The organism is Pseudomonas sp. JR33AA, assembly GCF_021378985.1.
Taxonomy (GTDB): domain Bacteria; phylum Pseudomonadota; class Gammaproteobacteria; order Pseudomonadales; family Pseudomonadaceae; genus Aquipseudomonas; species Aquipseudomonas alloputida.
The window spans coordinates 570961-683859 of the sequence record NZ_JAJSAW010000001.1; the positions used below are offsets into that span (position 1 = coordinate 570961).

Sequence of the window (112899 nt, forward strand, 5' to 3'; positions counted from 1 at the left end):
TTGCGCTTGAGCGTGGTGGCGCAGAAGTAGCAGACCACACCCGAAACCAGGCCGATAATCAGCGCGCCAATCGGCCCGACGGTGCCCGCAGCCGGGGTGATGGCGACCAGGCCAGCAACCACGCCCGAAGCGATGCCCAGAGCACTTGGCTTACCGTGACCGACCCACTCGGCGAACATCCAGCCCAGGGCGGCGGCGGCGGTAGCGATCTGAGTGACCAGCATGGCCATGCCGGCAGTACCGTTGGCGGCAGCCGCAGAGCCTGCGTTGAAACCGAACCAGCCGATCCACAGCATCGCTGCGCCCATCAGGGTATAGCCGAGGTTGTGCGGGGCCATCGGCGTGGTCGGGTAGCCCTTGCGCTTGCCCAGCACCAGGCAGCAGACCAGGCCTGCGATACCGGCGTTGATGTGCACCACGGTGCCGCCAGCGAAGTCCAGTACGCCCCAGTCCCACATCAGGGCACCGTCACCGCTCCACACCATGTGTGCGATCGGCGCATACACCAGGGTGAACCAGATACCCATGAATACCAGCATCGCCGAGAATTTCATGCGCTCGGCAAAGGCGCCGACGATCAATGCCGGGGTGATGATGGCGAACGTCATCTGGAAGGTGATGAACACCGCTTCAGGGAACAGCGCGGTGGCCGAGGTCAGGCTGTCAGGCGTGACGCCGCTGAGGAAGGCCTTGGAGAAGCCGCCAACGAACGAGTTGAAGTTGAGCACGCCCTTTTCCATACCGGCGGTATCGAAGGCCATGCTGTAGCCGTAGACGACCCACAGAATGCTCATCAGGCCGGTAATTGCAAAGCACTGCATCATCACCGACAGCACGTTCTTGGAACGCACCATGCCGCCATAGAACAGGGCCAGGCCCGGAATGGTCATGAACAGCACCAGCGCCGTTGCGGTCAGCATCCAGGCGGTGTCGCCGGAGTTCAGCGCTGGGGCAGCTTCCTCTGCCAGGGCAAGCCCGGGCATTACGAGGGACAATAGGGCTCCTAGCCCTGCGATCTTACGCAGAGTCATGTTGTTTTCTCCTGGGGCGTTGGGTTTGGTGAGGCTTTGTTGCTGCTTAGATCGCGTCGGTATCGGTTTCGCCGGTACGGATGCGGATTGCCTGCTCCAGATTCACCACGAAAATCTTGCCGTCACCGATCTTGCCGGTGTTGGCTGCCTTGGTGATGGCTTCGATTACCCGATCAAGGTCTTTGTCATCGATGGCGACATCGATCTTCACCTTGGGCAGGAAATCGACCACATATTCAGCGCCGCGATACAGCTCGGTGTGGCCCTTCTGGCGACCGAAACCTTTGACTTCGGTGACGGTGATGCCCTGCACGCCGATTTCCGACAGCGACTCGCGCACGTCGTCCAACTTGAACGGCTTGATGATGGCTGTGACTAGCTTCATGAAACTCTCTCCCGATTTGGTGGACTTGCCCCAGGAAAACAAACCCGTCTCAAGTCTAAGCGCAGCGGTTGGCTTTGTAACGCGTCGTCGGCATCCGGCTCCGCGTGCGCACTGCCTGGTCACAAGGAACTGCTTCAGTGCATGGCTCGTACAGGTCTTTGCAGAAACCTTGCCAGTTCCGACAAAACGCCGGAAAACAGAGCGTTATGTGATTTGGTCGGGATTGGCCAGTCGCCAGCATGGGAAACATGCACAATTTCGGTGCGCAGCGGCCGGGCAAGCTGCGCGAAAAATGTGCACCGGATTAAAAACCCCATGCGATCTTTTGTGGGAGCGGCCTTGCGTCGCGATTGGGGTGCGAAGCGCCCCACGATTTGTGCCCTGATGCTGACATCGCCGGGGCCGCTGTGCGGCCCAATCGCGACGCAAGGCCGCTCCCACAATGGCCAATGTGCACTCAGGCGCCAGGTTTGTGCGTGCTACACTGGCGGCCATTTCTCCGTTTCAGTGGACAGCCCCATGCTCGCGCCCAAAGCCCTTCTCGATGCCCTGAGCGACCAGGCCTCGCGCCTGTTCAGCAGCGATGCCGCCCAGCCCCGTGCGGAACTGGAAAGCCAGTTCAAAGTGTTGATGCAAGGTGCCTTCAGCAAGCTGGATCTGGTCAGCCGCGAGGAGTTCGACAGCCAGATGGTCGTACTGGCGCGCACCCGCGCACGCCTTGAGGCCCTGGAAAAACAGGTAGCCGAGCTGGAAGCGCGGCTGAACCCAACCTCACAGGATGAGTGAATGCAGCCCTCCAGCGCATACCCGGTACTGTTGTTTTCCTACGGCACCTTGCAGGATAAAGCCGTGCAACTGGCCAACTTTGGCCGTGAGCTGAGCGGCCAGGCAGACCGTATGCCGGGCTACCGCCTGGACTGGGTCGAGATCACCGACCCGGGCGTACTGGCGACCAGCGGCAAGTCCCATCATCCCATCGTTTGCCCCAGCAGCCAGGCCAACGACAGCGTGGCCGGCATGGTTTTCCAGATCAGCGAAGACGAACTGGCAGCGGCGGACCGCTATGAAGTCGCCGACTACAAGCGCGTCGCCGTCACCCTTGCATCGGGCCTGACAGCCTGGGTGTATGTGCGCGCCTGAGCCCGTCCGCTGCAGGTTGAGCCCGCAACGATCCGGCGTGGGTAAAGGCCTGTTGCGGTGGTAGCTCACTTGCATGCAGTGTGCCGCGGAACAACGCCGCCCCGCACTGAGTAAACAACGTTTTCACCCGGTTGTGCGAATTGAGGATCTGGGCCTGGATATCACCAATGGCCGTATCCCTTGGTTGCAAGCTGGCCGCTCGGTTGACCCATTCGATGGCGGCAAAGCGGCTTTGCTTGCGGGTGCCATGCCCCTGCATCCAGGCCAGCCCCAGTTCGGCGCTGGCACGCCCTGCAAGCCACGGGTCCGGGTGCTCGACCAGGCTCAGCAGGTAAGCAACCGCTTCGGCTCGCTCCTGCGCCTCACCAAACCGGCGTAACAAAATCCCCAGATGCAAACGCGCACGCGCGTTGATCTGCGCGTTGCCCAGCGCGTCGACAAGCAAGCGCCTGACCGCCAGCATGGCACTGCGCTCGTTCAAGTCCTCATCGCCGTCCATGCGCAAGCAGGCCAGTTTGTACTTGGCCTGCCTGCTGCCCGCCTCCACCGCACGCTGCAGCCAATACCCGGCTGCCTCGTCATCCAGGTAATGCGCCGGCGTGTTGGCCAGGCCGCCATCGTGCAGCTCGTACAAGGCCAGGGCAGCACCCGGCAGGTTAAGTTCGGCGCAGCGTTCATACAGGTAGCAGGCTACTTCATGCCGGTTGGCTGACCACAGCAACCGGGCCACGGCAAGCACTTCGAACCCCGGTGCCTGGCCCGCGCACTGGCGATTCACCGCCCGTTGCAACCATAGCCTTGCCTGCTCGGCCGAGCGTGGCAGCGCCCACAGCCCGAAACGGTGCCCGGCCGCGCGCAAAGCACAGGCAGCAGCATGTGAACGGCCGTCACACAGGCGCTCAATAGCGCCGTGTAACAGTTGCCTCTCATCTGCCATGCCATCGCGCAGTATCAGCTCGGCCAGACAGCGAAAAGGCACGCCCATGGCGCGGATGGCGCCCAGATCGGCATTGCACGCCAAGCTCGCGGCAAAATCGCGCATAGCGCCCGCATGGTCGCCCAATGCCCTGCTGCGCAGCGCCCCCCGCCATGCCAGAACGACAGCGCGTTCCCTGGGCCTCAACGGGCGTTGTGACCAATCTTCGAACACGTGCTGCCAGTCGGCGACGGCCTGCAACTTGTCAGCCTGTGGCAGCATCAGCCGGGCTTCGACGGCCATCCAGTGCAGCGCATTACGCAAGCGCTCGTCCCAGGTTGCGCACAATGGGCCATTGGCCAACAGCTCGAGCGCATCGAGACTGCCGCCCCTGCGGGGCAGCAGGTAAACAGCAAGGGCCTGGATCGCTTCGAAGCAACCGGGGCGGGCGATCAGCGCATGGCGCAGCCAGTAATAGCGAGGGTCTTCGTTTTCATGGTCGACCCGCCCGCCCAGGTAGAGCGGCAGCGCCTGTGGCAGCTCCGCCAAGGGCAGCAACCCATGCTTCACCAGCAACGGCGCTGCAGCTTCCTGTACCTCTACATCGGCATGGGCGCTGGGCCTGAAGCGTGCAGGCTCTCCCTGAAACAGTTGGCGCAGCCAACCAGGCTCATGGAACTGCGCACTGATGCGCAGCATGCCAATGGCCGCTGCCACGGGGTGCGCAGAGCGGTCCATGGCACGCAACAGGTGCGCCGTGGCGGATTCACAAATTTGCGCGACAGCCAGCGAACGTGCAGCGTTGGGTTGGCCATCAACCTGCACCTGGCAGGCCCGTTGGAAGCAGTGCATGCCCATTACCACTTGTGGGTGGTACGCCCTGGGGCACGCGTCAATCCAGGCTCTGAGCACTTGGCTCAGGGCCCTGTCGCCCTGGTTTTCCTCGTCGAGCAGCATGTGCCCTTCAATGGCCGCCAGGTAGGCTGGAAACTCGCCGGGCGGGGCTCGGCGCCACTGAGCCTCTAGCCTGTCGAAAAAACGGTTGAGTTCAACGAATGCACTGGCCTGCACCAGTTCGCGGATTGCCTGGTGCGTGCGGGTGAGCATTTGCACGGTGCAATACCTCAAGTCCATTTGAAAGAAGACGCAGTGCCATCCCATGGCAACTGCGGTTGCCCACAACACTAAGTCATACCTGACGGCTGCGCAAAGCCTATTGGATCCATTTTTGCCGAAGCGCATGAAAGCGCAGGGAAAACCCCTGCCCTGAAAAACCACGACGCACACTTGTTGCGCCGGCATTGGCAGCACTGGCTATTCTTTGCCCAGCCGCAGGAAGCGGCATTTCCAGCAACAACGGAGTGTTCATGTCCCTAGCCCTCGTCAACAGCCGCGCCCAGGTAGGCGTGCAGGCACCGGCGGTCAGCGTCGAAACCCACCTGGCCAACGGCCTGCCTCATCTCACCCTGGTCGGCCTGCCCGAAACCACGGTCAAGGAAAGCAAGGACCGGGTGCGCAGCGCCATCGTCAACTCCGGGCTGAACTACCCGCAGCGGCGCATTACCCAGAATCTCGCCCCCGCCGACCTGCCCAAGGATGGCGGCCGATATGACCTGGCCATCGCCCTGGGCATCCTCGCCGCCGACGGCCAGGTGCCGATTGCCACCTTGGCCGATATGGAATGCCTGGGCGAACTGGCGCTGTCGGGGAAATTGCGCCCGGTGCAGGGCGTGCTGCCTGCGGCTCTGGCGGCACGCGAAGCAGGCCGGGCGCTGGTGGTACCCCAGGAAAATGCCGAGGAAGCCAGCCTGGCCGGCGGGTTGGTGGTGTATGCGGTGGGCCACCTGCTGGAGTTGGTCGCCCACCTGAACGGCCAGGTGCCGCTGCCGCCCTACGCAGCCAACGGCCTGATCCTGCAGCAACGCCCCTACCCGGACCTGAGCGAAGTGCAGGGCCAACTGGCGGCCAAGCGAGCCTTGCTGCTGGCTGCGGCCGGGGCGCACAACCTGCTGTTCACCGGGCCGCCCGGCACCGGCAAGACCTTGCTCGCCAGCCGCCTTCCCGGGCTGCTGCCACCGCTGGACGAGCACGAGGCGCTGGAAGTGGCGGCAATACAGTCGGTCAGCGGGAAAGCGCCGCTGAACAGCTGGCCACAGCGCCCCTTTCGCCACCCCCATCACTCTGCGTCCGGCCCGGCGCTGGTCGGTGGCAGCAGCCGGCCGCAACCTGGTGAAATAACGCTCGCCCATCACGGTGTGTTGTTTCTCGACGAGCTTCCGGAGTTTGAGCGGCGCGTACTGGAAGTACTTCGCGAGCCACTGGAGTCAGGTGAAATCGTGATTGCCCGTGCCCGCGACAAGGTGCGTTTCCCCGCGCGCTTCCAGCTGGTGGCGGCGATGAACCCCTGCCCTTGCGGCTACCTGGGCGACCCCACTGGCCGCTGCCGCTGCAGCACCGAGCAGATCGCGCGCTATCGCAACAAACTGTCCGGTCCACTGCTGGACCGCATCGACCTGCACCTGACCGTGGCTCGCGAGAGCACTACGTTGAACAACCAGCCTTGCGGTGAAACCAGTGCCGATGTCGCCGTCAGGGTGGCTGAAGCGCGGGAGCTGCAGCACAGGCGACAAGGGTGTGCGAATGCGTTTCTCGACCTTGAGGGTTTAAGGCATCACTGTGGGTTGGTAGCGGCGGACCAGGTCTGGCTGGAAGGGGCCTGCGAGCGGCTGACCTTGTCGCTACGGGCGGCGCACCGGTTATTGAAGGTGGCGCGGACATTGGCGGACCTGGAGCGGTGCGAAACAATTGGCCGGACGCACCTGGCCGAGGCGCTGCAGTATCGCCCAGGGAGCAGTTAGATTGCCAGGGCTGTGCCCCTGTAGGAGCGGGTTTACCCGCGAAGAGGCCGGCACAGTCACTACCTCACTGACCGCCAGCCAAAGCCTCTTCAACCACCTTCAGCAGCACCTCTTCAGAAAACGGCTTGCCAAGGCAGGCCAGCGCCCCAAGGCCCATCGCTGCCCGGACCGAGCCATCATCCCAATGTGCCGACATGCAGATCACCGGCAAGCGCCTGCCCCGCTGTGCCAGCTCACGCTGTACCTCCAGCCCGCTCATCCCCGGCATCTTCAGGTCCAGCAACACACAGCCCGCCTCGCCCGCCAGTGGCGAGGCCAGGAATGCGTGCCCGGCGGAAAACGACAAGGTCTCGAACCCCGCCGAGCGCAGCAGGTTGGCCAGGCTTTTGCGCACCGAGGCATCGTCATCGACGATGCACACCCCTCTGTTCATGCGCCGCCCAGGCTCGCAGACCGCGCTCCGAGGAGGTTGTGCATGGCCGCAAGCTCCAGCAGCGAGCGGGACTGCATCTTGTTCATGATGTTCTTCTTGTGCACCTTGGTCGTCACCTCGCTGGTGCCGATCTGCCTGGCGATCTGCTTGTGCGACAAGCCGCCTACCACCAGCGAGAAGACCTGGCGCTCACGCTGAGTCAGGCGCTGGTACTTTTCCTCGACCTGCCGCGCCTGCAGCCACTTGCGGCCTTCGGCCACGGCACGGGCGCGCACTGCCTGCAACAGGGTCAGCAGCTGGTCTTCATCGAACGGCTTGGTCAGAAACTCCACCGCCCCGGCGCGCATGGCCTGGACGGTCATCGGGATGGTGCCGAAGCCGGTCATGAACACGATCGGCCAGGGCAGCGCCAGCCGGCACAGCGCATCCTGTACCTCCAGGCCGCTTGTACCGGGCAAGTGCATGTCCAGCAGCAGGCAGGCACAGGGGGTTTCCAGGCGGGCCTCGAACAGCGCCTCGGCACTGGCAAACAAGTGGTGCGGGATGTCCTGCGAGCGCAAAAGCCGGCCCAAAGCGGTGCGCACTGACGGGTCGTCATCCACCACCAGCACCGGCACATTCACGCCCTCATCAAGCGGCTCGACAGCCTCGGCCAGGTTGCGCAGCAACGACCCGCCCACTGCCTGACCAGGCACCTCGAGGCTGATCTGCGCGGCCAGGCGATAGCCCCGGCGCGGCACGGTCTGGATCAGGCCGCGGTCGCCAAAGGCTTTGCGCAGCAAGGACACCTGCACCTGCAGGTTATTGTCCTCGACCACCGTACCGGCCCATACCTGGCTGAACAACTCGTCCTTGCCGACCACGCGGCCCTTGGCCCTGATCAGCGTGGCCAGCACTTCGAAAGCACGCCCACCCAACAGGATCGGTTTGCCGTCGATAAAGACTTCGCGCCGCTCCAACGACACCTGGGCATTGCCTATTCGGATCATGGCTTCCTCGCGCGGGCACGGGCGTGTTCGCTGTCCGGGGCAGCCTAGGCCAGCGTACGCGTTCAGACAATTATCCCGAGGGATAGGTTGGCCTGAGGACTATACAAAAGCCCGCCAGCCCCCAGGGGACGATAACGGACAACAGCGTGCCCGTTTCTGCCAAGCAGGCTGTAACCCGCATCCATGCTGGGCCCGCTGCGTATACTCGCGCCTCGGGATGTCGCTAGCGGGGGTGCTTTATGCTCGATGAACGCCTTGCCCACAGGCCCATCGATTACGACCAGTCACTCGACGAGGGCTGGCTGAACCGGTGCGAGATAAGCGCGCTGGGCCAGGAAGGTGAACTCAGCTATTTCCGCCTGTGCGACCCCGCTTCACATCAAGCCTGGATCGCCGTGCGCGCGCCGCTCGAAGCCCCTTCCGCCTGTCAGCGCCTGGAACGTGACTACCGCCTGCAACTGGACCCGCAGTGGGCGGTGATCCCCTCGGCGTTCGTGCGCTCGGCCGAAGGCCCGTTGCTGGTGTACCCGGCCGGGCGCTCAGTCGCCGACCTGATCGCTGAAGGCCCTGCGGCGCTGGAGCCATTTTTCGACATCGCGGTGAACGCTGCCCAAGCGTTGGCGCAAGCGCACGAACGCAATGTACTGCACGGTACACTGCAGCCCGAGCATGTGAGCCTGCGCGCTCACCAGCGGGTGCGACTGGGCTTCTTTCGTGCCGACCCGGCAGAGCGGGTCAGCGCACAGGGCACCCCGCTCGGCAACTGGGCCTACCTGGCGCCGGAGCAGGTTTGCCCGCACGGTAGCAGCAGCGACCGACGCAGTGACATCTACGCCCTGGGGGCGATCCTCTACCAGTTATTGGTAGGCGAGCTGCCACTGGCCGGGCGCGACACGCAGCATTGGCGACAGCTGCATGCCGGCGTGCAGCCGCGGGCGGCCTGCGAAGTGGACAGCAAGGTGCCGCCGCCCCTCAGCCTGGTCCTGGCAAAGGCCTTGGCCAAAGAGCCGGACGCCCGCTACCAGAGCGCGCGCGCCCTTGCAGCGGACTTGGCTCACTGTCAGCGGCAGTGGGCCGCCCACAAAACCATGGCACCCTTCACCCCAGGCTGCGCCGACCCGGTAGCGCCCGGCCACGCACGCCTGTATGGCCGCAGCGCCGAGCAAAAGGCTATCACCCTGCTGCTCAAGGCCTTGCATCGCGACAGCAAACCACAAGCCCTGGTCATCAACGGCGCTGCTGGCATGGGCAAGTCGAGCCTGGTCAAAGCAGCTCTCCAGGCCAACGCCGAAGGTTACTGGGCCGTCGGCAAGTGCAACAGCCACACCCAAACAGTTCCCTACACGCCCTGGATCGAAATACTCGGCGCCCTGACTTCCCAGCTGCTGGCCAAGAACAGTCAGGACCTCGCCACCCTGCGCCGCGAAATCCAGCGCCGCATCAAAAGTCATGGCCGTCTGCTTGGCAAGCTGGCCCCGGACCTGCAACTGATTCTCGGCTCCCTGCCCCCATTACCCGCCAAGCCCACGCGCCTTGCGTTGCAGAAGGAACTGCACGCGATCATTGAATTCCTGCAGGTTTTCAGCCGGCCTGGCCAACCGCTGGTGCTGTTCTTCGACGACCTGCAATGGGCCGACGACGCCACCCGGCAACTGCTGGCCCAACTGCTGGCTAACGCGCCAGCCAACCTGCTGCTGCTTATCACCCGGTGCAACGAGCCCACCACCAGTGCACCGTTGGCCATACCTGCAGCGGTGCGAAGCACCACGCTGAACCTGCGGCCACTGGCCGTGGGGGCAGTGACCGAGCTGATTGGCGAGCGCTTCCATGTTGCCCCCGAAGAGGCCTTTCAGCTGGCCGAACTGGTGCACCGCAAGACGGCGGGCAACCCGTTTTTCATCAACCAGATTCTCAGGGCCATGGTCGAAGACCAGCTGTTCATCTTCGACACCCAGGCCATGCGCTGGTCATGGTGCCTGCAGGCCGTGGCCCGGCACTGCTATGCCGACAATGTCGCCGACCTGATGATCCACCGCCTGGAGCGCCTGGCGGCACCGCAACGCGAGCTGCTGCGGGTCGTCAGCGCGGCGGGCAGCCACTGCGACGAACGCCTGCTTCGGCAGGTACTTGCCCAACCCCCGGGCGAGCCATTGAAAGCCTTGATCCGCGCCGGTTTCCTGCAACCGGGCCAGAATGGCTTAGGTTTCACTCATGACCGGGTGATGGAGGCCGCTTATGCACTCACGCCCGGGCACGCGCGCGCCTCGCTGCATGCACGCATCGCCCTGGCCATGCATCAGGCTTGGCCAGGGCGAACGCACGAGGTGTTGTTCGAGCTCGCCAGCCAGCTGCAACGCGCCAGCCCCTGCGGGTTTGCAGCGGATGACTGCGAAGCGTTCCTGCAGCTTTTACGCGAAGCCGCATCCCGGGCTCGCGACGCCGGCGCCTTCGAGCAAACCGCGGGCTACCTGCACACCGCCGAGCAGTTGCTGCACCACAGCGCCACGCTGGAAAGCCGCGCCACGCATGGCTTTGCCATCGCCTGCATGGCGACGGAGTGCGACATGCAACTGTCACGAACGAACGCGGCCCAGGCCCGCCTCATTGAATGCCACCAGCGTGCTCGCTCAGTGTTGGACCAGGCGCGGGCGTGCCGGCTGCAGGCACTGCTGTACACCTTGCGCGGGGACTATCAGGCGGCCATCGACAGCGCCCTGGCCGGCCTGGACTTGCTGGGTATAAGCCCGGTGCGGGGCGTCGACTGGCAACAGGTCGAGGCCAGTCATGCCCATGTGCAGGCGTTGGTCGAACAGAAAGGCCGGCATTGCCTGGCGTCGCTGCCGCGCACCGATTCGGAGGAAGTGACGGTTGCCATAAGCCTGCTGGCCACTCTGTCGTCATCATTCTTTGTGAAGGACGACATCTGCTTCCTGCACCTGGCCAAGCTCATGGAGATGTCGCTCCTGCACGGCGTTGCCCCTGGCAGCACCTACGGCATGGCCTGGTACGGCGTGATGATTGCCGAGCGTTTTGGCGCTTACCATGATGGCCATGCCTGTTGCCTGGCCGCGCTCAAGCTGATCGAGCGCCACGGTTTCGACGCTGATTTGACCAGCGCGCTGCTGGCCCTGGACCAGGTCAGCGCCTGGACCTCGCCCATGGAATTCGCCCGACGCACCGCGCTGGACGCGGTCGACTCGGCCCGCCTGAGCGGTGACCTGGCGATGAGCTGCTATGCCTGCAACCATCTGGTTTCAGACTCGCTGTTCATGGGCCGCTACCTGCCGGACGTGGTCGAGGAAGTGGCGCAAGGCCTGGCCACCGTGCGTCACCACGGTTACCGCGATATCGAGCTGATCCTGCAGGCCCAGCAAGCGTTCGTCGCCAACCTGAGCGGCATGCCCTGCCCGGCCCCGGCCACTGCCTCAAGGTCGCCCACCACGCGGTTCTTCCAGCACCTGTTCGCCGCCATGTGCGCTTTCTACATGGGCAATATCCCGAAGGCCATGCGCGACCTGGCATTGGCCGGTGACAACAGCTGGGCGGCACCGGCGCACATCAACCTGGCCGACTATCACCTGTTCCGCGGCCTGGCGCTGGGCAGCCCCGAGGCCCAAGACAGTCTTGCCAACAAGCTGCAGGAACTGCAGGCCCTACGCGAGCGCTTCAGCCGCTGGGCCGGCTTCAACCCGGCCACCTTCCGCAGCAAGCAGTTGCTGATCGAGGGTGTCATCGCCAAGCTCGAAGGCGACGGCCTGGCCGCGATCCGCTGCTTCGACCAGGCGCAAATCGCCGCCACCGCTGCCGGTTTCATCCACGAGCAGGCACTGGCCCATGAACAGCTGGCCGAAGTGTGCATCCCCAGCGGCCTGATCTCCGGCGCCAACCTGCACCTGCGTATCGCCCGCGACTGCTTCCATATCTGGGGTGCGACCGGCAAGGTGCACCAGCTTGAGACGTTGCATCCGTTTCTGCGCACCCAGCCGATTCAGGAGACCTATCGCGCCACCCACCAGGCCAGGCTGGACCTCGAAGCCGGCATTGAAGCCGCGCGGGCGCTGTCCGAGGAAGTGCTGCTCGAAGGCCTGATCGAAACCCTGATGGGCCACTTGACCCAGCACTCCGGCGCCGACCATGGTGTGCTGCTGATTGTAAGCGGAGCCGAGTTCCAGATGGCCGCCCTGGCCTATATCGACGATGCCGGGCTGCACGTGAGCATGGACAACTGCCAGAAGTTCATGACCCAGGCACCGTTGTCGGTCATCAACACCACCATGCGCACCCGCAAACCGCTGGTGCTCAACGATGCCCTCAGTGAGTGCCCTGAAGCCTTCCGCCAACAGCTGCAAGCGCGCAACGCCCGCTCGGTGCTGTGCCTGCCGCTGGTGATCCAGGGCGTGCTGATCGGCCTGGTATATCTGGAAAACCGCCTTGTGCCGAACCTGTTCGGCGGTCAGCGCCTGGCCATGCTGGAAATCCTCGCCTCGCAGGCAGCAGTGTCGCTACAAACGGCCAAGTTCTATACGCGCCTGGCCGAGGAAAACCAGATCCGCGCACAGATGGAGGCTGAGTTGCGCCGCTCGCGTGCAGAACTGGCGCGCAGTGCGCACTTGCAGGCGATGAATGAGCTGTCAGCGTCCATCGCCCACGAGATCAGCCAACCGCTACTGGGCATCGCCTCCAACGCTGCGGCCAGCCTGCGCTGGCTGAAACGCCCCCATCCCGACCTGGAAGAAGCGATTGCAGGCCTGGAGGACATCCGCAACGACAGCGAACGGGCCGGCAACATCGTGCGGGCGCTGCGGTCGCTGGCCAAGCAGTCACCGATGCAACTCAAGGCGGTGAAGCTGGACGAACTGATCCGCGAGGTCGTGCGCCTGACCTCAGCCGACGCCGCCAAGGGCAAGGTGGATGTGCAGACGCAGTTAAAGGCCGGGGTGTGCGTGACAGCCGACCCGGTGCAGTTGCAGCAGTTGGTGTACAACCTGATTACCAATGCCCTGGAAGCATTGGCGGGGTATCGCACTGACGGGGTGCTGAAGATTGCGTCGGCGGTGGTCGAGGATGGGGTGGAGATCTGCGTGGACGACAACGGGCCGGGGATCGCGGCGGACGAGCGGGAGCGTGTATTCGATGCGTTTCATACCACCAAGGCCGGTGGCATGGGGATGGGCCTGGCGATCTGCAGTTCGGTGGCTCAGGCCCACGGCGGGCAGCTGCAGGCGCTGGTGTCGCAGCTGGGTGGATGCCGGATTCGTTTCAGTCTGCCGGTGAGTCACGCATAGCCTGTGCCGGCCTCTTCGCGGGTAAACCCGCTCCTACGGTCGGCGCGGCCGCTGTAGGAGCGGGTTTACCCGCGAAGAGGCCAGTACAGGTTTACATCAACGCGCGGCCAGCGCCGCGTAGCTGTTCATCAGGTTGCGGTAGTTGGGAATACGCTGCGACAGCAGGTTGCCCAGCCCTTCGATGTCGTTGCGCCAGTCGCGGTGCAGTTCGCAGGCCACCGAGAACCAGTTCATCATTTGCGCACCCGCCTGGGTCATGCGCACCCAAGCCGCTTGCTGCACGGTTTCGTTGAAGGTGCCCGAGGCATCGGTCACCACGAACACTTCAAAGCCTTCCGCCAGCGCCGACAGGGTCGGGAAGGCCACGCACACATCGGTCACCACACCGGCGATGATCAGTTGCTTGCGGCCCGTGGCCTTGATTGCCTTGACGAAGTCTTCGTTGTCCCAGGCGTTGATCTGGCCCGGACGGGCAATGTATGGCGCATCCGGGAACATTTCTTTCAGCTCGGGCACCAGCGGGCCATTCGGGCCTTGTTCGAAGCTGGTGGTGAGAATGGTCGGCAGGCCAAAGAACTTGGCCAGGTCGCCCAAGGCCAGCACGTTGTTCTTGAATTCATTGGGCGAGAAATCCTGCACCAGCGAGATCAGGCCGGTTTGATGGTCGACCAGCAGCACTACGGCGTCGTCTTTGTTCAGGCGCTTGTAATCGGGTTGGCTCATGGGGTGACTCCTTGGGTTGGGATAACGGGCCGGCACTGTCCGCAGGGGGTTATACCGGCGGATAGCTTCGGCTTAAGAAAGTACCTGCGCCTGCCGCCAGGCCTTGGGTGGCTGGCCGACCAGGCGGCTGAAGGCGCGGGTGAAATGGGCCTGGTCACAAAAGCCGCATTCCAGGCTCACATGGGTGATAGGCGCCTCGGTGGCAAGCAAGCGCTTGGCCTTTTCCATGCGCGCCAGCAGGCGCCAGGCCTGGGGCGAAAGGCCGGTGTTGACTTTGAATGCGCGGGAAAAGTGGCTGCGGGTGAGGTTGCATACCGCGGCGATCTCAATGATCGACAACGGGCTGTGCAACATCAGCTCCTTGGCCCGGCGCAGCCGCGCGGGCGTGAGTGCGCCGGGGGTTTGCAGCGGCGCTTCGGGCGTCCCAGGGTACATGGCGACTCTCCTGTTCAATGCAGAAAGTCTCGCCCCAGGCACATGACGAAGTCCTGAGCCAAACCTGAATTGTTGTTAATTGTGCGCTGCTGGCCCTGGGCGTTTCGCCGATATCTTAAGATGCGTTTCGTATTCAGCTTCTGGCCGCTACAGCGGCCGGCATTCAAGGCGAAAGAGGTATGCAGGAAAAACCCGCCCACCGCACCGTGGCCATGGTGCTGTTCAACGATGTGCTACTGCTGGATGTCACCGGTCCCATGGATGCATTCGCCATCGCCAACCGGTTCTTGCCTGCAGAACGGCAATATCGGCTGCTGACCTTGGCCGAGGGGCAAGCAGCGGTACGCGGCTCATGCGGCCTGAAGGTAGTGGCAGACCAGCGTCTGGAAGACTTGCCGGAGGGCGTCGACCTGCTGCTGGTGCCGGGCGGCCCAGGGGCCTATGACATCGCCCTGCCAGGGATCGAGCGCTGGCTGCCCAAGGCAGTACGCCAGGCGAAGCGCTTCGGCGCCATCTGCACCGGGGTGTTCCTGCTGGGGCGGGCCGGGTTACTGAACGGCTATCGCTGCACTACCCACTGGAACTACGTGGAGCGCCTGGCACAGGCGTTTCCCGAGGCCAAGGTGGAGACCGAGCAGATTTACGTGATGGACCGCTGCCTGATCACCTCGGGCGGTATCACTGCCGGGATCGACCTGGCACTGGCAGTGGTCGCCGAGGACCATGGCAAGGCGCTGGCCCTGGAAGTGGCCAAGGTACTGCTGGTTGCCCGCCACCGTCAGGGCGGGCAGACACCCTACGGGCCGTTGCTGGCTGCGGTACCACGCGATGACTCGCCGATTGCCCGGGTGCAGGCCTATATCGTCGACCACATCGAGCAAGCGTTCACCGTACAGAAAATGGCCGAACTGGTGGCCATGAGCGGGCGCAATTTTGCCCGGACGTTTCAGCGTGAGGTGGGCATCACGCCGCTGCAGTACCTGCAGAATGCGCGCATCGATCGCGCGCGCAAGCTGCTCGAATGCGGTGACCTGCCGATGAAGGTGGTGGCGGCGCAGTGCGGGTTTGGCAGTGACCGGCACATGCGCAAGGTATTCTGCGAGCGAATTGGCATGACGCCGGCGCAGTATCGGGCGCAGTTTGGTGGCGGTGAACAGTCGGATTAGCGCTGCCTTCTTCACGGGCGCACCCGCGCCCACAGAGACGACACAGGCCTTGAAGCCTGGGTAGGCGCCGGCATCGATTGTCAGCCTGATCAGGACAATGTTTCTTCCCGTCAGCTGATTGTCTGACGCCACCCCACCCCTCAGAATTGTCCGTCAACCTGTTCGAACGCTGCCCCGGCAGCTCATGGAGTACGAGCCAATGCCACACGAAGGCAGCCTTCTACAAACCGCGGTGATCTTCCTGCTTGCCGCCGTCCTCGCCGTCCCTCTGGCCAAGCGCCTGCAACTCGGTGCCGTGCTCGGCTACCTGCTCGCCGGTGTGGTCATCGGCCCGCAAGCACTTGGCCTGATCCGCGACACGGAAAGCGTGGCGCACATTTCCGAACTGGGCGTGGTCTTGCTGCTGTTCATCATCGGCCTGGAACTGTCGCCCAAACGCTTGTGGCTGATGCGCAAATCGGTGTTTGGTGTTGGCACTGCCCAAGTGTTGCTGACCGGCGCAGTAATCGGCGCCATCGCCCTGTTCGGCTTCAGCCAGACGCTACCAGCAGCCATCGTGCTCGGTCTGGGCCTGGCGCTGTCGTCCACCGCCCTTGGCCTGCAGAGCCTGGCCGAGAGCAAGCAGCTCAACGCCCCGCACGGCCGGTTGGCGTTCGCCATCCTGTTGTTCCAGGACATCGCCGCGATCCCGCTGATCGCCTTGGTACCGCTGCTGGCCGCCACTGGCCCGGACACCAACCACGGCGACAGCCTGCAACACGGCCTGAAAGTATTCGCCAGCATCGCCGTGGTGATCATCGGCGGTCGCTACCTGTTGCGCCCAGTGTTCCGCACCGTGGCTCGCACCGGTCTGCCGGAAGTGTCTACTGCCACCGCACTGCTGGTGGTGATCGGCACTGCCTGGCTGATGGAGGAAGCGGGTATCTCCATGGCCCTTGGCGCTTTCCTCGCTGGCCTGCTGCTGGCCGACTCGGAATACCGCCACGAGCTGGAATCGCAGATCGAACCCTTCAAGGGCCTGCTGCTGGGGCTGTTCTTCATCAGCGTGGGCATGGGTGCCAACCTGCACCTGTTGCTGGAAATGCCATTGGTGGTGCTGGGCCTGACCCTGTTGCTGGTGGCCGTGAAGCTGCTGTTGCTGATAGGCGTTGGCCGCCTGGTCGGTGGCCTGAACAGCGCCAGCGCCCTGCGCCTGGGCATGGTACTGGCGGCTGGTGGCGAGTTCGCCTTCGTGGTGTTCAAGCTGGGCAAGGACCAGGGCCTGTTCGACACCCAGACCTACGACCTGCTGCTGATGACCATCACCCTGTCGATGGCCATCACCCCGCTGCTGATGCTGGGATGCGCCCGCGCCCTCAAGCGCCCGCAGCCGGTGCGCGAGGTGCCCGAGCAGTACAAGCAGATCCAGACGGATACGCCGCGGGTGGTGATCGTCGGCATGGGCCGTATGGGCCAGATCGTCGCGCGCATCCTGCGGGCGCAGAAGATCCCGTTCATTGCCCTGGAGACCTCGGTGGACACCATCGAGATGACCCGCATGTTCGAACAGGTGCCGGTGTTCTACGGCGACCCGCTGCGCCCGGAGGTGTTGCACGCCGCCAAGGTGGGTGAAGCTGAGTATTTCATCATCACCGTTGATGACCCTGAAGCCGCCATTCATACCGCCGAACGGGTGAAGCGTCTGTACCCACACCTGAAGGTGCTGGCCCGGGCGCGCAACCGCCAGCATGTGCACAAACTGGCGGATGTGGGCGCCGAGCCGATTCGCGAGACGTTCTACTCCAGCCTGGAAATGACCCGCCGGGCACTGGTGGGGTTGGGCCTGAGCGATGAACAGGCGGCGGACCGCATTGCACGGTTTACCCAGCATGACGAAGAGGTGCTGGAGGCCCAGGGACAAGTGCGTGATGACCGGGCCAAGGTGATGCAGACGGCCAAGGAGGCGCGGGTGGAGTTGGAGCGGTTGTTTAAATCGGATGCGGGTTGAGGCCTTGGGGCGCATGCCTTGAGGGTTGTAGTGCCTGTGAGATCGAGCGCCGCGCGGGCGGCGCTCGATCTCATGGGCGCCCAAAAACTATCGCCAGGCACCTGGAAGCCATCATGCAATTTCCTGACGATCACCTCGCCGCCATTACGCACAAAAAAACCATCACAAGATCGTCTAATTCTCAGCGGGGTCCTACTTCCCCGCGAACCATTTCCTACGTTCACGCCAATCCCGAGGAATTATCCTACGCATCGTGTCGACGCCCGTCTGATTGTCCGGGGAAGTCCTGCTCTCTAGGCTAACCAGGTCGCTGTCGGTTCAGCGATCGGGTGTGGAAACCCGGCAGGTAATCGGAATGGCAGTTGTCATGGCAGCTGCGCGCGGGAGGCCGAATGGCCTGCCGGGGTTCCGATAGCCCGGCTTTCCACCCCGCGTGCAGCCGCCACCCTTCGCGTGGAAACGGATGGTGCCGGCCAACCTCTATCGGAGTTTGGCTATGAAAAAGATTGTCCCCGATCCACCCCTCCCCAACACCACCCAACGCTCTTTCAGCCGCTGCGATGCCGGCCATCCCCCATTGTTCACAGTAAACCCGGGCGTCTCCGCCCACGACGCCCTCGTGCATGTCGCCCAGTACCTGCGCGGCGCCTACGACTGTGGCTACAAAGCCTTGGAGCATCCGCAAAAAATGCCGAGAAGAAAGGCCAGAACTCCTGGCTGGACGAACAATTACCCGACCTCAGAACACTTGCACGTGAGTTACGTATCCTGGCTATCGAAGAACTAGCCCCTGCTGATTCGCATGACGCTGCAGTCGAGGTTGCTGCACAGCATCTGGGCTTGGATAGCGAAAACTCTGAGGTAGTCAGCATCAGCAGCCCACTGGGCGACATCCGGATTCAGCGCAGCTGTATCTACCACATCGTCGAGAAGAGACAGGACGCCCGGGAACGCTATGTAAAGGTAGCGCTGGATACATTAGCCGGACCTTTTGAGGTATGGCAGGTCGCTTACACCAATGACACCTTCAGGCTAGCCTTCATTGGCGTCTACGAAACGAGGCGCCAGATGCTGGTAATCGTGACCCTCGACAACGGCAAAATGCTGTGGAATTTCATGCAGTGCGATGCAAAAGCACTGAACAAACATCGCCACGGGCTGCTGCTCTACAAGCGGTACAATTTTCTGCCAAGAAAAGAAAAGGGCCACTGTCACCAGTGGCCCTGTATTTGCGCTTGATATTCATATACACACCCTCAAGCAGGGGTGTGGAGGTCTCACCCGACGCTGATGATTCAGCCATCGACGGGGTTCCTACGCCAGCTTTTACCGCTGAATGGCAGCTGGTTTCGCGCTCAGTTCAAACGCTAACAACACTCTACGATCAAGTCAACGGTAGCCCCAAGGGGAGGCTACCCATCAGGTTACTTAGTGTCACTTACCCGCAGTCAGCGCGTTATAGCTGGTCATCAGGTTGCGATAATCCGGAATGTGGTTGGAGCAAAGTGCAGCCAGCCCTTCGACATCGTTACGCCAGTCGCGGTGCAGCTCGCAGGCCACGCCGAACCAAGTCATCAGTTGGGCACCCGCCTGGCTCATGCGGTCATGGGCAGCATCACGGGTCATTTCGTTGAAGGTGCCGGAAGCATCGGTCACCACGAACACGTCGAACTCTTCTTCCAGGGCAGACAGGGCCGGGAACGCTACGCAAACTTCGGTCACCACACCGGCAATGATCAGCTGCTTCTTGCCAGTCGCCTTCACCGCCTTGACGAAGTCCTCGTTGTCCCAGGCGTTGATCTGGCCAGGGCGGGCAATGTATGGCGCGTCCGGGAACAGGGCTTTCAGTTCCGGCACCAGCGGGCCGTTGGGGCCTTGCTCGAAGCTGGTGGTGAGGATGGTCGGCAGGTTGAAGAACTTGGCCAGGTCAGCCAGCGCCAGTACGTTGTTCTTGAACTTGTCCGGCTCGATATCGCGCACCAGGGACAGCAGGCCAGCCTGGTGATCGACCAGCAGTACGGCGGCGTCGTCTTTGTTCAGGCGGTTGTAGGTGAATTTGCTCATGGTCTGTGCTCCTAAAGGTTATGAATTTTTCAGCAATCCGGGGTGTTTCGCGTTGATGGGCACAGATTAAAATCATCACCTTTGCGGCGGTAGTTAGCAGAATCGGGCTTTAGCGTTCTGATTTATGAACGATGGATGTGTGGGGGCTGTGCCGGCCTCTTCGCGGCTAAAGCCGCTCCTACACGCGAAGAGGCCGGCACAGGCAACCCAATACCCGGAGACCGATCATTGGAAGACCTCAACTCCCTCTACTACTTCACCCAGGTCGTCGAACATGGCGGCTTCGCCCCGGCCGGGCGGGCGCTGGACATGCCCAAGTCGAAGCTCAGCCGGCGAATCGCCGACCTTGAAGACCGCCTGGGTGTGCGGCTGTTGAACCGCACCAGCCGGCACTGCTCGCTGACCGAAATCGGGCAGGCCTATTACAACCGTTGCCTGGCCATGCGTGTGGAGGCAGAGGGCGCAGCGGAGATCATCGAGCGCAACCGCAGCGAACCACGCGGCCTGGTGCGCATCAGCTGCCCGACCACCTTGCTCAACTCCTGGGTCGGGCCGATGCTGACCCGCTACATGCTCAAGTACCCGCAGGTGGAGCTGTTCATCGAAAGTACCAACCGCCGTGTCGACCTGCTGCATGAGGGCTTCGACATCGCCCTGCGGGTGCGCTTTCCGCCGCTGGAGAACACTGACATGGTGATGAAGGTGCTGAGCAACAGTACCCAGTGCCTGGTCGGCCAGCCTCAATACCTGGCGCAACTGCCCAAAGGGTTTGACCCACAGCTGCTGGGCACACTACCCAGCGTGCATTGGGGCAGTGCCCAGCGCGAGTACCAGTGGGAACTGTTCCAGGGCGAGGACAACAGTCGCAGCATCGTCATCCCGCATACACCACGTATGGTGACTGATGACCTGTTTGCCTTGCGCCACTTCGTGGTAGCCGGAGTGGGGATTGCGCACTTGCCGCGGGTGGCGGTGCGTGAGGACCTGGCGGCAGGACGTCTGGTTGAGCTGATTCCGGACTGGCACCCGCGCTGCGGCATCGTGCATGCGATCTTCCCATCGCGACGAGGGTTGCTGCCTTCGGTGCGAGCGCTGATCGATCATCTGGCTGAGGAGTTCGCCATCAGCGACATGGCTTGAGTGCCTGGCTGGCTGAGCCGGCCTCTTCGCGGGCATGCCCGCTCCAACAGGTGTTGCACAAGGCTCGGAGCCGGTGGTGGCCCTATAGGAGCGGCTTTAGCCGCGAAAGGGCCGGTACAGGTAATGCAAATCCCCACCCAGCACACCCTTACAAGACCTTGGGTCTACTCTTCTTCCACACTCCCGGATCATCCCCCGGAGCTCCCCATGATCCGCGCCACACACGGACCAGGCCGCGCCCTGCTCGCCACCCTCGCCCTCTGGCCGGCGCTGAGCCACGCCGAAGCGCCCGGCTGGTCGCTGCTCAGCCGCAACTACTTCCTGCACAGTGACTTCCGCTCGCCCTCCGGCAGCGGCCAGAACTACCGCCAGGAATGGGCCCAAGGCTTCATCGGCGAGGTCCGTTCCGGCTTCACCGAAGGCATTGTCGGTGTCGGTATCGATGCCCACGGCTTTCTTGGCCTCAAGCTCGACGGCGGCCGCGGCCATAGCGGCACCGGCCTGCTACCACGCGACAGCGATGGCCGCGCCGAGTCCGAGTACGCCAGCGCCGGCGCCGCGCTCAAACTGCACCTGGGCAACACCCAACTGCGCTATGGCGAGATGATGGTGGAAACCCCGGTGTTCGACACCGGTGACAAACGCCTGCACCCGGAATACGCCACCGGCTGGTGGGTAGAAAACACCGACCAGCCCGACTGGCGCCTGCAGGCCGGGCGTTTCACTGCCTTCAACAACCAGGACAACAGCTCCACCCACGACGATTTCAGCGGCTACGGCGCCAGCACCCACAACCGCGCAATCAGCCTGGCCGGTGCCACTTTCGCACCCAACGGGTCGTTCGGCGCCGCACTGTATGCCGGGCAGCTGGAAAACACCTGGCGCCAGGCCTACCTCAACCTGAACCTGGCCGAGGGCAACTGGCGCCTGGACGGCAACCTGTACAAAACCCGCGACACCGGCAACGCCAGCGCCGGGGCAATCGACACCCTCGCCTACAGCCTGCTGGCCAGGTACAGCTTCGGCGCCCAGGCGCTGAGCCTGGCCTACCAGAAGGTCGAGGGCGACACCCCGTTCGACTTCGTCGGCGGCGACTCCATCTACCTGGCCAACGCGATCAAGTACGCCGACTTCAACGGCCCTGGCGAGCATTCGTGGCAACTGCGCTACGACCTGAACTTCGCCACCCTCGGCGCACCTGGCCTGAGCCTGATGGGCCGCTATGTCAGCGGCCGCGGCATCGACGGCAGCCATGCGCCTGCGGACGGCGCCTACGTGAACCAGTACGGCGACGGCGGCAAGCACTGGGAACGCGACATCGACCTGAAATACGTGGTGCAGTCGGGGGCAGCCAAGGACCTGAGCCTGTCGTTCTCCCACGTCAGCCACCGCGCCAACCAGGCCCAGGCGGGCGATGATATCGACCGCATCTACCTGATCATCGAATACCCACTCAAAGGCAGCTTCTGACATGAGCACATCCCCTTCAGGTGCCTGGAGCCCGTTGCGTAACATCACCTTCCGCATGCTGTGGATCGCCACCATCGCCTCCAACATCGGCACCTGGATGCACGAGGTGGGCGCCGGCTGGCTGATGACCACGCTGTCGGCCAGCCCGCTGCACGTGGCATTGATCCAGGTAGCCGGCTCGCTGCCGATGTTCTTCCTGGCCCTGCCGGCTGGCGCAGCGGCGGACATCGTCGACAAACGCCGCTACCTGTTGCTGGTGCAACTGTGGATGTCTTGCGTAGCGGTTGTGCTGGCGGCCCTGACGTTGCTCGGGATGATGAACGTCACCTTGCTGCTGGTGCTGACCCTGGCACTGGGCATTGGTACAGCGCTGATGATGCCGGCGTGGAGCGCACTGACACCGGAACTGGTGGGCAAGGAGGACCTGGCCAACGCGGTGGCGCTTTCCAGTGTCGGCATCAACGTGTCACGGGCCATCGGCCCGGCACTGGCGGGGGTGGTGGTGAGCATGGTCGGCCCGTGGCTGACCTTTGCCCTGAATGCCATCTCGTTCGCGGGTGTGATCCTGGTGTTGTTCCTGTGGAAGCGCGAGGTTAAGGAGCCACTGCTGCCGGCGGAACGCTTCGTTGGCGCCATGCGTACCGGGTTGCGCTTTGCCCGCAGTGCCAAGCCGTTGCAGGCTGTAATGCTACGCGCGTTGGCGTTCTTTTTCTGCGCCAGCGCCGGCACTTCGCTGCTGCCGCTGATCGTGCGTGGCGAGATGCGCGGCACCGCAGCGGACTTCGGCCTGCTGCTGGCGGCCATCGGTATTGGCGCAGTGGCGGGTGCCACCTTGCTGCCGCGCCTGCGTGAGCGCATCAGCCGTGACCGCCTGGTGCTACTGGCCAGCCTGCTGTATGCCCTGTTCCTGCTGGCACTGGCACTGGTGCGCAATTTCTATGCGCTGCTGCCAGCGATGCTGCTCAGCGGCGCGGCATGGATCGCGGTACTGTCAAACCTGCAAGTGGCTGCACAGACTTCGGTGCCAGCCTGGGTACGGGCGCGGGCGTTGTCGGTATACATTCTGATCTTCTTCGGCGCCATGGCCTGTGGCGGCCTGCTGTGGGGCACGCTGGCCAGCCATGCAACGATCACCTTCAGCCTGCTGCTGGCCGCAGGCGGCCTGGCGCTGGGTACCTTGCTGACCTGCAAGGTGGCGCTGCCGGAAACCGAGGCCGAGGAGCTGACGCCGTCGCTGCATTGGCCGGTGCCGGTGCTGAGCGATGACATGGACAAGGAAGTAGGACCGGTAATGGTCACCGTCGAGTACCACATCGCCCCCACCAAGGCCGAGGCGTTCCAGCAGGCCGCGCGGGAGCTGGAAGCGATGCGCAAGCGCAATGGCGCATTGTCGTGGGGGTTGATGCGCGACAGTGCTGATCCGGCGTTGTGGCTTGAGTTCTTCTTCGAGGAATCGTGGCTGGAGCATCTGCGGCATCACCACCGGGTGACCCGTGGTGAACTGAAGATCGAGGCGCGGGTGCGAATGCTGCAGACCGATGGGGTGGAAGTGCGGATTCGGCATTTGTTGGCTGGCGGGGAGCATAGGGCTCAGCATTGATGCTGGCATTTGCGGCCCTTTCGCGGGTAAACCCGCTCCTACAACGGCCTGTGTCCAACACCCGGTGTGTGTCTACCGTTGTAGGAGCGAGTTTACCCGCGAAAGGGCCGGCACTGAAGACACAAAAAAGGGGCCAGTCATTGGCCCCCGTTCTTAACATCAGCTCAGCTTAAAAAGCGAAGCACGAACAGCCCAGCGCCCCCCAGAAGCCTTGGAAGTCATTGACCGGAACACTCGATTTACGTGCCTTGTCATGGCTGTGTGCGTGCACCCCGCACGGCCCCGAACACTGGTGTACGGCTGCCGCCAGCGAAGGCGTACCCACACGCCAGTGCCCCGGCACCTTGGCAACCGGCGACCACTCGGGCAAGACCGGCACCTGGGGTGTGCCTAGGCGATCGAATTCACCCGCCGCATACACCACCTTGCCATCTACGATGGTCAACACCGACTCGATGCCCTTGATCGCCTCTTCATCGACGCTGAAGAAGTCCAGCGACAATGCTGCCAGGTCGGCCAGCTGGCCCACCTTGATCTGGCCCTTCTTGCCTTGCTCGCTGGAGAACCAGGCGCTGCCCTGGGTGAACAGTTGCAGCGCGGTGTCACGGCTCAGGCCTTCCGGGTACAGCTCCATGCCACCGACCGTCTTGCCGCTGACCAGCCAGTACAGTGAAGTCCATGGGTTGTAGCTAGACACCCGCGTGGCGTCGGTACCCGCGCCCACCGGCACGCCCATCTCGAGCATGCGTTTGATCGGCGGGGTCTGCTCGGCGGCCTTGGCGCCGTAGCGGTCTACGAAGTACTCACCCTGGAAAGCCATGCGATCCTGGATGGCAATACCACCGCCCAGCGCACGCACGCGTTCGATGTTTTGCGGGGTGATGGTTTCGGCGTGGTCGAAGAACCAGGGCAGGCCGTTGAATGGAATGTCGCGGTTGACCTTTTCGAACACGTCGAGCATGCGCGTGATCGATTCGTTGTAGGTGGCGTGCAGGCGGAATGGCCAGCGCTGCTCGACCAGGTGGCGCACCACCGGCTCCAGTTCTTCTTCCATGGTCTGCGGCAGGTCCGGGCGCGGCTCGAGGAAGTCCTCGAAGTCGGCAGCAGAGAACACCAGCATTTCGCCAGCGCCATTGTGGCGCAAGAAGTCGGTACCGCTGTGCAGCTTGACGCTGGAGGTCCACTTCTTGAAGTCGTCCAGTTCTTCCTTGGGCTTCTGGGTGAACAGGTTGTAGGCGATGCGTACGGTCAGCTGATCCTTGTCGGCCAGCTCCTGAATCACGGAGTAGTCGTCGGGGAAGTTCTGGTAGCCGCCGCCGGCGTCGATGGCGCTGGTCAGGCCCAGCCGGTTGAGCTCACGCATGAACTGGCGAGTGGAGTTGACCTGATACTCCAGCGGCAGCTTGGGCCCCTTGGCCAGCGTGGCGTAGAGGATCATCGCGTTAGGGCGGGCGATCAGCATGCCGGTCGGGTTACCGAACTTGTCGCGCTGGATCTCGCCACCCGGCGGGTTCGGCGTCTCCTTCGTGTAGCCGACGGCCTTGAGCGCGGCGCGGTTGAGCAGTGCGCGGTCGTACAGGTGCAGCAGGAACACCGGGGTGTCGGGTGCGGCCTGGTTGATTTCCTCAAGGGTGGGCATGCGCTTTTCGGCGAACTGGAATTCGTTCCAGCCACCGACCACGCGCACCCACTGCGGGGTAGGCGTGCGCGCAGCCTGGTCCTTGAGCATGCGCAGGGCATCGGCCACTGATGGCACCCCTTCCCAACGCAGCTCGAGGTTGTAGTTCAGACCGCCACGGATCAGGTGCAGGTGCGAGTCATTGAGGCCTGGGATCACCGTGCGCTGCTTGAGGTCGATGATTTGCGAGGCGGCACCCTTGTGGGCCATGGCCTCGGCGTCGCTGCCCACGGCGATGAAGCGGCCGTCCTTGATGGCGACGGCGGTCGCGGTGGGCTTCTCGCGGTCAACGGTGTGCAGTTTGCCGTTGAACAGAATCAGGTCGGCGGTCATGGAACCTCCTTGCGTGGATGCGTGAGCGGAACCGGCTTGGCCGGTGAAAGGCAATGCGGACCAGAGCGCGCCAGCAGCACCGAGCACAGTGCTGGTGGCGAGGAACTGGCGACGGGTCTTGTCGTTGCGGTCCTGGGACATGGGCTTCTCCGACTAGGGGCCGGCAGGGGGACTGCGAAGCATGCCGGTTGATGTAAGGCCCGGGCTTGAATGGATGTGCGGTGGGTTGAAGAAGGTTAGCCCTGGTCAAGCTTTTTGCTGCCTGGGCCGGCCTCTTCGCGGGTAAACCGGCTCCTACAACGTCTGCAGGAGCGGGTTCACCCGCGAAGGTCTCCCACCATTACCGCTGAAGGAACGCCAGCAGGTCCTCATTCAGCTGCTGCGCATGGGTCACCGCAAACCCGTGCGGCGCCCCGGCATACACCTTCAGCTCGGCGCCGCGAATCAGCTCCGCCGCCTGCTTGCCGGTGGTCTCGAACGGCACGATCTGGTCGTCATCGCCATGGATCACCAACGTCGGCACATCGACCTTGGTCATGTCGGGGCGGAAATCGGTCTCCGAGAAGGCCGTCACACAATCCAGGGTGCCCTTGATTGACGCCATCAGCGCAATGTTCAGGGTCTGCGTCTGCACACCCTGGGACACCTGCTGCCCATGGTTCAGGCCGTAGAACGGCGTGGCGAAATCGGCGATGAACTGCGCGCGGTCGGCACGCAGGCCGGCCTGGATGCCCTCGAACACCGACAGGTCGACACCGTCAGGGTTGTCCTCACGCTTGCCGAACACTGGGGTCACCGCGCCCAGCAACACCAGCCCGGCCACCCGCTCGCTGCCGTGGCGGCCGATATAGCGGCTGACATCACCGCCCCCCATCGAGAAGCCCACCAGGGTGACGTCGCGCAGGTCGAGGTGCTCGATCAACTGGGCAATGTCATCGGCGAAGGTGTCGTAGTCGTAACCGTTCCACGGCTGGCTCGAGCGGCCGAAACCCCGGCGGTCGAAGGCGATGGCGCGGTAACCGCGGCTGGCCAGGAACTCCATCTGCGAATCCCACATGTCGGCATCCAGCGGCCAACCGTGGCTGAACAGCACGGGCTTGCCGCTGCCCCAGTCCTTGAAATAGATCGAAGTGCCATCGCGGGTAATGAACGTGCTCATAGCGGTATCTCCTTGAACGTTTCGAGGTGAAGGCGTCGGCTCAGCCGCGCAGCCAGTTGGCGCAGCGGCGGGTTACCCAGGGCATGATGTAGAACACCACGGGCAGGATGACGAACAGGTTGACGATCAGGTTGCCGGTGATCACGCCGCCCAGCTGCGGGAAGCGTGCAAACAGCGGCGCCAGCAGTTGCGGGATGACCATGGTCATCGGGCAGATCACCAGGTAGGTCAGCAGCGCCTGTTTCCAGCGCGGCGGTTGCGCTGCCGGGGTGCCCGGCGAGCTATCAAGCACCTTGTGTTGCAGGCATACGGTCACCACTTCGCGGTTGTCATGGAGTGCGGTGTTCATCGGCGTTCCTTGGGATGAGCTTGCCCGCATCCACTGTGCAACGGCGGACGGGCGCTGGATTGGATAGGTGTGCTGCCCCGGGCGGGCACCGATTGGCGGTGCCCGCGGCGATTGCGCTTACTTGTTGGCGTTGAAGGCGTTGTAGCTGGTCATCAGGTTGCGGTAGTCCGGGATGTGGTTGGAGCACAGCGCGGCCAGGCCTTCGACATCGTTGCGCCAGTCGCGGTGTAGCTCGCAGGCCACGCCGAACCAGGTCATCAGTTGGGCACCGGCCTGGCTCATGCGGTCATGGGCAGCATCGCGGGTCATTTCGTTGAAGGTGCCGGAAGCATCGGTCACCACGAACACGTCGAACTCTTCTTCCAGGGCAGACAGGGCCGGGAACGCTACGCAAACTTCGGTCACCACACCGGCAATGATCAGCTGCTTCTTGCCAGTCGCCTTCACCGCCTTGACGAAGTCCTCGTTGTCCCAGGCGTTGATCTGGCCAGGGCGGGCAATGTATGGCGCGTCCGGGAACAGGGCTTTCAGTTCCGGCACCAGCGGGCCGTTGGGGCCTTGCTCGAAGCTGGTGGTGAGGATGGTCGGCAGGTTGAAGAACTTGGCCAGGTCAGCCAGGGCCAGCACGTTGTTCTTGAACGCGTCCGGCTCGATGTCGCGGACCAGGGACAGCAGGCCAGCCTGGTGATCGACCAGCAGTACGGCGGCGTCGTCTTTGTTCAGGCGGTTGTATTTGAAGTTGGACATGGGGTAGCTCCTAAGGGTTTTGATGTTCAGTAAGTTGGGTGTTTCGCGTTGATGGGAGAAGATTAAAACCATCACCTTTGGAGCGGTAGATAGCGGTTTTTGGCTTTAGCGTTCTGTTTTGTGAACGCTGGATTGGCGTTGGATTTGCCTGGCCTCTTCGCGGGTAAACCCGCTCCTACACCGACTGCGCGAATAGGCTCGCACAGGCCCCATTGCCTGAAACAGCAACCTGCTCTATTACTACCCCCAGCCCTCCCTACACCCGAGACCACCATGCTGGCGTTCATCCAGTCGTCCCCGTTGTTGCTCGGTTGCACCCTGATTCTGCTCGACCTCGTGCTTTGGCAACTGATCCCCATTCAGCGCCATGCCTGGCGTATCAGCGCGCGCCTGGTGATTTTCCTGCTGTTCAGCTCGGTGCTGATGGCCGCCGGCATGAGCCCGCTGCAACCCCCGCCGTGGCCCGACGATCTCTCGCGCAACCTGATGGCCACGGTATTGGCCATCGGCTGGTGGCTGTTCGGTGCGCGCACGGTGACCGTGGTGTTCGGCCTGTTGCTGGTGGCCCGTGGCAGCCATGGCGGGCGCTTGCTGCAGGATGTGCTGGGGGCGTTGATCTTTCTCGCCGCCGTGGTCGCGGCCGCAGGCTACGTGCTGCAACTGCCGGTGAAGGGCCTGCTGGCCACCTCCGGGGTAATGGCCATTGTCATCGGCCTGGCGCTCCAGAGCACACTGGCTGACGTATTCAGCGGCATCGTGCTGAACACCACACGGCCCTATCAGATTGGCGATTCGATCTCGATCGACGGTACCGAAGGCAAGGTCCTGGACATCGACTGGCGCGCCACGCGCCTGCTGACCGGTACCGGCAGCCTGGCGGTGATCCCCAACTCGGTGGCGGCCAAGGCGCGGCTGCTCAACCACAGCCGCCCTGCCGATGTGCACGGGGTATCGATCAGCGTGGTGGTCCCGGCCAAGGTGCGGCCCAAGCGCGTGTTCGATGCGCTGGAAAAAGCCTTGCAGGGCGTCAGTGCCATTCTTGCGACCCCGAAGCCGAAGGTGACGGTAAAGGCCTCGACTCTGGAGTCGGTGGAGTACGAGGCCAGCGGCTTCGTGGCCGATGCGGGCGCCAAGGGCGATGCACGTAACCAGCTGTTCGACCTGGCGCACCGGCATCTGGAGGCCAGCGGGGTGATGTGGAATGTTGACCTGGCCTTGCCGCCGCGCAGCCGCCAGCGCGAGGTGCTGGATGAGGTTCGAGTGTTCCGCTCGCTAAGTGATGAAGAGCGCGATGCGTTGAGCCAGCGCATGACTGCAGTCGAGTACCTCGCGGACCAGGTGATCCTGGGGGTGGGCGAGCATTCCGATCATCTGCTGGTGATTGGCAGCGGTGTGGTATCGGCATCGGTGCGCGATGGAGACAAGCGGCTGGAGGCCGGGCGCATGGGGCCGGGAGAGGTGCTTGGGATCGAGGGGATCATCGACGACGAAGACTCGCTGGCCGAACTCCGCACGCTGACCAGTTGTGTGCTGTACCGGATCGACAAGGAACAGGTGAAGAGCTGTTTGCAGCAGCGTGGCGAAGTGCAGACGGCTTTGAGCAAATTGCAGCGGTTCCGGCGGCAGAGCCGGGAGTCGTTGTTGTTGCAGAAGCCGGCTTCAATCAAGAAGGGCGGCTTCCTGAGTTGGTTGCACAAGTGAGCCTGTGCTGGCCTCTTCGCGGGTAAACCCGCTCCTACAGTTGTTCACCGCCTGAGAGGGCGGTGGTGACCGGGAGGAGCGGGTTTACCCGCGAAGAGGCCAGTACTTACAACACAACCCTCAGGCACTGCCCCGCGTGGTACAGCGAGAAGCCAGACTCATAGAACGCGGTCCGCAGCGAAGGTGCGCTGACACCGCTCATCGGCGAAAACGGAATCGGCAGGCTGTCCGCCTCGCCCTTGAGCAGGAATTCGGCAAACGCCCGGCCAATCACGGTGCCGGTGGTATTACCGCGCCCGTTGTACCCGGTCACCGCCACCAACCCAGGCGCCGGCTCGAACAGGCGCATCAGGTGGTCAGGGGTGAAGTCGATGCAGCCGGTCCAGTGCATTTCCCACTCGACCTTGCCCAGCTCCGGGTAGTAATGGCTCTGGATACGGTCGGCCCAGCTGCGCACGAACCACGCCGGCTTGTTGTCGACCCGGCCCAGGCTGCCGAGCAGCAGGCGGCCCTGATCGTCGCGGCGGATGCTGCTGAGCACAGTGCGGGTGTCCCACGAACCTTGGCCATGTGGCAGCACCTTGTCGGCTGCAGCGCCCTGCAGCGGCTTGGAAGCTACCTGGTAGTAATAACCGCGGAAGAACTGCTTCTGCAGGTTGCTCCAGTCGCCTTCGGTATAGGCACCGGTGGAAATCACCACCTTTTCGGCGCGCACAGTGCCACGCGCAGTCTTCACCCGCCAGCCATCACCTTCACGCTCCAGGCCTTCGACCGAAGACTGCTGGAAAATCTTGCCGCCCAGGCGCGTCACGGCAGCCGCCAGCCCCTGGGTGTAGCCCATGGGGTTGATAGTGCCGGCACGGCGATCAAGCAGCGCAGCGGAAATCTTGTCGGTACCGCAGTATTCCTGGCACTGGGCGCCGGTCAGCAGCTCGACGTCGGCACCTCGGCGGCGCCATTGTTCGTGCCGCGCTTCGAGGTCGGCGATACCGGTGGCGTTGTGCGCCATGTGCAGCGTGCCTTTGTGCTGGGCCTGGCAGTCGATGCCGAGGCGCTCGATCATGGCGAACACTTCAGCCGGGGCTTCGCCAAGCACCTTGTTCAGGCGGCTGCCCTGCTTCTGGCCAAGGGTGGCCTCGACGTCGTCGGGGCGGATCCAGGTACCGGCGTTGACCAGGCCGACGTTACGCCCGGAGCCACCGTGGCCGATCTTCCAGGCCTCCAGCAAGATCACCGACTTGCCCTGTTCGAGCAGGTGGATGGCCGCCGACAGGCCGGTAATACCGCCGCCGATCACGCAGACATCGGCCTTGTGCTCACCGGCCAGGGCCTGGGCGGCGACGGTCGGTTTGCTGACGTGTTCCCACAAGCATTGTTGACGCAGTTCGGACATGGCCGGCTCCAGCAATTTGTTCTTGTTGGGGCCGCAGGGCGGCCCATTCGCGGGTAAACCCGCTCCTACAGGGGTCGGTGTCGCTTGGACGAACCCTGTAGGAGCGGGTCTACCCGCGAACCGGGGGCCAGGCCCCCGGCGATGCAGCATCAATACATCAATCGAACACGATACCCTGCGCCAGCGGCAGCTCACGCGAGTAGTTCACGGTGTTGGTCTGACGACGCATGTAGCCTTTCCAGGCATCCGAGCCCGACTCACGCCCACCGCCGGTTTCCTTCTCGCCACCAAACGCACCGCCGATCTCGGCGCCGCTGGTGCCGATGTTGACGTTGGCGATGCCGCAGTCGCTGCCCGAGGCGCTCTGGAAGCGCTCGGCTTCACGGATGTCGGTGGTGAAAATGCACGACGACAGACCTTGTGGCACTTCGTTGTTCAGGCGCAGGGCCTCCTCGAAGTCGTCGTAGGCCAGCACGTACAGGATCGGTGCGAAGGTTTCGTGGCGCACCACGTCACTTTGCGCCGGCATTTCAGCAATAGCTGGCGAAACGTAGTAGGCGTTCGGGTACTGGTCGGCCAGCTGACGCTCGCCACCAAATACCTGGCCACCTTCGTCGCGGGCCTTGGCCAATGCGCCCTGCATGGCGTCGAACGACTGCTTGTCGATCAGCGGGCCAACCAGGTTGTCTTTACGTGGGTCGCCGATGCGCACCTTGCCGTAGGCGGCTTTGACGCGGGCAACCACTTCGTCCTTGATCGAACGGTGCACGATCAGGCGGCGCAGGGTGGTGCAACGCTGGCCGGCGGTGCCGACAGCCGAGAACAGGATGCCACGCACAGCCAGGTCCAGGTCTGCGCTGGGGGCCAGGATCATGGCGTTGTTGCCGCCCAGTTCCAGGATGCTGCGGCCGAAGCGGGCAGCAACGCGTGGGCCGACTTCGCGCCCCATGCGGGTGCTGCCGGTGGCGCTGACCAGCGGTACACGCGGGTCGTCGACCATGGCTTCGCCCGCTTCACGGCCGCCGATCACCAGTTGTGCCAGGCCAGCCGGCGCATCGCCGAAGGCTTTCAGGGCTTTTTCGAACAGCGCCTGGCAAGCCAGGGCGGTCAGCGGGGTCTTCTCGGACGGTTTCCATACCACCGAGTTGCCGGCCACCAGGGCCAGGGCGGTGTTCCAGGCCCACACGGCAACCGGGAAGTTGAAGGCGCTGATCACGCCGACCACGCCCAGCGGATGCCAGGTTTCACGCATGTGGTGGCCTGGGCGCTCGGAAGCGATGGTCAGACCGTACAGCTGGCGCGACAGGCCAACGGCGAAGTCGCAGATGTCGATCATTTCCTGCACTTCACCCAGGCCTTCCTGGGTGATCTTGCCGGCTTCGATCGAGACCAGCTCGCCGAGGTCGGCCTTGTGCTCACGCAGCACTTCGCCGAACAGGCGCACCAGTTCGCCACGGCGCGGAGCCGGCACACTGCGCCAGGCTTCGAAGGCGCTCTGGGCCTGATCGATGCGGGCGATGGTCTCGGCCTTGCCGAGCAGTTTCACCGAGGCGATCTGGCTGCCGTCGATCGGCGTGTGAACAGGGTAGTCGCCCTGGGTGTAAGCCTCGGCGGCAACGCCAAGGCGCTCGAGCAATCCAGCAACCATTTGTGCATCTCCTACATCGGTGATGGGGTGGAAAAATGATGTGGATCAGTATTAATCCGATCACATAGGTACAACAAACGACCTTTATTCCGCATATCATTCCGCCAGGTAATGATTTGAGCCGCAGAGACCGCTATGTCAAAACGCCTGGTACCCTCCATGACCGCCCTGCAGTGCTTTGAAGCTGCAGCCCGCCATCTGAGTTTTACCCGTGCTGCCGAAGAACTGCACCTGACCCAGAGCGCGGTCAGCAAGCAGGTGGCACAGCTGGAAGACATGCTGCGCCACCATCTGTTTCTGCGCATCCGCAGGCGCTTGCAGCTTACGCCAGCCGGCAGCCTGTACCTGGCAGAGGTCAACAAGATCCTCACCCAGGTGGATATGTCCAGCCGCTATGTGCTCACCTACGGCGAGCAGACCGAGATACTGAAAGTAGCCACTCAACCGAGTTTTGGCGTGCGCTGGTTGATCCCGCACCTGAAGGGTTTTGGCAAACGGCACGGCAATATCCACCTGGACATTCGCAACGAGATGGAGCCGTTCGCCCTGCTGCAGGGATCGGCTGACGTGGTGTTCTTCTATGGCCAGGGCACCTGGCCGGGGGCCACCTGCGTGGAGCTGTTCCGCGAAGAGGTGGTGCCGGTGTGTGCGCCAGAGCTGCTGGCCGGGGGCACGCTGACCGGTGCCGAGGCGCTGGCCGAGTTGGTGCTGCTGCAAAGCACCTCGCGCCCGGAGGCCTGGCATGAGTGGTTCCTGGAGCAGGGCCTGCAGAGCGTCAGCGCCTACCACGGGCCGCGCTTCGATACGTTCTATATGGCGTTGAGTGCAGCACAGGCCGGGTGCGGGGTGGCGCTGGTGCCGCGCTACCTGGCGGCGAAGGAACTGGCCGACGGTAGCCTGGTGGTTCCTTGGAACCACGCGATGCGCAGTACAGGGGCGCACTATCTGGCGTACGCCGAACATGCGGCGGAGGTGCCCAAGGTGAGGGCTTTGGTGGAATGGATTCGCGAGCAGTTGCAGGTTTGACGGCCTCTTCGCGGCTTTAGCCGCGAAAGGGCCGTCGAGGTCGATCAAAAAAGGAATGACACACTCACTTTTTTTCGCTTGTGAGCAAAGTGCATTCCCAGCTTTCATGTAAGTGTCAGAACCCAACCAGGAAGCTAGCGATGCCCGCCAACGATTTCGTCAGCCCAGACAGCATCCGCGCGCAGTTCTCTGCCGCCATGTCGCTCATGTACAAACAGGAAGTGCCGCTGTACGGCACGCTGCTGGAGCTGGTGAGCGAAATCAACCAGCAGGTAATGGCCCAGCACCCCGAAGTGGCCGAGGCCCTGCGCTGGACCGGCGAAATCGAGCGCCTGGACCAGGAACGTCACGGCGCCATTCGCGTCGGCACCGCCGAAGAACTGGCCACCATCGCCCGCCTGTTCGCCGTCATGGGCATGCAGCCGGTCGGCTACTACGACCTCAGCTCCGCTGGCGTACCGGTGCATTCCACTGCCTTTCGCGCGGTACACGAGCAATCGCTGCATGTCAGCCCGTTCCGTGTGTTCACCTCGCTGCTGCGCCTGGAGCTGATCGACAACCCGCAGTTGCGCGAGCTGGCACAAAGCATCCTGGCCAAGCGCCAGATCTTCACCTCCCGCGCCCTCGAACTGATCGCCCAGTGTGAGCGCGAGGGGGGCCTTGACGCCGCGGATGCAGAGACGTTCGTGCAGGAAGCGCTGCACACCTTCCGCTGGCACCACGACGCCACCGTCACGGCCGAGCAATACCAGCAGCTGCACGACCAACACCGCCTGATCGCCGATGTGGTGGCCTTCAAGGGCCCGCACATCAACCACTTGACCCCGCGTACCCTGGATATCGATGCAATCCAGCTCGGCATGCCTGCCAAGGGCATCCCGCCGAAGGCCGTGGTTGAAGGCCCGCCCACGCGCCGCCACCCGATCCTGCTGCGTCAGACCAGCTTCAAGGCCCTGCAGGAAACGGTCGCCTTCCGCGACCAGCAAGGCCGCGAAGGCAACCACACCGCACGCTTTGGCGAAATCGAGCAACGCGGCGCGGCGCTGACGCCGAAAGGTCGCCAGCTCTACGACAAGTTGCTCGACGCTACCCGCGCGGCACTGGGTGGCGCTCCGGCCGAAGCCAATGCCGAGCGCTACATGGCGCTGCTGCAGGCAAACTTTGCCGAATTCCCGGATGACCTGGCGCAGATGCGTGAACAGGGCTTGGCATACTTCCGCTACTTCGCCACCGAGAAAGGCCTGGCCGCACGCGACCAGGAAGGCCGCCCGACCACCCTGCAAGGCTTGATCGACGCGGGCCACGTGCACTTCGAGGCGCTGGTGTACGAGGACTTCCTGCCGGTGAGTGCGGCGGGGATCTTCCAGTCCAACCTGGGTGACGATGCGCACGCCGAATACGGCAGCAACGCCAACCGCGAAGCGTTCGAAGCGGCGCTGGGGCTGCCGGTACAGGATGAGCTGGCGCTGTATGCGCAAAGCGAGCGCCGGTCGCTGCAGGCCTGCGCACAGGCGTTGAACCTGGGCTCGATGTAAATCTGTACCGGCCTGTTCACGGGCGAGCCCTCGAACAGGCCGGTACAGGTGATCAAAGAGGCGGCAGGATTTCCACATCCGGCAAATCCATTGCCGCCACCTCGCCTTCCAGGAACGCACTCAACCGCCGCAACCGCTCGCCGCCTCGCCGGGTGCGCGGCCACACCAGGTAGTAATCCATGCCGCTGGGCACCGCCGTCGGCCATGGCAGGCTCAAGCGCTTCTGCGCCACATCTTCGGCCACCATCAGCAAATCGCCCATGGATATTCCGTAGCCACGCGCCGCGGCAATCATGCCCAGCTCCAGGGTATCGAACACTTGGCCGCCCTTGAGCGACACCTTGTCGCCAAGCCCCATACGCTCCAGCCATTCCCGCCAGTCACGCTTGTCCACCGTGGGGTGCAGCAGCTCGATAGAGGCCAGCCTACGTACATCCCAAGGTTCCTCGTCGAGCAGGTCCGGCGCACCGACCGGGATCAGTAACTCAGGGAACAGCTTGCGCACTTCCCACTCCGCCGGGAACACCCCATCACTGAGCAACACAGCGCAATCGAACGGCTCCTGGTTGAAGTCCACATGGTCGACATCCATCCAGGCACTGGTCAGTTGCACCTCATTGCCCGGCTGCAGGTGGCGAAAGCGGCTAAGGCACGCCAGCAACCAGCGCATGGTCAGGGTCGAGGGGGCCTTCATGCGCAGTATGTCGTCTTCGCCACACAAGGTTTCGCAGGCCCGCTCAAACGCCGCGAAGCCCTCGCGCACGCCCGGCAGCAGTACCCGACCCGCTTCGGTAAGCTGCAGGCTGCGGCCACTGCGCACGAACAGGCGGCAGGCAAAATGCTCCTCCAGCGTACGGATATGCCGGCTGATGGCGCTTTGGGTGATAGAAAGCTCTTCGCCTGCACGGGTGAAGGAACTTAGCCGCGCGGCAGCTTCGAATGCGCGCAGGGCATACAGCGGTGGTAGCTGGCGTGGCATGAGGCACCTGCAATATGGGCGTGTGAGGCAAGTCCGAAAAGCCTATATACATGAGTTCAACTCATGCCAACTATCGCTTTTATCCTTTTGTGCAAAGTTGACCGAAGCTTCAGAATCGCCCTTCGTTGATCACCCCAGAATGAAGGACTGCCCCCATGCACGTCGCGCCCACCACAGAACTCAAGGCTTTGCTGCGCCTGGCCGGGCCGCTGATTGCCTCGCAGTTGGCGCACATGCTGATGGTGCTGACCGACACCCTGATGATGGCCCGCATCAGCCCTCAGGCCTTGGCGGGTGGTGGCCTGGGGGCGGCCAGCTATTCGTTCGTATCGATCTTCTGCCTGGGCGTGATCGCCGCAGTCGGCACGCTGGTGGCCATTCGCAAGGGCGCCAATGACATCGAGGGCGCCACCCGTCTGGCGCAAAACGGCCTGTGGCTGGCCTGGGCCTTGGCGTTGTTCGCCGCGCTGGTGCTGTGGAACCTTCAGCCGGTACTGCTGCTGTTCGGGCAAAAGCCCGAAAACGTGGCCTCGGCCGCCGAATTCCTCACCCTGCTGCCACTGGCCCTGCCCGGCTATCTGACCTTCATGGCCTTGCGTGGCTTCACCAGCGCGCTGGGCCGTTCGACCCCGGTGATGGTCATCAGTGTGTTCGGCACGGTGCTCAACTACCTGTTCAACGTGGCACTGATCGAAGGCATGTTCGGCCTGCCCAAGCTGGGCCTGATGGGTATCGGCCTGGTCACTGCAGTGGTGTCGATGGGCATGGCCATTGCCTTGGCGTTGTATATCCGCTGGCACTCGGCCTATGCCGCCTACCCGCTACGCAAGGGCCTGTCACGCCCATCACTGGCGGCCCTGCGCGAGCTGTGGCGGCTGGGCCTGCCCATTGGCGGTACCTACATGGTGGAAGTGGGCCTGTTCGCCTTCGCCGCGCTGTGCATGGGCGTGCTGGGCAGCACCGAGTTGGCCGCGCACCAGATTGCCCTGCAGATCGTGTCCACGGCATTCATGGTGCCGACTGGCTTGTCCTATGCGGTGACCATGCGCGTGGGCTTGTACTACGGCGCTGGCAACCTGCTGGCGGCGCGCAGCGCCGGGCGGGTGGGCATCGGGTTCGGGGCCATGATCATGTTTGCCTTCGCCGCCCTGTTCCTGCTGCTGCCCGAGGCGCTGGTAGGGCTGTTTATCGACCGTAATGACCCGGCCTTTGCCGCGATCTTCCAGGTGGCCGTGCAGTTGTTGATGGTGGCGGCGTGGTTCGAACTGTTCGACGGCATGCAGACGATTGCCATGGGCTCGATCCGTGGGCTGAAAGATGCCAAGACCACCTTCCTGATCGGGCTGGTGTGCTATTGGCTGGTGGGGGCGCCGAGTGCCTGGCTGTTCACCTTTACGCTGGGCGGTGGTGCAGTAGGGATCTGGTGGGGGCTGGCGCTGGGGCTGGCCTGTGCGGCGGTGGCGCTGACCTTTGGCTTTGAGTGGCGGATGAAGCGGTTGTTGGGAAAGGCTTGGGCTGCCGGGAAGTCGACGGCTTCTGCCTGACGTGGGAGCCTCTTCGCGGGTAAACCCGCTCCTGCAGGATTGCGCAGTCCTTTGTAGGAGCGGGTTTACCCGCGAATACGGTGGTGGCGGCAACGGTGAACGTCTGGTGGAGACTGGCCAGCAGGCCCGGCCCATTCGCGGGTAAACCCGCTCCTACAGGACAGCCTCCAACTGGCGTCCGGGCGCCTGCAGCAAATACGCCATCAATTCCCCCACCGGCAGCGGCTTGCTGACCAGGAAACCTTGCACCTGGTCGCAGCCAAACCCGCGCAGCAACGCCAGTTGCTCTTCACTCTCCACACCCTCGGCGACCACCTCGAGGTTGAGGTTGTGCGCCAGGTTGATCATGGCGTGTACCAGCTTGCGGTTCTCTTCACGCATTTCCATTTCCGCAACAAAGCTGCGGTCCACCTTGAGCAAGGTGATCGGCAGGCTGTTGAGGTGCACGAACGAAGAGAACCCGGTGCCGAAATCATCGAGCGAGAAGCGCACGCCCAAGCGGCCCAGCGCGTCCATCGTCTGGCGCACCACTTCGTTGCGGCGCATCACCGCCGTCTCGGTCAGCTCGAACTCGAGCCAGCGGGCATCCACACCGTGCTCGAGGATCAGGCGACTCAACGTGGCCAGTAGCTGGCTGTCCTGGAATTGGCGGAAACTCAGGTTGACCGCCATGTGCAGGGGTTCCAGGCCGCGCTCGCACAATGCCTGCATGTCACGCAGGGCACGGGAAATCACCCAATAACCCAAGGGCACGATCAGGCCGCTCTGTTCGGCCAGTGGCACGAACTCACTGGGTGGCAGCAGCCCGCGCTCGGCATGACGCCAGCGCACCAGCGCCTCCAGGCCAACAATGCACCCGTCAGCCAGGTTCAGGCGGGGCTGATAGTGCAGCTCCAGCTCGTCGCGGCGCAGGGCACGGCGCAACTCGCTTTCCAGGTCGGCAAGGCTGCGGGCGTTGCGGTTGATGCGTTCGTTGAACACATGGAAGGTGCAGCCCTGGCTGCCCTTGGCCTGACGCATGGCGATGTGCGCGTGCCACATCAGCGGATCGGCGCCGCTCTGCGCGCGAGCATGTGCAAGGCCCAGGCTGCAGCCCAGCAGCAGGCTTTCGCCGTCGATCCAGTAGGGCTCGGCCAAGGCCTCGACGATGCGTTCGGCAATCCATTCGGCGCGGTTGGCATCGCGACGGGTGTCGATCAGCAGGGCGAACTCGTCGCTACCCAGACGAGCCAGCTGGTCGCCCGCCTCCAGCTGATGCTTCAGCCGTGCCACCACCTGCAGGATCAACCGGTCACCGCTCTGGTGGCCCAGGGCGTCGTTGACGTGGCGGAAGTTGTCCAGGTCCAGGTGGCCAAGCGCGACACCACGGCCTTCGTTCTCGGCCAGGCGTGCATTGAGCAAAGCCTGAAAACCCTGGCGGTTGGCGATGCCGGTCAGCGGGTCCTGCTCGGCAAGGCGCTGCAAGGTGGCGACCAGCACCCCTCGCTCCCGCACATGGCGCAGTGAGCGGCGCAGGGTATCGGCGTTGAGCTGGTCGCGCACCAGCCAGTCACTGACAGCGCTGGGCGCTGCCTCTGGCTCGTGTTCAAGCAGCAGGATAGTCGGCAGCTCGCAACGCCCGGGGGCGGGCTGCAAGCCGGGTGTTGCCAGCACGACGGCCTGGCGATCATGGCTGAACAGGCTGTCGACCGCCTCCCAGTTTGGCGCAGTCAGTAGCACGGCGCTGCCACCCAGTGCAGGCATGCACGCGTGCAACGAGGCAGCCCATTCCGGCTCATCGGCCAACAGCAGCAAACGCAAAGGTTCGACAGGCGTGGACAAGCGGGCTCCTTAGGGCTTGACGGTGCAACAAGATCGGTAGGGCATGCTACTGCATTCAATGAAAATGATTTTCACTTTTATGCATGGCTTTTTCGAGCGTAGCATTCCGACGTATTTTGTCGTGCATCCTGCGCGAAACGAGACAAACCGGCAAATATGATTTTTTCAGCTACTAGCATTAGTGACACTAATGCTTAGCCGGACAAAAGTCTGACTCAGACGTCAGACGGTCGCGCCACAACGGCCCCATGCCTGTTAGAATGCGCGGCTATTTTCTGGCGACCTCCGGTTTCTAGCATGTCCCGACTCAATCCCCGGCAGCAGGAAGCCCGTGACTATGTCGGCGGCCCTCTTTTGGTGCTCGCCGGTGCAGGTTCGGGCAAGACCAGCGTGATCACGCGCAAGATTGCCCACCTCATCCAGAACTGCGGCATCCGCGCCCAGTACATCGTGGCGATGACCTTCACCAACAAGGCCGCGCGCGAGATGAAGGAGCGGGTCGCCACCTTGCTGCGCCCGGGGGAAGGCCGTGGCCTGACCGTGTGCACGTTCCACAACCTGGGCCTGAACATCATCCGCAAGGAACACGAGCGCCTGGGCTACAAGCCGGGTTTCTCGATCTTCGACGAGTCCGACATCAAAGCGCTGCTGTCGGACATCATGCAGAAGGAATATTCCGGCGACGACGGCATCGACGAGATCAAGAACATGATCGGTGCCTGGAAGAACGACCTGATCCTGCCGCCAGAAGCCCTGGAAAAGGCGCGCAACCCACGCGAGCAGACCGCCGCCATCGTCTACACCCACTATCAGCGCACGCTCAAGGCGTTCAACGCGGTGGACTTCGACGACCTGATCCTGCAGCCGGTCAAGCTGTTCCAGGAGCACCCCGAGGTGCTGGAGCGCTGGCAGAACCGCGTGCGCTACCTGCTGGTGGACGAATACCAGGACACCAACGCCAGCCAGTACCTGTTGGTGAAAATGCTGATCGGCATGCGCAACCAGTTCACCGTGGTGGGCGACGACGACCAGTCGATCTACGCCTGGCGCGGTGCACGCCCCGAGAACCTGATGCTGCTCAAGGAGGACTACCCCTCCCTGAAGATCGTCATGCTCGAGCAGAACTACCGCTCCACCAGCCGCATCCTGCGCTGCGCCAACGTGTTGATCGCCAACAATCCGCATGCGTTCGAAAAGCAGCTGTGGAGTGAAATGGGCGTGGGCGACGAGATACGCGTGATCCGCTGCAAGAACGAGGAAGCCGAGGCCGAACGCGTGGCCATGGAAATCCTCACCTTGCACCTGCGCACCAACCGCCCGTACAGCGACTTCGCCATCCTGTACCGCGGCAACTACCAGGCCAAGCTGATCGAACTGAAGCTGCAGCACCACCAGGTGCCGTATCGCCTTTCGGGCGGTAACAGCTTCTTCGGCCGCCAGGAGGTCAAGGATTTGATGGCCTACCTGCGCCTGCTGGTGAACCCGGACGATGACAACGCCTATCTGCGGGTAATCAACGTGCCGCGCCGCGAGATCGGCTCCACCACTTTGGAAAAGCTCGGAAACTACGCCACCGAGCGCGGCATTTCGATGTACGCCGCCAGCGAAGAGCTGGGCCTGGGTGAGCACCTGGACGCGCGCTACACCGAGCGTTTGCAGCGCTTCAAGCACTGGCTGGACGGGGTGCGCCACAAGGTTGCCCTGGAAGACCCGATTGCCGCGCTGCACGAAATGATCCGTGACATCGATTACGAGAACTGGATCCGCCAGCAGACCGCCAGCGACAAGGCTGCAGAGTTCCGGATCAGCAACGTCTGGTTCCTGGTGGAAGCGCTGAAAAACACCCTCGAGAAGGACGAAGAGGGTGACATGACCATCGAAGACGCCATCGGCAAGTTGGTGCTGCGCGACATGCTCGAGCGCCAGCAGGAAGAAGAAGAGAACGCCGAAGGTGTGCAGATGATGACCCTGCATGCCTCCAAGGGCCTGGAATTCCCCTACGTGTTCATCATGGGCATGGAAGAGGAAATCCTCCCGCACCGCTCCAGCATCGAGGCCGACACCATCGAAGAGGAACGCCGCCTGGCCTACGTGGGTATCACCCGCGCGCGCCAGACCCTGGCCTTCACCTTCGCCGCCAAGCGCAAGCAGTACGGTGAAATCATCGACTGCACGCCCAGCCGGTTCCTCGACGAACTGCCTCCGGACGACCTGGCCTGGGAGGGCCTGGACGATGCGCCGGTCGAGGTGAAGGCCGCCCGCGGCAACAACGCCCTGGCCGATATCCGGGCAATGCTCAAACGCTGATCAACCATTACTCTTTAACTTTGCCGCCTCCAGCGGCAACCTTTGTTACATCGAGGAAATCACAGTGGAAGCACTGCATCAGAAGATTCGCGAAGAAGGCATCGTGCTTTCCGACCAGGTTCTCAAAGTCGACGCGTTTCTCAACCACCAGATCGATCCGGCGCTGATGCAGTTGATCGGTGACGAGTTCGCCCGCCTGTTCGCCGATGCCGGCGTGACCAAGATCGTCACCATCGAAGCTTCGGGCATTGCCCCGGCGGTGATGACCGGTCTGAAACTGGGTGTGCCGGTCATCTTCGCTCGCAAGCACCAGTCGCTGACCCTGACCGAGAACCTGCTGACCGCCTCGGTGTATTCCTTCACCAAGCAGACCGAGAACACCGTGGCCATCTCGCCGCGTCACCTCAACAGCAGCGACCGCGTGCTGGTGATCGACGACTTCCTGGCCAACGGTAAAGCCTCGCAGGCGCTGATCTCGATCATCAAGCAGGCAGGTGCCACCGTGGCGGGCCTGGGTATCGTGATCGAGAAGTCGTTCCAGGGCGGCCGTGCCGAACTGGACAGCCAGGGTTACCGCGTTGAATCGCTGGCCCGGGTGAAGTCGCTGGAAGGTGGTGTGGTCAGTTTCATCGAATAAGGCCTCACCGCCCCGGCGTAGGAACGGGTTTACCTGCGAATGCGATGGCAGATTCAATATCGCATTCGCGGGTAAACCCGCTCCTACACGGGGCCAGTGTGCGCAAGCGATTATCTTGTAGCCTGTAACCCTGCCAGCAGTAGCCGCTGATAAAGCTCCTCCTTCAACCCTTGCGCAACCTCCAGCCCCATCCGCGCCAGATGCCGCTCATAACCCTCCGGCCCCGGCGCATCCAGCGCGGCCTTGCCCAGCTCCAGCACCTCGCTCAGCTTGAACTTGCTCTTCAACCAGTTCAGCGCCCGCAACAGATCCCGTTCCTCGGCCGTAAAATCCGTGCCCAGCGGGTACTCCGGGAACAACCGCGCATGCTGTGCCCTGATCGCCTCCAGGCGTTGCGGGGTATTGTCGGTAAAGCGCGCCGCCAGCTGAAAGTCGTCGGCAAGCTTGCCAGCTTCTTTGGCCTGCCTGATCAGGCCCGGCTGGAACCGCGAATCGCTCACCGCCAGCAACCGCGCAATCACCTCGCTGTCGGTCTGCCCACGCAAGTCAGCAATACCGTACTCGGTCACCACGATATCGCGCAGGTGCCGGGGGATGGTGCAGTGGCCGTAGCGCCAGAACAGGTTTGAGGTCACCTCTGCGCCTGCCTCGCGCCAGCTGCGCAATAGCAGGATCGAACGCCCGCCCTCCAGCGCATGGCCCTGGGCAACGAAGTTGTACTGCCCGCCCACACCACTGAGTACCCGGCCGTCTTCCAGCTGGTCGGCCACCCCGGCGCCGAGCAGGGTCATGCCGAACGCGGTGTTGATGAAGCGCGCATCGCGACGCTGGCGGCGCTTGAGTTCCTCCTGCCCATATAGCTCGTTGATGAAGCTGATACGGGTCATGGCAAACTGCGCGCGCTGCTCCAGCGACATCTCGCGCAAGCGCTGGTAGAACGTTTGCGGGCCGAGGAAAAAGCCGCCATGCAGTATTGCGCCCTGCTCGTCCGCCGGGCGTCTTAGCAGCCCTGCTTCGGCCAGCACCAGCAGGCCGTTGACGAACATCTCGCTGCAGCCGTACAAGCCGTGGGTAAAAGTGTCCAGGCCCCCCTCTCGCTCGATCAAAGCCTGCCACGGTCCGACATCCAGCGCCTTGAGCACCGCTCGGTAACCGGCATTGTCGCCCTGACGTGCCAGCAATGCCGCCGCAACCGCATCGCCCATGGCGCCAATGCCGATCTGCAGCGTACCGCCATCGCGTACCAGGCTGCTGGCGTGCAGGCCGATGCAGTGGTCCTGGATGCCAACCGGCATGTTTGGCGTGGAAAACAGCCGGCGTTGCTCGACTTCATCGAGCAGCAGGTCGAAGGCATCGATGGGCAGCTCGGCATCGCCTGGCATGTAGGGCAGTTCGGCATGCACCTGGCCCAGCATGAGGATGGTTTCGCCTGCAGCGCGGCGCTTGGCGATCATCGGCAGCAGGTCGAGGGTGATGTCTGGGTTGCAGGCCAGGCTCAGGTGCACGGGCTTTTCGGGAGTGGCGGCCACCAACTGGGCGACCAGGTTAAGGCCCTTGGCATTGATATCACGTGCGGCGTGGCTGTAGTTGCTGCTGACGTAGTCCTGCTGGGCCGATTCGCTGTGCAGCAGGCTGCCGGGCTGCATGAAGAACTGTTCGACCCGAATATTGGATGGCAACGTGTCGTTGCGCAGGTCTGTGAGGTAACTGAGCTCTTCGTAGTCAGCGAACACTCGCTCGACGAAGGGTTCGAGAAAGCGCCGCTGCAGGCCGTCGCCCAGTGGCGGGCGGCCGAGGGAAAGTGCGGTATAGAGGGTCAGGCGCCGTTCGGGCAGCTCGCGTACGCGGGCGTAAAGTGCGTTGACGAAGGCATTGGGCTTGCCCAGTCCCAGCGGCAGGCCCATGTGGATATGGGCTGGCAGGCGCGCCAGGACTTGCTCGACAGCCTGGTCGATGGAGCAGAGGTGCATCGGGGCCTCCTGAGACATCCATGGGTTCAGGGGTTGGACATAGGGCTGAAGTAATTGGTTGCCCGCAAAGAGGCCGGCACAGGCAACAAAAAAACAAAGCCCGCCATCAACGGCGGGCCTTATGCAATTCAGCTGTAAATCACAGCCCGGACATTTTCTTGATTGCCCCTTTCAGGTCTTCATCGGAGCAGTCGGCACAGGTGCCCTTTGGCGGCATGGCGTTGATGCCGGTAATGGCCTTGGCCAGGATGCCATCCAGGCCGCCCTGGTGGTCGGCGCGCTCTTTCCACGCCGCGGAGTCACCAATTTTAGGCGCGCCGAGCAAGCCGCTGCCATGGCAGGCATTGCAGTGCTTGGCGATGATTTCATCCGGCGTTTTGGCGCCCCCGCCACCCGCTGCAGCGGCCACTTCCATGCCTTTGCATTCCTGGCCCTGGACGCACACCTGGCCAACCGGCTCCAGGCGTTTGGCAATGTCGTCATTGGTCGCAGCGGTTGCGTTCATTGCCCAGAGGGCGAATATGGCTGCTGGTACGGCCAGCATCTTCTTGATTTGATTCACGCGAACACCCTCATGGTGGCTAATCACGCTCGCGGCCACGGATCGGCGAGCGTTGAAAAGTATAGCGGGAACCCAGAGGCCGTGAAACGACCCCACACAGGAAAGGGGTATTGCCGAATCAATGCACTGCGCTGGATCAAAAGTTTGAAGGCGTCGCCGCACTGATCAGCCGCGCCGGCTGGTCGAATGGGTTGCGGAAGCGGTGCGGGCGGGTGCTTTCGAAGTAGTAGCTGTCGCCTTCTTCGAGCACGAAAATCTCGTTGCCGACCACCAGCTCCAGGCGGCCTTCAAGCAGGATACCGGTCTCCTCGCCGTCGTGGGTCAGCATCTCGGCACCGGTGTCCGCACCTGGCGGGTACACCTCGGTCAGAAAAGCGATGGCACGGTTGGGGTGCGACTTGCCCACCAGCTTCATGGTCACCGCACCGTCCGAGATATCGATCAGCTCGTGGGCCTTGTAGACGATCTGAGTGGGGCTTTGGGGCTCCAGCTCGACCGAAAAGAACTCGACCATGGACATGGGAATGCCGCTCAGCACTTTGCGCAGCGAGCTGATAGAGGGGCTTACGCTGTTCTTCTCGATCATCGAGATGGTGCTGTTGGTCACGCCAGCACGCTTGGCAAGTTCGCGCTGCGACAGGCCCTTGAGCTTGCGGATGGCTTGCAGTCGTTCGCCGACGTCCAAAGCTGGAGCCTCCTGAAACGGTGAAAGGGGGGTGGATGTGAACGATATCATGGCAATGCCGTTCAGTATTTACAACACACCGCCCCAAACGTGTCCGCTTCAGCGTCTCATTCGCCGACGTAGTCCCGTGGTACTCGCTTCAGGTTGCAGAAGATCTGATAGGGAATGGTGCCCGCATGCGCGGCCACTTCACTGGCCAGCACCTGCTTGCCCCATAGTTCGACCGGGCTGCCGACAGTGGCTTGCGGTACGTCGGTGAGGTCGATGCTGAGCATGTCCATCGACACCCGGCCGATCAGCTGGGTGCGCTTGCCGGCGACCAGCACCGGGGTGCCGTTGGGCGCCTGGCGCGGGTAGCCATCGGCATAGCCCATGGCGACCACACCCACGCGGGTCGGCCGAGGGCTGACAAACTTGGCACCATAGCCCACCGGCTCGCCGGCAGGCAGCTCGCGCACGCTGATCACCCGCGATTGCAGGGTCATCACCGGTTGCAGGCGTGCGGCCTCGGCTTGCGCCACTTCGAACGGCGTAGCGCCGTACAGCATCAGGCCTGGGCGCACCCAGTCGCTGGGGGCTTGCGGCCAGCCCAGCACACCGGGTGAGTTACGCAGGCTGCATTCGGCGGCCAGGCCCTGTCGGGCAGCTTCGAACACGGCGATCTGCTGGGACGTCGCGTCAGCGTCCAGTTCGTCGGCGCGAGCGAAGTGGCTCATCAACACGATGCGCGAAACCTTGCCACTGGCCAGCAGTCGCTGATAGGCATCGTGGTAGTCCTTGGGGTGCAGGCCAACGCGGTGCATGCCACTGTCCAGCTTCAGCCAGACGGTGAGCGGCTTGTGCAGCGGGGTTTTCTCGATGGCTTCCAGCTGCCACAGCGAGTGCACCACGCACCACAGGGCGTGCTCGGCGATCAGTGCCAGTTCGCTGGCTTCAAAAAAACCTTCCAGCAGCAGCACCGGGGCATTGATACCGGCGGCGCGCAGTTCCAGCGCCTCCTCGATGCAGGCCACGGCAAAGCCGTCGGCCTCGGCCTCCAGGGCCAGGGCGCAGCGCACGGCGCCGTGGCCATAGGCGTCAGCCTTGATCACGGCGAGGGCTTTGGCACCCGTCAGTTCACGGGCCAGACGGTAGTTGTGGCGCAGGGCCTGGAGGTCGATCAGGGCGCGGGCGGGACGCATGGCGGCTGCCTTATGGTGGTTCGGGTTGAAATCGGTGGTGGATTCTTCGCGGGCTTGCCCGCTCCCACAGGTAATGCACAGCGTTCAATAGCTGTGGTGTTCCTGGTGGAGCGGGCAAGCCCGCGAAAGGGCCGGCACAGGCTATTACTGCTGGTGAACCGGCGCGCTTTGCCCGTGCTTGGCCACTTCCGGGTTGTTGCCATAACGGGAAATGTCCAGGCCTTCGGCACTGATCTGCGGCTTCTTGCGCGCAATCAGGTCGGCCAGCAAGCGACCGGAACCACACGCCATGGTCCAGCCCAAAGTGCCGTGACCGGTGTTCAGGAACAGGTTGCGGAAGGCCGTGGCGCCGACGATCGGCGTACCGTCCGGGGTTGCCGGGCGCAGGCCGGTCCAGAAGCTGGCCTGGCTCAAGTCACCGCCGCGAGGATAAAGGTCGTTGACGATCATCTCCAGTGTTTCGCGCCGGCGCGGGTTCAGCGACAGGTCAAAACCGGCGATTTCAGCCATCCCGCCAACGCGGATGCGGTTATCGAAACGGGTGATGGCGACCTTGTAGGTCTCGTCGAGAATGGTCGAGGTCGGAGCCATGTCGGCGTTGGTGATCGGCACGGTGAGCGAGTAGCCTTTCAATGGATACACCGGAGCCTTGATGCCCAGCGGCTTGAGCATCTGTGGCGAGTAGCTGCCCAGCGCCAGCACGTAGCGGTCTGCCGTCTCCAGCTTGCCGTCGATCCACACGCCATTGATGCGGTCACCCGCGAAGTCCAGGCGCTGGATGTCCTGGCCGAAGCGGAATTCCACGCCCAGCTTCAACGCCATGTCGGCGAGCTTGGTGGTAAACAGCTGGCAGTCGCCAGTCTGGTCGTTCGGCAGGCGCAGGGCGCCGGCCAGGATATCTTTCACGCCGGCCAGGGCGGGTTCGACGCGGGCAATGCCGTCGCGGTCGAGCAGCTCGTAGGGCACACCGGACTGTTCGAGTACGGCAATGTCCTTGGCCGCAGCATCGACCTGGGCCTGGGTGCGGAACAGCTGGGTGGTGCCCAGGCTGCGGTTTTCGTAGTTGATGCCGGTTTCGGCGCGCAGCTCGTCAAGGCAGTCACGGCTGTACTCGGACAGGCGCACCATACGCTCCTTGTTCACCGCGTAACGGCTGGCGGTGCAGTTGCGCAGCATCTGTGCCATCCACAGGTACTGGTCGACGTCGCCCGTGAGCTTGATGGCCAGGGGAGCGTGACGCTCCAGCAGCCATTTGACTGCTTTGAGCGGCACACCAGGGGCAGCCCAGGGCGAGGCATAGCCGGGCGAGATCTGGCCGGCGTTGGCAAAGCTGGTTTCCATGGCCACCGCCGGCTGGCGGTCGACCACCGTGACCTCGAAACCTTGCCGGGCCAGGTAGTAGGCACTGGCGGTTCCGATTACACCGCTACCAAGTACCAGAACTCGCATCGTTTTATCCCTCACACGCGGCGCGCCGCATACATTTATTGAAATGGCATGAATGGGCGCAGTATAGGAATTTGAGACCAGTGCAATTCACTATATAAAAGCCTATTATTGGCGAGAATTCTCGGCAAAATCGCCTTTCACGGAGGGGCATCCCCTATGAGAACCCAGCACCAGACCAAGCGTGAACTGGACAAGATCGACCGCAACATCCTGCGCATCCTGCAGAATGACGGGCGTATTTCCTTCACCGAACTGGGCGAGAAAGTTGGGCTGTCCACCACCCCTTGTACCGAGCGGGTTCGCCGCCTGGAGCGCGAGGGCATCATCATGGGCTACAACGCCCGCCTGAACCCGCAGCACCTCAAGGGCAGCCTGCTGGTGTTCGTGGAAATCAGCCTGGACTACAAGTCGGGCGATACCTTCGAGGAGTTCCGCCGCGCGGTCTTGAAGCTGCCCCACGTGCTGGAATGCCACCTGGTGTCCGGCGACTTCGACTACCTGGTGAAAGCGCGTATTTCGGAAATGGCCTCGTACCGCAAGCTGCTCGGGGACATCCTGCTGAAACTGCCGCATGTGCGCGAATCGAAGAGTTACATCGTGATGGAAGAGGTGAAGGAAAGCCTCTGCCTGCCGATCCCGGACTGAGGCTAGACCAGCACCTGGCGGGTGGTGGCAATGAACTGGTGGACCAACTGTTCAGCGGCGGAGTCGATCATCGGTTCAGGGCCACGACCACGCGGGCAGGCCATGCGCGGGGTGGTACCGAACAGCCGGCAGATCATCGGCCGCTCTTCATACACCGTGCAGCCGTTGGGGCCCAGGTGCACACAGTCCAGACGCTCCAAAGCCGCGTCCTGCTCAGCCTGGGACTTGCGCGGCAGGCGGGCCATTTCCTCCGCCGAGGTGGTGACCGGGCCGCAGCAGTCGTGGCAGCCGGGCTCGCACTCGAAAGAGGGGATGAGTTCGCGCAGGAAGTGGATCTTGTGGCGGTTGCAGGACATGGCTTGGTACAAAGCTGAGAGATTGGCGGGATTATAGGCCGATTTGCCCACCACCCTACCCCAGCTTATCCTCCTCCCTCTAGCTCACCCGCCACAGGACCGACTCAATGATCCACAGCGCGCAGCACGCCGCATCCTATTACGCCGCCAGCAGCGCGCCACACCCCGACCACGCCTTCCTGCAAGGCGAACACAACGCCGACGTGTGCATCATCGGCGGCGGCTACTCGGGCCTGAACACCGCCATCGAGCTGGCCGAGCGTGGTTTCTCGGTCATCCTGCTGGAAGCGCGCAAGCTTGGCTGGGGCGCCAGCGGGCGCAATGGCGGGCAGCTGATTCGCGGCGTCGGCCATGGCCTGGAGCAGTTCCTCCCGGTCATCGGCGAGGAAGGCGTACGCACCATGAAGCTGATGGGCCTGGAGGCCGTACAGATCGTCCGTGAGCGGGTCGAGAAGCATGCCATCGCCTGCGACCTGACCTGGGGCTACTGCGACCTGGCCAACAAACCTGCCGAGCTGCTGGGCTTTGCCGAAGACGCCGAAGAGCTGCGTAGCCTGGGCTACGCGCATGAGCTGCGGCTGGTCGGCAAGGACGATATCCACAGCGTGGTCGGTGCCGATTGCTATGTGGGCGGGCTGATCGACATGGGCTCCGGGCACTTGCACCCGCTCAACCTGGCGCTGGGTGAAGCGGCCGTGGCTGCCCGCCTGGGCGTAAAGCTGTTCGAGCAGTCCGAGGTGACCGGCATCGACTATGGCCCTGAAGTACGGGTACAGACCGCACAAGGCCGGGTACGGGCCAAGACCCTGGTACTGTGCTGCAACGCCTACCACAACGACCTCAACCGCGAGCTGGGCGGCAAGGTGCTGCCGGCGGGCAGCTACATCATCGCCACCGAGCCGCTGGGCGAAGAACGCGCACGCGCGTTGTTGCCGCAGAATATGGCGGTGTGTGACCAGCGCGTGGCGCTGGACTACTACCGCCTGTCCGCGGACCACCGCCTGCTGTTCGGCGGTGCCTGCCACTATTCAGGCCGCGACCCGAAGGACATCGCCGCCTACATGCGGCCGAAGATGCTCAAGGTGTTCCCGCAGCTTGCCGACGTGCGCATCGACTACCAGTGGGGCGGCATGATCGGCATTGGTGCCAATCGCCTGCCGCAGGTTGGCCGCTTGGCCAGCCAGCCGAACGTGTACTACGCCCAGGCCTACTCGGGCCATGGGCTCAACGCCACCCACCTGGCTGCGCGCCTGCTGGGTGAAGCCATCAGTGGCCAGGAAAGCGGGCGCTTCGGCCTTTTCAACAAGGTGCCGCACATCACCTTCCCTGGCGGCAAGCACCTGCGCTCGCCACTGCTGGCGTTGGGCATGCTGTGGCATCGCCTGAAAGAGCTGACTTGAGTGCTGTGCGGCCCATGAACTGCGCCCTGACGTTGGACAAAAATCCAATCTCAGGGCGTTTCACATGAGCAAACCCTGGGTAGCCGTGTCAGTCCTTCCAGAAGGGTTTCTGCCCTTCGATCCGGGCCTGCTCCCAGCTCAGCCCGACATCGCGCAACTCGTCATCGGTCAGTTGCAGCAACGCCCTGCGGGTATGCCAGCGATGCAGCATCAGCCCCCAACGCCCCAAACCCTCTGGCGCGTTGAACACCTTGGCCTGCTGCCCGGCTTCCAGTTCCTTGGCCAACAGTTGCAAGCGCACATCGCTCATGCCACCCATCACCGCCTCCTCCCGTTCAGTTGTTACCGTGGAGAAAGCATGCGCGTCGGCACCCTCGACAATACAGATCCAATACAGCCTTATTATTCCCATACAGAATTGGCCGCCGACCGACTGAATGCTGTATTTTCGGGCCAACTGTACCGGTCGCTATGCCAATGCAGCGCAGGAGTATGCCGTGACCCTCTACCTGAATCTCGCCGAAATACTCGGCGCCCGCATCGAGCAGGGGCTCTATCGCCCCGGCCAGCGCCTGCCGTCTGTGCGCGCACTGAGTGAGGAGCACGGGGTCAGCCTGAGCACCGTGCAGCAGGCCTATCGCATGCTCGAAGACAGCGGCATGGTCTCGCCACGGCCCAAGTCCGGCTACTTTGTCAGCGACCAACGGCAGTTGCCGGCACTGCCCGCAGTCAGCCGCCCGGCCCAGCGCCCGGTGGACATCTCGCAGTGGGAACAGGTGCTTGAGCTGGTGCGCAGTACGCCACGCCAGGATGTGGTGCAACTGGGCCGCGGCATGCCCGACATCGACAGCCCTACCCTGAAGCCACTGCTGCGCAGCCTTGCCCAGTTGAGCCGACGCCAGGACATGCCTGGCCTGTACTACGACAACATCCACGGTAATCTGGCCCTGCGCGAACAGGTGGCCCGGCTGATGCTCGACTCCGGCTGCCGCCTGGGGCCGGCCGACCTGGTGATCACCACCGGCTGCCACGAGGCGCTGTCATGCAGCATCCGCGCGGTCTGCGAACCAGGTGACATTGTCGCGGTCGACTCGCCCAGCTTCCACGGCGCCATGCAAACCCTCAAGGGCTTGGGCATGAAAGCGCTGGAAATCCCCACGGACCCGGTCACCGGCATCAGCCTGGAGGCGCTGGAGCTGGCCCTGGAGCAGTGGCCGATCAAGCTCATCCAGATCACCCCCAGCTGCAACAACCCGCTGGGCTACATCATGCCCGAGGCCCGCAAGAAGGCCCTGCTGAGCCTCGCCCAACGCTATGACGTGGCGATTCTGGAAGACGATGTGTACGGCGACCTGGCCTATACCTACCCACGCCCACGCACCCTGAAGTCGTTCGACGACGATGGCCGCGTGCTGCTCTGCAGTTCGTTCTCCAAAACCCTCGCGCCCGGCCTGCGGATCGGCTGGGTGGCACCTGGGCGCTACCTGGAACGCGTGCTGCACATGAAGTACATCAGCACCGGCAGCACCGCCAGCCAGCCTCAGTTGGCCATCGCTGACTTCATCGCCGGCGGGCACTACCAGCCCCATGTACGGCGCATGCGCAGCCAGTACCAGCGTAGCCGCGACCTGATGAGCGACTGGGTGACCCGCTATTTCCCGGCAAGCACCCGGGTCAGCCGGCCCCAGGGCGGCTTCATGCTGTGGGTGGAATTACCCGAACAACTCGACACGCTTCGGCTGAACCGCGCTTTACTGGAGCAGGGCGTGCAGGTTGCCGTAGGCAGCATCTTTTCGGCCTCGGGCAAGTTCCGGCACTGCCTGCGCATGAACTTCGCTGCCAGGCCAACGCCGCAAATCGAAGCCTCCGTGCGTAAGGTCGGTGAAACCGCCCTTCGTCTACTGGATGACGAAAGCGCCGACGCGTAACTTTGCGCCGCCCGTCACGGTCAAACCTCAAAAGCCCTTGCTGCACAGGACGGTCCACCCTTGAGACTCCAGCGAGCCTTGCCTCTGCTGCTGGTGTTGTTGCTCGGCCTTGCCGGTTGCACAAGCATCAGCGCGCCCCGCGAAACCAGTCAGGCGTTGCCTGCCCACGACTCGGCCTTTGGCCGCTCGGTGCTGCGCCAGGCCGCGCCCTATGGCGGCCGCTCGGGCTTTCGCCTGCTGCCCAACAGCAACGAGGCATTTCGCGCCCGCGCCGAACTGATACGCAACGCCCAGGCGAGCATCGACCTGCAGTACTACATCGTCCACGACGGCCTCAGTACCCGCGCCCTTGTGCATGAACTGCTGCGCGCTGCCGACCGTGGCGTGCGCGTGCGCATCCTGCTCGACGACACCACCAGCGACGGCCTGGACACCGTCATGGGCACCCTCAATGCCCACCCCAACATCCATATCCGTGTGTTCAACCCATTGCATCTGGGGCGCAGTACCGGCGTTACGCGCGCCGTGGGCCGGCTGTTCAACTTGTCGCGCCAGCACCGGCGCATGCACAACAAGCTGTTCCTGGTGGACAACAGCATGGCCATCGTCGGCGGGCGCAACCTGGGCGACGAGTATTTCGATGCTGAGCCCAATCTCAACTTCACCGACATCGACCTGCTGGGCGTGGGCCCGGTAGCCGAACAGCTGGGGCACAGCTTCGACCAGTACTGGAACAGCGCTCTCAGCCGGCCGATCACCGATTTCCTCTGGCATGACCCGGATGCCAGCGACCTGCGGGCCAGCCGCCAGCGCCTGGAAGTGTCGCTGGCCAAAGCCAGGACCCAGCGCAAGGCCCTGTACGACCGCTTGATGGCCTACCAGTCGCAGCCGCGCCTGGATGTGTGGCGCAACGAGCTGATCTGGGCGCACGCCCAGGCGCTATGGGATGCACCCAGCAAGGTGTTGGCCGAAGACGAACCGGACCCGCAGTTGCTGCTGAGCCAGCAACTGGCACCGGACCTGGCTAACGTGCACCGCGAGCTGGTCCTGGCATCGGCCTACTTTGTACCGCGCGAACCGGGGCTGCTGTACCTGACCGGCCGCGCCGACGCTGGCGTTTCGGTGAAGCTGCTGACCAACTCGCTGGAAGCCACTGATGTGCCGGCAGTGCATGGAAGCTATGCCCCCTATCGGCGCGCCTTGCTTGAGCACGGGGTGCAGCTTTACGAACTTCGCCGCCAGCCAGGCGACCCCAGCGCGGGGCGATTGAGTTTCCGTGGCAGCTCGGATTCGAGCCTGCACACCAAGGCGATCGTGTTCGACCGGCGCAAGACCTTCATCGGCTCGTTCAACTTCGACCCGCGCTCAGTATTGTGGAACACCGAGGTCGGGGTACTGGTGGATAGCCCGGAGCTGGCCGAATACACCCGCGAACTGGCCCAGCAGGGTATGGCGCCTGCGCTGAGCTATCAGGTGAAACTGGTAGGTAACAAGCTGGTATGGGCAACCGAGGACAATGGCCAACGGCACGTGCTGACGTCTGAGCCGGGTGGGATCTGGCGGCGGTTCAATGCTTGGATCAGCAAGGCGGTTGGCCTGGAGAAGATGCTGTAGCTGCGATTCCGGGGGCCTTGCGCCCCAAAATCATCAGGCAGAAACCGGCTCGAAGGCTCCGCGCCGCCGGGTCAATACCACCAACCCCGCAGCCCCGGCCGCCATCAGCAATAGCAACGCATGCCCGCTGATCCACTGGCTCCCCGCCCCCGCCAACAACGGCCCGAGCAAACAGCCAATACCCCACAGCTGGGCCACGTGGGCATTGGCCCGCACCAACTCATCATCCCGGTAACGCTCACCGATCAGCACCAGCGACAAGGTGAACAAGCCGCCGGCACTGGCGCCGAACAACACCCACAACGGCCAGATAACCGGTGTGTGCAACAGCAGCGGGATTGCCAGGCTGGACACCAGCAGGGTCACCGCACAGCCAGTGAACAGGGTACGTCGCGACATATGGTCGGCCAGCGCGCCGATGGGTAACTGCAGCACCGCATCACCCACCACCACGGTACTTACCATGAACAGGGCGATTTCGGTGCTGAAGCCCTGCTGCAGGCAATACACCGGCAGCAACGTGAGGATCATCGCCTCGAACGAGGCGAACAGGGCAATGGCCCAGGCAATTACCGGCAAGCGTCGGCAGAAGGCGAACAGGTCGCCAAAGGTGACATTGCAGGCTTCGGTGCTCGGCGCTCCACCACGCCCTAGCAGAACCAGCGGCGCGGCCAGCAGCAGGCCGGTCGCCGCCCAGAAGCCGAAGTCGTCATCAGAGCCGAGGAAGCCCAGCACCAAAGGCCCGGCCAGCTGGCTCAGGGCGTAGCTGCTGCCATACAGCGCCACCAACCGGCCACGCCACTGTTCGACCACCAGTTGGTTGATCCAGCTTTCGCCGAGGATGAACACCACGGTCAGGGACATGCCGATCATCAGCCGCAGCAGCAGCCACAACGGGTAGCTGGGCAGCAGCGCGAGCAGGCCAATCGACAGCGCCCCGCCCCACAGGCACAGGCGCATCGCCGAAGGAACGCCAACCCAACCTGCCAGGCGGCTGGCCAGGCTGGCACCGGCCAGTACACCCAACGCCGGCATTGCCGCCATCACGCCGATGGCGAAGCTGCCGTAGCCCCAGGCTTCCAGGCGTAGGGATACCAGCGGCATGCTCACACCCAGCGCTAGGCCAACACTGAGCACCGATGCCAGTACAGCGAAATAGGTACCCCAACGCATTGCAGCCTCCTGGGCCAACGATTTTCCATGACCCATTCGCGGGCACGCCCGCTCCCACAAATACATCACAGTATTCAAGACTTGTGATGTACCTGTGGGAGCGGGCGTGCCCGCGAATGGGCCGCAAAGCGGCCCCTTACGATTACAGCTTGATCCAGGTCGCCTTCAGCTCGGTGTACTTCTCCAGTGCGTGCAGCGACTTGTCACGGCCGTTGCCCGACTGTTTGAAGCCACCGAACGGCGCGGTCATGTCGCCGCCGTCGTACTGGTTGACCCAGACGCTGCCTGCACGCACGGCACGGGCGGTCTTGTGGGCCTTGGAAATGTCCGAAGTCCAGATACCCGCTGCCAGGCCATACGGGGTGTCGTTGGCAATGGCCACGGCTTCTTCGGCGGTGTCGAAGGCAATCACCGACAGCACCGGGCCGAAGATTTCTTCCTGGGCAATGCGCATGGCGTTAGTCACGCCGTCGAAGATGGTCGGCTCGACGTAAGTGCCGCCGGTCTCTTCCAGGGTGCGCTTGCCGCCGGCCAGCAGCTTGGCGCCGTCCTTGTGGCCAGCCTCGATGTACGACAGCACGGTGTTCATCTGCTGGGTATCGACCAGGGCACCGACCGTGGTCTGCGGGTCCAGCGGGTTGCCTGGCTTCCAGCCTTTCAGGGCCTCTACCACCATCGGCAGGAACTTGTCCTTGATCGAACGCTCGACCAGCAGGCGGGAACCTGCCGTGCACACTTCGCCCTGGTTGAAGGCGATCGCGCTGGCCGCGGCCTCGGCGGCAGCTTGCAGGTCCGGGGCGTCGGCAAAGACGATGTTCGGGCTCTTGCCACCGGCTTCCAGCCAGATGCGTTTCATGTTCGACTCGCCCGCATAAACCATCAACTGCTTGGCGATCTTGGTCGAACCGGTGAACACCAGGGTATCGACGTCCATGTGCAGGGCCAGGGCCTTGCCCACGGTGTGGCCATAGCCTGGCAGCACGTTCAGCACACCAGCCGGGATACCGGCTTCGATCGCCAGTTGGGCAATGCGAATGGCCGTCAGCGGCGATTTTTCGGACGGCTTGAGCACGACCGAGTTACCGGTGGCCAACGCCGGGCCGAGCTTCCAGCAGGCCATCAGCAGCGGGAAGTTCCAAGGTACGATGGCACCGACCACACCTACCGGCTCGCGGGTAACCAGGCCAAGCTGGTCATGCGGAGTCGGGGCAACTTCGTCGTAGACCTTGTCGATGGCTTCGGCAGTCCAGTGGATGGCTTGGGCCGCACCTGGGATATCGATGCTGGAGGAGTCGCCAATCGGCTTGCCCATGTCCAGCGTTTCCAGCAGCGCCAACTCTTCGACGTTCTTGCGCAGCAGGTCGGCGAAGCGGATCAGCTTGGCCTTGCGCTTGGCCGGGGCCAGCTGCGACCACACGCCGGAGTTGAAGGTGGCACGGGCGTTTTCAACAGCGCGGTTGGCATCGGCCAGGTCGCAGCTGGCAACCTTGGCCAGGAAGCGTCCGTCGACCGGGCTCAGGCACTCGAAGGTTTCACCGGATACGGCATCGGTGTATTCGCCGTTGATGAAGGCACGGCCTTCGATCTTCAGTTGCTGGGCACGTTGTTCCCAGTCCGCACGGGTCAGGGTGGTCATACGAAACTCCTCCTCTTGTTTAGGTGCAACGCCGCACTGAGGACTCACAGGCGTTGTCAGAATTCTGGCCGGGCGCCAAGCGCACACTGGCAAGCGATACCCTAAACCAGCCGGTGTAAACTATCAATATATTTGACACGAGAGGCTCAAAAGCCTACTGATGTTCATTTTATTAAACAACAACAGGAGCCGAACCATGAGTATTGATAGCATCATCGACTTCGCGCAGGTCATCACCGAAGCTGAACGCTACCGCCCGGCTGCAGAGAAAATTCTCAAGGGCGAGCCGGACCAGGCGGTCTACAACCATTATTCCAGCCCGTGTGGGCAGTTTGCCGCTGGCGTTTGGGAAGGCGAGGTGGGGCAATGGACGGTGAATTACACCGAGCACGAGTACTGCGAGATCGTCCACGGTGTTTCGGTGCTGCGCGACCAGGACGGCGAGGCGAAAACCCTGCGTGCCGGCGATCGGTTCGTCATCCCCGCCGGCTTCAAGGGCACCTGGGAGGTGCTGGAGCCGTGCCGCAAGATCTATGTGATGTTTGAGCAGAAGTAACCACAGAAGTATCTATGTAGCGCAGGCAGCGCGCAGGCATGCGTGAGGATGGCCCTGCCCAGGTCGGGCCATCCAACTTCAACAGGAAGAACGCCATGACCAACGAAGAAGTCCTGCAAGCCCTTGCCCACCTGGTCGGCACCCCTTACGCGCCAGCGCTCAAAGACACCATCCGCACCCTCACCGGCCGCCCCCGGGTGGTCGGCCCCAACGAGATATGCACACGCGAGCACGATGTCGAGCGCATCCAGATCAAGGCCGGTGCCGACCTGCTGATCCAGGGCTTCGACTTCAACTGACCCTGCAGCAGGCATAAAAAAACCCGCCTCCTTTCGGATGCGGGTTTTTTTCAGGTCGCCGATCAATTACTTGATCTTGGCTTCCTTGTACACCACGTGCTTGCGAACAACCGGATCATATTTCTTGATCTCGATTTTGTCCGGGGTGGTGCGCTTGTTCTTGTCGGTGGTGTAGAAGTGGCCGGTACCGGCACTCGAAACCAGACGGATCAATTCACGCATGATGCTCTCCCTTAAACCTTGGCGCCAGCTTTACGGATGTCAACCAGAACGGCGTCGATGCCGCGCTTGTCGATGATACGCATGCCTTTGGCGGAAACGCGCAGACGCACGAAACGCTTCTCGGATTCAACCCAGAAACGGTGGTGCTGCAGGTTCGGCAGGAAACGACGACGGGTTTTGTTGTTTGCGTGGGAAATGTTGTTCCCGGTTACTGGACCCTTACCAGTAACTTGACAGACTCTCGACATGACTCAGCCCTCTAAAACCACATGCCCAACCCGGCATGGGTTGGCCGCTTAATCTCTCAGTCTTTGGCGCCTGAGCGCCGTGATTCTGGAGGCCTTATCGACCGGATCCGCTTATGCGACAGGCCGAGCCCCTAGAAAAGAGCGCTGCTTTATACCAGAAAGAGTTGGCTGCAACAACAGTAGATGCACATTACCGCTAGCCAGAACGCGCCGGGCCAGCATAGCGGCAGGCCCCGCCAGTCGTCGACCGCTCGTCGCAAGATTTGCAAAAAAGGGTGTGGTCATTTGCCGGCGGGCGCACTAGGGTAGGCCTTTTCCAGACTGCACTGGCAGATGGGCCACTGACAGCCAAGGAGCCACCATGCGTGCCGCCGCACTTTCCTTATTGTTCACCTCCCTGTTCGCCGCAGGCGTAGCCCAGGCCGCTCCGCTGAGCGTTTGCAGCGAGGCCAGCCCCGAAGGCTTCGACGTGGTGCAGTACAACTCGCTCACCACCACCAACGCCACCGCCGACGTGCTGATGAACCGTCTGGTGGAGTTCGATGCGGCTCAAGGCAAGGTGGTGCCGAGCCTGGCGACCGGCTGGACGGTATCGGCCGACGGCCTGGTGTATGACTTCACTCTGCGCGATGACGTCAAGTTTCACAGCACCACCTACTTCAAGCCAAGCCGCAAGCTGAATGCCGACGACGTGCTGTTCAGCTTCCAACGCATGCTCTACCCGGCCCATGCCTGGCACAAGACTGCGCCGGGCGGCTACCCGCATGCCCAATCGCTGCAGCTGGGCAGCCTGATCAAGGCGATCGAGGCGCCTTCGCCGAACACCGTGCGCTTCACCCTCAGCCACCCGGACGCCACCTTCCTGGCCACCCTGAGCATGGGCTTCGCCTCGATCTACTCCGCCGAATACGCCGACAAGCTGCTCAAGGCCGGCACGCCGGAGAAGCTCAACAATCAACCGATCGGCACTGGGCCGTTCGTGTTCCAGCGGTTCCAGAAAGACGCCGTGGTGCGCTACCGCGCCAACCCGGATTACTTCGCCGGCAAGCCGGCGGTCGACCCGCTGATCCTCGCCATCACCACCGATGCCAACGTTCGCCTGCAAAAGCTCAAGCGTGGCGAGTGCCAGGTTGCCCTGTCGCCCAAACCGCTGGACATTGCCGAAGCGGGTAAGGACGGCAACCTCAAGGTGTCCACCACCCCGGCATTCATGACTGCCTTCGTCGCCATCAACAGCCAGCACCCGCCGCTGGACAAGCCGGAAGTGCGCCAGGCCATCAACCTGGCCTTCGACAAGCAGGCCTATCTCAAGGCCGTGTTCGAAGACTCTGCGGTGGCCGCCAACGGCCCGTACCCGCCCAACACCTGGAGCTACGCCAAGGACCTGCCCGGCTACCCGCTGGACCTGAAGAAAGCCAAGGCTCTGTTGGCCAAGGCCGGGCTGTCCGATGGCTTCAGTACCACCATCTGGACCCGGCCCTCGGGTAGCCTGCTCAACCCCAACCCCAGCCTTGGCGCGCAGATGCTGCAAGCCGACCTGGCAAAGATTGGCGTGAAAGCGGAGATCCGCGTAATCGAATGGGGCGAACTGATACGCCGCGCCAAGGCCGGCGAGCATGACTTGCTGTTCATGGGCTGGGCGGGCGACAACGGCGACCCGGACAACTTCCTCAGCCCGCAGTTTTCCTGTGCGGCGGTCGAGTCAGGGACCAACTTCGCGCGCTTCTGCGACACCCGCCTGGACCAGCTGATCAGCGCCGGGCGTACCACCAACGACCAGAGCGTGCGCAGCCGGCTGTACCAGCAGGCACAGACGCTTATCCAACAGCAGGCGCTGTGGGTGCCACTGGCGCATCCGACGGCGGCGACCTTGCTGCGCCAAGGCGTCGAGGGGTACCAGGTGAGCCCGTTCGGGCGGCTGGACTTCAGCAAGGTGACAGTGACCAAGTAAGCCTGTACCGGCCTCTTCGCGGGTGAACCCGCGAAGAGGCCGGTACAGGCAGCACAAAGGCTCCCGCTTTCCTCAGGCGACAATCCACCCATGCTCGACCATCGACAACGGTTCCCCATCGCCGATGATGATGTGGTCCAGCACCCGCACGTCGATCAACGCCAGCCCCCGCTTCAATGACAAGGTCAAATGCACATCGTCCTGACTCGGTTCACTGATCCCTGAGGGATGGTTGTGGCACAGGATCAATGCCGCAGCGTTGTGCACCAACGCCCGCCGCACCACCTCTCGCGGATAGACACTCGCCCGATCTATCGTGCCCCTGAACAGGATCTCAAATGCCAGTGGCCGGTGCTTGGTATCGAGAAACAGACACCCGAACACTTCGCTGGCCTCATGCCTGAGCATGGCTTTCAAGTAGCGTCGCACCGCTGCCGGGCTGTCCATGGCTGATTCCCGCTCAATCGACGTTGCAAGGTGCCTGCGCCCGATCTCAAGCAGTGCCTGCAGCTGGCTGTACCTCACCGGGCCCAACCCAAGCTCGCCGACGAAGGCCTCGCGGTCGGCCTCCAGTAACCGGCGCAAGCTGCCGAACTTCACCAACAAGCCTCGCGAAAGCTCCACGACATTACGCCCACGTACGCCCGAGCCGAGAAAAACGGCCAGCAGCTCCGCGTCTGTCAGGCTCCCTGCCCCTCGCTGCAACAACTTCTCCCTAGGCCGTTCTTGCGCCGGCCACTCCCTGATGTTCATTCCACCCCTGCCTTTGCTGCGGCCCATTTCGGCCCTGTGTTAATCTATTTCGCCTCGTACATGCGACGTTCCGCCGCAGGCATTTTCAAACGTCGTCGCCCGCTCTCACTGGAAAAAGGCAAGCCTATGCAGCGGCTGTATCGCAAGCGCATCGTTCTCGGCGTGGGTGGCGGCATTGCCGCCTACAAAAGTGCCGAGCTGATTCGCCGTCTCCTGGAGCACGGCGCGCAGGTGCGCGTCGTCATGACCCGGGGTGGTGCCGAATTCATCACCCCGCTGACCCTGCAGGCGCTGTCGGGCCATCCGGTGCACATGGACCTGCTCGACCCGGCCGCCGAAGCAGCCATGGGCCATATCGAACTGGCCAAGTGGGCGGACCTGGTGCTGATCGCCCCCGCCACCGCCGACCTCATGGCACGCATGGCCCAGGGCATGGCAGACGACCTGCTGACCACGCTGGTGCTGGCCACCGACGCCACCGTCGCCGTGGCCCCGGCCATGAACCAGGCCATGTGGCGCGACCCGGCCACCCAGGCCAACCTCGAGCTGCTCAAGAGCCGTGGCATTCAGGTGTTCGGCCCGGCATCCGGCAGCCAGGCCTGTGGCGACGTCGGCCTGGGGCGCATGCTCGAAGCCACCGAGCTGGCCTGGTGCGCCGCGGAAAGCTTCAAGCGCCAGGCACTGACCGGTAAGCACGTGCTGATCACCGCCGGGCCGACCCAGGAAAACATCGACCCGGTGCGCTACATCACCAATCATAGCTCCGGCAAGATGGGCTTCGCCCTGGCCGAAGCGGCCGCCGAAGCAGGGGCTCGGGTGACCCTCGTCACAGGCCCTGTGCACTTGCCAACCCCTGACCGGGTCAGCCGCATCGACGTAGTCAGCGCGCGGGACATGCTCGCGGCCTGTGAAGCGGCCATGCCGTGCGACCTGTTCATTGCCTCGGCAGCGGTTGCGGACTACCGCCCCGAAGTGGTTGCCACACAAAAACTGAAGAAAGATCCTACGACCGGCGACGGCATGCTGCTGCAGATGGTGCGTAATCCCGATATCCTTGCCACCATTGCTGGCCGCAGCGACCGCCCCTTCAGCGTCGGCTTCGCCGCCGAAACCGAACACCTGCTCGATTACGCCACGCGCAAGCTCAAGGACAAGAACCTCGACCTGATCGTCGCCAATGATGTGGCCAACCCCAGCATCGGCTTCAACAGCGAAGAAAACGCCTTGACCGTGATCGACCGCCAGCAGCACCAGACTCTCTTCGCGCAGACCAGCAAGGGCAAGATTGCCCGGCAACTGGTCGCCTTCATCGCCGATCGGCTCAATCAGGTTCAATAAGTTACATGCACGCTCTTCAAGCCAAGATCCTCGACCCACGCCTGGGTTCCGAATTCCCCCTGCCGGCCTACGCCACCCCTGGCTCCGCCGGCCTGGACCTGCGCGCCCTGCTCAAGGAGGACACCGTCCTCGAGCCAGGCCAGACCCTGCTGATCCCTACCGGCCTGTCGATCTACATCGGCGACCCGGGCCTGGCGGCGATGATCCTGCCCCGCTCGGGCCTGGGTCATAAGCACGGCATCGTGCTGGGCAACCTGGTCGGCCTGATCGACTCGGACTACCAAGGCGAGCTGATGGTGTCGTGCTGGAACCGTGGCAATACGCCGTTCACCATCGCGGTTGGCGAACGTATCGCCCAGCTGGTGCTGGTTCCGGTGGTACAGGCCCACTTCGACATCGTCGAAGCGTTCGATGAAAGCCAGCGTGGCGCTGGGGGCTTCGGTCACTCCGGCAGCCACTGAGCCGGCAAATGACCGTTCAGGCCAAGGATGGCGAACTCTCTGGCGAAAGCACCGTCCAAGCGTTCAGTTTGCGCCTGCCCAGAAAGCCTTTGACTAATGGAGCTTCCAGAGATGAACGATATGGCCCACCTGGTCCCCGCCGCATTGCCCGACAGCATTTTCCGCGCCTATGACATACGCGGCGTGGTCGGCAAGACCCTTCACGCCGAAACCGCCTACTGGATCGGCCGCGCCATCGGCGCGCAAAGCCTGGCCCAGGGCGAACCGCAGGTTTCGGTAGGGCGCGATGGCCGCCTGTCGGGCCCGATGCTGGTGGAACAGCTGATCAAGGGCCTGGTCGATGCCGGTTGCCAGGTCAGCGACGTCGGCCTGGTGCCCACCCCGGCGCTGTACTACGCGGCCAACGTGCTGGCCGGCAAGTCGGGCGTGATGCTGACCGGCAGCCACAACCCGTCGGACTACAACGGTTTCAAGATCGTCATCGCCGGCGACACCCTGGCCAATGAACAGATCCAGGCCCTGCTGACGCGCCTGAAAACCAACGACCTGACCCTGGCCCAAGGCCGCGTGGAGAAGGTCGAGATCCTCGACCGCTACTTCCAGCAGATCGTCGGCGACGTAAAGCTGGCGAAAAAGCTCAAGGTGGTGCTGGATTGCGGCAATGGCGCCGCTGGCGTGGTTGCACCGCAACTGATCGAAGCCCTGGGCTGCGAAGTGATCCCGCTGTTCTGCGAGGTCGACGGCAACTTCCCCAACCACCACCCGGACCCGGGCAAGCCTGAGAACCTCGAAGACCTGATCGCCAAGGTCAAGGAAACCGGTGCCGATATCGGCCTGGCCTTCGACGGTGACGGCGACCGCGTCGGCGTGGTGACCAACACCGGCAGCATCGTCTACCCCGACCGCCTGCTGATGCTGTTTGCCCAGGACGTGCTGTCGCGCAACCCGGGCGCCGAGATCATCTTCGACGTCAAATGCACCCGCCGCCTGACCCCGCTGATCGAACAGCATGGTGGCAGTGCCTTGATGTGGAAAACCGGCCATTCGCTGATCAAGAAGAAGATGAAGCAGACCGGTTCGCTGCTGGCAGGCGAGATGAGCGGTCACATCTTCATCAAGGAACGCTGGTACGGTTTTGACGACGGTATCTACAGCGCCGCGCGCCTGCTGGAGATCCTCAGCAAGACCGAGCAGAGCGCCGAAAACCTGTTTGCCGCCTTCCCGAGCGATATTTCCACGCCGGAAATCAATATTGATGTGACCGACGAGGGTAAATTCAGCATCATTGATGCACTGCAACGCGACGCCGACTGGGGCGAAGCCAACCTGACCACCATCGACGGTGTGCGGGTCGACTACGCCAATGGCTGGGGCCTGGTTCGCGCCTCCAACACCACCCCGGTGCTGGTGCTGCGTTTCGAGGCCGACAGCGACGCCGAATTGCAACGTATCAAGGATGTTTTTCGCACCCAGTTGCTGCGGGTAGAGCCTGAGCTGCAACTGCCGTTCTGACCGACTATCTGTTCCTTACAGGAGCCCTGCATGACCCTCGATCGCGATGCCGCTTCCCATGTAGCCGAGGTTTTGTCCGAAGCACTGCCTTACATCCGCCGCTTTGTCGGCAAGACCCTGGTGATCAAGTACGGCGGCAACGCGATGGAGAGCGAGGAGCTCAAGACGGGCTTCGCCCGTGACATCGTGCTGATGAAGGCTGTGGGCATCAACCCTGTGGTGGTCCACGGTGGTGGCCCGCAGATCGGTGACCTGCTCAAGCGCCTGTCGATCGAAAGCCACTTCATAGACGGCATGCGCGTCACCGATTCGGCGACCATGGACGTTGTCGAGATGGTGCTGGGCGGCCAGGTCAACAAAGACATCGTCAACCTGATCAACCGCCACGGCGGCAGCGCCATCGGCCTGACCGGCAAGGACGCAGAGCTGATTCGCGCCCGCAAGCTGACTGTCAGCCGCCAGACGCCTGAGATGACCACGCCGGAAATCATCGACATCGGCCACGTGGGCGAAGTGGTGAGCGTGAACACCGACCTGCTGAACATGCTGGTGAAGGGCGATTTCATTCCAGTGATCGCGCCAATCGGCGTGGGCGCCAACGGTGAGTCGTACAACATCAACGCCGACCTGGTGGCGGGCAAGGTAGCCGAGGCGCTGAAAGCCGAGAAGCTGATGCTGCTGACCAACATTGCCGGCCTGATGGACAAGCAGGGCCAGGTGTTGACGGGCCTGACCACCGAGCAGGTAAACGAACTGATCGCTGACGGCACCATTTATGGCGGCATGCTGCCGAAGATCAAGTGCGCGCTGGACGCGGTGCAGGGCGGCGTGAACAGCTCGCACATCATTGATGGCCGCGTGCCGAATGCGGTGCTGCTGGAGATTTTCACCGACAGCGGCGTGGGTACCCTGATCACCAATCGCAAGCCGCGCTGATTGGTCGGTTAGCCTGCACTGGCCTCTTCGCTCGAGCCTGGCGCTGCCCCCTGTAGGAGCGGGTTTACCCGCGAAAGGGCCAGAACAGGCGACACAAAAAAGGCGACCCTCTGAAGAAGGTCGCCTTTTTTCATTTCTAGGCCAGGATCAGATCCCGTACTGCGCCCGATAGGCCTCGACAGCCGGCAGGTGCTGCTTCAACTGTGGGTCGTCAGCCAGGAACTCCAGCACCTGGGTCAGCGAAACAATGCTGACCACCGGGATACCGAAGTCGCGTTCCACTTCCTGGATCGCCGACAGTTCGCCGTTGCCGCGCTCTTCACGGTTCAGGGCGATCAGTACACCAGCGGCTTTGGCCTGCTGGGCGTTGATGATCTGCATGACCTCACGGATGGCGGTACCGGCGGTAATCACGTCGTCGATGATCAGCACGTCACCGGCCAGCGGCGCGCCGACCAGGCTGCCACCTTCGCCATGGTCCTTGGCTTCCTTGCGGTTGAAGCACCATGGCACGTCGAGCTGATGCTGGTCGGCAAGCGCCACCGCGGTAGTCGCCGCCAGAGGGATACCCTTGTAGGCCGGGCCGAACAGCACATCGAACGGGATCTTGCTATCGACGATGGCGGCGGCGTAGCAACGCCCCAGCTCAGCCAGTGCGGAGCCGGTGTTGAACAAGCCGGCATTGAAGAAATATGGGCTGGTACGCCCCGATTTCAGGGTGAATTCACCGAAACGCAGTACCCCGCGATCGATGGCAAAACGGATAAAGTCGCGCTGATACGGCTGCATGAATAGTCCCGGACACCACGGATTTAGCTAAATGGGTTGAGCTCGGGTATCATACACGCACGAGATTTTTGGGGCCATTTATGCGGATCATCAGTGTGAACGTAAATGGCATTCAGGCTGCGGCCGAGCGTGGTTTGCTCAGCTGGCTGCAAGCCCAGAATGCCGACGTCATCTGCCTTCAGGATACCCGCGCCTCGGCCTTTGAACTCGACGACCCAGCTTTCCAGCTCGATGGCTATTTCCTTTATGCCTGCGACGCGGAGGTGCCTGCCCAAGGTGGTGTGGCCCTTTACTCGCGCATGCAGCCCAAGGCAGTCATCACCGGCCTGGGCTTCGAGACAGCCGACCGCTACGGGCGTTACCTGCAAGCAGATTTCGACAAAGTCAGTATTGCCAGCCTGCTGCTGCCTTCGGGCATGAACGGCGACGAAGACTTGAACCAGAAGTTCAAGTTGATGGACGACTTCGCCAAGTACCTGGACAAGCAGCGTCGCAAGCGTCGCGAATACATCTATTGCGGCTCGTTCTACGTGGCGCAACAGAAGCTCGACATCAAAAACTGGCGTGACAGCCAGCAGTCGCCAGGCTTCCTGGCGCCAGAACGCGCCTGGATGGATGCGATCACTGGCGAGATGGGCTACGTCGATGCCTTGCGCGAAGTCAGCCGTGAAGGTGACCAGTACAGCTGGTGGCCGGACAATGAGCAGGCCGAAATGCTCAACCTGGGCTATCGGTTCGACTACCAGATCCTCACCCCGGGCCTGCGCCGCTTCGTGCGCAACGCTCGCCTGCCACGTCAGCCACGCTTCTCCCAGCATGCGCCGCTGATCGTCGACTATGACTGGACGTTGACCATCTAAGATGGCATTGGGGCTGCTTCGCAGCCCCAACTGCTATTTGATCGGCCGCCAGATCATCGGGTAGCGATACGGCTTGCCCTCATTCGCCCGCACCGCCGCAATGATGATCAATATCATCACCGCCACCGCCAGCATGGCAAACAGTACCAGCCCGATAAACACGAACATCAGCAGGAAGCAGATAAACCCGGCAATGGTCACGCTGATTTGAAAGTTCAGCGCCTCTTTGCCCTGGGCGTCGATAAAAGGGTCTTGCTCGCGCTTGAGGTGCCATAGCACCAGCGGGCCCAGCAGGTGCCCAAGCGGCACTACCAGGCCCAACAACGCGGAAAGGTGGCAGAACATCGCCCATTGCCGGATTTCGGCATTGGGCGGGGTGATCGACAGGTTTGAATCGCTCATGCCCCGCACCTCCTTGACTGGCTTCAGTCAGCCAGTGCCGCCTGCTGCAGCTCGAAAATCTCGTTCATGCCCTTCTGCGCCAGGGCGAGCATGGCGTTGAAGTCTTCCGGCTGGAACGGTGCGCCTTCGGCAGTACCCTGCACTTCGATGAAGCCACCGGCGCTGGTCATGACCACATTCAGGTCGGTTTCGGCTGCGGAGTCTTCCAGGTAATCCAGATCGAGCACGGCTTCGCCCTGGTACATGCCTACCGACACGGCAGCAATCATGTGCTTGAGCGGGTTGCCGCCCTTGAGGCCGCCGCGCTTCTTGATCACTGCCAAAGCGTCGCACAAGGCAACCATGGCGCCGGTGATGGACGCGGTACGGGTACCGCCATCGGCCTGGATCACGTCGCAATCGACGTACAGGGTGATGTCACCGAGCTTGCTCATGTCCAGCGCGGCGCGCAGCGAACGGCCGATCAGGCGCTGGATTTCCAGCGTGCGGCCACCCTGCTTGCCACGGCTGGCTTCGCGTTGGTTACGTTCGCCGGTGGAGCGCGGCAGCATGCCGTACTCGGCAGTCAGCCAGCCTTGGCCCTGGCCTTTGAGGAAGCGCGGTACACCGTTTTCAACGCTGACCGTGCAGATGACTTTGGTGTCACCGAACTCGACCAGTACCGACCCTTCGGCGTGCTTGGTGTAGTTGCGGGTGATGCGGATCGAGCGGAGCTGATCGGCAGCGCGACCACTTGGACGTTTCATCTGGGATACCTGTACTGGGACTTTGAATCTGCCGAGCATTATAGAGCCCGCAGCCCAGGGAAGACATGCCTATTGTCGTGCCGGCACAGCCCGTCGCCTTTTCCTACCGCAGTAGCTCCCCGTCGGTAACATAGGCGGATTGGGCGCCACGGCGACACTGCGCTACAATCCTGCGCCTTGCAGCCGAGAGGCTCCCACCGTTCATTCATCTACGCGAGGTACTCCCCATGGTGCATAGCATGACCGCTTTTGCTCGTGTCGAGCGCGCCGGCAGCCAAGGCACCCTGGTCTGGGAGCTGCGTTCGGTCAACCACCGTTACCTGGAGCCGCACCTGCGCCTGCCCGAGGCCCTGCGCGACCTCGAAGGCGGCGTACGTGAGGGCCTGCGCCAGGGCCTGTCACGCGGCAAGGTGGAATGCACCTTGCGCCTCAACGAAGACAGCAATGGCAAACCCCTCAAAGTGGACCATGAGCGCGCCGCGCAACTGGTCGCCGCCGCCGAGGAAGTGGCCGGCCTGATCAAGCAGCCGGCCCCCCTGAACCCGCTGGAAGTGCTGTCATGGCCAGGCGTGCTGGTAGCCGACACCAGCGACCCCCAGGCACTGAACGCCGAGGCCATGGCGCTGTTCGACGAAGCGCTGGCCGAACTCAAGGCCGGGCGCCAGCGCGAAGGCCAGGAACTGGCGCGGCTGATCAACGAACGCCTGGACAACATGGCCAGCGAAGTCACGACCCTGCGCGCCCTGGTGCCGCAGATGCTGGCGGCGCAGCGGCAGAAGATTCTCGACCGCTTCGGCGACATGCAAGCCGAGCTGGACCCACAGCGCCTGGAGCAAGAGATGGTGCTGCTGGCCCAGAAAAGCGACGTGGCAGAGGAACTCGACCGCCTCAGCACCCACGTCACCGAAGTGCGCCGTGTGCTCAAGGGTGGCGGCGCCGCTGGCCGGCGCCTGGACTTCCTGATGCAGGAACTCAACCGTGAGGCCAACACCCTTGGCTCCAAGGCCTTCGACCCACGCAGCACGCAAGCGGCGGTCAACCTGAAGGTATTGATCGAACAGATGCGTGAACAAGTACAGAACATCGAGTAAGGCCACCCCAGACCATGAACCACAGCAGCGGCACCCTCTACATCGTTTCGGCCCCCTCGGGCGCCGGCAAGACCAGCCTGGTCACCGCCCTGACCAAAGACGACCAACAGATCCGCGTCTCGGTCTCGCACACTACCCGCGCCATGCGCCCGGGCGAGCAGCACGGGGTGAACTATCACTTCGTCGTCCACGAGGAGTTCAAGACGCTGATCGCGCAAGGAGACTTTCTGGAGCATGCCGAAGTGTTCGGCAACTTCTACGGTACTTCGCGCAGCGCGCTGCAGCAGACCCTGGATCAAGGCTACGACCTGATCCTGGAAATCGACTGGCAAGGTGCCCAGCAAGTGCGCAAGCTGATGCCGCAGGCGCTGTCGGTGTTCATCCTGCCTCCAAGCCAGGAGGCGCTTCGCCACCGCCTGGACGGGCGCGGGCAGGACAGCGAAGAGATCATTGCCGGGCGCATGAAGGAAGCGGTCAGCGAGATGGTGCACTACGACGAGTATGACTACGTGATCATCAATGATGATTTCGACGCGGCGCTGGCAGACTTGAAAGCGGTGTTCCGCTCGAATCGGCTGCTGTTGAAGAAGCAGCAGCAGCGTCATGCGGCGCTGCTGAAGCAAATGATCGGCTAAAGATCGATGGGGCTGCATTGCAGCCCCATTGGTTTATTCCTGTAGTGGCAAGGTAGCCTGCTGACGCAGGGTAGCCCCGAGGAAGTACGCCGGCGCACGCATGCGCGACAGCATCATCAGGCCGATACCAAGCACCGAGATGATCGCGGCAATCACGAACACCAGCCCCAGCCCGCCCACATGCGAGCCGCTGCCGAAGTCCGGCGAAGCACTGTCGATGGCGGTGCGCACGAAAATCACCGACAAGATCACCCCACCCACCAATGGGCACAGGCCGCGCATGATGAAGTGGCGCAGGCTGTCGAACAGGCTGCCGCGGAAATACCAGACGCAGGCAAACGCGGTCAGCGAATAGTAGAAGCAGATCATCATGCCCAATGCCGTGATGGTATCTGCCAGCACGTTCTCGCTCAGCGTACGCATGGTCACGTAGAACAGGCCTGCGGCCAGGCCGGCGCAGATGGTGGCATAGCGTGGCGTTTGCGAGCGCGGGCAGACGCTGGCGAACTTCTGCGGTACCGCACCGTAATAACCCATGGCCAACAGGGTGCGCGCCGGCGCGACGAAGGTCGACTGCAGCGACGCCGCCGTACTGGCCAGCACGGCGATGGACATCAGGATCGCCAGCGGCCCCATGACCGGGCCGGCCAGGTGGGCAAAGACGTTTTCCTGGATGCGCGGGTTGTTCAGGCCCAGACCCGTTTCGCTGATACCGGCAAACTGCAGGGTGGCGATGGCGGTGAACAGGTACAGACCGAGGATCAACATCACGGTCCAGGTAGCGGCCTTGCCCGGCACCTCTTCGCTGCCCACCGATTCTTCACTGACGGTCAGGCAAGTGTCCCAGCCCCAGAAGATGAAGATCGACAGTGACAGGCCAGCGGCAAAGGCCGAGAACGACTCGACACCGAACGGGTTGAACCAGGCGAAATCGAACGCCAGCGGTGGCGGCGCGGTGGTGCCGCCGAAAGCGGCGAAAGCAAAGCCGATCAACACCAGCAACTGCAGGGCCACCAGGCCGTACTGCACAGTCATTGTGGTGGCGATACCCCGACAGCAGATCCACACGGCCAGGCCGATGAACACACAACAGGTAACGATGTTGATCAACAGGTTGTCGGCCAACGCTGCCAACTCATGCTTGCCAGTGATCTGGCCAAGGAACAGGTAGAAGAAGTCCACCGCCACACCTGCCAGGTTCGACAGCACGATCGTGGTGGCAACCACCAGTCCCCAGCCGCCGATCCAGCCAATCATCGGGCCGAATGCACGCGCCGACCAGGTAAACGACGTCCCGCTGTCCGGCTCAGCCGAGTTCAGCTCGCGATAGCCCAGGGCCACCAGCAGCATCGGCAGGAAGCCCACGATGAACACGGCCGGCAGGTGGGCGCCCACCTCACGCACGGTAGGGCCAAGGGCCCCAGTCAAGGTATAGACCGGCGCGATGGTGGAAATGCCCAGCACCACGCTGGCCAACAGGCCCAAGCGGCCCTTGGCCAGGCCTTTGCTGCGCTGAGTGTTGCCCGCGTCGGCCGCCACATCGGGTGGGCGGCCGGCTTCTGTGTAATTGCTCATGAGTATTTGCCGTAAATTTTGGAATTGTTTTAACAAGCCTTGAGTACAAGGCTCGCTTTCACTCATTGAAAGCTTGCTATCGGGGACGAGTCATCCGAGACCTTCGGCTGACGTCAGAATCATTCCTGCCGTGAGCCCTCCCGTGCTGCGTAGGCATTGCAGGCCTCGCGAAACGCCTGAAACAGACGCAGCGAGACCGGGTTTTCGGTGAAGCGCCACTCGGGGTGCCACTGCACCCCGAGCACAAAGCCCGGCGCTTCGGGCATGGACACCGCCTCGATCAGGCCATCCGGGGCCCGCGCCTCGACGCGCAGGCCCGGGGCCAGACGGTCGATGCCCTGACTGTGCAGCGAGTTGACCTCGAACTGTGCGGCCAGCCCCAGGCGCTCGAACAACCCGCCAGGCTCGATGCTGACCGAGTGGCGAGGGCCATATTGCACTTCCAGGGGGGCGTCCTCAGGTTCGCGGTGGTCAAGGTAACCAGGCATTTCCTGCACACGCTGATGCAGGCTGCCGCCAAGGGCCACGTTCAGCTCCTGGTAGCCTCGGCAGATGCAGAATACGGGCACACCGACGGCAATGGCTGCCTGCAGCAGCGGCAGGGTCAGGCGATCACGCGCCAGATCATGCCGGGTCCCCGCCACACTGGGGGCGCCATTGTAATGCTGCGGCTCGATATTAGAAGGCGAGCCGGTAAAAACAATGCCGTGCAGACGGGCCAGCAGCGCTTGCGTGTCGCTGCCGCCATCACGGGCCGGCAAGATCAGTGGCAAGCCGGCAAAGCCGGCCGCCTCGACATACTTGTCGCCCACCGTGTGCGACGAGTTCTTCCCCACCTGCTGACGGCAGGCGCTGATACCGATCAAAGGGACCGCATTTGCGCTCATGGGCTTACACCGTGTGCAGGTACCAGTTGTACTCGAGGTCGGAAATCGATACCTCGAACTCGGCCAGTTCGCTTTCCTTGCAGGCCACGAAGATATCGATGTAGTCCGGGCTGATGTATTGGTTGAGGACTTCGCTGTCATCCAGCGCGCGCAGTGCATCGCGCAGGTTGTTCGGCAGGCTTTGCTCCAGTTGTTCGTAGGAGTTGCCTTCGATCGGCGCCTCGGGCTCGACCTTGTTGGTCAGGCCATGGTGAACGCCGGCAAGGATGGCCGCGAGCATCAGGTAAGGGTTGGCATCGGCGCCGGCTACACGGTGCTCAAGGCGCACATTGTCGCTGCTGTCGGTGGGCACGCGTACGGCCACGGTGCGATTGTCCAGGCCCCAGCTCGGCGCATTGGGCACGTAGAACTGCGCGCCGAAACGGCGGTAGGAGTTGATGTTGGGGCACAGGAAGGCCATCGACGCCGGCATGGTTTCCAGCACGCCACCGATGGCGTGGCGCAGTGTATCGCTTTGCAGCGGATCGTCACTGGCGAAAATGTTCTTGCCGGTTTTCTTGTCCAGCAATGAGATGTGCACGTGCAGCCCGTTGCCAGCCTGGCCTGGATAAGGCTTGGCCATGAAGGTGGTGTCCATTTCATGGTCGTAGGCGACGTTCTTGATCAGGCGCTTGAGCAGGATCGCGTAGTCGCAGGCCTTCAGCGGATCCGCCACGTGATGCAGGTTGACCTCGAACTGCGCTGGGGCGCTTTCCTTGACGATGGCGTCGGCAGGCAGGCCCTGTTCCTTGGCCGCCTCGAGCATGTCCTGCAAGCAGTCGGCGTACTCGTCGAGGTCGTCGATCAGGTACACCTGGGTCGACTGCGGGCGCTTGCCTGAGATCGGCGAGCGCGGCGGTTGCGGGCGGCCATTGAGGTTGTCCTGGTCGATCAGGTAGAACTCCAGTTCGAACGCGGCGCAAATATCCAGGCCCAGGTCGTCGAACTTGCTCACCACCTGGCGCAGCACTTCACGCGGGTCGGCGAAGAACGGCTGGCCATCGAGCTCGTGCATGGTCATCAGCAGCTGGGCGGTGGGGCGCTTCTGCCACGGCTCGTCCGACAGCGTGCCGGGGATCGGGAAACAGATGCGGTCGGCGTCGCCGATGTCCAGCCCAAGGCCGGTGCTTTCTACAGTGGAGCCGTTGATATCAAGGGCGAACAGCGATGCGGGCAGGTTGATGCCCTTCTCGTACACCTTGTGCAGGCTGGCCCGCTCGATGCGCTTGCCACGTACCACGCCATTCATGTCGGAGATCAGCAGGTCTACGTACTGCGTGTCCGAATGGGCCTGGAGGAAGTCATTCATCTCGCTGGAAGAACTGGCGCACGGGGTTACCGACGTCATGGTGTACATCCTTTGATGTGCTGCGGCGATGTGGGGATACGGCTGGCGCCTCACGGGCGACGATGGTTGCAGCTGTTGTTCTTTTCACTTTCCCATCGTGGGGACTGGTTACCCGACCGGGCGCATTGATTCCGGGGGGCCGTTTCACTATAAAATGGCCCAGACGCAACAGACATTGGCAATTTGGCAAGCAGAGCGTGCATCAATGCAATATCAGATAACCCACGCAGACCTCTCTCTGGTCCTGGCACTGGAACGTGGCCGCTCGCTGGCCAAAGCCGCCGAACTGCTCAAAGTCGACGTGTCGACCGTGTTTCGCTCGATCCGCCGATTGGAGTCGGCGCTGGGCACCGCCTTGTTCGTCAAAAGCCGAAAGGGCTATCTGCCGACTGACACCGCCCAGGCCTTGGCCGAACAGGCCGAACGTGCCGAGCAGGCGCTGGAAGCGGCGCGCATTGCCATGACCAGTGGCGAGCAGGTAGTCAGCGGCACGGTGCGCCTGACTTGCACCGAGGCGGTGATGCACAGCCTGTTGCTGCCTGCACTGGCCGAGTTCATGTCCAACTACCCGGCCTTGTCGCTGGAGATGGGCACCTCCAACACCTTCGCCAACCTCAGCCGGCGCGACGCCGACATCGCTCTGCGCCTGACCAACACACCTCCGGAGCACCTGGTTGGCCGCAACCTGGGTTCGACCTCTTATGTAGTCTGCGGCCAGCCGCAGTGGCGCGAGCGCCTGAGCGAGTCCCCCGCCAGCGTGCCGTGGATAGCACCAGACGACTCGATGCAGGACCACCCTACGGTGGTCTGGCGCAACCAGCAACACCCGGGCTTGAGCCCGCGCTACCAGTGCAGCAGCATGTCGACCATCGCCCAGTTGGTAATGGCCGGCCTGGGCGTGGCAGCACTGCCGGACTACATGGTGCATGCGCTGCCCGGGGTGGATGCACTCAGCGGCCCCCTGCCCGGCTGCGACACTCAGCTGTGGTTGCTGACCCGGCCGGATTGCCGGGCGTTGCGCTCGGTGCAGACCTTGTTCGAAGAGCTGACCCCGCGGTTGCGTGACGCGATGCTCTGAGGTTATCGTCAGGCTCATGCACTGAGGGGGTCTGTTCCGGCCCTTTCGCGGGTAAACCCGCCGCTACAAGCTACGCGGCCCCTGTAGGAACGGGTTTTACCCGCGAAGAAGCCAACGCGAGCCTGAAGGTACCACCCGGCAAAACAGCGCTTCCCTATTGGCTGGTGAATTTTTATACTATCGAGTCCGCCTGCCCATTAATGGGCTGCACGCCCACCGCATTTGCTACTGAGGAAGACCATGGCCCGCGTAACTGTTGAAGACTGCCTGGAACACGTGGATAACCGCTTTGAGCTGGTCATGCTCTCGACCAAGCGCGCTCGCCAGCTGGCGACCGGCGGCAAAGAGCCACGCGTTGCGTGGGAAAACGACAAGCCTACCGTTGTTGCCCTGCGTGAAATTGCCGAAGGCATCGTCACCAACGAGTTCATCGCCGCTGAAGAGATCGTCACCGAGGATCCGGTGTTCGCCGCGTTCGAGGACGAGAACAACGAGGCTGTCTGATTGATGCCAGGTCGACGTCGTACGGCGCAAGGCCCTCTTCCTCGGCAGGAGGTGAACCCATGCCGGGTATAGAAGCCTTGGCCGAACGGCTGTCGACCTATCTTGGCCCCGAACAGGTCAACCTGGTCCGGCGTGCCTATTTCTACGCCGAACAGGCCCACGATGGGCAACGCCGCCGCAGTGGCGAGCCCTACGTGACCCACCCGCTGGCCGTTGCCAGCATCCTCGCCGACATGCACATGGACCATCAGAGCCTGATGGCTGCCATGCTGCACGATGTGATCGAGGACACCGGCATCGCCAAGGAAGCCCTCAGCCAGCAGTTTGGCGAGACCGTGGCCGAACTGGTCGATGGGGTCAGCAAGCTGACCCAGATGAACTTCGAGACCAAGGCCGAGGCGCAGGCGGAAAACTTCCAGAAGATGGCCATGGCCATGGCCCGCGATATCCGCGTGATCCTGGTCAAGCTGGCCGACCGCCTGCACAACATGCGCACCCTGGAAGTGCTGTCTGGCGAAAAACGCCGGCGCATCGCCAAGGAAACCCTCGAGATCTACGCCCCCATCGCCAACCGCCTGGGCATGCACACCGTGCGCGTGGAGTTCGAAGACCTTGGCTTCAAGGCCATGCACCCGATGCGCTCGTCGCTGATTCATCGTGCAGTAAAGAGTGCACGCGGCAACCGCAAAGAGATCGTCGCCAAGATCGAGCACTCGCTGGCCAACTGCCTGGCCGCCGACGGCATCGAGGGCGAGGTCAGCGGTCGACAGAAACACCTCTATGGCATCTATAAGAAGATGCGCGGCAAGCGCCGTGCCTTCAACGAGATCATGGACGTGTATGCCTTCCGCATCATTGTCGACAAGGTTGACACCTGCTACCGCGTGCTCGGCGCCGTGCACAACCTGTACAAGCCGCTGCCCGGACGCTTCAAGGATTACATCGCGATCCCCAAGGCCAACGGCTACCAGTCGTTGCACACCACCCTGTTCGGCATGCACGGCGTGCCCATCGAAATCCAGATCCGCACTCGCGAAATGGAAGAGATGGCCAACAACGGCATCGCCGCACACTGGCTGTACAAGTCAAACGACGACGAGCAGCCCAAGGGCAGCCACGCGCGTGCCCGCCAGTGGGTCAAGGGTATCCTCGAACTGCAGCAACGTGCCGGCAACTCCCTGGAATTCATCGAGAGCGTGAAGATCGACCTGTTCCCGGACGAGGTCTATGTGTTCACGCCCAAAGGCCGGATCATGGAGTTGCCCAAAGGCTCCACGGCCGTCGACTTCGCCTACGCGGTGCACACCGACGTTGGCAACAGTTGCATCGCGTGCCGCATCAACCGCCGCCTGGCGCCGCTGTCCGAACCGCTGCAAAGCGGCTCGACAGTGGAAATCGTCAGCGCCCCGGGCGCTCGGCCAAACCCGGCCTGGCTCAACTTTGTGGTCTCAGGCAAGGCACGCACGAATATCCGCCACGCGCTCAAGCAACAGCGCCGCTCCGAATCCATCAGCCTGGGCGAGCGCCTGCTGAACAAGGTACTCACTGGTTTCGATAGCAGCCTGGAGAAAATCCCCCAGGAACGCATCGAGTCTATTCTCGCCGAGTACCGCCTGGAGCAGATAGAAGACCTGCTCGAAGACATCGGCCTGGGCAACCGCATGGCCTATGTGGTCGCGCGCCGCCTGCTGTCGGCCGAAGGCGAACAGCTGCCGGCGCCAGAAGGCCCGCTGGCGATCCGCGGTACCGAAGGCCTGGTGCTGAGCTACGCCAAGTGCTGCACGCCGATCCCGGGTGACCCGATTGTCGGCCACCTGTCGGCCGGCAAAGGCATGGTCGTGCACCTGGAGAACTGCCGCAACATCAGTGAAATCCGCCACAACCCCGAAAAGTGCGTGCAACTCTCCTGGGCCAAGGACATCACTGGCGAGTTCAATGTCGAACTGCGTGTCGAACTGGAACACCAGCGCGGGCTGATCGCCCTGCTGGCCAGCAGCGTCAACGCCGCCGACGGCAACATTGAAAAGATCAGCATGGACGAACGCGACGGCCGTATCAGCGTGGTCCAACTGGTGGTCAGCGTGCACGACCGCGTGCACCTGGCGCGTGTGATCAAGAAGCTGCGTACCCTGACCGGTGTGGTCCGCATCACCCGCATGCGTACGTAGTCCGCCAACCGCAAGGAGTCATCATGAGCAAAACCGTCATCAACAGCGACAAGGCCCCTGCCGCCATCGGCACCTACTCGCAGGCGATCAAGGCCGGCAACACCGTGTACATGTCGGGCCAAATCCCTCTGGACCCCAAGACCATGGAACTGGTCGAAGGCTTCGAAGCCCAGACCGTGCAGGTGTTCGAGAACCTCAAGGCCGTAGCTGAAGCTGCTGGCGGTTCGTTCAAGGACATCGTGAAACTGAACATCTTCCTCACTGACCTGAGCCACTTCGCCAAGGTAAACGAGGTGATGGGCCGCTACTTCGAACAGCCCTACCCAGCCCGCGCCGCCATCGGCGTTGCCGCGCTGCCGAAAGGCTCCCAGGTCGAAATGGACGCCATCCTGGTCATCGAATGATGCCCTGGTGACGGGCCCTGCCCGTCACCCTCCTTCCTCTGCAAGGTTACCCCGTCATGCGTCAAGCACTGCCCTTCGCGCTGGCAGCCCTGCTACTGGGCGGCTGCACCAGCCACAAACCCGAAGATTTCAACGGCATCTGGATCAACCAGGAAGCCATCACTGCGGCGGTCAAAGCCGGCAGCCTGCGCCAGGCGCTGAATGAGCACGGCCCAGTGTTCGAGTGGAAGCTCGACGTGGCCAATCAGCAAGCTAGCTATAGCAATGGTTTCGAGGCCGCTGACGGCCAGCTGAGCGCCAATGAAAAACAATGGCAGGCCCGTTTCCAGGGTGGCCAGACCGAGCAGCTTTCGCTCGATGGCGACGAACTGCTGGCTGTCGACCAGAACGGCACCAAGCAAACCTTCGTGCGCGCCAATGCGCCCGCCAATGCCCCCCTGGGCAGCAGCTTCGAGAAGGCGCTCTACCAGGCCTACCTGGGGGGTAACTGGAAGATCGTCGACGGCCAAGGCAAAGGTGCCAGTGTACGCTTCAGCGATACCGGCAACGTCACCGGCCTACCGGGGCCAGACCGCTTCGCCCTGTGCCTAGCAGGTGATTGCGCGACCATGGGTGGCAACAATGACAGCCTGTGGCTGGAGCGCAACCAGCGTGGCGCACCGTTCATCATCAAGCGCGATGGTGACAAGCTGGAGATTTTCCAGGCAGTGAACCGTGCACAGCCGGATGAAATGCCAGAGCTGGCAGCGGGCAAGCGTCAATGGGCGCTGGAACGCAGCTAAGATGATGCGCGGTCCCTGTGGGGGCGGGTTTACCCGCGAAGAAGACACCGCGGTGGATGGCACGGGCTTCGCCCGTGTTCGCGGGCAAGCCCGCTCCCACAGGGATCGCGCCAGCTTTTAGAAATGGAGCAAGACAGTTGCTACCACAAGGCCACTTGCCAGCTAGGCTTTTCCTGCCAGGATCGCGGCGTAGCCTTCCTTGTAGCTTGGATACTCAGGCGCCCAGCCCAGCGCACGCGCCCGCGCATTGCTGCAGCGCTTGCTGCCAGTACGCCGCACCCGCTGCTCATCGGACCATTCGGTAACCCCCATGTACGCCCGTAGCCAGGCCACCACATCGGCCAGCGGCGCCGGGTCGTCATCAACGCCAATGTAGCAGTCGTCCAGTGCCTTGCCATCAGCATCGGCCTGCAGCAGAAACGCCAGCAGGCTGGCGGCATCTTCGGCATGAATGCGGTTGCCATACAGCGGCGGCTCCTCGGCAACGCGGTAACCCTGACGCACCTGGCTCAGCAACCACTCACGCCCTGGGCCATAGATACCGGTCAGGCGCACCACGCTCGCCGGGATGCCACTGGCCAGTGCCAACCGTTCAGCCTCCAGCATCACCCGCCCGGAATAGCCCTCAGGCTCGGTGACAGCGCCCTCCTCTATCCACTCGCCGCCCTTCTGCGCATACACACTGCTGCTTGAGATGAACAGCAGGCGACGCGGGTGCTGGCCACGCTTAGCCAACCAGGCCAACACATGGCGCAAACCATCGACATAGGCTGCCTGGTAACCCGCCTCATCGTGCTGGCTGGCCGCCACGCAGTACACCAGGTAGTCCAGCGGGCCCTGTGGCCAGGCCTGCGGTATCGACGGTTCGGCCAAATCTGCGGCAACCGGCCAAACCCCTGCGGGCAGCTGACCAACAGAACGGCGCAGGCCGCTCACCTGCCAACCTTTAGCCAACATCTGCTTGGCCAGACGCCCACCCACATCACCACAACCCACCACCATCACGGAAAGGCCTGACATCTCTAAACTCCCTAGACCAATTTATCAGCCGGGCCACGCTACACGATGGGCGGCTAGACCATAGGCGAAAAAAGCTACAATATTACTTTTGTTAACAAGAATTACTTGCAATAATGGCCGCCAAATTGTTCTCGGCCTACATCGAGGCCTTGGAGAACGTTCACTTTTTCTTCATCAGGTCCGGCCAGCATGACACGTACTCAACCTTCCGCTTCGCCAACCCCGTCGCGCGCCTGGCGCGCCATCGCCGCGCTGACACTCAGCCTGGTGCTGGCCCCGGTAGCCATGGCCGATGAGCCAACCACCAACGCCGCCACACCTGCGGCTGCCACTGCCCCGGCCGCACCTGCTGCTACCCCGGCCAATGCGCCTGCGCCTGATGCCACTGCCACCAACCCGGCAGATGCACCGGCCGCAGCCGACCCGAGTGTACAAGCCCTGGTCGAAGACACCTCGCTGGGCATGGCCCATGACCTGTCCCCATGGGGCATGTACAAGAACGCCGACATCGTGGTGAAGATCGTCATGATCGGCCTGGCCATCGCCTCCATCATCACCTGGACCATCTGGATTGCCAAAGGCTTCGAGCTGATGGGCGCCAAGCGCCGCCTGCGTGGTGAAATCGTCCAGTTGAAGAAGTCCACCACCCTGAAGGCAGCCAGCGAAGTCTCCAACAAGGAAGGCACCCTGGCTCATACCCTGGTTCACGATGCCCTCGAAGAGATGCGTCTTTCGGCTAACGCTCGCGAAAAAGAAGGCATCAAGGAGCGCGTCAGCTTCCGTCTGGAGCGCCTGGTGCATGCCAGCGGCCGTACCATGAGCAGCGGCACCGGCGTCCTCGCAACCATCGGCTCCACCGCGCCATTCGTTGGCCTGTTCGGTACCGTATGGGGCATCATGAACAGCTTCATCGGCATCGCCAAGACCCAGACCACCAACCTGGCCGTCGTTGCCCCAGGTATCGCCGAAGCGCTGCTGGCCACAGCTCTGGGCTTGGTCGCGGCTATCCCGGCCGTGGTCATCTACAACGTCTTCGCCCGCTCCATTGCCGGTTACAAGGCGCAGGTGTCTGATGCCTCCGCTCAGGTACTGCTGCTGGTCAGCCGTGATCTGGACCACCAGGGTAGCGAGCGCGCCGCCCCGCACATGGTGAAAGTGGGGTAAGCCATGGGCCTGCATCTCAACGAAGGTGGCGACGACCTCGCCGAAAACCACGAAATCAACGTTACGCCGTTCATCGACGTGATGCTGGTGCTGCTGATCATCTTCATGGTCGCCGCCCCCTTGGCCACGGTCGACATCAAGGTCGACCTGCCGGCCTCAACCGCCAAACCGGCGCCAAGGCCAGAGAAACCGGTGTTCGTCAGCGTCAAGGCCGACCAGAAGCTGTATGTCGGCGACGATCAGGTTGCTGCACCGGACCAGCTTGGCCCGATGCTCGATGCCAAGACTAAGGGTGACAAGGAAACCACCATCTTCTTCCAGGCTGACAAAGGCGTGGATTACGGCGACCTGATGGAAGTGATGAACAACATGCGCGCGGCCGGCTACCTGAAAGTCGGTCTGGTAGGTCTCGAGACGGCAGCCAAGAAATGATGAAAACGCGCTCTAACATGGCGCGCTACGGTGGCAGCCTGGCGATCGTGCTGGGCGTGCACGTGGTCGCCGTGCTGCTGACGCTCAACTGGTCGGTGCCACAGGCCATCGAGCTGCCCCCGGCAGCGATGATGGTCGAACTGGCACCGTTGCCGGAGCCTGCGCCACCACCACCCCCAAAGGCAGCTCCGCAGCCACCGGCACCGGTCGAGGAACCACCGTTGCCGAAGCTGGCAGAAGCGCCCAAGCCCAAGATCGCCATCCCCAAGCCGCCCAAGCCAAAGGCCAAGCCCCAACCGCCGAAGCCCGAGAAAAAGCCTGAGCCGCCGAAGGAAGCACCACCCACCGAGCAAACGGTGGACGCACCGCCCAGCAACACGCCACCGCAGAAGTCCGCGGCACCGGCACCGAGCATTGCGTCCAACAGCAACGCCCTGCCAACCTGGCAGAGCGACCTGCTGCGCCACCTTGCCAAGTACAAGCGTTACCCGGAAGACGCGCGCCGTCGCGGCCTGCAAGGCATGAACCGCCTGCGCTTCGTGGTCGACGCCGAAGGCAAGGTCGTGTCGTACTCCATGGCCGGTGGCTCGGGCAGTGCCGCACTGGACCGGGCGACCCTGGAAATGATCCGTCGGGCCGGCACGGTACCCAAGCCGCCACCCGAGTTGCTGAACAATGGCACGATTGAAGTCGTGGCACCGTTCGTCTACTCACTGGACCGCCGCTGAGACTTTTGTTTCTGTCACAATTCGGCAAGTCTGATAACGTGCGTCTATCAATTGCAGCCGCTATGCTGGGCTCGCAACTTCATGGACGCACGTTATGACCCTCACAGAATTACGCTACATCGTCACACTCGCCCAGGAACAGCACTTCGGCCATGCCGCCGAGCGCTGTCACGTGAGCCAACCCACCCTGTCGGTCGGTGTGAAAAAGCTCGAGGACGAGCTTGGCGTTCTGATCTTCGAGCGCAGCAAAAGCGCAGTACGTCTGACCCCGGTCGGCGAAAACATCGTCGCCCAGGCGCAGAAGGTACTGGAGCAGGCCCAAGGCATTCGCGAGCTGGCGCAGGCCGGCAAGAATCAGCTGACCGCCCCGCTCAAGGTCGGCGCAATCTACACCGTCGGCCCCTACCTGTTCCCGCACCTGATCCCGCAGCTGCACCGTGTGGCGCCGCAAATGCCGCTTTACATCGAAGAAAACTTCACCCACGTACTGCGCGAAAAGCTGCGCAACGGCGAACTGGACGCGGTGATCATCGCCCTGCCGTTCAACGAAGCCGACGTGCTGACTCTGCCGCTATACGACGAACCGTTCTGCGCCCTGATGCCTGCCGATCACCCATGGACAGCAAAGAAGACCATCGACACCGCCATGCTCAACGACAAGAGCCTGCTGCTGCTTGGTGAGGGCCATTGCTTCCGTGACCAGGTACTGGAAGCCTGCCCTACCCTGAACAAGGGGGGTGAAGGCGCCAGGCACACCACGGTCGAGTCCAGCTCGCTGGAAACCATCCGTCACATGGTGGCTTCCGGCCTTGGCGTATCGATCCTGCCGCTGTCGGCAGTGCACAGCCATCACTATGCCCCCGGCGTCATCGAAGTGCGCCCGCTGACGGCACCGGCACCGTTCCGCACCGTAGCCATCGCCTGGCGCGCCAGCTTCCCGCGGCCAAAGGCCATCGAGATTCTCGCCGATTCGATCCGCCTGTGCTCGGTCGCCAAAAACCCTGCGGAACAACCGGCCTGAGTCATGAGTGAGCTGTCGAAGGTCCCGGTCACAGTCCTGAAAGGTGTGGGCGAGGCGATGGCGGAGAAACTCGCCAAGGTCGGCCTGGAAAACCTGCAGGACGTGTTGTTCCACCTGCCCCTGCGCTACCAGGACCGTACGCGCGTGGTGCCAATCGGCCAGCTGCGTCCCGGCCAGGATGCGGTTATCGAGGGTGTGGTCAGTGGTGCCGATGTGACCATGGGCAAGCGCCGCAGCCTGGTGGTGCGCCTGGGCGACGGCAGCGGTGTGCTGACATTGCGCTTCTACCACTTCAGCAACGCGCAGAAGGAGGGCCTGAAGCGGGGCACCCACCTGCGCTGCTACGGAGAAGCCCGGCCCGGCGCTTCGGGCCTGGAAATCTACCACCCGGAGTACCGTGCGCTGAACGGCAATGAGCCACCACCACCGGTGGAGCAGACCCTGACGCCGATCTACCCGTCCACCGAAGGCCTTACCCAGCAACGTCTGCGCGTGTTGTGCCAGCAGAGCCTTGCGCTGCTTGGCCCGCGTAGCCTGCCCGACTGGCTGCCTGACGAACTGGCCCGTGACTACCAACTGGCACCGTTGGACGAAGCCATCCGCTACCTGCACAACCCGCCGGCCGACGCTGACCTCGACGAGCTTGCCGAAGGCCAGCACTGGGCTCAACACCGCCTGGCCTTCGAAGAGCTGCTGACCCATCAGCTGTCGCAGCAACGCCTGCGCGAAAGCCTGCGCAGCCTGCGTGCGCCGGTACTGCCAAAGGCCACGCGCCTGCAGGCGCAGTACCTGGCCAACCTGGGTTTTCAGCCGACCGGCGCACAGCAGCGGGTAGCCAACGAAATTGCCTACGACCTCAGCCAGCACGAGCCGATGATGCGCCTGGTGCAGGGCGATGTCGGTGCCGGCAAGACCGTGGTTGCCGCCCTGGCAGCACTGCAAGGGCTGGAAGCGGGCTATCAGGTGGCGTTGATGGCGCCCACCGAGATCCTCGCCGAGCAGCACTTCATCACCTTCAAGCGCTGGCTCGAACCGCTGGGCATCGAAGTGGCCTGGCTGGCCGGCAAGCTCAAGGGCAAGGCCCGGGCCAGCGCCCTGGAGCAGATCGCCAACGGTGCGCCGATGGTGGTCGGCACCCACGCGCTGTTCCAGGAAGAGGTGAAGTTCAAACAGCTGGCCTTGGCGATCATCGACGAACAGCACCGTTTTGGCGTGCAGCAACGCCTGGCCCTGCGCAAGAAAGGCGTGGCCGGCGCGTTGTGCCCGCACCAGCTGATCATGACCGCCACGCCTATTCCGCGCACCCTGGCCATGAGCGCCTACGCCGACCTGGACACCTCGGTGCTCGATGAATTGCCGCCTGGGCGTACCCCGGTAAACACCGTGCTGGTAGCCGACAGCCGCCGCTTCGAGGTGGTCGAACGGGTTCGCGCCGCCTGCGCTGAGGGGCGCCAGGCCTACTGGGTGTGCACCCTGATCGAAGAATCCGAAGAGCTGACCTGCCAGGCCGCCGAAAGCACCTATGAAGAACTCGGCAGCGCCTTGGGCGAACTGCGAGTGGGGCTGATACACGGCCGCATGAAGCCTGCGGAAAAAGCCGAGATCATGGCGCAGTTCAAAGCCGGTGAATTGCAGCTGCTGGTCGCGACCACTGTCATCGAAGTAGGCGTCGACGTACCCAACGCCAGCCTTATGATCATCGAAAACCCCGAACGCCTGGGCCTGGCCCAGTTGCACCAGCTGCGCGGCCGGGTTGGCCGGGGCAGTGCCGTCAGCCATTGCGTGCTGTTGTACCACCCGCCACTGTCGCAGATCGGCCGCGAGCGCTTGGGGATCATGCGCGAGACCAATGACGGCTTCATCATTGCCGAGAAAGACCTCGAACTACGCGGCCCTGGCGAAATGCTGGGTACACGTCAGACCGGTCTGCTGCAGTTCAAGGTCGCCGACCTGATGCGCGATGCCGATCTGTTACCGGCTGTACGCGATGCCGCCCAGGCCCTGGTCGCCCGCTGGCCGGACCATGTCAGTCCGCTGCTCGACCGCTGGCTACGCCATGGCCAGCAATATGGCCAAGTGTGACGTCAGTCCCAGAATGGATCCAGATTTGCTCGCAGGCTGGTTATACTTCGCGTTTAAAAGAATCAGTGGATACGGACCATGACTGAAGTTGCCCTGGACACCGCAACCCCACACGCCCCCTCGGTTATCAGGCTGCTGCTCGACAAGATCGGCGTCGCCTACCGCCAGGTGGTCGAACACCCGCACCTGCCTGCGGCTTCACGGGTGCAGGCGGTGCTTCTCGACGACGAGGTGGGCGCCCTCATGGTGCTGTTCCCGCAGAGCCAGCTGCTGGACCTCAACCGCCTGGCCGAGCTGACCGGGCGCAAGCTGACCGCTGTGTCGGTACCGCGCCTCAAGCAAATGCTCGACAAACACCAGCTCAAGGCCCTGCCCGGCATTCCCGCGCTGACCAGCTCACCCTGCCAGTACGAAAAGAGCCTGCTCGACGCCGAGACCGTGTACATCCAGTCTGGCGAAGCCGGCCTGCTGCTGGAGATTGAGCGCGCGCACTTCAAGCGCATGCTGGCCAAGGCCAGCGCCAGCAGCTTCGGCCAGGAGGTGGAGGCTATCAGCCCCAACCTCGACCGCCCCCATGACGACACGGTGGAAATCACCAATGCAGTACAGGCCTTCACTGCCCGACGCATCCAGAAGCGCCTGGAAGAAACCATCGAGATCCCGCCGCTGGCCGATACCGCACAGAAGATCATCAAGCTGCGGGTAGACCCCAACGCGAGCATCGATGACATCACCGGGGTGGTCGAAACCGACCCGGCGCTGGCGGCACAGGTCGTGAGCTGGGCGGCGTCGCCCTACTATGCTTCGCCGGGCAAGATCCGCTCGGTGGAAGACGCCATCGTACGCGTGCTGGGCTTCGACCTGGTGATCAACCTGGCCCTGGGCCTGGCGCTGGGCAAGACCTTGAGCCTGCCGAAAGACCAACCGCAGCAGGCCACGCCCTACTGGCAGCAGTCGATCTATACCGCCGCGATCATCGAAGGCCTGACTCGCGCCATGCCTCGGGCCGAACGCCCCGAAGCCGGGCTGACCTACCTGGCCGGGCTGCTGCACAACTTCGGCTACCTGCTGCTGGCGCACGTGTTCCCGCCACACTTCTCGCTGATTTGCCGCCACCTGGAGGTCAACCCGCACCTGAACCACACCTACGTGGAGCAGCACCTGCTGGGCATCAGCCGCGAACAGATCGGAGCCTGGCTGATGAAACTGTGGGACATGCCCGAAGAGCTGTCGACCGCGCTGCGTTTCCAGCACGACCCGGCCTACGATGGTGAGTATGCGGCTTTCCCCAACCTGGTGTGCCTGGCGACCCGCCTGTTGCGCTCACGGGGGATTGGCAGCGGGCCGCAGGAAGAGATTCCTGACGAGTTGCTGGAACGTCTGGGGATTACCCGGGACAAGGCCGAGGATGTGGTAAACAAGGTGCTCGAGGCCGAGAACCTGCTGCGCGAGCTGGCTTCGCAGTTCCACGCACCGCATTGAGCTTCTATGCATAACCTGTGGGAGCGGGCATGCCCGCTCCCACAGGTACAAATGCCGGCATCCCTGTCGGACTTCAGCCTTTCTTCTTCGGCTTCAGGTACTTCATCAACCCCTGGAACCACATCACCAGCGCCGGATTGCCCTTGATCTGGATATTCTTGTCCTGAATCCCCTGCATGAACGCCAGCTGCTTGTTGCCCGCCTGCATCGTGGCGAAGCCGAAGGCTGCGTCCTTGAAGGCGATGGCGAAGGCCGGCTGCGGATGCGCGCCGCCCTTGCTGCTGATGCGCTCGTTATTGACGACGAAGTGCCGGGCAACCTTGCCGTCCAGGGTCTGCATCTGGAACACCAGCTCCTTGCCCTTGAGCTGCTGCTGAAATGCCGGATTGTTACGGCTGGCCCTGGCCATCAACAGCCCCATGGCCCAGAGAAGAAAGCGGAACTTCATCGACACGCCTCGATTGAAAAGTGACTAGGTTGCGCACTTTATCCTCTTAACGACCTTTTTATGCAAGTTCGCAGCAGTTACCGCGTGTAAAGCACAACGGGCGCCATGAAGGCGCCCGTTCGGGATCAACGAATCGTCAGCGGATGCTTACTTTTTCTTGGCCGCCTTGCTTGGCGCGGCCGGGGGATTGACGCTGTCCTTGAGGTTCTTGCCAGGCTTGAAGGCCACGGTATTGCTGGCCTTGATCTTGACCGGTTCCCCAGTTTGAGGGTTCTTGCCGGTACGCGCGCCGCGATGACGTTTTTCGAAGGTGCCGAAACCGACCAGGGTCACGGTGCCCTTTTCCAGGGCACCGGTGATGCTGTCGAGAATCGCGTTCAAAACCTGATTGGCCTTTTCCTTGGTCAGATCAGCCTTATCGGCGATGACGGCGGCGAGTTCTGGTTTGCGCATAGTGAAGCCTCTTTGACGGAATTCTTGTTGTTATGCCGTGCTGCCTCTGGGAGCAGCGCTCAAGGCACCGCAGGCTCTAATCTGCGGCAGACGGGAGTGAGAATGGCACGAGCTCAGAGGCCGCGCCAGTATCTGGGCGGCCATTGTTCAGGCAACAACAGGATAAATCCGACAGAACAGCCGCTATTTACGCCATAACAGGTGGCAACTGACGATTCAGCGCAAGCTTCTCCATCACTGCCGCTCCGGTCAGGGCGTAGCCCAGCAACTTGCCGTCGGCATCAAGGCAGAGCACTTTGAGGTCACTGCCCTGCCCCTCTACCTGCCAGGTGCCTTCGCAGCCCTGTGGCGCTGGCGAGACTACCAGCGGACAGGCGGGGGTTTTCACGGTGATAGGCATCGGCCCGTAGGAAACTGCCGTCGGATTGCCGGCCAGGGTTTGCGCCAGCGCCCGGGCACAGCTCATCAGCGGCATCACGTACAGCAGGTTGATGCCATCGACTTCGGCACAGTCGCCAAGGGCGAAGATGTTGGCGTGCGATGTACGCAGCTCGCGGTCTACGCTTATACCTCGATTGGTCTGCAGGCCGGCCGCGGCAGCCAGGTCGGTACGTGGGCGCAGGCCGATGGCCGAAACCACCAGGTCGCAGGCGATCATGCTGCCGTCCGACAGGTGCGCCTCCAGGCCTTGGGTCACCTGCTGAAGACGGGTCAGCACCGGCCCCAAGTGGAAACGCACGCCCAGGCCCTCCAGCCCACCCTGCACAGCCGCCGCAGCAGCCGGGTGCAGCAGGGTCGGCATGACCTGTTCGCACGGCGCCACAACGTCGACTGTGAAACCACCCAGGCTCATGTCGTTTGCGAATTCGCAGCCGATCAGGCCGGCGCCGAGGATCAGGACACGCTGCTTGCCCGCGGCGGCAGCACGAAAGCGCGCGTAGTCCTCCAGATCGTTGATCGGGAATACCAGATGGCCGCCATCACCCTCGATCGGCACCTGCACGGTCTGCGCCCCCCAGGCCAGCACCAGGTCGCGGTATTGCACGGCCTCTTCGCCGATCCACAGCCGCTTGTGGCCCGGGTCGATGCCGCTGATGCGGGTATGGGTGCGGATCTCGGCGTTCAGTTGCTCGGCCATCGCGCCCGCCTCAGCCATGCACAGGCCGTCGGCGTCCTTCTGCTTGGCAAAACCCATGGAAAGCATCGGTTTGGAGTACGAACGACCATCGTCGGCGGTGATCAGCAACAGCGGCGTCTGCGTATCGAGCTTGCGAAATTCACGGGCCAGGTTGTAGCCCGCAAGGCCGGTACCGATGATTACCACAGGGGACGTCATGTCGTGCTTTCCTCGATTAACCGATGGAGATCATTTCAAAGTCGCTTTTGCCGACGCCACAGTCGGGGCACAGCCAGTCCTCAGGCACATCCTCCCAACGGGTGCCGGGGGCGATGCCGTCGTCGGGCCAGCCTTGGGCTTCGTCGTAGATCAGGCCACAGACAATACATTGCCACTTTTTCATCAGGTCTATTTCCTCGGTTCAGGCTGGGGCTTGTGTTGCGGCTGATGGCCTCTTCGCGGGCAAGCCCGCTCCTACAGTGACCGCGCACGCCAGGCGGGCTTGCCCGCGGATGGGGCCAGCGCGCAATGCGTGGGGCTTTGTAGCGGCCCTGCCGGCAGTATGCAAGCAGTTGAGGCAATCATGCTAAGCTCGCCGCCTCTCTGGCTGTAACAAAGCATACCGACGTGTCGTACGAATCCCCGCAAGCAGCCGCTGTCGCGTGGCTGCCGTATTCACAGCTGGCGACCGACATCGACCAGCCTACCCTTGACTGGCTGTTCGACGAGGGCTCGCTGACCCGCCGCCTGACCCGTCTGTCCATTGATCACTTTTCCGTCACCCCGCTGTTCGAAGGCTGGCAGCCGCTGCGCGATGACGAATGCCAAGCGCTGGGCATCGCTGCTGGCGCCGAAGGCTGGGTGCGCGAAGTGTACCTGCGCGGCCATGGCCAACCTTGGGTGTTCGCCCGCAGCGTGGCCAGCCGTAGCGCACTGGAACGGGGTGGCCTGGACCTGGAATCCCTGGGCAGCCGCTCGCTGGGCGAGCTGCTGTTCTGCGACCAGGCGTTCATCCGTCATCCGCTCGAAGTGTGCACTTATCCACAGGCCTGGCTGCCGTCAGAAGCTGCACATGCGGCACTTTGGGCCCGCCGCTCGCGCTTCGAGCGCAACGGCCTGGACCTGCTGGTGGCAGAAGTGTTCCTGCCGGCATTGTGGCAAGCGGCCAAGGAGGAAAACCGCTGATGTACCTGCAACTGCTCAAGTCGCTCAACCGCCTGCACCCGCGGGCCTGGGACTTCGTCCAGCTCAGCCGCATGGACCGGCCGATAGGCATCTACCTGCTGTTGTGGCCGACCCTGTCGGCAGTGTGGATTGCCGGCAATGGGTCACCAACCCTGGCCAATGTGCTCATCTTCGGCCTTGGTGTGGTGCTGATGCGCGCGGCCGGCTGCTGCATCAACGACTTTGCCGACCGCAAGGTTGACGGCCACGTCAAGCGCACCGCCGACCGCCCCCTGGCCAGTGGCCGGGTACGGCCACGCGAGGCGCTGACACTGTTCGCGATTCTGGTCGGGGTGAGTTTCCTGCTGGTGCTATGCACCAACAGCCGCACCGTCTGGCTGTCGTTCGGCGCAGTGGCGTTGGCGTTCTGTTACCCGTTCATGAAGCGCTACACCTACTACCCGCAGGTGGTGCTGGGGGCGGCGTACTCCTGGGGCATTCCGATGGCTTTCACAGCTGCTGGCGGCGAGCTGCCGGCCGGTGCCTGGCTGCTGTACATCGCCAACCTGCTGTGGACCGTGGGGTACGACACCTACTACGCCATGGTCGACCGTGATGACGACCTGAAGATTGGTGTGAAATCCACCGCGATCCTGTTCGGCGAAGCCGATCGCAGCATCATCCTGACCCTGCAGTTGCTGTCGCTGGGCTGCCTGTTGCTGGCCGGTAGCCGGTTCGATCTTGGCGGCTGGTTCCACCTTGGGTTGCTGGGTGCGGCGGCGTGCTTTGCCTGGGAATACTGGTCAACGCGCAAGCTGGACCGGGAATCGTGCTTCAAGGCGTTTCTGCACAACCACTGGGCGGGGTTGCTGGTATTTATCGGGGTGGTGCTGGATTACGCGTTGCGCTGAATATTTTGGGGCCGCACAGCGGCCCCGGCTGTCTCAAGGCTTGGCAACGTGCCAGACGTCCTTCACGCCGTCACCGGTCATGTCGCCGGCCTTCTTGTCCTTGACGAAGGTATACAGCGGCTTGCCGTCGTAAGCCCACTGCATCGAGCCGTCGTCACGCGTTACATGGGTCCATTTGTCCTTCGGTGCTTCGTCCTCTTTCTTGACCATCAACGGTGGCCAGTTCTTGGCGCAATCGCCATTGCACATCGACTTGCCACCCGCATCCTTGTCAAAGGTGTACAGGGTCATGCCGGCATGATCGACCCACATGCCGTCCTTCTCCGTGGCATGGTGGGCCAACGCCACCCCCGGAAGCGCCAGCGCAGTGAAAAGGGCCATCCAGCTCAGCGTATGTCGTGTCATTGGATTCACCATTGTCGCGGGGGGAAATGGGTTCGGGTTGCCTTTACCGCGGCTCTCTCTAGCCTAGTTCAGTCACGGAATGTCGCCAGAACGGCCAACACCCTGTCACACAGCTGCAATAATTCCGTTATCTAATGCGGGCCAAGACACCGAATCCAGGAGAGGTTTTGAGCATGGTAGGCAGGAACATTCTGATCGTCGACGACGAAGCGCCCATTCGCGAGATGATCGCCGTTGCCCTGGAAATGGCCGGCTATGACTGCCTGGAAGCGGAAAACTCGCAACAGGCCCACGCGATCATCGTCGACCGCAAACCGGACCTGATCCTGCTCGACTGGATGCTGCCCGGCACCTCCGGCATAGAGCTGGCCCGCCGCCTGAAGCGCGACGAACTGACCGGCGATATACCGATCATCATGCTCACGGCCAAGGGTGAAGAGGACAACAAGATCCAGGGCCTGGAAGTGGGCGCCGACGACTACATCACCAAGCCGTTTTCGCCGCGTGAACTGGTCGCGCGACTGAAAGCCGTGCTGCGCCGCACTGGCCCGAGCGACAGCGAGGCGCCGATCGAGGTCGGCGGCCTGCTGCTCGACCCGATCAGCCACCGTGTGACCATCGATGGCAAGCCGGCAGAGATGGGCCCTACCGAATACCGCCTGCTGCAGTTTTTCATGACCCACCAGGAGCGCGCCTACACCCGCGGCCAATTGCTGGACCAGGTGTGGGGCGGCAACGTCTACGTCGAGGAACGTACCGTCGATGTGCACATTCGTCGCCTGCGCAAGGCGCTGGGTGAAGCTTACGAGAATCTGGTACAAACCGTCCGGGGCACTGGCTACCGCTTCTCGACCAAGAGCTGATCGAGCTCTGGGGCGCCAAGCTGCACATCGTTGTACAAGGATCGTCAATTGAACCAGAACTGGCACGCGACCCTGATTCGCCATCTGCTGTTGCTGATTACCGTATGCCTGATCGGCGGGCTGGTCAGCGGCTATTACGGCTGGAGCCTGGCCATTGGCCTGGCGCTCTATCTGGGCTGGACCCTCAAGCAACTGCTGCGCTTGCACGACTGGCTGCGCAATCACCAACCCGACGAAGCACCGCCCGATGGCTACGGCCTGTGGGGCGAGGTATTCGATAGCATCTACCACCTGCAACGCCGCGACCAACGCGTACGGGGCCGCCTGCAGGCAGTGATCGACCGGGTGCAGGAATCCACCGCCGCGCTGCGTGACGCGGTGATCATGCTGGACAGTGACGGCAACCTGGAATGGTGGAACCGCGCCGCCGAGACCCTGCTGGGCTTCAAGACCCCACAGGACGGCGGCCAGCAAGTGACCAACCTGGTGCGCCACCCGCTCTTCAAAGAGTACTTCGAGGCAGAAAACTACCTCGAACCGCTGGAAATCCCTTCGCCGATCAATGACCGCATGCGTGTGCAGTTGCACATCACCCGCTACGGCAACAATGAACACCTGATGCTGGTGCGCGATGTCACCCGCATTCACCAGCTGGAACAGATGCGCAAGGACTTCGTCGCCAACGTGTCCCACGAGCTGCGTACACCGCTGACGGTAATCACCGGCTACCTGGAAACCCTGCTGGACAACGTCGAGGACGTGAACCCGCGGTGGAGCCGCGCCCTGCAGCAGATGAGCCAGCAAGGCTCGCGCATGCAAACCCTGCTCAACGATTTGCTGCTGCTGGCCAAACTGGAAGCCACCGATTACCCATCGGACAACCAGCCGGTGGCAGTCGATGCCCTGCTCGCCGCCATCAAGAACGACGCCCAGGCCCTTTCAGGGCCGCGCAACCAGCGTATCAGCCTGGACGCTGCGCCTGGCATCAAGCTGAAGGGGAGCGAGTCGGAGTTGCGCAGTGCCTTTTCCAATCTGGTGTTCAATGCAGTCAAGTACACCCAGGATGAGGGCAACATCCGCATCCGCTGGTGGGCCGATGCCCAGGGCGCACACCTGTCGGTTCAGGACTCTGGGGTGGGCATCGATGCCAAGCACTTGCCACGCCTGACCGAGCGCTTCTACCGGGTAGACTCCAGCCGTGCATCGAATACCGGCGGTACCGGGCTGGGGCTCGCAATCGTCAAGCATGTGCTGATGCGCCACCGCGGCAAACTGGAAATCAGCAGTGTACCGGGGCATGGCAGCACCTTTACCTGTCACTTTGCGCCAGCACAATTGGCCAACGAAAAGGCTTGAGATCGGGGTTGCTGCGCGGACCTTCGCTGGCATGTCTGCTCCCCCAGGGACAGCAATGAGTCCGCTGCCCTTTGCTTTTACGGCCCCAGCCGCTACATTGGATCCCCTGTGCCAGCAAAAGCTGGCACTTTTTTTCTCTCTATCTCAAAGACGGACCCCGTAAAAACTCCATCATGGACCCTTCCTCTGGTATTAGCCTCACCTCGTTATTCGCCGACTTCGGCATGATCATCTTTGCCTTGCTGCTGGTGCTGCTCAACGGCTTCTTCGTTGCTGCAGAGTTCGCCATGGTCAAGCTGCGCGCTACACGCGTAGAGGCCATCGCCGAAAAGCACGGCTGGCGTGGCAACATCCTGCGCAAGGTTCACAACCAACTCGACGCCTACCTGTCGGCCTGCCAATTGGGCATCACCCTCGCCTCGCTGGGCCTGGGCTGGGTGGGTGAGCCCGCCTTCGCCCACCTGCTGGAACCATTGCTGGCCTATTTCGGCGTGGACAGCGCAGAGCTGGTCAAGGCGATTTCGTTCTTCGTCGCCTTCTTCGTCATCTCGTACCTGCACATCGTGGTTGGTGAGCTGGCCCCCAAGTCCTGGGCTATCCGTAAGCCAGAGCTGCTGTCGCTGTGGACCGCCGTGCCGCTTTACCTGTTTTACTGGGCGATGTACCCGGCCATCTACCTGCTCAACGCCAGCGCCAATACCATCCTGCGCATTGCCGGCCAGGGCGAGCCTGGCCCGCACCACGAGCACCACTACAGCCGTGAAGAACTTAAGCTGATCCTGCACTCCAGCCGTGGTCAGGACCCAAGCGACCAAGGCATGCGCGTGCTGGCCTCGGCCGTGGAAATGGGCGAGCTGGAAGTGGTCGACTGGGCCAACTCGCGTGAGGACATGATCAGCATCGACGCCCATGCGCCTCTGAAGCAGATCCTGGCCCTGGTGCGCCGCCACAAGTTCAGCCGCTACCCGGTGTACGACACCGAGCGCGAAGAGTTCACCGGCCTGCTGCACATCAAGGATCTGCTGCTGGAGCTGGCTGAGCTGGAGCACTTGCCAGAGACCATCGACCTGGAGGACCTTGCCCGGCCCCTCGAACGCGTGTCCCGGCACATGCCCCTGTCCCAGTTGCTGGAGCAGTTCCGCAAGGGCGGAGCGCACTTCGTGCTGGTAGAGGAAGCCGATGGCAAGGTGATCGGCTACCTGACCATGGAAGACGTGCTGGAAGTGCTGGTGGGCGACATCCAGGACGAGCACCGCAAGACCGAGCGTGGCATTCTCGCCTACCAGCCGGGCAAGCTGCTGGTGCGCGGCGACACCCCTCTGTTCAAGGTCGAACGTCTGCTGGGTATCGACCTTGACCACATCGAGGCGGAAACCCTGGCCGGGTTGATCTACGAGACGCTCAAGCGCGTGCCGGAAGAAGAGGAAGTGCTGGAGGTCGAAGGGCTGCGCATCATCATCAAGAAGATGAAAGGGCCCAAGATCGTGCTGGCCAAGGTACTGAAGCTGGATTAATGGCCATGGGGCTGCTGCGCAGCCCATCGCGACGCAAGGCCGCTCCCACAGGTACAGCGCATGCCTCTGGCTATGTGCAGGCTCTGTGGGAGCGGCCTTGTGTCGCGAAAGGCCTGCGAAGCAGGCCCGGCAATCTCAAGGGTTACCTGCAGTAAAATCAGGCAACCCGCTGATCGGCCTGTCGAAGCGGTAAGGTATCGACTCCAGCGCCAACCCCACATTGCGCTGCACTACAAAATGCAGGTGCGGCCCAGTGCTGTTGCCGGTATTGCCCGACTTGGCCAGCATCTGGCCCTGCCGTACCCGCTGCCCCTCCGCTACCACCACCGAACCACGCATCAGGTGAAGGTAGACGCCCATGGTGCCATCCGGGTGCAAAATCCTTACAAAGTTGCCCGAAGGGTTGGGCGCCCGCCCGCTCTGGCTGTTCTGCGTCTTCACCACCACCCCTTCCCGCGCGGCGATGATGGGTGTGCCTTCGGGCATGGCGATATCCATGGCGTAGCGCCCTCTGGGCCCAAAATGACTGACACGGCCATTGGGGCCCTGAGTGACGCGGAACGGCCCGCCAAGCCACGGAAACGCGTAGCGGAAGCCTTGCGGCCGTTTGCCCGGGTCACCCATGGCCTGCAGCAGCGTCGAACGGTAGTTCAGCAGCAGCCCGGGCCGCCCCCTGAGCACACTGAGCATCTGCGTGGTGCGCGGCGGCAGCAGCCGGCGCACGATACGCGGAGCATCGCCGCCTTGTGCGTTGACCAGGTTGTCCAGCCGCAACTCGACCTCTACCGGCACATGCAGCTCGTTTCGTGCCGAAAAGCTCACGCCACCGTCGAAAGTTTTTGCATTCAGCAGTACCTGGCCTTCGAGCGTTTCGATCATGGGCTCGAACAACACCAGGGGCTTGGCGCCGGGGCCGGGCCGGTCGGAATAGGAGATCACACCGGAATCGTCGGTGATCTTGTAGAGCGTCACACCCAGGCTCGACGCCGAGGCCATGAGCAATGCACAGAACAGCAGCAGGCGCGCGGGCATGATAGTGGCTTTTTGACAGTTATGGTCTGTCGAAGACTAGCAGCGGGTTTTACGGCAGGTATTGCAGTTGGTCGGATGGAGCGACGCGGGCTGCTGCAGGAGCAGTTTGAGCTGCTCCTACTCAAAGCGGGGCGCGGGCCGGAGTCAGGCGCCGGGGGTGAAGTGCTTCTGCGCAGTGCCGCGGGCAATCAACCGCGACAGGTAGTCGAGCTTCTGGGCATCCTGGTCGACAAACTTGAACGTCAACTGCAGCCAGTCGCTGTCAGGTTTTGGCTCCAGCGCCGCCACCGCATGCAGGTAGCCGTTCAGGCGAGCGACTTCGGCACTTTCGCCCTGCTCCAGGTCCAGCACCGCACCTTCCAATACCTGTGGCAACGTTTCGCTGCGGCGTACCACCAGCAGTGCCTCTTTCAGGCTCAACGCCTTGATCACGCATGGCTGCGAGCCACTGGCCAGGCGCAACTGGCCCTGGCCACGGCCGCTCGGCGCGGGGGCAGCGGGTGCGGGAGCCGCGACCGAAGGCCTGGCCGGTGCCGGCGCCGGCGCCGCAACCTTGACCGCTTCGGGCTTGCCCGCAGTCAGCGCGTTCAACGAATCGTTGGCGAACGCCGGGTTGGCTCGCGCCGGGCCGATGGCCATCAGGCTATCGAGCTTACCGATCTTGGTCAGGGCTTTCTTTACCTTGGTCAGCAGTTGCTCGTTGGTGAACGGCTTGCCTACAAAATCGGAAACGCCCGCCTGGATCGCCTGAATGACGTTTTCCTTGTCGCCACGGCTGGTCACCATGATGAACTGCAGGTTCTTCAATGCAGGCTGCTGGCGGCACCAGGTGAGCAGTTCCAGGCCGGACATCTCCGGCATTTCCCAGTCGCACAGGACCAGGTCGAACGGCTCCTTGCCGAGCAGGGCCATGGCCTTGCGGCCGTTGACCGCATCGTCGATCGCCATGCCCGGGAAGGCATTGCGCAGGCACTTGCGGACCAGGTCGCGGATAAACGGGGCGTCATCCACGACCAGCACATTCACTTTACTCATCGATACTCCTTCTGAACCCGACTAGCCTACTGCCAAATACTGGCCATTTGCTACAACCTGGTCACGCCGGGACTTCATCACATCATTCGCGGGTGCCTGCCGGCTCTCGACCGCAAACGAAAACGCCCGGCCAAGGCCGGGCGTCGATGCTCGGGAGCAACCTTACTTATCGTCAGATTCGCCCGAAACATTAGCCTTTTCGCCGTCGGCGATCGCAGTGCCCTGCACTTCGGCAGTCATCCGCTTGAGCCCCATGTGGCGCACGTCGGTGCCGCGCACCAGGTAGATCACCAGTTCGGAGATGTTGCGCGCATGGTCGCCAATACGCTCCAGCGAGCGCAGCACCCAGATCACGCTCAGCACCCGTGAGATAGAGCGTGGGTCTTCCATCATGTAGGTCACCAGCTCACGCAGCGCGGTCTTGTATTCGCGGTCGATGGTCTTGTCGTACTGGGCCACCGACAGCGCCAGGTCGGCGTCGAAGCGGGCAAAGGCGTCCAGCGCATCACGGACCATGTTGCGCACTTGGTCGCCAATGTGGCGCACCTCGACATAACCACGAGGCGACTCGCCCTCTTCGCACAACTGGATGGCGCGGCGGGCGATCTTGGTCGACTCGTCGCCGATGCGTTCCAGATCGATCACCGACTTGGAAATGCTGATGATCAGGCGCAGGTCCGAGGCCGCCGGCTGGCGGCGGGCGAGGATGCGCAAGCACTCCTCGTCGATGTTGCGCTCCATCTGGTTGATCTGCTCGTCAACCTCACGCACCTGCTGGGCCAGACCAGAATCGGCTTCGATCAGTGCGGTAACCGCATCGTTGACCTGCTTTTCCACCAGCCCGCCCATGGCCAGCAGGTGGCTGCGCACCTCTTCGAGCTCGGCGTTGAACTGCTGGGAAATGTGATGGGTAAGGCTTTCTTTGTTGATCATCGTTTTGTCCTTTGGTAGCGCGGCCCTGTAGGAGCGGGTTCACCCGCGAACACCGGCAACGCCGGTGCCAGGCACCGAGGTGCCTGTTTCGCGAGCGGCGCTTAGCCGTAGCGACCGGTGATGTAATCTTCGGTCTGCTTCTTCGCCGGGTTGGTGAACAGGGTATCGGTATCCCCGAATTCGACCAGTTTGCCCATGTACATGAACGCGGTGTAATCCGAAACACGCGCCGCTTGCTGCATGTTGTGGGTCACGATGACGATGGTGTACTTGGATTTCAATTCATAGATCAGTTCTTCGACCTTCAATGTCGAGATCGGGTCCAGTGCCGAGCACGGTTCGTCAAGCAGCAGCACCTCCGGCTCCACGGCAATGGTGCGGGCGATGACCAGACGCTGCTGCTGACCACCAGACAGGCCCAGCGCCGACTCGTGCAGGCGGTCCTTGACCTCGTCCCACAAGGCCGCGCCCTTCAACGCCCACTCCACGGCTTCATCAAGCACGCGCTTCTTGTTGATGCCCTGGATGCGCAGGCCGTAGACCACGTTCTCGTAGATGGTCTTGGGGAACGGGTTCGGCTTCTGGAACACCATGCCCACGCGCCGGCGCAGTTCGGCAACGTCTTCGCCCTTGCGGTAGATGTTGTTGCCGTACAGGTTGATGGCACCTTCCACACGGCAACCGTCAACCAGGTCGTTCATCCGGTTGAAGGTGCGCAGCAGGGTCGACTTGCCGCAGCCGGATGGGCCGATGAAGGCGGTCACGCGCTGCTTCGGGATGTTCATCTGCACGTCGAACAGCGCTTGCTTGTCGCCATAGAACAGGCTCAGGCCCGGCACTTCGATGGCCACGGTTTCTTCAGCCATCCGCAGGCTCTGCTTGTTGCGGCCCAAGGCAGACATGTCGATGCCATGGGTGTGGGAATCTTGCTGCATGGTCAACTCCATACGCTATCAAGTCGTTTCAAAGGGCCGCCCGGCTTACGGGCGGCACGCTTGCAATCAGGGTCAGCCGTCCAGCGCCTTGTACTTCTCACGCAGGTGGTTGCGAATCCACACGGCAGAGAGGTTGAGGGTCGCGATCACCAGCACCAGCAGCAGCGCAGTGGCATACACCAGCGGCCGCGCAGCTTCGACGTTAGGGCTCTGGAAGCCGACGTCATAGATGTGGAAGCCCAGGTGCATGATCTTCTGGTCCAGGTGCAGGTACGGGTAGTTGCCATCCACCGGCAGCGACGGCGCCAGCTTCACCACACCCACAAGCATCAGCGGCGCCACTTCGCCGGCGGCACGGGCCACGGCGAGGATCATGCCGGTCATCATGGCCGGGCTGGCCATGGGCAGGACGATTTTCCACAGGGTCTCGGCCTTGGTTGCGCCCAACGCCAGCGAGCCTTCACGCACGGTGCGCGGAATGCGTGCCAGGCCCTCTTCGGTGGCCACGATCACCACCGGCACCGCCAGCAATGCCAGGGTCAGCGATGCCCACAGCAGGCCGGGGGTCCCCAGGGTCGGCGCCGGCAGTGCTTCCGGGAAGAACAGGCGGTCGATCGAGCCGCCCAGCACATAGACGAAGAAGCCCAGGCCGAACACACCGTAGACGATCGCAGGAACACCGGCCAGGTTGTTCACCGCGATACGGATAAGCCGGGTGACCGGGCCCTGCCTGGCGTATTCACGGAGGTACACGGCAGCCAGCACGCCGAACGGGGTAACGATCACGGCCATGATCAGGGTCATCATCACGGTACCGAAGATGGCCGGGAAGATACCGCCCTCGGTGTTGGCTTCACGCGGGTCGTCGCTGAGGAACTCCCAGACCTTGCCGAAGTAGGTGCCCAACTTGGTGAACGCCGACATGCCGTTCGGCTGAACGGCATGCACCACCTTGCTCAGGTTGATTTCCACTTCACGTCCGTTGCCATCCCGGGCCACCAGGCTGTCGCGGGCGAAAGCCTGGTGCAGGCCGCTCAGGCGGTCTTCGATAGCCTTGTAGCGGCTGTTGAGTTCGGCACGGTCGGCGTCCATGTCGGCCTGGGCGGCGGCGTCCAGCTTGCCGTCCAGCTCCAGCTTGCGCGCTTGCAGACGCAGGCGCTCAAGGCCATGGTTGATGGCGCCGATGTCCTTCTTCTCCAGCTGCTGCAGCTCGCTGTTGAGCTGGTTGGCACGCTTGAGGCGGGCCTGCAGTTCGTTCCAGGCAGCAGGGCCTTCGGCAACCACACGGCCTTGTTCCTTGACGCTGACCAGGTAGCCATAGAAGTTGCCCCACTCGCGGCGTTCAAGGGCCATCAGGTCAGCCGGGCGCTGTTCGTCGACCAGCCAGTCGCCGACCACCCAGGTAAAGTCGCTGCCGTTGAGGTCGCGGTTACCCACCTTGATCAGCTCCCGGGTCATGAACTCCGGGCCCTGGTCCGGTACCGGCAGGCCAGCCCCCTTCAGACGAGCTCGGGGTACTTCCTCCTTCTGCACCACTTCGCCAATGACAACGTGATCGGCCTGGCCTGGCACCTTGTAGGTGGCCTGGACAAGATCGGCTGGCCAGAAGTGGCCCAGGCCGCGCACGGCGATGACAGCCAGCAGGCCGACGGTCATGATCACGGCCATGGTCACCGCGCCGCCGCTCATCCAGACGCCTGGGGCGCCGCTCTTGAACCAGCCTTTGAGGGAATCCTTTTTCACGGATCGCTACCTTTCTATCAAAGCGACGAGTATTTCTTGCGCAGACGCTGGCGAATCAGCTCGGCCAAGGTGTTCATGATGAAGGTGAACATCAGCAGCACCAGGGCGGCCAGGAACAGCACGCGATAGTGGCTGCCACCGACTTCCGACTCCGGCATTTCCACAGCCACGTTGGCGGCCAGAGTGCGCATGCCCTCGAACAGGTTCATCTCCATCACCGGGGTATTGCCGGTGGCCATCAGCACGATCATGGTCTCGCCTACCGCACGGCCCATGCCGATCATCAGCGCCGAGAAGATGCCCGGGCTGGCGGTGAGGATGACCACACGGGTCAGGGTCTGCCAAGGCGTAGCGCCCAGTGCCAGCGAGCCCAGGGTCAGACTGCGCGGCACACTGAACACGGCATCTTCGGCAATCGAGTAGATGTTCGGGATGACCGCAAAGCCCATGGCGATACCGACTACCAGGGCGTTGCGCTGGTCGTAGGTGATACCTAGATCATTGGTGATCCACAGGCGCATGTCGCCGCCGAAGAACCAGCTTTCCAGGTGCGGGCTCATGGTCAAGGCGAACCAGCCGGTGAACAGGATGACCGGAATCAGGATCGCCGCTTCCCAACCATCCGGTACACGCAGGCGGATCGACTCCGGCAGCCGGCTCCAGAAAAAGCCGGCCAGCAGAATACCAATCGGCATCAGCAGGAACAGGCTGAACACACCGGGCAGATGGCCTTCCAGGTACGGGGCCAGGAACAGACCGGCGAAGAAGCCGAGGATCACCGTCGGCATCGCTTCCATCAGCTCGATCACCGGCTTGACCTTGCGGCGCATGCGCGGGGCCATGAAGTAGGCGGTGTAGATGGCTGCGGCAATGGCCAGCGGGGCGGCCAGGATCATGGCGTAGAACGCGGCCTTCAGGGTTCCGAAGGTCAGCGGCGACAGGCTCAGTTTGGGCTCGAAGTCAGTGTTCGAAGCGGTCGATTGCCAGACGTATTTCGGCTCGTCGTAGTTCTCGTACCACACCTTGCCCCACAGCGCGCTGAACGAAACTTCCGGGTGCGGGTTGCGCAGGCTCAACGGCAACAATTTGCCGCCTTCTTCGATGATGATGCGGTTGGCGCGTGGCGACAGGGCCAGCGTGCCAGGGCCTTGGGCGGCCGGCTCAACCAGCAGGGTTCGGTGGGCAGTGCTGTGGAACACGCCCAGTTTGCCTTCGGCGTCCAGGGCGATGAAACCCTTGCGGCGCTCTTCGGCGTCGATCTGCACGATCGGCGCCTTGCCCATCTGGAAGGTACGAATCTGCTTGAAGCGCGATTCGCCATCCGGGTCGCGGGCCATGAACCACTGGGCCAGCCCCCCCTTGGAGTCACCGATGATCAACGAAATGCCGCCAACCAGCTGGGCCGTGCCAGTAATTTCGGTGTCGGCGCTTTCAGACAGCTTGTAACGCCCGTTGAGGCTCTTGTCGCGCAGGCTGAACACGTCGGCCGTGGCGCGGCCGTTGATGACGTACAGCCACTGCTGGCGCGGGTCGATGAAGATATTCTTCACCGTCTCGGTCATTTGCGGCAGTTCGATGCGGTTCTGCTCGGTGGTGACCTCTTCGCTCATCATGTTTTCCGTGCGGATCAGCTCAAGCACCTGCAGGTGAGCACCGGTAGAGCCGGCCAGCAGCAGGGTGTCGCCATTGACGTTGACGCTGACGTGCTCCAGCGCACGCCCCTGCTCGTCGAGCACGAACGATTGCTCGCCGTACGGGTAGTCGATGCCTGGGGTGATGGTTTTCTTGTTGTCCGGGTAGGTGATCTTGTAGGTGTGGTGGAAAACCAGCGCCTGACCATTGGACAGGCCCAGCACCACCAGCGCGCTACCCGGCTGGTCAGTACTGATGGACGTGACCTGGGTGCCTGCTGGCACGGGTAGCTCGACACGCTTGAGCTCGTTACCGGTTTTGGTATCGAAGAACAATGCCTGGCCCTTGTCCGAAACACGCATCCCCACCTGATTCTGCTCTTCAAGCGCGATCATCAGTGGCTTACCGGCATCCTGCTGCAGCCATGTCGGCTCCAGTGCTTTCTTGCTGGTCAGCTCAGCGCCCTGGAACAGTGGCAACACCACATAAGCCAGGTAAAAGAAGATCAACGTGATTGCCGCCAATACGGCAAGCCCGCCTACCAGCACATACCAGCGGGTCAGGCGGTCCTTGAGCGCGCGCATGCGGCGCTTGCGTTGCAACTCGGGCGTATTGAAATCAATGCGCACGGGCTGGGAGTTTTGGGTCATGTTGGAATTGGCCAGATCATTCATGCGCACACCCTAGCGGTCCCGTGTGACAAAAACATTACAAAGTGGTGACGCGCGAAAGCCCGCCGCACAGGGAGCCTGGCTTCGGACTGGAAATTCGTGGAAGAGGCCGGGCTGTGGTACCGGCCTCCTCTTAATTACTTACTTCTTTGCAACGTTACCGGCGTGCGACAGGCCCAGGTCAGCCAGGGTCTTGTCGACAACTTTGGCCGGCAGCGGGATGTAACCATCCTTCACCACCACCTGCTGGCCCGCTTGCGACAGCACCAGCTTGACGAACTCGGCTTCCAGCGGGGCCAGAGGCTTGTTCGGCGCCTTGTTGACGTAGACGTACAGGAAGCGCGAAAGCGGGTAGGTGCCGTTCAGGGCGTTGGCTTCGTTGTCTTCAACAAACTCGCCGCCTTCTTTCTTGGCCAAGGCTACGGTCTTGACGCTGGCGGTCTTGTACCCAATACCCGAGTAGCCGATGCCGTTCAGCGAGGAGCTGATCGACTGCACGACCGAAGCCGAGCCAGGCTGTTCGTTGACGTTAGGTTTGAAGTCGCCTTTGCACAGGGCTTCTTCCTTGAAGTAGCCGTAGGTGCCCGATACCGAGTTGCGGCCGAACAGCTGGATTGGCTTGTTGGCCAGGTCGCCGGTCACACCGACGTCGCCCCAGGTCTTGATCTCGGCCTTGCCACCGCACAGGCGAGTGGAAGAGAAGATGGCGTCGACCTGAGCCATGGTCAGGCCCTTGATTGGGTTGTCCTTGTGCACGAACACGGCCAGGGCGTCGACGGCGACCGGGATGGCGGTCGGCTTGTAGCCGTACTTCTGCTCGAAGGCTTGCAGCTCGACGTCCTTCATCTTGCGGCTCATCGGGCCGAGGTTGGCGGTGCCTTCGGTCAGCGCGGGTGGCGCGGTAGAGGAGCCGGCAGCCTGGATCTGGATGTTTACGTTCGGATATTCCTTCTTGTAGGCCTCGGCCCACAGAGTCATAAGGTTCGCGAGGGTGTCGGAACCAACGCTGGAGAGGTTGCCCGAAACACCAGTGGTCTTGGTGTAGGTCGGGATCGCAGGATCGACAGCGGCTACCGCGTTGGCGGTTGCAACGCCAGCGGCGGCAAAGGTAAGGGCCGCCATCAAACGCTTCAGTTTCATGCCTTGCTCCTAGCAGGAATATTGGGGTGTTGGATGGAACGGGCCCAAGTATCGGCAGGCCGCATGAATACGATATGACTTCATTATGACAATTGGATGAAAGGCCATCACCGAAAGCACGTCTGGCCGCTTCGCGGCTAAAGCCACGGTTGTGGACACACATCGGTGGTTGGACACAGGCCTTCGCAGAAGCGGGTTCACCCGCGAAAGGACCGACCCTGCTGGCCAATCTCCCCCCGCCGTTCACCGTTGCCGCCGCTAACGTATTCGCGGGTAAACCCGCTCCTACAGGTTTGGTTTCGGCATTGAGGCCTGTGCAAATCCCCGTAGAGCGGCTTTAGCCGCGAAGAGGCCAGTAGCCGTAGCGCAAAATCAGCGTTTGTTGGCGAGCAGGTACAGGCCCACGGCCAGACCAACGGCGCACAGGCCTGCCACATAGTAGGCAGGCGCCATCGGGCTTACTTTCAGCAGCGCGGTCACCACCATCGGCGTCAAACCACCGAAGATCGCGTAGGCCACATTGTACGAGAACGACAGCCCGCTGAAGCGCACCGCCGCCGGGAATGCCTTGACCATCACATAAGGCACCGCGCCGATCACGCCAACGCACAGGCCGGTCAGCGCATACAGCGGGAACAGCAGCTCGGGCCGGGTTGGCAGGCTATGGTAAAAGGTCCAGGAACTGGCCAGCAGCAGCAGGCTGCCGATCACGAACACCCGGCCCGCCCCGAAGCGGTCGGCCAGGCTGCCAGCACCAATGCAGCCAAAGCTGAGCAGCACGATGGCCATGCTGTTGGCCTTGAGCGAGTCGATCGGGCTGATGTGGTAGAGGCTCTGCAGCAGCGCCGGGGTCATCAGAATGACCACCACGATGCCGGCAGAAAGCATCCAGGTCAGCAGCATCGACAGGATGATCGGGCCACGATGGTCACGCAGCACAGCACGCAGCGGCAGCTCCTCGGCAAGCGCCTTGCGTTGCTGCATTTCGGCGAACACCGGGGTTTCGTGCAGCCAGCGGCGCAGGTACACCGAGAACAGGCCGAACACTCCGCCCAGCAGGAACGGGATACGCCAGGCGTAGTCAGCCACTTCTTGCGCGCTGTACATGCTGTTGACCAGGGTCGCTACCAGAGAGCCCAGCAGAATGCCGGCAGTCAGGCCGGCGGTCAGGGTGCCGCAGGCATAGCCGGTGTTGCGAGCCGGCACGTGCTCAGAGACGAACACCCATGCGCCCGGTACTTCGCCGCCGATTGCCGCGCCCTGGATCACGCGCATCAGCAACAGCAGAATCGGTGCCCACATGCCGATCTGCGCATAGGTCGGCAGCAGGCCCATGATCAGGGTCGGCAGCGCCATCATGAAGATGCTCAGGGTGAACATCTTCTTGCGCCCGAGCAAGTCACCGAAGTGGGCCATGATGATGCCGCCCAGCGGCCGCGCCAGGTAGCCGGCGGCGAAGATGCCGAACGTTTGCATCAGCCGCAGCCACTCGGGCATGTCGGCCGGGAAGAACAACTTGCCCACCACCGTGGCGAAGAACACGAAGATGATGAAATCGTAGAACTCCAGCGCGCCGCCCAGGGCGGACAGTGAGAGGGTCTTGTAGTCGCTTCGGGTCAGCGGCCGCGAGGGCTGCTCGATACTGCTGGGCACGGAAGTCATCGCTCGTTGTTCTCTTTGTAGGGCATGCAGGCCGCTTGGCGCGCGGCTTCTGGATTGGAGACAGGCGAAGATAGCAAATTGCCGAGCTACGCCGAAAGCGATACACAATCCACACAGATATTCATGAATGCGCGGTCGTCGCTGGCCGTTATGCCCTATATACTGGCAATTCGTAGGATTATGTTGCTTCTAATGTGGGATGTTGTGCGAAAACGCCGGTCACTATTGTCAGGCGGTTTCGCAGAGTTTCCCTACGGCCGCCCAGTGAAACGAAATCGGCGTAGTATGTTTCAAGCTGAATCGTTTACCCGGCCTTTGCGCCACACCAACGAAAAGCGTCACGGGTCAGAGGCCCCATCGCATGATTGAGCTCGAACAAGAAGATCCAATCCCGCAAGGCGACCTGGCCTTGCAGATCACAGCACTGCCGCGAGAAACCAACGGTTTCGGCGATATCTTCGGCGGTTGGCTGGTTGCCCAGATGGACCTGGCAGGCACGGCCATGGCAAGCCGTGTAGCCGGCGGCCGCGTAGCCACCGTAGCCATCGATCGCATGGCCTTCCTGGTACCCGTCGCGGTCGGCGCACAGCTGTCATTCTATACCCAGACCCTGGAAATCGGCCGTAGCTCGATCCAGATGATGGTCGAAGTGTGGAGCGACGACCCGCTGTCCAGCGAATGGCGCAAGGTTACCGAAGCGGTATTCGTCTTCGTCGCCATCGACGGCAGTGGCCGCACCCGTTCCGTACCTCGTCGCTGAGCCACGCCGGCGGTAAACTCATTGCAAGTGCCCGGGTCCAAGGCCCACTGGCAATCAATGAGATGAATGCAATGGCTACCTTCCAGGTCGTAACCGAGCAACATGGCGAACTCAACTGCTGGCGTATCGGCAGTGACCGTGCCGAACTCCTGATCGCCCAGCAGGGCGCACAGGTCCTCAGCTACCAGCGGGTAGGCGAACCGCCACTGCTGTGGCTGAGCGACCAGGCCATCTTCCGCCAGGGCAAGTCGGTACGCGCCGGGGTACCGGTGTGCTGGCCATGGTTTGGCAACCTGCAGCGCAACCCTCAGGCCGTGCAGGCCATGTACCATGGCGAACAGGCGCCCGCGCATGGCCTGGCGCGTGCGCGCGACTGGCAATTGCTGGGTATCGAGGAAGCTGGCGAAAGCCTGCGCATCGAATTCGAACTGCCAGAAGCGCAGGGTGACCTGCCTGGCTGGCCTCATGACGTCGAGCTGAAACTGGTAGTGGTGCTGGGCGAGGACCTGCGGCTGAACCTGACCAGCCGCAACATGGGCAATACCCCCGTCACCATCAGCCAGGCCCTGCACAGCTACTTCGCTGTCAGTGACGTGCGCCAGGCGCGGGTCGAGGGTGTCGATGGGCTGGGTTATATCGAGACCCTGGCGGACTGGGAGCAGCGCCAGCAGCAGGGGGCACTGATGTTTGCCGGGGAGACTGACCGCATCTACCTGAACACCCCGCAAACGCTGAGTATTGTCGACCCGCACTGGAGCCGCCGTATTACCTTGACCAGCTGTGGCTCGCGCTCGGCGGTGATCTGGAACCCCTGGATCGATCGGGCCAGAGACTTGGCGGACATGGCTGATGATGGCTGGCAGCGGATGCTGTGCATCGAAACGGCGAATGTGTGGGATGACCTGGTGGAGTTGAAGCCTGGGCACAGCTGTTCGCTGGAGGTCAGGATTGTCAGCGAAATGATCTGAGTTTTACGGTGCCTGTACCGGCCTCTTCGCGGGTAAACCCGCTCCTACAAGTACCCCCGCGGCATGTCGGTTGGAGCGGGTTTACCCGCGAAGAGGCCAGCACAGCGGTTTAGAGGTCTGCGTCTTCCACTACCCTCACTTTCCCGGCATCCAGCGCATAGGCCGCATCGGCCAGGTCATTGCTGACCTTCTCCACCTTCAGCTTGCCGCTGACCCACAGGGGCGTGTAGATGTCATCGATCTTCAGGCCTTTCGGGTAGCGTACCAGTACCAACTGGTTGGGCGGCGGTGGCGGCACATGGATGCACGCACCCGGGTACGGCACCAGGAAGAACAACGTGCTGTTGCCCTTGGCGTCACTCTCCAGTGGCACAGGGTAGCCACCTAGGCGGATGTCCTTGCCATTCATGGCTGGAACCGTCTTGGTCGAGTACATCACCGCAGGCAGGCCCTTGCTCTGCTTGAGGCCACCTTTGGCGGTAAAGGTGCCCATGGCTTCCGGCGAGTTGTGGTCGATTTCAGGCATTTGTTCGAGCGCCTTCTGGTCCGACCTGGGCATCAGCTCCAGCCAGTCGGTTTCGGGCAGTTCGGCATGGGCCAGGGTACTGGCCAACAGCAAGGGGACAAGGAAAAAGGCACGCATGGAAATGCTCGGCAACTCGAATGAATTGCCGAGCATTCTAACCAGTAATCAGCGTTTCTTGATGAATCCGTAGATTACCAGCAGCACCACAGCACCGACCAGCGCGCCAAGGAAGCCCGCCGCTTGCCCAGCCTGGTATATACCCAAGGCCTGGCCGCCATAGGTAGCCAATAAGGAGCCGGCAATACCCAGCAGAATGGTCATGATCCAGCCCATGCTGTCATCGCCCGGCTTGATGAAGCGGGCCAGCAGACCGACGATGAGGCCGATGAAGATGGTTCCAATGATACCCATGGCAATCCCTCTGCAGTGAAGTTGGAACAAGCCAAAGCCTAGACGGGCTTCAGCTTGTTGCCATATTCAGAGGGCATGCCGCTTGCGGAAGTTCGATTCGAAGCTCGATCAGTTGCTGATCAGCGCCTCAACTTCGGCAATCTTGCGCTCGAGGGTGGCCATGTCCTGGCAGCGCAGGGTGGCGTGCCCTACCTTGCGGCCAATCTTGAAGGCCTTGCCGTAGTGGTGCAGGTGGCAGTCCCCGATGGCGACAACCTTGTCCACGGCCGGTACTTCACCGATGAAGTTGAGCATCGCGCTCTCGCCCACCTTGGCGGTCGAGCCAAGTGGCAGGCCTGCAACGGCACGCAGATGGTTCTCGAACTGGCTGCACTCGGCGCCTTCGATCGTCCAGTGCCCGGAGTTGTGCACCCGCGGGGCGATTTCGTTGGCCTTCAAGCCACCGTCAACCTCGAAGAACTCGAAGGCCATCACGCCAACGTAATCCAGCTTCTGCAACACGCGGCCGACGTAATCTTCGGCCAAAGCCTGCAGCGGGTGTGCCTGGCTGGCTACCGACAAGCGCAGGATCCCGCTTTCGTGAGTGTTGTGCACCAGCGGGTAGAAGCGGGTTTCGCCATCGCGGCCACGCACGGCCACCAGCGACACTTCTCCAGTGAACGGCACGAAGCCTTCCAGCAGGCATGGCACGCTGCCCAGCTCGGCGAAGGTTCCCACCACGTCTTCTGGCGTGCGCAGCACCTTCTGGCCCTTGCCGTCGTAACCCAGGGTGCGGGTTTTCAGCACGGCCGGCAGGCCGATACTGGCCACCGCGGCGTCCAGGTCTGCCTGCGAGAGGATGTCGGCGAAGGCCGGGGTGGGGATGCCCAGGTCGCGGAACATGCTCTTTTCGAACAGGCGGTCACGGGCGATGCGCAGCGATTCGGCGCTGGGGTATACCGGCACGAACTGCGAGAGGAAGGCCACGGTCTCGGCCGGGACGCTTTCGAACTCGAAGGTGACCAGGTCGACTTCGTCGGCCAGCTGACGCAGGTGGTCCTGATCGCCGTAGTCGGCACGCAGGTGCTCACCCAAGGGCGCCGCGCAGGCGTCCGGTGCCGGGTCGAGGAAGGCGAAGTTCATGCCCAGCGGGGTACCCGCCAAGGCCAGCATGCGGCCCAGCTGGCCGCCACCGATTACACCGATCTTCATGGGTTGAGCCTCAAGCCTGGCGCGGGTCTGGGTTGTCCAGCACGGTGTCGGTCTGTTCCGTGCGGAACTGCTTCAACGCCGCGTGGTACTGCGGGTACTTGGCGCCCAGAATGCTGGCCGACAACAGGGCAGCGTTGACCGCTCCGGCACGGCCGATGGCCAGGGTGGCAACCGGCACACCGGCTGGCATCTGCACGATCGACAGCAGCGAATCGACGCCCGACAGCATCGACGACTGCACCGGAACGCCCAGCACCGGCAGGTGGGTCTTGGCAGCGCACATGCCTGGCAGGTGGGCTGCGCCACCGGCACCGGCGATGATCACCTCGATGCCACGGCCCTCAGCCTCCTCGGCATACTGGAACAGCAGATCCGGGGTGCGGTGGGCAGAAACCACCTTCACTTCGTAGGGAATGCCGAGTTTTTCCAGCATATCGGCGGTGTGGCTAAGGGTGGACCAATCGGACTTGGAGCCCATGATCACGCCAACCAGTGCACTCATCGTCGAGCCTCTCCTGCAAGCGCCTTCTGGCGCGCTAAAAGCAACAAGCCACGCAGGTGGGCCAGCGTGGCTTGTCATACGGATTCTGAATCGACCAGGTCGGCCGAAGGCGCGGGATTGTAACGTATTTAAAGGCTGGCCGCCCACCCCTACAAGCACATGCCGGATCAAAGGGCAAGCTGTCTCGAGGGACAACTTTTTCCTGCTGCCTCGGAGTCGACGAGCGCTGCACGCTTGCAGCCCTTCCTCGAGCACTTTGGTACGTCTACATGAAAACTCCATGCTTCTTCGCACTGTCGTTTGGTCTGATACTCAGCGTGCAATTGCCCAGTGCTTCGGCAGCCCAAGCGCTTACCGTCACCGTCTATGTGCACGACGACCTGGCCGATATGCATGACGAGCAATTGAACGAAGGCTTCTTCCAGCATTGGCTGAACGAAATGCGCAGTTTCAGCCAACATCCCATCGAAGTGATATTTCAACGCAATGTTGAACGCATTACCGATATTGCTTATGCAGGAATGCCCTCCGAAAAGCTCCTGGAAGCTTTCAGCCAGCAGGTGTATGCACAAAAGCGACACCGACTCTACTCTCTGATGGATAAACATCTCCTGCTCACCCGCAACAGCTACGATCATAGCGGCCTGAACTACAACGCCGGCTTGGCCTACTTCAAGCAGAAAACAGCCATTGCCTCTGTGGCCGCATACGGTACTGCAGCTCATGAAATTGGCCATCTGCTAGGCGCCACGCATGAAGACGCCGAACTGAAGTTCAATGGCTGGGTGTGCGAAACGTACACGCACCCCCGTATACCGGCACGATCCAACTGCTACCGCTACAGCGACAGGAATCGTGCAAATATCACTGATTACCTGAAATACAACTCAAATTGACGCTTCACCTTGTGCGCCAGACGACTCCAGCTTGCGCCATAGCAAGCGGACGTTAGCCTTACGCACCAGCGCGCAGCGGTACAGGCGGATTTCCAGCGGCACATGCCATTGGCTACCGCCGCAGATCGCCAGTTCACCGCGCTCGAGCTCGCCACGCATCGACAGGCGCGGCACCCAGGCGATGCCCATCCCCTCCAGGGCCATGCTCTTGAGGCTGTCGGCCATGGCGGTTTCGTAGACGGTGGTATAGCGCAGGTTGCGCTGGCGCAGCAGCAAATTGACCGAGCGACCGAGGAATGCGCCAGCGGTATAGGCCAACAATGGCACGCTGCCCTCACCTTCAAGGTCGAACAATGGCTTGCCAGCGGCATCCACGGCGCATACCGGCAGCATTTCAGTGGTGCCCATGTGCAGCGACGGGAAAATCTCGGCATCCATCTGCAAGGCCGCGTCCGGGTCGTAGAACGCCAGCATCAGGTCGCAGCCGCCTTCGCGCAGGGCATGGACGGCATCTCCGACGTTAGTCGCAACCAGGCGGGTGGCGATGTTCAAACCATCGTTGCGCAACTGGGCCACCCAACGGGGGAAGAAGCCCGACGCCAAGGAGTGTGCCGCGGCTACCTGTACCACTTCGCCCTGCCCGCCTTCCAGGTGATGCAAATGGCGGAGAATTTCGCTCAGCTGGTCGACAACAGTACGTGCTGTGACGAGAAACAGCTGGCCGGCCTCGGTCAGCTCGATAGGTGTGCGCGAGCGGTTCACCAGCTGCAGGCCCAACGCTGCCTCAAGGCTGCGAATACGGCGGCTGAAGGCCGGTTGAGTAACGAAACGCCGCTCTGCGGCCTGTGAAAAACTGCGGGTAGCGGCCAGCGCACTGAAGTCTTCCAGCCATTTGCTTTCAAGGTTCACGAAGCACATCTCCCGGCGCGCACCAAAATGGAACACGCTCGAATATCAATTGGCGTCACATGAAACACTATGCCGTTTGTGCATAGGTTAGCGTGCAATAGCATTGGCCGCAAAAACACCTTCAGGCCTAGGATTGGCGCCATTCCGGCATGTGCCGGGTCAAAATCGAGATGATATACATCATGTCCGCTGCTGCATCGTTCCGCGTCGAAAAAGACTTGTTGGGTACCCTTGAAGTTCCTGCAGATGCCTACTACGGCATCCAGACCCTGCGCGCTGCCAACAACTTCCACCTCTCCGGTGTTCCGCTGTCGCACTACCCGAAGCTGGTCGTGGCCCTGGCCATGGTCAAGCAGGCCGCTGCCGACGCCAACCGTGAGCTAGGTCACCTGAGCGATGCCAAGCACGCTGCCATTTCCGCAGCCTGCGCCCGCCTGATCAAAGGCGATTTCCACGACCAGTTCGTGGTTGACATGATCCAGGGCGGTGCTGGTACTTCTACCAACATGAACGCCAACGAAGTCATTGCCAACGTTGCGCTGGAGGCCATGGGCCACCAGAAGGGTGATTACCAGTACCTGCACCCTAACAACGACGTGAACATGGCGCAGTCGACCAACGACGCCTACCCGACCGCAATCCGCCTGGGCCTGCTGCTGGGTCACGACGCGCTGCTGGCCAGCCTCGATAGCCTGATCCAGGCCTTCGCTGCCAAGGGTAAAGAATTCGACCACGTACTGAAGATGGGCCGTACCCAGCTGCAAGACGCCGTACCGATGACCCTGGGCCAGGAATTCCGCGCCTTCGCCACCACCATGACTGAAGACCTGCAGCGCCTGCGCTCGCTGGCTCCGGAACTGCTGACAGAAATCAACCTGGGCGGTACCGCCATCGGTACTGGCATCAACGCCGACCCTGGCTACCAGGCCTTGGCCGTACAACGCCTGGCCACCATCAGCGGCCACCCGCTGGTACCGGCTGCCGACCTGATCGAAGCCACCTCCGACATGGGCGCCTTCGTGCTGTTCTCCGGCATGCTCAAGCGCACCGCGGTCAAGCTGTCGAAGATCTGCAACGACCTGCGCCTGCTGTCCAGCGGCCCGCGCACCGGCATCAACGAGATCAACCTGC

General features: G+C 62.7%; 104 protein-coding genes and 1 pseudogene (2 of these 105 cut by a window edge). 51 read left to right on the top strand and 54 right to left on the bottom strand.

Annotated features, from left to right (window positions below):
- Nucleotides 1–1031, bottom strand: the 5' portion of a protein-coding gene (locus LVS58_RS02525; protein WP_233689750.1) for an ammonium transporter. It extends 301 nt beyond the left edge of the window; the window shows 1031 of its 1332 coding nt (coding positions 1–1031); its start codon is at nt 1029–1031; its stop codon lies beyond the left edge, outside the window.
- A gap of 46 nt (nt 1032–1077) precedes the next feature.
- On the bottom strand, nt 1078–1416 hold the full coding sequence (glnK, locus tag LVS58_RS02530) for a P-II family nitrogen regulator (RefSeq protein WP_002555808.1): 339 nt from the start codon (nt 1414–1416) through the stop codon (nt 1078–1080).
- A gap of 519 nt (nt 1417–1935) precedes the next feature.
- Between glnK and LVS58_RS02535 the strand changes: the two genes are divergently transcribed.
- Nucleotides 1936–2202, top strand: coding sequence for an accessory factor UbiK family protein (locus LVS58_RS02535; protein ID WP_233689751.1), 267 nt, complete (start codon nt 1936–1938; stop codon nt 2200–2202).
- The gene (locus LVS58_RS02540) at nt 2203–2556 is read left to right on the top strand and encodes a gamma-glutamylcyclotransferase family protein (RefSeq protein ID WP_233689752.1); all 354 of its coding nucleotides are present in this window, start codon (nt 2203–2205) and stop codon (nt 2554–2556) included. It abuts the gene before it with no gap.
- Here LVS58_RS02540 and LVS58_RS02545 read toward each other — a convergent pair.
- Both LVS58_RS02545 and LVS58_RS02550 read right to left on the bottom strand, forming a co-directional pair.
- On the bottom strand, nt 2510–4579 hold the full coding sequence (locus tag LVS58_RS02545) for a DUF4034 domain-containing protein (RefSeq protein ID WP_233689864.1): 2070 nt from the start codon (nt 4577–4579) through the stop codon (nt 2510–2512). The two genes, LVS58_RS02540 and LVS58_RS02545, sit on opposite strands and share 47 nt — an antisense overlap.
- Before the next feature lie 106 nt (nt 4580–4685).
- A complete protein-coding gene (locus LVS58_RS02550; protein ID WP_233689753.1) occupies nt 4686–4841 on the bottom strand; it encodes a hypothetical protein in 156 nt (51 codons plus the stop codon).
- Between LVS58_RS02550 and LVS58_RS02555 the strand changes: the two genes are divergently transcribed.
- Nucleotides 4840–6330 carry a YifB family Mg chelatase-like AAA ATPase gene (locus tag LVS58_RS02555; RefSeq protein ID WP_233689754.1) on the top strand — a complete coding sequence of 497 codons (1491 nt, stop codon included), beginning with the start codon at nt 4840–4842 and terminating at the stop codon, nt 6328–6330. The genes LVS58_RS02550 and LVS58_RS02555 overlap by 2 nt on opposite strands.
- 64 nt (nt 6331–6394) lie before the next feature.
- On the opposite strand, the gene LVS58_RS02560 is transcribed toward LVS58_RS02555, so the two are convergent.
- The gene (locus LVS58_RS02560; protein WP_012054073.1) at nt 6395–6763 is read right to left on the bottom strand and encodes a response regulator transcription factor; all 369 of its coding nucleotides are present in this window, start codon (nt 6761–6763) and stop codon (nt 6395–6397) included.
- Nucleotides 6760–7752 carry a response regulator gene (locus tag LVS58_RS02565; protein ID WP_233689755.1) on the bottom strand — a complete coding sequence of 331 codons (993 nt, stop codon included), beginning with the start codon at nt 7750–7752 and terminating at the stop codon, nt 6760–6762. Before LVS58_RS02565 ends, LVS58_RS02560 begins: the two co-directional genes overlap by 4 nt.
- Nucleotides 7753–7991: 239 nt before the next feature.
- Here LVS58_RS02565 and LVS58_RS02570 point away from each other — a divergent pair, with 239 nt between their 5' ends.
- Entirely contained in the window at nt 7992–13037 is a 5046-nt protein-coding gene (locus tag LVS58_RS02570) for a trifunctional serine/threonine-protein kinase/ATP-binding protein/sensor histidine kinase (RefSeq protein WP_233689756.1), read from the top strand.
- 96 nt (nt 13038–13133) lie between these two features.
- Here the strand turns inward: LVS58_RS02570 and ycaC (LVS58_RS02575) are convergent, their stop codons facing one another.
- Both ycaC (LVS58_RS02575) and LVS58_RS02580 read right to left on the bottom strand, forming a co-directional pair.
- On the bottom strand, nt 13134–13760 hold the full coding sequence (ycaC, locus tag LVS58_RS02575) for an isochorismate family cysteine hydrolase YcaC (protein ID WP_233689757.1): 627 nt from the start codon (nt 13758–13760) through the stop codon (nt 13134–13136).
- A gap of 72 nt (nt 13761–13832) precedes the next feature.
- On the bottom strand, nt 13833–14195 hold the full coding sequence (locus LVS58_RS02580) for a helix-turn-helix domain-containing protein (RefSeq protein ID WP_012054076.1): 363 nt from the start codon (nt 14193–14195) through the stop codon (nt 13833–13835).
- A 179-nt stretch (nt 14196–14374) separates the two neighbouring features.
- On the opposite strand from LVS58_RS02580, the gene LVS58_RS02585 reads away from it, so the two are divergent.
- From LVS58_RS02585 to LVS58_RS02600, 4 genes are all read left to right on the top strand, one after another.
- The gene (locus LVS58_RS02585) at nt 14375–15361 is read left to right on the top strand and encodes a GlxA family transcriptional regulator (protein WP_233689758.1); all 987 of its coding nucleotides are present in this window, start codon (nt 14375–14377) and stop codon (nt 15359–15361) included.
- A gap of 199 nt (nt 15362–15560) precedes the next feature.
- Nucleotides 15561–17348 carry a monovalent cation:proton antiporter-2 (CPA2) family protein gene (locus tag LVS58_RS02590; RefSeq protein ID WP_233689759.1) on the top strand — a complete coding sequence of 596 codons (1788 nt, stop codon included), beginning with the start codon at nt 15561–15563 and terminating at the stop codon, nt 17346–17348.
- 496 nt (nt 17349–17844) lie between these two features.
- Nucleotides 17845–18135: a DUF3077 domain-containing protein gene (locus LVS58_RS02595; protein ID WP_233689760.1), complete on the top strand. Its 291-nt coding sequence runs from the start codon at nt 17845–17847 to the stop codon at nt 18133–18135.
- A 53-nt stretch (nt 18136–18188) separates the two neighbouring features.
- Nucleotides 18189–18587 (top strand): PBECR2 nuclease fold domain-containing protein, encoded by a 399-nt coding sequence (locus LVS58_RS02600; RefSeq protein ID WP_233689761.1) that lies wholly within the window; start codon nt 18189–18191, stop codon nt 18585–18587.
- A 195-nt stretch (nt 18588–18782) separates the two neighbouring features.
- Here LVS58_RS02600 and ycaC (LVS58_RS02605) read toward each other — a convergent pair whose 3' ends face one another.
- Nucleotides 18783–19412: an isochorismate family cysteine hydrolase YcaC gene (gene ycaC, locus LVS58_RS02605; protein ID WP_012274792.1), complete on the bottom strand. Its 630-nt coding sequence runs from the start codon at nt 19410–19412 to the stop codon at nt 18783–18785.
- Nucleotides 19413–19640: 228 nt separating this feature from the next.
- On the opposite strand from ycaC (LVS58_RS02605), the gene LVS58_RS02610 reads away from it, so the two are divergent.
- The 3 genes from LVS58_RS02610 (at nt 19641) to LVS58_RS02620 (ending at nt 23622) form a co-directional block, all read left to right on the top strand.
- Nucleotides 19641–20552, top strand: a complete 912-nt coding sequence (locus LVS58_RS02610) for a LysR substrate-binding domain-containing protein (protein ID WP_010955764.1) — start codon at nt 19641–19643, stop codon at nt 20550–20552.
- Nucleotides 20553–20759: 207 nt separating this feature from the next.
- A complete protein-coding gene (locus LVS58_RS02615; protein ID WP_233689762.1) occupies nt 20760–22022 on the top strand; it encodes an OprD family porin in 1263 nt (420 codons plus the stop codon).
- Between the two features lies 1 nt (nt 22023).
- Complete coding sequence (locus LVS58_RS02620; RefSeq protein ID WP_233689763.1) at nt 22024–23622, top strand: MFS transporter; 1599 nt, start codon at nt 22024–22026, stop codon at nt 23620–23622.
- A gap of 169 nt (nt 23623–23791) precedes the next feature.
- Here LVS58_RS02620 and LVS58_RS02625 read toward each other — a convergent pair whose 3' ends face one another.
- From LVS58_RS02625 to ycaC (LVS58_RS02640), 4 genes are all read right to left on the bottom strand, one after another.
- The gene (locus LVS58_RS02625) at nt 23792–25774 is read right to left on the bottom strand and encodes an amidohydrolase (RefSeq protein WP_233689764.1); all 1983 of its coding nucleotides are present in this window, start codon (nt 25772–25774) and stop codon (nt 23792–23794) included.
- Nucleotides 25775–25973: 199 nt separating this feature from the next.
- Nucleotides 25974–26792 (bottom strand): alpha/beta fold hydrolase, encoded by an 819-nt coding sequence (locus tag LVS58_RS02630; RefSeq protein WP_233689765.1) that lies wholly within the window; start codon nt 26790–26792, stop codon nt 25974–25976.
- A 40-nt stretch (nt 26793–26832) separates the two neighbouring features.
- Nucleotides 26833–27141 carry a hypothetical protein gene (locus LVS58_RS02635; RefSeq protein ID WP_003253554.1) on the bottom strand — a complete coding sequence of 103 codons (309 nt, stop codon included), beginning with the start codon at nt 27139–27141 and terminating at the stop codon, nt 26833–26835.
- Between the two features lie 117 nt (nt 27142–27258).
- Nucleotides 27259–27888 (bottom strand): isochorismate family cysteine hydrolase YcaC, encoded by a 630-nt coding sequence (gene ycaC / locus LVS58_RS02640; RefSeq protein ID WP_233689766.1) that lies wholly within the window; start codon nt 27886–27888, stop codon nt 27259–27261.
- 273 nt (nt 27889–28161) lie between these two features.
- Here ycaC (LVS58_RS02640) and LVS58_RS02645 point away from each other — a divergent pair, with 273 nt between their 5' ends.
- Nucleotides 28162–29589, top strand: a complete 1428-nt coding sequence (locus LVS58_RS02645) for a mechanosensitive ion channel family protein (protein WP_233689767.1) — start codon at nt 28162–28164, stop codon at nt 29587–29589.
- A gap of 106 nt (nt 29590–29695) precedes the next feature.
- On the opposite strand, the gene amaA is transcribed toward LVS58_RS02645, so the two are convergent.
- Both amaA and amaB read right to left on the bottom strand, forming a co-directional pair.
- Nucleotides 29696–30982 (bottom strand): L-pipecolate oxidase, encoded by a 1287-nt coding sequence (gene amaA, locus LVS58_RS02650; RefSeq protein WP_233689768.1) that lies wholly within the window; start codon nt 30980–30982, stop codon nt 29696–29698.
- A gap of 157 nt (nt 30983–31139) precedes the next feature.
- Complete coding sequence (gene amaB / locus LVS58_RS02655) at nt 31140–32630, bottom strand: L-piperidine-6-carboxylate dehydrogenase (protein WP_003253547.1); 1491 nt, start codon at nt 32628–32630, stop codon at nt 31140–31142.
- Nucleotides 32631–32765: 135 nt separating this feature from the next.
- Between amaB and LVS58_RS02660 the strand changes: the two genes are divergently transcribed.
- The gene (locus LVS58_RS02660) at nt 32766–33656 is read left to right on the top strand and encodes a LysR family transcriptional regulator (protein WP_233689769.1); all 891 of its coding nucleotides are present in this window, start codon (nt 32766–32768) and stop codon (nt 33654–33656) included.
- A 140-nt stretch (nt 33657–33796) separates the two neighbouring features.
- Entirely contained in the window at nt 33797–35191 is a 1395-nt protein-coding gene (gene hglS / locus LVS58_RS02665) for a 2-oxoadipate dioxygenase/decarboxylase HglS (protein ID WP_233689770.1), read from the top strand.
- A gap of 52 nt (nt 35192–35243) precedes the next feature.
- On the opposite strand, the gene LVS58_RS02670 is transcribed toward hglS, so the two are convergent.
- On the bottom strand, nt 35244–36170 hold the full coding sequence (locus LVS58_RS02670) for a LysR substrate-binding domain-containing protein (RefSeq protein ID WP_003253542.1): 927 nt from the start codon (nt 36168–36170) through the stop codon (nt 35244–35246).
- A gap of 155 nt (nt 36171–36325) precedes the next feature.
- Between LVS58_RS02670 and LVS58_RS02675 the strand changes: the two genes are divergently transcribed.
- Nucleotides 36326–37714, top strand: coding sequence for a NorM family multidrug efflux MATE transporter (locus LVS58_RS02675; protein ID WP_233689771.1), 1389 nt, complete (start codon nt 36326–36328; stop codon nt 37712–37714).
- A 153-nt stretch (nt 37715–37867) separates the two neighbouring features.
- Here LVS58_RS02675 and LVS58_RS02680 read toward each other — a convergent pair whose 3' ends face one another.
- A complete protein-coding gene (locus LVS58_RS02680; RefSeq protein WP_233689772.1) occupies nt 37868–39535 on the bottom strand; it encodes a putative bifunctional diguanylate cyclase/phosphodiesterase in 1668 nt (555 codons plus the stop codon).
- A 297-nt stretch (nt 39536–39832) separates the two neighbouring features.
- On the opposite strand from LVS58_RS02680, the gene rep reads away from it, so the two are divergent.
- Both rep and LVS58_RS02690 read left to right on the top strand, forming a co-directional pair.
- Nucleotides 39833–41842: a DNA helicase Rep gene (gene rep / locus LVS58_RS02685; protein WP_233689773.1), complete on the top strand. Its 2010-nt coding sequence runs from the start codon at nt 39833–39835 to the stop codon at nt 41840–41842.
- A gap of 64 nt (nt 41843–41906) precedes the next feature.
- Nucleotides 41907–42479 carry a xanthine phosphoribosyltransferase gene (locus LVS58_RS02690; RefSeq protein ID WP_003253535.1) on the top strand — a complete coding sequence of 191 codons (573 nt, stop codon included), beginning with the start codon at nt 41907–41909 and terminating at the stop codon, nt 42477–42479.
- Nucleotides 42480–42589: 110 nt separating this feature from the next.
- On the opposite strand, the gene LVS58_RS02695 is transcribed toward LVS58_RS02690, so the two are convergent.
- From LVS58_RS02695 to dadA, 5 genes are all read right to left on the bottom strand, one after another.
- On the bottom strand, nt 42590–44449 hold the full coding sequence (locus tag LVS58_RS02695) for an acetyl-CoA hydrolase/transferase C-terminal domain-containing protein (protein ID WP_233689774.1): 1860 nt from the start codon (nt 44447–44449) through the stop codon (nt 42590–42592).
- Between the two features lie 139 nt (nt 44450–44588).
- Nucleotides 44589–44993 carry a c-type cytochrome gene (locus LVS58_RS02700; RefSeq protein ID WP_233689865.1) on the bottom strand — a complete coding sequence of 135 codons (405 nt, stop codon included), beginning with the start codon at nt 44991–44993 and terminating at the stop codon, nt 44589–44591.
- Between the two features lie 154 nt (nt 44994–45147).
- Nucleotides 45148–45696 (bottom strand): cupin domain-containing protein, encoded by a 549-nt coding sequence (locus tag LVS58_RS02705; protein WP_003253526.1) that lies wholly within the window; start codon nt 45694–45696, stop codon nt 45148–45150.
- A gap of 107 nt (nt 45697–45803) precedes the next feature.
- Nucleotides 45804–46877 (bottom strand): alanine racemase, encoded by a 1074-nt coding sequence (gene alr / locus LVS58_RS02710; protein WP_233689775.1) that lies wholly within the window; start codon nt 46875–46877, stop codon nt 45804–45806.
- A 144-nt stretch (nt 46878–47021) separates the two neighbouring features.
- Entirely contained in the window at nt 47022–48326 is a 1305-nt protein-coding gene (dadA, locus tag LVS58_RS02715; protein WP_233689776.1) for a D-amino acid dehydrogenase, read from the bottom strand.
- A 156-nt stretch (nt 48327–48482) separates the two neighbouring features.
- Between dadA and LVS58_RS02720 the strand changes: the two genes are divergently transcribed.
- Entirely contained in the window at nt 48483–48971 is a 489-nt protein-coding gene (locus LVS58_RS02720; RefSeq protein ID WP_003253520.1) for an Lrp/AsnC ligand binding domain-containing protein, read from the top strand.
- 2 nt (nt 48972–48973) lie between these two features.
- Here LVS58_RS02720 and LVS58_RS02725 read toward each other — a convergent pair whose 3' ends face one another.
- Nucleotides 48974–49327, bottom strand: a complete 354-nt coding sequence (locus tag LVS58_RS02725) for a YkgJ family cysteine cluster protein (RefSeq protein ID WP_233689777.1) — start codon at nt 49325–49327, stop codon at nt 48974–48976.
- A gap of 107 nt (nt 49328–49434) precedes the next feature.
- On the opposite strand from LVS58_RS02725, the gene LVS58_RS02730 reads away from it, so the two are divergent.
- Entirely contained in the window at nt 49435–50727 is a 1293-nt protein-coding gene (locus tag LVS58_RS02730) for an NAD(P)/FAD-dependent oxidoreductase (RefSeq protein ID WP_233689778.1), read from the top strand.
- Between the two features lie 88 nt (nt 50728–50815).
- Here the strand turns inward: LVS58_RS02730 and LVS58_RS02735 are convergent, their stop codons facing one another.
- Nucleotides 50816–51046, bottom strand: coding sequence for a DUF1127 domain-containing protein (locus LVS58_RS02735; protein ID WP_012054093.1), 231 nt, complete (start codon nt 51044–51046; stop codon nt 50816–50818).
- Between the two features lie 178 nt (nt 51047–51224).
- Between LVS58_RS02735 and LVS58_RS02740 the strand changes: the two genes are divergently transcribed.
- Nucleotides 51225–52655, top strand: coding sequence for an aminotransferase-like domain-containing protein (locus LVS58_RS02740; protein WP_233689779.1), 1431 nt, complete (start codon nt 51225–51227; stop codon nt 52653–52655).
- A 60-nt stretch (nt 52656–52715) separates the two neighbouring features.
- Nucleotides 52716–54269 (top strand): phospholipase D family protein, encoded by a 1554-nt coding sequence (locus LVS58_RS02745; protein ID WP_233689780.1) that lies wholly within the window; start codon nt 52716–52718, stop codon nt 54267–54269.
- A gap of 33 nt (nt 54270–54302) precedes the next feature.
- On the opposite strand, the gene LVS58_RS02750 is transcribed toward LVS58_RS02745, so the two are convergent.
- Both LVS58_RS02750 and LVS58_RS02755 read right to left on the bottom strand, forming a co-directional pair.
- Entirely contained in the window at nt 54303–55442 is a 1140-nt protein-coding gene (locus tag LVS58_RS02750) for an MFS transporter (protein WP_233689781.1), read from the bottom strand.
- A 142-nt stretch (nt 55443–55584) separates the two neighbouring features.
- Nucleotides 55585–57078 carry an aldehyde dehydrogenase gene (locus LVS58_RS02755; protein ID WP_010955785.1) on the bottom strand — a complete coding sequence of 498 codons (1494 nt, stop codon included), beginning with the start codon at nt 57076–57078 and terminating at the stop codon, nt 55585–55587.
- 196 nt (nt 57079–57274) lie between these two features.
- Between LVS58_RS02755 and LVS58_RS02760 the strand changes: the two genes are divergently transcribed.
- Both LVS58_RS02760 and LVS58_RS02765 read left to right on the top strand, forming a co-directional pair.
- On the top strand, nt 57275–57634 hold the full coding sequence (locus LVS58_RS02760; protein WP_233689782.1) for a cupin domain-containing protein: 360 nt from the start codon (nt 57275–57277) through the stop codon (nt 57632–57634).
- 95 nt (nt 57635–57729) lie between these two features.
- Complete coding sequence (locus LVS58_RS02765; RefSeq protein ID WP_233689783.1) at nt 57730–57933, top strand: hypothetical protein; 204 nt, start codon at nt 57730–57732, stop codon at nt 57931–57933.
- A 66-nt stretch (nt 57934–57999) separates the two neighbouring features.
- Here the strand turns inward: LVS58_RS02765 and rpmG are convergent, their stop codons facing one another.
- Entirely contained in the window at nt 58000–58155 is a 156-nt protein-coding gene (gene rpmG / locus LVS58_RS02770; protein WP_003253507.1) for a 50S ribosomal protein L33, read from the bottom strand.
- Between the two features lie 11 nt (nt 58156–58166).
- On the bottom strand, nt 58167–58403 hold the full coding sequence (gene rpmB, locus LVS58_RS02775) for a 50S ribosomal protein L28 (RefSeq protein ID WP_003253504.1): 237 nt from the start codon (nt 58401–58403) through the stop codon (nt 58167–58169).
- Between the two features lie 361 nt (nt 58404–58764).
- On the opposite strand from rpmB, the gene LVS58_RS02780 reads away from it, so the two are divergent.
- The gene (locus LVS58_RS02780) at nt 58765–60354 is read left to right on the top strand and encodes an ABC transporter substrate-binding protein (RefSeq protein WP_233689784.1); all 1590 of its coding nucleotides are present in this window, start codon (nt 58765–58767) and stop codon (nt 60352–60354) included.
- Between the two features lie 72 nt (nt 60355–60426).
- On the opposite strand, the gene radC is transcribed toward LVS58_RS02780, so the two are convergent.
- Nucleotides 60427–61107 carry a RadC family protein gene (radC, locus tag LVS58_RS02785; protein ID WP_233689785.1) on the bottom strand — a complete coding sequence of 227 codons (681 nt, stop codon included), beginning with the start codon at nt 61105–61107 and terminating at the stop codon, nt 60427–60429.
- 126 nt (nt 61108–61233) lie between these two features.
- Between radC and coaBC the strand changes: the two genes are divergently transcribed.
- The 4 genes and pseudogenes from coaBC to argB all read left to right on the top strand — a co-directional run bounded on the left by coaBC (nt 61234) and on the right by argB (nt 65354).
- Nucleotides 61234–62445, top strand: coding sequence for a bifunctional phosphopantothenoylcysteine decarboxylase/phosphopantothenate--cysteine ligase CoaBC (coaBC, locus tag LVS58_RS02790; protein WP_233689866.1), 1212 nt, complete (start codon nt 61234–61236; stop codon nt 62443–62445).
- Nucleotides 62446–62450: 5 nt separating this feature from the next.
- The gene (gene dut, locus LVS58_RS02795; RefSeq protein ID WP_233689786.1) at nt 62451–62906 is read left to right on the top strand and encodes a dUTP diphosphatase; all 456 of its coding nucleotides are present in this window, start codon (nt 62451–62453) and stop codon (nt 62904–62906) included.
- Nucleotides 62907–63050: 144 nt separating this feature from the next.
- Nucleotides 63051–64418, top strand: a pseudogene (locus tag LVS58_RS02800) (phosphomannomutase/phosphoglucomutase); the annotation flags it as partial.
- Nucleotides 64419–64448: 30 nt separating this feature from the next.
- Entirely contained in the window at nt 64449–65354 is a 906-nt protein-coding gene (argB, locus tag LVS58_RS02805) for an acetylglutamate kinase (protein ID WP_004575216.1), read from the top strand.
- Nucleotides 65355–65501: 147 nt separating this feature from the next.
- Here argB and pyrE read toward each other — a convergent pair whose 3' ends face one another.
- Complete coding sequence (pyrE, locus tag LVS58_RS02810; RefSeq protein WP_003253405.1) at nt 65502–66143, bottom strand: orotate phosphoribosyltransferase; 642 nt, start codon at nt 66141–66143, stop codon at nt 65502–65504.
- A gap of 80 nt (nt 66144–66223) precedes the next feature.
- On the opposite strand from pyrE, the gene LVS58_RS02815 reads away from it, so the two are divergent.
- On the top strand, nt 66224–67003 hold the full coding sequence (locus LVS58_RS02815) for an exodeoxyribonuclease III (RefSeq protein ID WP_003253401.1): 780 nt from the start codon (nt 66224–66226) through the stop codon (nt 67001–67003).
- A gap of 33 nt (nt 67004–67036) precedes the next feature.
- On the opposite strand, the gene LVS58_RS02820 is transcribed toward LVS58_RS02815, so the two are convergent.
- Both LVS58_RS02820 and rph read right to left on the bottom strand, forming a co-directional pair.
- Nucleotides 67037–67405, bottom strand: coding sequence for a DUF4870 domain-containing protein (locus tag LVS58_RS02820; RefSeq protein WP_233689788.1), 369 nt, complete (start codon nt 67403–67405; stop codon nt 67037–67039).
- Nucleotides 67406–67428: 23 nt separating this feature from the next.
- The gene (gene rph, locus LVS58_RS02825; RefSeq protein WP_136917217.1) at nt 67429–68151 is read right to left on the bottom strand and encodes a ribonuclease PH; all 723 of its coding nucleotides are present in this window, start codon (nt 68149–68151) and stop codon (nt 67429–67431) included.
- A 227-nt stretch (nt 68152–68378) separates the two neighbouring features.
- Here rph and LVS58_RS02830 point away from each other — a divergent pair, with 227 nt between their 5' ends.
- Together LVS58_RS02830 and gmk are read left to right on the top strand one after the other, a co-directional pair.
- On the top strand, nt 68379–69242 hold the full coding sequence (locus tag LVS58_RS02830) for a YicC/YloC family endoribonuclease (protein ID WP_010955794.1): 864 nt from the start codon (nt 68379–68381) through the stop codon (nt 69240–69242).
- Between the two features lie 14 nt (nt 69243–69256).
- Nucleotides 69257–69877 (top strand): guanylate kinase, encoded by a 621-nt coding sequence (gene gmk / locus LVS58_RS02835; protein ID WP_233689789.1) that lies wholly within the window; start codon nt 69257–69259, stop codon nt 69875–69877.
- A 33-nt stretch (nt 69878–69910) separates the two neighbouring features.
- On the opposite strand, the gene LVS58_RS02840 is transcribed toward gmk, so the two are convergent.
- The 3 genes from LVS58_RS02840 to LVS58_RS02850 form a co-directional block, all read right to left on the bottom strand.
- Nucleotides 69911–71452 (bottom strand): APC family permease, encoded by a 1542-nt coding sequence (locus LVS58_RS02840; RefSeq protein ID WP_003253391.1) that lies wholly within the window; start codon nt 71450–71452, stop codon nt 69911–69913.
- Nucleotides 71453–71571: 119 nt separating this feature from the next.
- On the bottom strand, nt 71572–72339 hold the full coding sequence (locus LVS58_RS02845; protein WP_233689790.1) for a gamma-glutamyl-gamma-aminobutyrate hydrolase family protein: 768 nt from the start codon (nt 72337–72339) through the stop codon (nt 71572–71574).
- 4 nt (nt 72340–72343) lie between these two features.
- Entirely contained in the window at nt 72344–73726 is a 1383-nt protein-coding gene (locus LVS58_RS02850; protein WP_442796423.1) for a glutamine synthetase family protein, read from the bottom strand.
- A 205-nt stretch (nt 73727–73931) separates the two neighbouring features.
- Between LVS58_RS02850 and LVS58_RS02855 the strand changes: the two genes are divergently transcribed.
- The 5 genes from LVS58_RS02855 to LVS58_RS02875 all read left to right on the top strand — a co-directional run bounded on the left by LVS58_RS02855 (nt 73932) and on the right by LVS58_RS02875 (nt 78662).
- Entirely contained in the window at nt 73932–74804 is an 873-nt protein-coding gene (locus LVS58_RS02855) for a LysR family transcriptional regulator (RefSeq protein ID WP_003253385.1), read from the top strand.
- Nucleotides 74805–75044: 240 nt separating this feature from the next.
- Nucleotides 75045–75308 (top strand): DNA-directed RNA polymerase subunit omega, encoded by a 264-nt coding sequence (gene rpoZ, locus LVS58_RS02860; RefSeq protein ID WP_003253383.1) that lies wholly within the window; start codon nt 75045–75047, stop codon nt 75306–75308.
- 59 nt (nt 75309–75367) lie between these two features.
- Complete coding sequence (gene spoT / locus LVS58_RS02865) at nt 75368–77476, top strand: bifunctional GTP diphosphokinase/guanosine-3',5'-bis pyrophosphate 3'-pyrophosphohydrolase (RefSeq protein ID WP_233689791.1); 2109 nt, start codon at nt 75368–75370, stop codon at nt 77474–77476.
- Nucleotides 77477–77499: 23 nt separating this feature from the next.
- Nucleotides 77500–77880 (top strand): RidA family protein, encoded by a 381-nt coding sequence (locus tag LVS58_RS02870; RefSeq protein WP_003253379.1) that lies wholly within the window; start codon nt 77500–77502, stop codon nt 77878–77880.
- A gap of 56 nt (nt 77881–77936) precedes the next feature.
- Nucleotides 77937–78662: a hypothetical protein gene (locus LVS58_RS02875; RefSeq protein ID WP_233689792.1), complete on the top strand. Its 726-nt coding sequence runs from the start codon at nt 77937–77939 to the stop codon at nt 78660–78662.
- 162 nt (nt 78663–78824) lie between these two features.
- On the opposite strand, the gene LVS58_RS02880 is transcribed toward LVS58_RS02875, so the two are convergent.
- The gene (locus LVS58_RS02880; protein WP_233689793.1) at nt 78825–79682 is read right to left on the bottom strand and encodes an NAD-dependent epimerase/dehydratase family protein; all 858 of its coding nucleotides are present in this window, start codon (nt 79680–79682) and stop codon (nt 78825–78827) included.
- Between the two features lie 189 nt (nt 79683–79871).
- Here LVS58_RS02880 and exbB point away from each other — a divergent pair, with 189 nt between their 5' ends.
- From exbB to LVS58_RS02910, 6 genes are all read left to right on the top strand, one after another.
- Nucleotides 79872–80846 carry a tonB-system energizer ExbB gene (gene exbB / locus LVS58_RS02885; RefSeq protein WP_233689794.1) on the top strand — a complete coding sequence of 325 codons (975 nt, stop codon included), beginning with the start codon at nt 79872–79874 and terminating at the stop codon, nt 80844–80846.
- A 3-nt stretch (nt 80847–80849) separates the two neighbouring features.
- A complete protein-coding gene (gene exbD / locus LVS58_RS02890; protein ID WP_003253367.1) occupies nt 80850–81278 on the top strand; it encodes a TonB system transport protein ExbD in 429 nt (142 codons plus the stop codon).
- Entirely contained in the window at nt 81275–82006 is a 732-nt protein-coding gene (locus tag LVS58_RS02895; protein WP_003253366.1) for an energy transducer TonB, read from the top strand. Before exbD ends, LVS58_RS02895 begins: the two co-directional genes overlap by 4 nt.
- A 94-nt stretch (nt 82007–82100) precedes the next feature.
- On the top strand, nt 82101–83027 hold the full coding sequence (locus tag LVS58_RS02900) for a hydrogen peroxide-inducible genes activator (protein WP_233689795.1): 927 nt from the start codon (nt 82101–82103) through the stop codon (nt 83025–83027).
- A gap of 3 nt (nt 83028–83030) precedes the next feature.
- The gene (recG, locus tag LVS58_RS02905) at nt 83031–85109 is read left to right on the top strand and encodes an ATP-dependent DNA helicase RecG (protein WP_233689796.1); all 2079 of its coding nucleotides are present in this window, start codon (nt 83031–83033) and stop codon (nt 85107–85109) included.
- 78 nt (nt 85110–85187) lie between these two features.
- On the top strand, nt 85188–86591 hold the full coding sequence (locus LVS58_RS02910; protein WP_233689797.1) for an aminoacyl-tRNA deacylase and HDOD domain-containing protein: 1404 nt from the start codon (nt 85188–85190) through the stop codon (nt 86589–86591).
- Between the two features lie 73 nt (nt 86592–86664).
- On the opposite strand, the gene LVS58_RS02915 is transcribed toward LVS58_RS02910, so the two are convergent.
- The 4 genes from LVS58_RS02915 to LVS58_RS02930 all read right to left on the bottom strand — a co-directional run bounded on the left by LVS58_RS02915 (nt 86665) and on the right by LVS58_RS02930 (nt 89012).
- Complete coding sequence (locus tag LVS58_RS02915) at nt 86665–87039, bottom strand: SCP2 sterol-binding domain-containing protein (protein ID WP_233689798.1); 375 nt, start codon at nt 87037–87039, stop codon at nt 86665–86667.
- 147 nt (nt 87040–87186) lie between these two features.
- Nucleotides 87187–87492, bottom strand: coding sequence for an HU family DNA-binding protein (locus tag LVS58_RS02920; protein ID WP_233689799.1), 306 nt, complete (start codon nt 87490–87492; stop codon nt 87187–87189).
- A gap of 187 nt (nt 87493–87679) precedes the next feature.
- Entirely contained in the window at nt 87680–88828 is a 1149-nt protein-coding gene (locus LVS58_RS02925; protein WP_233689800.1) for an NAD(P)/FAD-dependent oxidoreductase, read from the bottom strand.
- Nucleotides 88829–88844: 16 nt separating this feature from the next.
- Complete coding sequence (locus tag LVS58_RS02930) at nt 88845–89012, bottom strand: rubredoxin (protein WP_201199498.1); 168 nt, start codon at nt 89010–89012, stop codon at nt 88845–88847.
- 224 nt (nt 89013–89236) lie between these two features.
- Here LVS58_RS02930 and LVS58_RS02935 point away from each other — a divergent pair, with 224 nt between their 5' ends.
- Both LVS58_RS02935 and ubiA read left to right on the top strand, forming a co-directional pair.
- Complete coding sequence (locus LVS58_RS02935; RefSeq protein WP_233689801.1) at nt 89237–89794, top strand: chorismate--pyruvate lyase family protein; 558 nt, start codon at nt 89237–89239, stop codon at nt 89792–89794.
- Nucleotides 89794–90684 (top strand): 4-hydroxybenzoate octaprenyltransferase, encoded by an 891-nt coding sequence (ubiA, locus tag LVS58_RS02940; protein ID WP_233689802.1) that lies wholly within the window; start codon nt 89794–89796, stop codon nt 90682–90684. The genes LVS58_RS02935 and ubiA overlap by 1 nt, the downstream gene beginning before the upstream one ends.
- A gap of 33 nt (nt 90685–90717) precedes the next feature.
- Here the strand turns inward: ubiA and LVS58_RS02945 are convergent, their stop codons facing one another.
- On the bottom strand, nt 90718–91089 hold the full coding sequence (locus LVS58_RS02945; protein ID WP_233689803.1) for a COG4315 family predicted lipoprotein: 372 nt from the start codon (nt 91087–91089) through the stop codon (nt 90718–90720).
- A 173-nt stretch (nt 91090–91262) separates the two neighbouring features.
- On the opposite strand from LVS58_RS02945, the gene phoB reads away from it, so the two are divergent.
- From phoB to LVS58_RS02960, 3 genes are all read left to right on the top strand, one after another.
- Nucleotides 91263–91952, top strand: a complete 690-nt coding sequence (gene phoB, locus LVS58_RS02950) for a phosphate regulon transcriptional regulator PhoB (RefSeq protein WP_003253341.1) — start codon at nt 91263–91265, stop codon at nt 91950–91952.
- 48 nt (nt 91953–92000) lie between these two features.
- Complete coding sequence (phoR, locus tag LVS58_RS02955; RefSeq protein WP_233689804.1) at nt 92001–93308, top strand: phosphate regulon sensor histidine kinase PhoR; 1308 nt, start codon at nt 92001–92003, stop codon at nt 93306–93308.
- Between the two features lie 173 nt (nt 93309–93481).
- Entirely contained in the window at nt 93482–94822 is a 1341-nt protein-coding gene (locus tag LVS58_RS02960) for a hemolysin family protein (protein ID WP_233689805.1), read from the top strand.
- Between the two features lie 135 nt (nt 94823–94957).
- Here LVS58_RS02960 and LVS58_RS02965 read toward each other — a convergent pair whose 3' ends face one another.
- The 8 genes from LVS58_RS02965 to LVS58_RS03000 all read right to left on the bottom strand — a co-directional run bounded on the left by LVS58_RS02965 (nt 94958) and on the right by LVS58_RS03000 (nt 105605).
- On the bottom strand, nt 94958–95854 hold the full coding sequence (locus LVS58_RS02965; RefSeq protein WP_233689806.1) for a peptidoglycan DD-metalloendopeptidase family protein: 897 nt from the start codon (nt 95852–95854) through the stop codon (nt 94958–94960).
- A gap of 144 nt (nt 95855–95998) precedes the next feature.
- On the bottom strand, nt 95999–96889 hold the full coding sequence (locus tag LVS58_RS02970) for a response regulator (RefSeq protein ID WP_233689807.1): 891 nt from the start codon (nt 96887–96889) through the stop codon (nt 95999–96001).
- Nucleotides 96890–97051: 162 nt separating this feature from the next.
- Nucleotides 97052–97822: a phosphate signaling complex protein PhoU gene (gene phoU, locus LVS58_RS02975; RefSeq protein WP_110743438.1), complete on the bottom strand. Its 771-nt coding sequence runs from the start codon at nt 97820–97822 to the stop codon at nt 97052–97054.
- Nucleotides 97823–97923: 101 nt separating this feature from the next.
- On the bottom strand, nt 97924–98757 hold the full coding sequence (gene pstB, locus LVS58_RS02980) for a phosphate ABC transporter ATP-binding protein PstB (protein WP_003253327.1): 834 nt from the start codon (nt 98755–98757) through the stop codon (nt 97924–97926).
- A gap of 72 nt (nt 98758–98829) precedes the next feature.
- Nucleotides 98830–100446: a phosphate ABC transporter permease PstA gene (gene pstA, locus LVS58_RS02985; protein WP_233689868.1), complete on the bottom strand. Its 1617-nt coding sequence runs from the start codon at nt 100444–100446 to the stop codon at nt 98830–98832.
- Nucleotides 100447–100517: 71 nt separating this feature from the next.
- The gene (locus LVS58_RS02990) at nt 100518–102806 is read right to left on the bottom strand and encodes an ABC transporter permease subunit (RefSeq protein WP_233689808.1); all 2289 of its coding nucleotides are present in this window, start codon (nt 102804–102806) and stop codon (nt 100518–100520) included.
- Nucleotides 102807–102944: 138 nt separating this feature from the next.
- Complete coding sequence (locus LVS58_RS02995; protein WP_014754876.1) at nt 102945–103943, bottom strand: phosphate ABC transporter substrate-binding protein PstS; 999 nt, start codon at nt 103941–103943, stop codon at nt 102945–102947.
- A 372-nt stretch (nt 103944–104315) separates the two neighbouring features.
- Nucleotides 104316–105605, bottom strand: coding sequence for an MFS transporter (locus tag LVS58_RS03000; RefSeq protein WP_233689809.1), 1290 nt, complete (start codon nt 105603–105605; stop codon nt 104316–104318).
- A gap of 361 nt (nt 105606–105966) precedes the next feature.
- Here LVS58_RS03000 and LVS58_RS03005 point away from each other — a divergent pair, with 361 nt between their 5' ends.
- Both LVS58_RS03005 and LVS58_RS03010 read left to right on the top strand, forming a co-directional pair.
- On the top strand, nt 105967–106365 hold the full coding sequence (locus LVS58_RS03005) for an acyl-CoA thioesterase (protein WP_003253317.1): 399 nt from the start codon (nt 105967–105969) through the stop codon (nt 106363–106365).
- Nucleotides 106366–106436: 71 nt separating this feature from the next.
- Nucleotides 106437–107333, top strand: a complete 897-nt coding sequence (locus LVS58_RS03010) for a D-hexose-6-phosphate mutarotase (protein ID WP_233689810.1) — start codon at nt 106437–106439, stop codon at nt 107331–107333.
- Between the two features lie 109 nt (nt 107334–107442).
- Here LVS58_RS03010 and LVS58_RS03015 read toward each other — a convergent pair whose 3' ends face one another.
- The 4 genes from LVS58_RS03015 to purE form a co-directional block, all read right to left on the bottom strand.
- Entirely contained in the window at nt 107443–107976 is a 534-nt protein-coding gene (locus tag LVS58_RS03015; protein WP_233689811.1) for a DUF3299 domain-containing protein, read from the bottom strand.
- 48 nt (nt 107977–108024) lie between these two features.
- A complete protein-coding gene (locus LVS58_RS03020) occupies nt 108025–108270 on the bottom strand; it encodes a GlsB/YeaQ/YmgE family stress response membrane protein (RefSeq protein ID WP_003253308.1) in 246 nt (81 codons plus the stop codon).
- Between the two features lie 108 nt (nt 108271–108378).
- Nucleotides 108379–109461, bottom strand: a complete 1083-nt coding sequence (locus LVS58_RS03025; RefSeq protein ID WP_233689812.1) for a 5-(carboxyamino)imidazole ribonucleotide synthase — start codon at nt 109459–109461, stop codon at nt 108379–108381.
- 10 nt (nt 109462–109471) lie between these two features.
- On the bottom strand, nt 109472–109963 hold the full coding sequence (purE, locus tag LVS58_RS03030) for a 5-(carboxyamino)imidazole ribonucleotide mutase (RefSeq protein WP_003253304.1): 492 nt from the start codon (nt 109961–109963) through the stop codon (nt 109472–109474).
- 269 nt (nt 109964–110232) lie between these two features.
- On the opposite strand from purE, the gene LVS58_RS03035 reads away from it, so the two are divergent.
- A complete protein-coding gene (locus tag LVS58_RS03035) occupies nt 110233–110859 on the top strand; it encodes a zinc-dependent metalloprotease family protein (protein WP_233689813.1) in 627 nt (208 codons plus the stop codon).
- On the opposite strand, the gene LVS58_RS03040 is transcribed toward LVS58_RS03035, so the two are convergent.
- Nucleotides 110851–111768, bottom strand: coding sequence for a LysR substrate-binding domain-containing protein (locus LVS58_RS03040; protein WP_233689814.1), 918 nt, complete (start codon nt 111766–111768; stop codon nt 110851–110853). The two genes, LVS58_RS03035 and LVS58_RS03040, sit on opposite strands and share 9 nt — an antisense overlap.
- Nucleotides 111769–111950: 182 nt before the next feature.
- Here LVS58_RS03040 and aspA point away from each other — a divergent pair, with 182 nt between their 5' ends.
- On the top strand, nt 111951–112899 hold the 5' portion of the coding sequence (gene aspA, locus LVS58_RS03045; protein ID WP_233689815.1) for an aspartate ammonia-lyase. The gene runs 476 nt beyond the window's last position; only the first 949 of its 1425 coding nucleotides appear in the window; the start codon lies at nt 111951–111953; its stop codon lies off the right edge, out of view.

What these genes read in the sequence shown, in the direction of transcription:
- LVS58_RS02595 (WP_233689760.1), top strand. Translation starts at nt 17,845, where the DNA reads ATGAAAAAGATTGTCCCCGATCCACCCCTCCCCAACACCACCCAACGC.
- LVS58_RS02570 (WP_233689756.1), top strand. Translation starts at nt 7,992, where the DNA reads ATGCTCGATGAACGCCTTGCCCACAGGCCCATCGATTACGACCAGTCA.
- LVS58_RS02930 (WP_201199498.1), bottom strand. Translation starts at nt 89,012, where the DNA reads ATGAAAAAGTGGCAATGTATTGTCTGTGGCCTGATCTACGACGAAGCC.
- LVS58_RS02840 (WP_003253391.1), bottom strand. Translation starts at nt 71,452, where the DNA reads ATGAGCAATTACACAGAAGCCGGCCGCCCACCCGATGTGGCGGCCGAC.
- LVS58_RS02660 (WP_233689769.1), top strand. Translation starts at nt 32,766, where the DNA reads ATGTCAAAACGCCTGGTACCCTCCATGACCGCCCTGCAGTGCTTTGAA.
- LVS58_RS02560 (WP_012054073.1), bottom strand. Translation starts at nt 6,763, where the DNA reads ATGAACAGAGGGGTGTGCATCGTCGATGACGATGCCTCGGTGCGCAAA.
- LVS58_RS02645 (WP_233689767.1), top strand. Translation starts at nt 28,162, where the DNA reads ATGCTGGCGTTCATCCAGTCGTCCCCGTTGTTGCTCGGTTGCACCCTG.
- LVS58_RS02725 (WP_233689777.1), bottom strand. Translation starts at nt 49,327, where the DNA reads ATGTCCTGCAACCGCCACAAGATCCACTTCCTGCGCGAACTCATCCCC.
- phoB (WP_003253341.1), top strand. Translation starts at nt 91,263, where the DNA reads ATGGTAGGCAGGAACATTCTGATCGTCGACGACGAAGCGCCCATTCGC.
- ubiA (WP_233689802.1), top strand. Translation starts at nt 89,794, where the DNA reads ATGTACCTGCAACTGCTCAAGTCGCTCAACCGCCTGCACCCGCGGGCC.
- LVS58_RS03035 (WP_233689813.1), top strand. Translation starts at nt 110,233, where the DNA reads ATGAAAACTCCATGCTTCTTCGCACTGTCGTTTGGTCTGATACTCAGC.
- LVS58_RS02815 (WP_003253401.1), top strand. Translation starts at nt 66,224, where the DNA reads ATGCGGATCATCAGTGTGAACGTAAATGGCATTCAGGCTGCGGCCGAG.
- amaA (WP_233689768.1), bottom strand. Translation starts at nt 30,982, where the DNA reads ATGTCCGAACTGCGTCAACAATGCTTGTGGGAACACGTCAGCAAACCG.
- ycaC (WP_233689766.1), bottom strand. Translation starts at nt 27,888, where the DNA reads ATGTCCAACTTCAAATACAACCGCCTGAACAAAGACGACGCCGCCGTA.
- LVS58_RS02565 (WP_233689755.1), bottom strand. Translation starts at nt 7,752, where the DNA reads ATGATCCGAATAGGCAATGCCCAGGTGTCGTTGGAGCGGCGCGAAGTC.
- LVS58_RS02965 (WP_233689806.1), bottom strand. Translation starts at nt 95,854, where the DNA reads ATGCCCGCGCGCCTGCTGCTGTTCTGTGCATTGCTCATGGCCTCGGCG.
- LVS58_RS02755 (WP_010955785.1), bottom strand. Translation starts at nt 57,078, where the DNA reads ATGACCACCCTGACCCGTGCGGACTGGGAACAACGTGCCCAGCAACTG.
- LVS58_RS03025 (WP_233689812.1), bottom strand. Translation starts at nt 109,461, where the DNA reads ATGAAGATCGGTGTAATCGGTGGCGGCCAGCTGGGCCGCATGCTGGCC.
- LVS58_RS02875 (WP_233689792.1), top strand. Translation starts at nt 77,937, where the DNA reads ATGCGTCAAGCACTGCCCTTCGCGCTGGCAGCCCTGCTACTGGGCGGC.
- pstA (WP_233689868.1), bottom strand. Translation starts at nt 100,446, where the DNA reads ATGAGCGGCGGCGCGGTGACCATGGCCGTGATCATGACCGTCGGCCTG.
- pstB (WP_003253327.1), bottom strand. Translation starts at nt 98,757, where the DNA reads ATGCAGCAAGATTCCCACACCCATGGCATCGACATGTCTGCCTTGGGC.
- LVS58_RS02970 (WP_233689807.1), bottom strand. Translation starts at nt 96,889, where the DNA reads ATGAGTAAAGTGAATGTGCTGGTCGTGGATGACGCCCCGTTTATCCGC.
- LVS58_RS02555 (WP_233689754.1), top strand. Translation starts at nt 4,840, where the DNA reads ATGTCCCTAGCCCTCGTCAACAGCCGCGCCCAGGTAGGCGTGCAGGCA.
- LVS58_RS02845 (WP_233689790.1), bottom strand. Translation starts at nt 72,339, where the DNA reads ATGAGCGCAAATGCGGTCCCTTTGATCGGTATCAGCGCCTGCCGTCAG.
- LVS58_RS02920 (WP_233689799.1), bottom strand. Translation starts at nt 87,492, where the DNA reads ATGCGCAAACCAGAACTCGCCGCCGTCATCGCCGATAAGGCTGATCTG.
- LVS58_RS02550 (WP_233689753.1), bottom strand. Translation starts at nt 4,841, where the DNA reads ATGAACACTCCGTTGTTGCTGGAAATGCCGCTTCCTGCGGCTGGGCAA.
- LVS58_RS02540 (WP_233689752.1), top strand. Translation starts at nt 2,203, where the DNA reads ATGCAGCCCTCCAGCGCATACCCGGTACTGTTGTTTTCCTACGGCACC.
- rph (WP_136917217.1), bottom strand. Translation starts at nt 68,151, where the DNA reads ATGAAACGTCCAAGTGGTCGCGCTGCCGATCAGCTCCGCTCGATCCGC.
- LVS58_RS02910 (WP_233689797.1), top strand. Translation starts at nt 85,188, where the DNA reads ATGACTGAAGTTGCCCTGGACACCGCAACCCCACACGCCCCCTCGGTT.
- LVS58_RS02995 (WP_014754876.1), bottom strand. Translation starts at nt 103,943, where the DNA reads ATGAAACTGAAGCGTTTGATGGCGGCCCTTACCTTTGCCGCCGCTGGC.
- rpmB (WP_003253504.1), bottom strand. Translation starts at nt 58,403, where the DNA reads ATGTCGAGAGTCTGTCAAGTTACTGGTAAGGGTCCAGTAACCGGGAAC.
- rpmG (WP_003253507.1), bottom strand. Translation starts at nt 58,155, where the DNA reads ATGCGTGAATTGATCCGTCTGGTTTCGAGTGCCGGTACCGGCCACTTC.
- LVS58_RS02870 (WP_003253379.1), top strand. Translation starts at nt 77,500, where the DNA reads ATGAGCAAAACCGTCATCAACAGCGACAAGGCCCCTGCCGCCATCGGC.
- LVS58_RS02765 (WP_233689783.1), top strand. Translation starts at nt 57,730, where the DNA reads ATGACCAACGAAGAAGTCCTGCAAGCCCTTGCCCACCTGGTCGGCACC.
- LVS58_RS02915 (WP_233689798.1), bottom strand. Translation starts at nt 87,039, where the DNA reads ATGAAGTTCCGCTTTCTTCTCTGGGCCATGGGGCTGTTGATGGCCAGG.
- hglS (WP_233689770.1), top strand. Translation starts at nt 33,797, where the DNA reads ATGCCCGCCAACGATTTCGTCAGCCCAGACAGCATCCGCGCGCAGTTC.
- LVS58_RS02585 (WP_233689758.1), top strand. Translation starts at nt 14,375, where the DNA reads ATGCAGGAAAAACCCGCCCACCGCACCGTGGCCATGGTGCTGTTCAAC.
- LVS58_RS02675 (WP_233689771.1), top strand. Translation starts at nt 36,326, where the DNA reads ATGCACGTCGCGCCCACCACAGAACTCAAGGCTTTGCTGCGCCTGGCC.
- LVS58_RS02730 (WP_233689778.1), top strand. Translation starts at nt 49,435, where the DNA reads ATGATCCACAGCGCGCAGCACGCCGCATCCTATTACGCCGCCAGCAGC.
- exbD (WP_003253367.1), top strand. Translation starts at nt 80,850, where the DNA reads ATGGGCCTGCATCTCAACGAAGGTGGCGACGACCTCGCCGAAAACCAC.
- dadA (WP_233689776.1), bottom strand. Translation starts at nt 48,326, where the DNA reads ATGCGAGTTCTGGTACTTGGTAGCGGTGTAATCGGAACCGCCAGTGCC.
- LVS58_RS02535 (WP_233689751.1), top strand. Translation starts at nt 1,936, where the DNA reads ATGCTCGCGCCCAAAGCCCTTCTCGATGCCCTGAGCGACCAGGCCTCG.
- LVS58_RS02960 (WP_233689805.1), top strand. Translation starts at nt 93,482, where the DNA reads ATGGACCCTTCCTCTGGTATTAGCCTCACCTCGTTATTCGCCGACTTC.
- gmk (WP_233689789.1), top strand. Translation starts at nt 69,257, where the DNA reads ATGAACCACAGCAGCGGCACCCTCTACATCGTTTCGGCCCCCTCGGGC.
- LVS58_RS03020 (WP_003253308.1), bottom strand. Translation starts at nt 108,270, where the DNA reads ATGGGTATCATTGGAACCATCTTCATCGGCCTCATCGTCGGTCTGCTG.
- ycaC (WP_233689757.1), bottom strand. Translation starts at nt 13,760, where the DNA reads ATGAGCCAACCCGATTACAAGCGCCTGAACAAAGACGACGCCGTAGTG.
- LVS58_RS02630 (WP_233689765.1), bottom strand. Translation starts at nt 26,792, where the DNA reads ATGAGCACGTTCATTACCCGCGATGGCACTTCGATCTATTTCAAGGAC.
- LVS58_RS02820 (WP_233689788.1), bottom strand. Translation starts at nt 67,405, where the DNA reads ATGAGCGATTCAAACCTGTCGATCACCCCGCCCAATGCCGAAATCCGG.
- LVS58_RS02635 (WP_003253554.1), bottom strand. Translation starts at nt 27,141, where the DNA reads ATGAACACCGCACTCCATGACAACCGCGAAGTGGTGACCGTATGCCTG.
- ycaC (WP_012274792.1), bottom strand. Translation starts at nt 19,412, where the DNA reads ATGAGCAAATTCACCTACAACCGCCTGAACAAAGACGACGCCGCCGTA.
- LVS58_RS02750 (WP_233689781.1), bottom strand. Translation starts at nt 55,442, where the DNA reads ATGCGTTGGGGTACCTATTTCGCTGTACTGGCATCGGTGCTCAGTGTT.
- LVS58_RS02880 (WP_233689793.1), bottom strand. Translation starts at nt 79,682, where the DNA reads ATGTCAGGCCTTTCCGTGATGGTGGTGGGTTGTGGTGATGTGGGTGGG.
- LVS58_RS02695 (WP_233689774.1), bottom strand. Translation starts at nt 44,449, where the DNA reads ATGCACCTCTGCTCCATCGACCAGGCTGTCGAGCAAGTCCTGGCGCGC.
- LVS58_RS02990 (WP_233689808.1), bottom strand. Translation starts at nt 102,806, where the DNA reads ATGAATGATCTGGCCAATTCCAACATGACCCAAAACTCCCAGCCCGTG.
- purE (WP_003253304.1), bottom strand. Translation starts at nt 109,963, where the DNA reads ATGAGTGCACTGGTTGGCGTGATCATGGGCTCCAAGTCCGATTGGTCC.
- spoT (WP_233689791.1), top strand. Translation starts at nt 75,368, where the DNA reads ATGCCGGGTATAGAAGCCTTGGCCGAACGGCTGTCGACCTATCTTGGC.
- recG (WP_233689796.1), top strand. Translation starts at nt 83,031, where the DNA reads ATGAGTGAGCTGTCGAAGGTCCCGGTCACAGTCCTGAAAGGTGTGGGC.
- LVS58_RS02945 (WP_233689803.1), bottom strand. Translation starts at nt 91,089, where the DNA reads ATGACACGACATACGCTGAGCTGGATGGCCCTTTTCACTGCGCTGGCG.
- LVS58_RS02625 (WP_233689764.1), bottom strand. Translation starts at nt 25,774, where the DNA reads ATGTCCCAGGACCGCAACGACAAGACCCGTCGCCAGTTCCTCGCCACC.
- coaBC (WP_233689866.1), top strand. Translation starts at nt 61,234, where the DNA reads ATGCAGCGGCTGTATCGCAAGCGCATCGTTCTCGGCGTGGGTGGCGGC.
- LVS58_RS02895 (WP_003253366.1), top strand. Translation starts at nt 81,275, where the DNA reads ATGATGAAAACGCGCTCTAACATGGCGCGCTACGGTGGCAGCCTGGCG.
- LVS58_RS02900 (WP_233689795.1), top strand. Translation starts at nt 82,101, where the DNA reads ATGACCCTCACAGAATTACGCTACATCGTCACACTCGCCCAGGAACAG.
- dut (WP_233689786.1), top strand. Translation starts at nt 62,451, where the DNA reads ATGCACGCTCTTCAAGCCAAGATCCTCGACCCACGCCTGGGTTCCGAA.
- exbB (WP_233689794.1), top strand. Translation starts at nt 79,872, where the DNA reads ATGACACGTACTCAACCTTCCGCTTCGCCAACCCCGTCGCGCGCCTGG.
- alr (WP_233689775.1), bottom strand. Translation starts at nt 46,877, where the DNA reads ATGCGTCCCGCCCGCGCCCTGATCGACCTCCAGGCCCTGCGCCACAAC.
- LVS58_RS03000 (WP_233689809.1), bottom strand. Translation starts at nt 105,605, where the DNA reads ATGACTTCCGTGCCCAGCAGTATCGAGCAGCCCTCGCGGCCGCTGACC.
- LVS58_RS02700 (WP_233689865.1), bottom strand. Translation starts at nt 44,993, where the DNA reads ATGCTGGCCGTACCAGCAGCCATATTCGCCCTCTGGGCAATGAACGCA.
- LVS58_RS02545 (WP_233689864.1), bottom strand. Translation starts at nt 4,579, where the DNA reads ATGCTCACCCGCACGCACCAGGCAATCCGCGAACTGGTGCAGGCCAGT.
- amaB (WP_003253547.1), bottom strand. Translation starts at nt 32,630, where the DNA reads ATGGTTGCTGGATTGCTCGAGCGCCTTGGCGTTGCCGCCGAGGCTTAC.
- LVS58_RS02735 (WP_012054093.1), bottom strand. Translation starts at nt 51,046, where the DNA reads ATGGGTGGCATGAGCGATGTGCGCTTGCAACTGTTGGCCAAGGAACTG.
- LVS58_RS02720 (WP_003253520.1), top strand. Translation starts at nt 48,483, where the DNA reads ATGAGAACCCAGCACCAGACCAAGCGTGAACTGGACAAGATCGACCGC.
- pyrE (WP_003253405.1), bottom strand. Translation starts at nt 66,143, where the DNA reads ATGCAGCCGTATCAGCGCGACTTTATCCGTTTTGCCATCGATCGCGGG.
- glnK (WP_002555808.1), bottom strand. Translation starts at nt 1,416, where the DNA reads ATGAAGCTAGTCACAGCCATCATCAAGCCGTTCAAGTTGGACGACGTG.
- rep (WP_233689773.1), top strand. Translation starts at nt 39,833, where the DNA reads ATGTCCCGACTCAATCCCCGGCAGCAGGAAGCCCGTGACTATGTCGGC.
- LVS58_RS03005 (WP_003253317.1), top strand. Translation starts at nt 105,967, where the DNA reads ATGATTGAGCTCGAACAAGAAGATCCAATCCCGCAAGGCGACCTGGCC.
- rpoZ (WP_003253383.1), top strand. Translation starts at nt 75,045, where the DNA reads ATGGCCCGCGTAACTGTTGAAGACTGCCTGGAACACGTGGATAACCGC.
- LVS58_RS03010 (WP_233689810.1), top strand. Translation starts at nt 106,437, where the DNA reads ATGGCTACCTTCCAGGTCGTAACCGAGCAACATGGCGAACTCAACTGC.
- LVS58_RS02760 (WP_233689782.1), top strand. Translation starts at nt 57,275, where the DNA reads ATGAGTATTGATAGCATCATCGACTTCGCGCAGGTCATCACCGAAGCT.
- LVS58_RS02590 (WP_233689759.1), top strand. Translation starts at nt 15,561, where the DNA reads ATGCCACACGAAGGCAGCCTTCTACAAACCGCGGTGATCTTCCTGCTT.
- LVS58_RS02615 (WP_233689762.1), top strand. Translation starts at nt 20,760, where the DNA reads ATGATCCGCGCCACACACGGACCAGGCCGCGCCCTGCTCGCCACCCTC.
- LVS58_RS02670 (WP_003253542.1), bottom strand. Translation starts at nt 36,170, where the DNA reads ATGCCACGCCAGCTACCACCGCTGTATGCCCTGCGCGCATTCGAAGCT.
- phoU (WP_110743438.1), bottom strand. Translation starts at nt 97,822, where the DNA reads ATGATCAACAAAGAAAGCCTTACCCATCACATTTCCCAGCAGTTCAAC.
- LVS58_RS02620 (WP_233689763.1), top strand. Translation starts at nt 22,024, where the DNA reads ATGAGCACATCCCCTTCAGGTGCCTGGAGCCCGTTGCGTAACATCACC.
- LVS58_RS02850 (WP_442796423.1), bottom strand. Translation starts at nt 73,726, where the DNA reads ATGACGTCGGTAACCCCGTGCGCCAGTTCTTCCAGCGAGATGAATGAC.
- LVS58_RS02780 (WP_233689784.1), top strand. Translation starts at nt 58,765, where the DNA reads ATGCGTGCCGCCGCACTTTCCTTATTGTTCACCTCCCTGTTCGCCGCA.
- argB (WP_004575216.1), top strand. Translation starts at nt 64,449, where the DNA reads ATGACCCTCGATCGCGATGCCGCTTCCCATGTAGCCGAGGTTTTGTCC.
- LVS58_RS03015 (WP_233689811.1), bottom strand. Translation starts at nt 107,976, where the DNA reads ATGCGTGCCTTTTTCCTTGTCCCCTTGCTGTTGGCCAGTACCCTGGCC.
- LVS58_RS02580 (WP_012054076.1), bottom strand. Translation starts at nt 14,195, where the DNA reads ATGTACCCTGGGACGCCCGAAGCGCCGCTGCAAACCCCCGGCGCACTC.
- LVS58_RS02855 (WP_003253385.1), top strand. Translation starts at nt 73,932, where the DNA reads ATGCAATATCAGATAACCCACGCAGACCTCTCTCTGGTCCTGGCACTG.
- radC (WP_233689785.1), bottom strand. Translation starts at nt 61,107, where the DNA reads ATGAACATCAGGGAGTGGCCGGCGCAAGAACGGCCTAGGGAGAAGTTG.
- LVS58_RS02925 (WP_233689800.1), bottom strand. Translation starts at nt 88,828, where the DNA reads ATGACGTCCCCTGTGGTAATCATCGGTACCGGCCTTGCGGGCTACAAC.
- LVS58_RS02830 (WP_010955794.1), top strand. Translation starts at nt 68,379, where the DNA reads ATGGTGCATAGCATGACCGCTTTTGCTCGTGTCGAGCGCGCCGGCAGC.